The 102,032-nt window shown below is 69.5% G+C and carries 102 protein-coding genes, 2 tRNA genes, 2 pseudogenes and 1 riboswitch (1 of these 107 only partly in view); of the genes and pseudogenes, 55 read left to right on the forward strand and 51 right to left on the reverse strand.

Features of this window, described 5'->3' with window-relative positions:
- From ACX28W_RS21070 to nudC, 3 genes are all read left to right on the forward strand, one after another.
- On the forward strand, positions 1-1,040 hold the 3' portion of the coding sequence (locus tag ACX28W_RS21070; protein ID WP_459000551.1) for an ATP-dependent helicase. Its footprint begins 2,581 nt before the window's first position; the window shows 1,040 of its 3,621 coding nt (coding positions 2,582-3,621); the start codon falls outside the window, past its left edge; the stop codon is at positions 1,038-1,040.
- A gap of 10 nt (positions 1,041-1,050) precedes the next feature.
- On the forward strand, positions 1,051-2,463 hold the full coding sequence (locus ACX28W_RS21075; RefSeq protein ID WP_459000552.1) for a dipeptidase: 1,413 nt from the start codon (positions 1,051-1,053) through the stop codon (positions 2,461-2,463).
- A gap of 110 nt (positions 2,464-2,573) precedes the next feature.
- Entirely contained in the window at positions 2,574-3,521 is a 948-nt protein-coding gene (gene nudC / locus ACX28W_RS21080) for an NAD(+) diphosphatase (protein ID WP_459000553.1), read from the forward strand.
- A gap of 141 nt (positions 3,522-3,662) precedes the next feature.
- Here nudC and ACX28W_RS21085 read toward each other — a convergent pair whose 3' ends face one another.
- Complete coding sequence (locus tag ACX28W_RS21085; protein WP_459000554.1) at positions 3,663-3,905, reverse strand: mycoredoxin; 243 nt, start codon at positions 3,903-3,905, stop codon at positions 3,663-3,665.
- Between the two features lie 179 nt (positions 3,906-4,084).
- Here ACX28W_RS21085 and ACX28W_RS21090 point away from each other — a divergent pair, with 179 nt between their 5' ends.
- The 5 genes from ACX28W_RS21090 to ACX28W_RS21110 all read left to right on the forward strand — a co-directional run bounded on the left by ACX28W_RS21090 (position 4,085) and on the right by ACX28W_RS21110 (position 7,966).
- On the forward strand, positions 4,085-6,280 hold the full coding sequence (locus ACX28W_RS21090) for an ATP-dependent DNA helicase UvrD2 (RefSeq protein ID WP_459000555.1): 2,196 nt from the start codon (positions 4,085-4,087) through the stop codon (positions 6,278-6,280).
- Between the two features lie 163 nt (positions 6,281-6,443).
- On the forward strand, positions 6,444-6,767 hold the full coding sequence (locus ACX28W_RS21095) for a hypothetical protein (protein WP_459000556.1): 324 nt from the start codon (positions 6,444-6,446) through the stop codon (positions 6,765-6,767).
- A gap of 176 nt (positions 6,768-6,943) precedes the next feature.
- Positions 6,944-7,312: a WhiB family transcriptional regulator gene (locus ACX28W_RS21100; protein ID WP_099499760.1), complete on the forward strand. Its 369-nt coding sequence runs from the start codon at positions 6,944-6,946 to the stop codon at positions 7,310-7,312.
- Complete coding sequence (locus ACX28W_RS21105) at positions 7,309-7,632, forward strand: hypothetical protein (protein ID WP_362077838.1); 324 nt, start codon at positions 7,309-7,311, stop codon at positions 7,630-7,632. Before ACX28W_RS21100 ends, ACX28W_RS21105 begins: the two co-directional genes overlap by 4 nt.
- A gap of 109 nt (positions 7,633-7,741) precedes the next feature.
- Positions 7,742-7,966 carry a hypothetical protein gene (locus tag ACX28W_RS21110; protein WP_459000557.1) on the forward strand — a complete coding sequence of 75 codons (225 nt, stop codon included), beginning with the start codon at positions 7,742-7,744 and terminating at the stop codon, positions 7,964-7,966.
- 13 nt (positions 7,967-7,979) lie between these two features.
- Here the strand turns inward: ACX28W_RS21110 and ACX28W_RS21115 are convergent, their stop codons facing one another.
- On the reverse strand, positions 7,980-9,356 hold the full coding sequence (locus ACX28W_RS21115) for an ABC1 kinase family protein (protein WP_459000558.1): 1,377 nt from the start codon (positions 9,354-9,356) through the stop codon (positions 7,980-7,982).
- Complete coding sequence (locus ACX28W_RS21120; protein ID WP_459000559.1) at positions 9,349-10,530, reverse strand: TOMM precursor leader peptide-binding protein; 1,182 nt, start codon at positions 10,528-10,530, stop codon at positions 9,349-9,351. The genes ACX28W_RS21115 and ACX28W_RS21120 overlap by 8 nt, the downstream gene beginning before the upstream one ends.
- Positions 10,531-10,749: 219 nt before the next feature.
- Between ACX28W_RS21120 and ACX28W_RS21125 the strand changes: the two genes are divergently transcribed.
- From ACX28W_RS21125 to ACX28W_RS21140, 4 genes are all read left to right on the forward strand, one after another.
- Positions 10,750-11,346, forward strand: a complete 597-nt coding sequence (locus tag ACX28W_RS21125) for a M48 metallopeptidase family protein (protein ID WP_459000560.1) — start codon at positions 10,750-10,752, stop codon at positions 11,344-11,346.
- 150 nt (positions 11,347-11,496) lie between these two features.
- Positions 11,497-13,206, forward strand: coding sequence for a TerD family protein (locus tag ACX28W_RS21130; RefSeq protein ID WP_459000561.1), 1,710 nt, complete (start codon positions 11,497-11,499; stop codon positions 13,204-13,206).
- An 11-nt stretch (positions 13,207-13,217) separates the two neighbouring features.
- Entirely contained in the window at positions 13,218-13,898 is a 681-nt protein-coding gene (locus tag ACX28W_RS21135) for an AIM24 family protein (RefSeq protein WP_459000562.1), read from the forward strand.
- Positions 13,899-13,914: 16 nt separating this feature from the next.
- Positions 13,915-14,670, forward strand: a complete 756-nt coding sequence (locus ACX28W_RS21140; protein WP_459000563.1) for an AIM24 family protein — start codon at positions 13,915-13,917, stop codon at positions 14,668-14,670.
- 79 nt (positions 14,671-14,749) lie between these two features.
- On the opposite strand, the gene ACX28W_RS21145 is transcribed toward ACX28W_RS21140, so the two are convergent.
- The gene (locus ACX28W_RS21145; protein WP_459000564.1) at positions 14,750-15,271 is read right to left on the reverse strand and encodes an NUDIX hydrolase; all 522 of its coding nucleotides are present in this window, start codon (positions 15,269-15,271) and stop codon (positions 14,750-14,752) included.
- Positions 15,268-16,719, reverse strand: coding sequence for a zinc-dependent metalloprotease (locus tag ACX28W_RS21150; RefSeq protein ID WP_459000565.1), 1,452 nt, complete (start codon positions 16,717-16,719; stop codon positions 15,268-15,270). The genes ACX28W_RS21145 and ACX28W_RS21150 overlap by 4 nt, the downstream gene beginning before the upstream one ends.
- A gap of 191 nt (positions 16,720-16,910) precedes the next feature.
- Here ACX28W_RS21150 and ACX28W_RS21155 point away from each other — a divergent pair, with 191 nt between their 5' ends.
- The 4 genes from ACX28W_RS21155 (at position 16,911) to ACX28W_RS21170 (ending at position 20,118) form a co-directional block, all read left to right on the forward strand.
- Positions 16,911-18,026, forward strand: a complete 1,116-nt coding sequence (locus tag ACX28W_RS21155) for an SDR family oxidoreductase (protein WP_459000566.1) — start codon at positions 16,911-16,913, stop codon at positions 18,024-18,026.
- 144 nt (positions 18,027-18,170) lie between these two features.
- Positions 18,171-18,632 carry a molybdenum cofactor biosynthesis protein MoaE gene (locus ACX28W_RS21160; RefSeq protein WP_362077868.1) on the forward strand — a complete coding sequence of 154 codons (462 nt, stop codon included), beginning with the start codon at positions 18,171-18,173 and terminating at the stop codon, positions 18,630-18,632.
- Positions 18,633-18,753: 121 nt separating this feature from the next.
- On the forward strand, positions 18,754-18,939 hold the full coding sequence (locus tag ACX28W_RS21165) for a hypothetical protein (protein WP_459000567.1): 186 nt from the start codon (positions 18,754-18,756) through the stop codon (positions 18,937-18,939).
- An 84-nt stretch (positions 18,940-19,023) separates the two neighbouring features.
- On the forward strand, positions 19,024-20,118 hold the full coding sequence (locus ACX28W_RS21170) for a YlbL family protein (protein WP_459000568.1): 1,095 nt from the start codon (positions 19,024-19,026) through the stop codon (positions 20,116-20,118).
- 28 nt (positions 20,119-20,146) lie between these two features.
- On the opposite strand, the gene ACX28W_RS21175 is transcribed toward ACX28W_RS21170, so the two are convergent.
- Positions 20,147-20,689 carry a PPA1309 family protein gene (locus ACX28W_RS21175; protein ID WP_459000569.1) on the reverse strand — a complete coding sequence of 181 codons (543 nt, stop codon included), beginning with the start codon at positions 20,687-20,689 and terminating at the stop codon, positions 20,147-20,149.
- A 164-nt stretch (positions 20,690-20,853) separates the two neighbouring features.
- Here ACX28W_RS21175 and ACX28W_RS21180 point away from each other — a divergent pair, with 164 nt between their 5' ends.
- The 4 genes from ACX28W_RS21180 (at position 20,854) to ACX28W_RS21195 (ending at position 26,364) form a co-directional block, all read left to right on the forward strand.
- Positions 20,854-23,826, forward strand: coding sequence for a UPF0182 family membrane protein (locus tag ACX28W_RS21180; protein ID WP_459000639.1), 2,973 nt, complete (start codon positions 20,854-20,856; stop codon positions 23,824-23,826).
- Between the two features lie 51 nt (positions 23,827-23,877).
- Positions 23,878-23,951: transfer RNA gene (locus ACX28W_RS21185), tRNA-Met, on the forward strand.
- A gap of 272 nt (positions 23,952-24,223) precedes the next feature.
- Positions 24,224-26,062: a tetratricopeptide repeat protein gene (locus tag ACX28W_RS21190; RefSeq protein ID WP_459000570.1), complete on the forward strand. Its 1,839-nt coding sequence runs from the start codon at positions 24,224-24,226 to the stop codon at positions 26,060-26,062.
- Between the two features lie 228 nt (positions 26,063-26,290).
- Positions 26,291-26,364 (forward strand) — tRNA-Met (locus tag ACX28W_RS21195).
- Between the two features lie 111 nt (positions 26,365-26,475).
- Here ACX28W_RS21195 and ACX28W_RS21200 read toward each other — a convergent pair.
- Positions 26,476-26,892 carry a Fur family transcriptional regulator gene (locus ACX28W_RS21200; protein ID WP_095747967.1) on the reverse strand — a complete coding sequence of 139 codons (417 nt, stop codon included), beginning with the start codon at positions 26,890-26,892 and terminating at the stop codon, positions 26,476-26,478.
- A 126-nt stretch (positions 26,893-27,018) separates the two neighbouring features.
- On the opposite strand from ACX28W_RS21200, the gene ACX28W_RS21205 reads away from it, so the two are divergent.
- On the forward strand, positions 27,019-28,500 hold the full coding sequence (locus ACX28W_RS21205; protein ID WP_459000571.1) for a catalase: 1,482 nt from the start codon (positions 27,019-27,021) through the stop codon (positions 28,498-28,500).
- Positions 28,501-28,632: 132 nt separating this feature from the next.
- Here ACX28W_RS21205 and ACX28W_RS21210 read toward each other — a convergent pair whose 3' ends face one another.
- Complete coding sequence (locus ACX28W_RS21210; protein WP_459000572.1) at positions 28,633-29,025, reverse strand: CBS domain-containing protein; 393 nt, start codon at positions 29,023-29,025, stop codon at positions 28,633-28,635.
- A 169-nt stretch (positions 29,026-29,194) separates the two neighbouring features.
- Positions 29,195-29,995, reverse strand: a complete 801-nt coding sequence (gene hisN, locus ACX28W_RS21215; RefSeq protein ID WP_459000573.1) for a histidinol-phosphatase — start codon at positions 29,993-29,995, stop codon at positions 29,195-29,197.
- Between the two features lie 201 nt (positions 29,996-30,196).
- On the opposite strand from hisN, the gene ACX28W_RS21220 reads away from it, so the two are divergent.
- Positions 30,197-30,805 carry a TetR/AcrR family transcriptional regulator gene (locus tag ACX28W_RS21220; RefSeq protein ID WP_459000574.1) on the forward strand — a complete coding sequence of 203 codons (609 nt, stop codon included), beginning with the start codon at positions 30,197-30,199 and terminating at the stop codon, positions 30,803-30,805.
- Positions 30,806-30,958: 153 nt separating this feature from the next.
- Here ACX28W_RS21220 and ACX28W_RS21225 read toward each other — a convergent pair whose 3' ends face one another.
- The 4 genes from ACX28W_RS21225 to ACX28W_RS21240 form a co-directional block, all read right to left on the reverse strand.
- The gene (locus ACX28W_RS21225; protein WP_459000575.1) at positions 30,959-31,282 is read right to left on the reverse strand and encodes a DMT family transporter; all 324 of its coding nucleotides are present in this window, start codon (positions 31,280-31,282) and stop codon (positions 30,959-30,961) included.
- A 133-nt stretch (positions 31,283-31,415) separates the two neighbouring features.
- Entirely contained in the window at positions 31,416-32,426 is a 1,011-nt protein-coding gene (gene rsgA / locus ACX28W_RS21230) for a ribosome small subunit-dependent GTPase A (protein ID WP_459000576.1), read from the reverse strand.
- 16 nt (positions 32,427-32,442) lie between these two features.
- A complete protein-coding gene (gene aroA / locus ACX28W_RS21235) occupies positions 32,443-33,783 on the reverse strand; it encodes a 3-phosphoshikimate 1-carboxyvinyltransferase (RefSeq protein WP_459000577.1) in 1,341 nt (446 codons plus the stop codon).
- 144 nt (positions 33,784-33,927) lie between these two features.
- The gene (locus ACX28W_RS21240; protein ID WP_459000578.1) at positions 33,928-34,650 is read right to left on the reverse strand and encodes a M50 family metallopeptidase; all 723 of its coding nucleotides are present in this window, start codon (positions 34,648-34,650) and stop codon (positions 33,928-33,930) included.
- A gap of 50 nt (positions 34,651-34,700) precedes the next feature.
- On the opposite strand from ACX28W_RS21240, the gene ACX28W_RS21245 reads away from it, so the two are divergent.
- The 10 genes from ACX28W_RS21245 (at position 34,701) to ACX28W_RS21290 (ending at position 44,991) form a co-directional block, all read left to right on the forward strand.
- Complete coding sequence (locus ACX28W_RS21245; RefSeq protein WP_459000579.1) at positions 34,701-35,516, forward strand: SOS response-associated peptidase; 816 nt, start codon at positions 34,701-34,703, stop codon at positions 35,514-35,516.
- A gap of 58 nt (positions 35,517-35,574) precedes the next feature.
- Entirely contained in the window at positions 35,575-36,189 is a 615-nt protein-coding gene (locus ACX28W_RS21250; RefSeq protein WP_459000640.1) for an alpha/beta hydrolase family protein, read from the forward strand.
- Positions 36,190-36,444: 255 nt separating this feature from the next.
- Entirely contained in the window at positions 36,445-37,128 is a 684-nt protein-coding gene (gene sigR / locus ACX28W_RS21255; protein ID WP_362082574.1) for an RNA polymerase sigma factor SigR, read from the forward strand.
- Positions 37,125-37,427, forward strand: coding sequence for a mycothiol system anti-sigma-R factor (gene rsrA, locus ACX28W_RS21260; RefSeq protein ID WP_459000580.1), 303 nt, complete (start codon positions 37,125-37,127; stop codon positions 37,425-37,427). Before sigR ends, rsrA begins: the two co-directional genes overlap by 4 nt.
- A 165-nt stretch (positions 37,428-37,592) precedes the next feature.
- The gene (locus ACX28W_RS21265) at positions 37,593-39,071 is read left to right on the forward strand and encodes an HD-GYP domain-containing protein (RefSeq protein WP_459000581.1); all 1,479 of its coding nucleotides are present in this window, start codon (positions 37,593-37,595) and stop codon (positions 39,069-39,071) included.
- A 92-nt stretch (positions 39,072-39,163) separates the two neighbouring features.
- Positions 39,164-40,354 (forward strand): HD-GYP domain-containing protein, encoded by a 1,191-nt coding sequence (locus ACX28W_RS21270; RefSeq protein WP_459000641.1) that lies wholly within the window; start codon positions 39,164-39,166, stop codon positions 40,352-40,354.
- 156 nt (positions 40,355-40,510) lie between these two features.
- Entirely contained in the window at positions 40,511-41,491 is a 981-nt protein-coding gene (locus ACX28W_RS21275) for a tetratricopeptide repeat protein (RefSeq protein ID WP_459000582.1), read from the forward strand.
- A 58-nt stretch (positions 41,492-41,549) separates the two neighbouring features.
- The gene (def, locus tag ACX28W_RS21280; protein WP_459000583.1) at positions 41,550-42,200 is read left to right on the forward strand and encodes a peptide deformylase; all 651 of its coding nucleotides are present in this window, start codon (positions 41,550-41,552) and stop codon (positions 42,198-42,200) included.
- A gap of 338 nt (positions 42,201-42,538) precedes the next feature.
- Positions 42,539-43,624, forward strand: a complete 1,086-nt coding sequence (cyc1, locus tag ACX28W_RS21285; protein WP_459000584.1) for an epi-isozizaene synthase — start codon at positions 42,539-42,541, stop codon at positions 43,622-43,624.
- Positions 43,621-44,991, forward strand: a complete 1,371-nt coding sequence (locus ACX28W_RS21290) for a bifunctional albaflavenone monooxygenase/terpene synthase (protein ID WP_459000585.1) — start codon at positions 43,621-43,623, stop codon at positions 44,989-44,991. Before cyc1 ends, ACX28W_RS21290 begins: the two co-directional genes overlap by 4 nt.
- A 91-nt stretch (positions 44,992-45,082) precedes the next feature.
- Here ACX28W_RS21290 and ACX28W_RS21295 read toward each other — a convergent pair whose 3' ends face one another.
- The 10 genes from ACX28W_RS21295 to ACX28W_RS21340 form a co-directional block, all read right to left on the reverse strand.
- A complete protein-coding gene (locus ACX28W_RS21295) occupies positions 45,083-46,045 on the reverse strand; it encodes a GlxA family transcriptional regulator (protein WP_459000587.1) in 963 nt (320 codons plus the stop codon).
- 209 nt (positions 46,046-46,254) lie between these two features.
- A complete protein-coding gene (locus ACX28W_RS21300) occupies positions 46,255-46,698 on the reverse strand; it encodes a hypothetical protein (protein WP_459000588.1) in 444 nt (147 codons plus the stop codon).
- Between the two features lie 85 nt (positions 46,699-46,783).
- Complete coding sequence (locus ACX28W_RS21305; protein ID WP_459000589.1) at positions 46,784-47,812, reverse strand: ribonucleotide-diphosphate reductase subunit beta; 1,029 nt, start codon at positions 47,810-47,812, stop codon at positions 46,784-46,786.
- Positions 47,812-50,199, reverse strand: a complete 2,388-nt coding sequence (locus ACX28W_RS21310) for a ribonucleoside-diphosphate reductase subunit alpha (protein WP_459000590.1) — start codon at positions 50,197-50,199, stop codon at positions 47,812-47,814. The genes ACX28W_RS21305 and ACX28W_RS21310 overlap by 1 nt, the downstream gene beginning before the upstream one ends.
- Positions 50,200-50,321: 122 nt before the next feature.
- Positions 50,322-50,456: riboswitch (cobalamin riboswitch) on the reverse strand.
- Positions 50,457-50,518: 62 nt separating this feature from the next.
- The gene (locus tag ACX28W_RS21315; RefSeq protein ID WP_459000591.1) at positions 50,519-51,037 is read right to left on the reverse strand and encodes a GNAT family N-acetyltransferase; all 519 of its coding nucleotides are present in this window, start codon (positions 51,035-51,037) and stop codon (positions 50,519-50,521) included.
- A gap of 165 nt (positions 51,038-51,202) precedes the next feature.
- Positions 51,203-52,813, reverse strand: coding sequence for a monocarboxylate uptake permease MctP (gene mctP / locus ACX28W_RS21320; protein ID WP_459000593.1), 1,611 nt, complete (start codon positions 52,811-52,813; stop codon positions 51,203-51,205).
- Positions 52,810-53,073: a DUF3311 domain-containing protein gene (locus ACX28W_RS21325; RefSeq protein WP_459000594.1), complete on the reverse strand. Its 264-nt coding sequence runs from the start codon at positions 53,071-53,073 to the stop codon at positions 52,810-52,812. The genes mctP and ACX28W_RS21325 overlap by 4 nt, the downstream gene beginning before the upstream one ends.
- 178 nt (positions 53,074-53,251) lie before the next feature.
- Positions 53,252-53,452 (reverse strand): YbdD/YjiX family protein, encoded by a 201-nt coding sequence (locus tag ACX28W_RS21330; protein ID WP_459000595.1) that lies wholly within the window; start codon positions 53,450-53,452, stop codon positions 53,252-53,254.
- Positions 53,424-55,595: a carbon starvation CstA family protein gene (locus ACX28W_RS21335; protein ID WP_459000596.1), complete on the reverse strand. Its 2,172-nt coding sequence runs from the start codon at positions 55,593-55,595 to the stop codon at positions 53,424-53,426. Before ACX28W_RS21335 ends, ACX28W_RS21330 begins: the two co-directional genes overlap by 29 nt.
- A gap of 112 nt (positions 55,596-55,707) precedes the next feature.
- The gene (locus tag ACX28W_RS21340; RefSeq protein ID WP_459000598.1) at positions 55,708-56,472 is read right to left on the reverse strand and encodes a GntR family transcriptional regulator; all 765 of its coding nucleotides are present in this window, start codon (positions 56,470-56,472) and stop codon (positions 55,708-55,710) included.
- Positions 56,473-56,892: 420 nt separating this feature from the next.
- On the opposite strand from ACX28W_RS21340, the gene ACX28W_RS21345 reads away from it, so the two are divergent.
- The 4 genes from ACX28W_RS21345 to ACX28W_RS21360 all read left to right on the forward strand — a co-directional run bounded on the left by ACX28W_RS21345 (position 56,893) and on the right by ACX28W_RS21360 (position 61,699).
- The gene (locus tag ACX28W_RS21345; RefSeq protein ID WP_459000599.1) at positions 56,893-58,179 is read left to right on the forward strand and encodes an extracellular solute-binding protein; all 1,287 of its coding nucleotides are present in this window, start codon (positions 56,893-56,895) and stop codon (positions 58,177-58,179) included.
- Positions 58,180-58,316: 137 nt separating this feature from the next.
- The gene (locus ACX28W_RS21350; protein WP_459000600.1) at positions 58,317-59,306 is read left to right on the forward strand and encodes a carbohydrate ABC transporter permease; all 990 of its coding nucleotides are present in this window, start codon (positions 58,317-58,319) and stop codon (positions 59,304-59,306) included.
- The gene (locus tag ACX28W_RS21355) at positions 59,303-60,145 is read left to right on the forward strand and encodes a carbohydrate ABC transporter permease (protein WP_459000601.1); all 843 of its coding nucleotides are present in this window, start codon (positions 59,303-59,305) and stop codon (positions 60,143-60,145) included. The genes ACX28W_RS21350 and ACX28W_RS21355 overlap by 4 nt, the downstream gene beginning before the upstream one ends.
- 9 nt (positions 60,146-60,154) lie before the next feature.
- Positions 60,155-61,699 carry a glycoside hydrolase family 3 protein gene (locus ACX28W_RS21360; RefSeq protein WP_459000602.1) on the forward strand — a complete coding sequence of 515 codons (1,545 nt, stop codon included), beginning with the start codon at positions 60,155-60,157 and terminating at the stop codon, positions 61,697-61,699.
- Positions 61,700-61,823: 124 nt separating this feature from the next.
- On the opposite strand, the gene nagB is transcribed toward ACX28W_RS21360, so the two are convergent.
- Positions 61,824-62,609, reverse strand: coding sequence for a glucosamine-6-phosphate deaminase (nagB, locus tag ACX28W_RS21365; protein ID WP_459000603.1), 786 nt, complete (start codon positions 62,607-62,609; stop codon positions 61,824-61,826).
- A gap of 326 nt (positions 62,610-62,935) precedes the next feature.
- Between nagB and ACX28W_RS21370 the strand changes: the two genes are divergently transcribed.
- The gene (locus tag ACX28W_RS21370; RefSeq protein WP_459000604.1) at positions 62,936-63,535 is read left to right on the forward strand and encodes an isochorismatase family protein; all 600 of its coding nucleotides are present in this window, start codon (positions 62,936-62,938) and stop codon (positions 63,533-63,535) included.
- Positions 63,528-64,454, forward strand: coding sequence for a GlxA family transcriptional regulator (locus tag ACX28W_RS21375; protein WP_459000605.1), 927 nt, complete (start codon positions 63,528-63,530; stop codon positions 64,452-64,454). Before ACX28W_RS21370 ends, ACX28W_RS21375 begins: the two co-directional genes overlap by 8 nt.
- 24 nt (positions 64,455-64,478) lie before the next feature.
- Here ACX28W_RS21375 and ACX28W_RS21380 read toward each other — a convergent pair.
- Positions 64,479-64,739, reverse strand: a pseudogene (locus ACX28W_RS21380) (SDR family NAD(P)-dependent oxidoreductase); the annotation flags it as partial.
- 96 nt (positions 64,740-64,835) lie between these two features.
- Between ACX28W_RS21380 and ACX28W_RS21385 the strand changes: the two are divergent.
- The gene (locus ACX28W_RS21385) at positions 64,836-65,462 is read left to right on the forward strand and encodes a TetR/AcrR family transcriptional regulator (protein WP_459000606.1); all 627 of its coding nucleotides are present in this window, start codon (positions 64,836-64,838) and stop codon (positions 65,460-65,462) included.
- A gap of 482 nt (positions 65,463-65,944) precedes the next feature.
- On the forward strand, positions 65,945-67,411 hold the full coding sequence (locus ACX28W_RS21390; protein ID WP_459000642.1) for a sensor histidine kinase: 1,467 nt from the start codon (positions 65,945-65,947) through the stop codon (positions 67,409-67,411).
- Between the two features lie 170 nt (positions 67,412-67,581).
- On the opposite strand, the gene ACX28W_RS21395 is transcribed toward ACX28W_RS21390, so the two are convergent.
- Together ACX28W_RS21395 and ACX28W_RS21400 are read right to left on the reverse strand one after the other, a co-directional pair.
- Positions 67,582-67,839 (reverse strand): WhiB family transcriptional regulator, encoded by a 258-nt coding sequence (locus ACX28W_RS21395; RefSeq protein WP_016639615.1) that lies wholly within the window; start codon positions 67,837-67,839, stop codon positions 67,582-67,584.
- A 319-nt stretch (positions 67,840-68,158) separates the two neighbouring features.
- Positions 68,159-69,127, reverse strand: a complete 969-nt coding sequence (locus ACX28W_RS21400; RefSeq protein WP_459000607.1) for a diacylglycerol/lipid kinase family protein — start codon at positions 69,125-69,127, stop codon at positions 68,159-68,161.
- A gap of 170 nt (positions 69,128-69,297) precedes the next feature.
- Here ACX28W_RS21400 and ACX28W_RS21405 point away from each other — a divergent pair, with 170 nt between their 5' ends.
- Together ACX28W_RS21405 and ACX28W_RS21410 are read left to right on the forward strand one after the other, a co-directional pair.
- Positions 69,298-69,747, forward strand: coding sequence for a hypothetical protein (locus ACX28W_RS21405; RefSeq protein WP_459000608.1), 450 nt, complete (start codon positions 69,298-69,300; stop codon positions 69,745-69,747).
- Between the two features lie 5 nt (positions 69,748-69,752).
- The gene (locus ACX28W_RS21410; RefSeq protein ID WP_459000609.1) at positions 69,753-69,908 is read left to right on the forward strand and encodes a hypothetical protein; all 156 of its coding nucleotides are present in this window, start codon (positions 69,753-69,755) and stop codon (positions 69,906-69,908) included.
- A gap of 219 nt (positions 69,909-70,127) precedes the next feature.
- On the opposite strand, the gene ACX28W_RS21415 is transcribed toward ACX28W_RS21410, so the two are convergent.
- The 3 genes from ACX28W_RS21415 to ACX28W_RS21425 form a co-directional block, all read right to left on the reverse strand.
- Entirely contained in the window at positions 70,128-71,279 is a 1,152-nt protein-coding gene (locus ACX28W_RS21415) for an RNA polymerase sigma factor SigF (protein ID WP_459000610.1), read from the reverse strand.
- Positions 71,276-71,689 carry an ATP-binding protein gene (locus tag ACX28W_RS21420; RefSeq protein ID WP_054228129.1) on the reverse strand — a complete coding sequence of 138 codons (414 nt, stop codon included), beginning with the start codon at positions 71,687-71,689 and terminating at the stop codon, positions 71,276-71,278. Before ACX28W_RS21420 ends, ACX28W_RS21415 begins: the two co-directional genes overlap by 4 nt.
- 306 nt (positions 71,690-71,995) lie before the next feature.
- Positions 71,996-72,256, reverse strand: coding sequence for a UBP-type zinc finger domain-containing protein (locus ACX28W_RS21425; protein ID WP_459000611.1), 261 nt, complete (start codon positions 72,254-72,256; stop codon positions 71,996-71,998).
- A 61-nt stretch (positions 72,257-72,317) separates the two neighbouring features.
- Between ACX28W_RS21425 and ACX28W_RS21430 the strand changes: the two genes are divergently transcribed.
- Positions 72,318-73,913: a Na+/H+ antiporter gene (locus ACX28W_RS21430; RefSeq protein ID WP_459000612.1), complete on the forward strand. Its 1,596-nt coding sequence runs from the start codon at positions 72,318-72,320 to the stop codon at positions 73,911-73,913.
- A gap of 22 nt (positions 73,914-73,935) precedes the next feature.
- Here ACX28W_RS21430 and ACX28W_RS21435 read toward each other — a convergent pair whose 3' ends face one another.
- The 4 genes from ACX28W_RS21435 to ACX28W_RS21450 form a co-directional block, all read right to left on the reverse strand.
- Positions 73,936-74,373, reverse strand: a complete 438-nt coding sequence (locus ACX28W_RS21435; RefSeq protein WP_459000613.1) for a VOC family protein — start codon at positions 74,371-74,373, stop codon at positions 73,936-73,938.
- A complete protein-coding gene (locus ACX28W_RS21440) occupies positions 74,370-75,317 on the reverse strand; it encodes a 1-aminocyclopropane-1-carboxylate deaminase/D-cysteine desulfhydrase (protein WP_459000643.1) in 948 nt (315 codons plus the stop codon). The genes ACX28W_RS21435 and ACX28W_RS21440 overlap by 4 nt, the downstream gene beginning before the upstream one ends.
- Before the next feature lie 88 nt (positions 75,318-75,405).
- Positions 75,406-75,996: an N-acetylmuramoyl-L-alanine amidase gene (locus ACX28W_RS21445; protein WP_459000614.1), complete on the reverse strand. Its 591-nt coding sequence runs from the start codon at positions 75,994-75,996 to the stop codon at positions 75,406-75,408.
- 173 nt (positions 75,997-76,169) lie between these two features.
- Positions 76,170-76,403, reverse strand: coding sequence for a hypothetical protein (locus ACX28W_RS21450; protein ID WP_362082559.1), 234 nt, complete (start codon positions 76,401-76,403; stop codon positions 76,170-76,172).
- 300 nt (positions 76,404-76,703) lie between these two features.
- Between ACX28W_RS21450 and ACX28W_RS21455 the strand changes: the two genes are divergently transcribed.
- The 3 genes from ACX28W_RS21455 (at position 76,704) to ACX28W_RS21465 (ending at position 80,122) form a co-directional block, all read left to right on the forward strand.
- Positions 76,704-78,110: a family 2B encapsulin nanocompartment shell protein gene (locus tag ACX28W_RS21455; protein ID WP_459000615.1), complete on the forward strand. Its 1,407-nt coding sequence runs from the start codon at positions 76,704-76,706 to the stop codon at positions 78,108-78,110.
- Positions 78,111-78,217: 107 nt separating this feature from the next.
- A complete protein-coding gene (locus tag ACX28W_RS21460; RefSeq protein WP_459000616.1) occupies positions 78,218-79,264 on the forward strand; it encodes a family 2 encapsulin nanocompartment cargo protein polyprenyl transferase in 1,047 nt (348 codons plus the stop codon).
- 207 nt (positions 79,265-79,471) lie between these two features.
- Complete coding sequence (locus ACX28W_RS21465; protein ID WP_459000617.1) at positions 79,472-80,122, forward strand: GNAT family N-acetyltransferase; 651 nt, start codon at positions 79,472-79,474, stop codon at positions 80,120-80,122.
- Here the strand turns inward: ACX28W_RS21465 and ACX28W_RS21470 are convergent.
- Positions 80,119-80,736: a TetR/AcrR family transcriptional regulator gene (locus tag ACX28W_RS21470; RefSeq protein ID WP_459000618.1), complete on the reverse strand. Its 618-nt coding sequence runs from the start codon at positions 80,734-80,736 to the stop codon at positions 80,119-80,121. The two genes, ACX28W_RS21465 and ACX28W_RS21470, sit on opposite strands and share 4 nt — an antisense overlap.
- 103 nt (positions 80,737-80,839) lie before the next feature.
- Between ACX28W_RS21470 and ACX28W_RS21475 the strand changes: the two genes are divergently transcribed.
- From ACX28W_RS21475 to ACX28W_RS21485, 3 genes are all read left to right on the forward strand, one after another.
- A complete protein-coding gene (locus ACX28W_RS21475; protein ID WP_459000619.1) occupies positions 80,840-81,427 on the forward strand; it encodes a dihydrofolate reductase family protein in 588 nt (195 codons plus the stop codon).
- A 26-nt stretch (positions 81,428-81,453) separates the two neighbouring features.
- Positions 81,454-81,672: a hypothetical protein gene (locus ACX28W_RS21480; RefSeq protein WP_459000620.1), complete on the forward strand. Its 219-nt coding sequence runs from the start codon at positions 81,454-81,456 to the stop codon at positions 81,670-81,672.
- An 81-nt stretch (positions 81,673-81,753) separates the two neighbouring features.
- Entirely contained in the window at positions 81,754-82,119 is a 366-nt protein-coding gene (locus tag ACX28W_RS21485) for a DUF952 domain-containing protein (RefSeq protein ID WP_459000621.1), read from the forward strand.
- Positions 82,120-82,143: 24 nt separating this feature from the next.
- Here the strand turns inward: ACX28W_RS21485 and ACX28W_RS21490 are convergent, their stop codons facing one another.
- From ACX28W_RS21490 to ACX28W_RS21510, 5 genes and pseudogenes are all read right to left on the reverse strand, one after another.
- A complete protein-coding gene (locus ACX28W_RS21490; RefSeq protein ID WP_459000622.1) occupies positions 82,144-82,905 on the reverse strand; it encodes a VOC family protein in 762 nt (253 codons plus the stop codon).
- Entirely contained in the window at positions 82,902-83,783 is an 882-nt protein-coding gene (locus ACX28W_RS21495) for an ATP-grasp domain-containing protein (RefSeq protein WP_459000623.1), read from the reverse strand. The genes ACX28W_RS21490 and ACX28W_RS21495 overlap by 4 nt, the downstream gene beginning before the upstream one ends.
- A gap of 131 nt (positions 83,784-83,914) precedes the next feature.
- A complete protein-coding gene (locus tag ACX28W_RS21500; RefSeq protein WP_459000644.1) occupies positions 83,915-84,331 on the reverse strand; it encodes a VOC family protein in 417 nt (138 codons plus the stop codon).
- Positions 84,332-84,371: 40 nt separating this feature from the next.
- Positions 84,372-84,797, reverse strand: coding sequence for a helix-turn-helix transcriptional regulator (locus tag ACX28W_RS21505; RefSeq protein ID WP_362088125.1), 426 nt, complete (start codon positions 84,795-84,797; stop codon positions 84,372-84,374).
- Between the two features lie 534 nt (positions 84,798-85,331).
- Positions 85,332-85,802, reverse strand: a pseudogene (locus ACX28W_RS21510) (ATP-binding cassette domain-containing protein); the annotation flags it as partial.
- A gap of 125 nt (positions 85,803-85,927) precedes the next feature.
- On the opposite strand from ACX28W_RS21510, the gene ACX28W_RS21515 reads away from it, so the two are divergent.
- Entirely contained in the window at positions 85,928-86,254 is a 327-nt protein-coding gene (locus ACX28W_RS21515) for a hypothetical protein (RefSeq protein WP_459000624.1), read from the forward strand.
- Between the two features lie 38 nt (positions 86,255-86,292).
- Here the strand turns inward: ACX28W_RS21515 and ACX28W_RS21520 are convergent, their stop codons facing one another.
- From ACX28W_RS21520 to sodN, 4 genes are all read right to left on the reverse strand, one after another.
- Positions 86,293-86,499, reverse strand: a complete 207-nt coding sequence (locus ACX28W_RS21520; protein ID WP_459000625.1) for a hypothetical protein — start codon at positions 86,497-86,499, stop codon at positions 86,293-86,295.
- A gap of 249 nt (positions 86,500-86,748) precedes the next feature.
- Positions 86,749-87,552 (reverse strand): phosphatidate cytidylyltransferase, encoded by an 804-nt coding sequence (locus ACX28W_RS21525; protein ID WP_459000626.1) that lies wholly within the window; start codon positions 87,550-87,552, stop codon positions 86,749-86,751.
- On the reverse strand, positions 87,549-89,345 hold the full coding sequence (locus ACX28W_RS21530; RefSeq protein WP_459000627.1) for an aminotransferase class I/II-fold pyridoxal phosphate-dependent enzyme: 1,797 nt from the start codon (positions 89,343-89,345) through the stop codon (positions 87,549-87,551). Before ACX28W_RS21530 ends, ACX28W_RS21525 begins: the two co-directional genes overlap by 4 nt.
- Before the next feature lie 332 nt (positions 89,346-89,677).
- Positions 89,678-90,073: a superoxide dismutase, Ni gene (gene sodN, locus ACX28W_RS21535; protein ID WP_005480378.1), complete on the reverse strand. Its 396-nt coding sequence runs from the start codon at positions 90,071-90,073 to the stop codon at positions 89,678-89,680.
- Between the two features lie 145 nt (positions 90,074-90,218).
- On the opposite strand from sodN, the gene sodX reads away from it, so the two are divergent.
- Positions 90,219-90,653 carry a nickel-type superoxide dismutase maturation protease gene (gene sodX / locus ACX28W_RS21540; RefSeq protein WP_459000628.1) on the forward strand — a complete coding sequence of 145 codons (435 nt, stop codon included), beginning with the start codon at positions 90,219-90,221 and terminating at the stop codon, positions 90,651-90,653.
- On the opposite strand, the gene ACX28W_RS21545 is transcribed toward sodX, so the two are convergent.
- The gene (locus tag ACX28W_RS21545) at positions 90,557-91,186 is read right to left on the reverse strand and encodes a CGNR zinc finger domain-containing protein (protein ID WP_459000629.1); all 630 of its coding nucleotides are present in this window, start codon (positions 91,184-91,186) and stop codon (positions 90,557-90,559) included. The genes sodX and ACX28W_RS21545 overlap by 97 nt on opposite strands.
- Before the next feature lie 100 nt (positions 91,187-91,286).
- On the opposite strand from ACX28W_RS21545, the gene ACX28W_RS21550 reads away from it, so the two are divergent.
- On the forward strand, positions 91,287-92,045 hold the full coding sequence (locus ACX28W_RS21550; RefSeq protein WP_459000630.1) for a class I SAM-dependent methyltransferase: 759 nt from the start codon (positions 91,287-91,289) through the stop codon (positions 92,043-92,045).
- Positions 92,046-92,243: 198 nt separating this feature from the next.
- Here the strand turns inward: ACX28W_RS21550 and ACX28W_RS21555 are convergent, their stop codons facing one another.
- Genes ACX28W_RS21555 through ACX28W_RS21565 form a run of 3 tightly spaced genes read right to left on the reverse strand, consistent with a single transcriptional unit; the run spans position 92,244 to position 94,945 of the window.
- On the reverse strand, positions 92,244-92,996 hold the full coding sequence (locus tag ACX28W_RS21555; protein WP_459000645.1) for an amino acid ABC transporter ATP-binding protein: 753 nt from the start codon (positions 92,994-92,996) through the stop codon (positions 92,244-92,246).
- An 18-nt stretch (positions 92,997-93,014) separates the two neighbouring features.
- On the reverse strand, positions 93,015-93,944 hold the full coding sequence (locus ACX28W_RS21560; protein ID WP_362088108.1) for an amino acid ABC transporter permease: 930 nt from the start codon (positions 93,942-93,944) through the stop codon (positions 93,015-93,017).
- Between the two features lie 38 nt (positions 93,945-93,982).
- Complete coding sequence (locus ACX28W_RS21565; RefSeq protein WP_459000631.1) at positions 93,983-94,945, reverse strand: ABC transporter substrate-binding protein; 963 nt, start codon at positions 94,943-94,945, stop codon at positions 93,983-93,985.
- Positions 94,946-95,485: 540 nt separating this feature from the next.
- Between ACX28W_RS21565 and ACX28W_RS21570 the strand changes: the two genes are divergently transcribed.
- Positions 95,486-96,733, forward strand: a complete 1,248-nt coding sequence (locus tag ACX28W_RS21570) for an NAD(P)-dependent malic enzyme (RefSeq protein WP_459000632.1) — start codon at positions 95,486-95,488, stop codon at positions 96,731-96,733.
- Positions 96,734-97,002: 269 nt separating this feature from the next.
- Here the strand turns inward: ACX28W_RS21570 and ACX28W_RS21575 are convergent, their stop codons facing one another.
- Together ACX28W_RS21575 and ACX28W_RS21580 are read right to left on the reverse strand one after the other, a co-directional pair.
- Positions 97,003-97,827: a purine-nucleoside phosphorylase gene (locus tag ACX28W_RS21575; protein ID WP_362082447.1), complete on the reverse strand. Its 825-nt coding sequence runs from the start codon at positions 97,825-97,827 to the stop codon at positions 97,003-97,005.
- A gap of 127 nt (positions 97,828-97,954) precedes the next feature.
- Complete coding sequence (locus ACX28W_RS21580; protein ID WP_362082450.1) at positions 97,955-98,392, reverse strand: gamma-glutamylcyclotransferase; 438 nt, start codon at positions 98,390-98,392, stop codon at positions 97,955-97,957.
- A 108-nt stretch (positions 98,393-98,500) separates the two neighbouring features.
- Between ACX28W_RS21580 and ACX28W_RS21585 the strand changes: the two genes are divergently transcribed.
- Both ACX28W_RS21585 and ACX28W_RS21590 read left to right on the forward strand, forming a co-directional pair.
- Positions 98,501-99,949: an NAD(P)H-quinone dehydrogenase gene (locus tag ACX28W_RS21585; protein ID WP_459000633.1), complete on the forward strand. Its 1,449-nt coding sequence runs from the start codon at positions 98,501-98,503 to the stop codon at positions 99,947-99,949.
- 179 nt (positions 99,950-100,128) lie between these two features.
- Positions 100,129-101,097 carry a DeoR/GlpR family DNA-binding transcription regulator gene (locus ACX28W_RS21590; RefSeq protein WP_459000634.1) on the forward strand — a complete coding sequence of 323 codons (969 nt, stop codon included), beginning with the start codon at positions 100,129-100,131 and terminating at the stop codon, positions 101,095-101,097.
- A 155-nt stretch (positions 101,098-101,252) separates the two neighbouring features.
- Here the strand turns inward: ACX28W_RS21590 and ACX28W_RS21595 are convergent.
- On the reverse strand, positions 101,253-102,032 hold a 780-nt coding region (locus ACX28W_RS21595), incomplete at its 5' end, for an acyl-CoA carboxylase biotin carboxyl carrier protein subunit (protein ID WP_459000635.1).

Consider the following 102,032-nt stretch of genomic DNA (forward strand, 5'->3'; position numbering starts at 1 on the left):
AGCGTCGCGCCCCCGTCGCCCACGACCCGTCCTCGTACGAAGATCCGGAGTGGCCGCCCCCGCCCGAGGACGACGGGCCGGCCTACGGAGAACCGGCCTACGGAGAACCGGCCTACGGAGAACCCGACCTCGACCCGCTCACCGAGGACGACGCCTCCGACTGGGAGGACTGGACGGCCGATCGCCCCACCATTCCCCACCAGGCACCTGCCCCGCAGGCCCGGCCGCACCCCGATGCGAGCGACACGGACACCCTCACCCCGGAGGAAGCCCGCACCCTCGCCTCCTGGGACCGTGACCTCGACGCGCTGACCGGGGAGCTCCTACGCGCCCGCGCGAGCGTCACCGACGTACCCCTGCCACCCTCGCTCACCGTGTCGCAGCTGCTGCACCTGGCCGCCGATCCGGACGGCTTCGCCCAGGAGCTCGCGCGCCCCATGCCACGGCCCCCGCAACCCGCCGCGCGCCGCGGCACCCGCTTCCACGCCTGGGTGGAGTCCCGCTTCGAAGAGCTACGGCTGCCGATGCTGGAGCCGGAAGAGCTGCCCGGCGACGACGCCGAAATCGCCGACGAGCGTGACCTGGAGGCCCTCAAGGACGCCTTCGAGCGCACTCCGTACGCACACCGCACGCCCCACCGCGTCGAGGCACCCTTCCAACTCGCCATCGCGGGTCGCGTCGTACGGGGCCGTATCGACGCCGTCTACCAGGAGGACGACGGCTCCGGACCGACGTACGAGATCGTCGACTGGAAGACCGGCCGTACCCGTACCGCCGACCCCCTCCAGCTCGCGCTCTACCGCCTCGCCTGGGCCGAGCAGCGCGGCGTGCCCCTGGAGTCCGTCAAGGCCACGTTCCTGTATGTCCGCAGCGGCGAGGTCGTCCGCCCGGACCACCTCCCGGGCCGTGCCGCACTGGAGCGGCTGCTCATGGAAGACCCAGAACACAGGGCACACCCAGAACACCCAGAAAGCCCAGAAGACCCACAGGAAGCGGCTTCCGGGGAACCGCCGGACGAACCCGCCTCCGTGGGCGGATAGGCTCATAAGCATGAGCAAGCCCGTTGACAACGCCGTCAGCACCGTCCGCGCGTACATCCAGGACCACCGCACGGCCTTCCTCGACGACCTCGCGGAGTGGCTGCGTATCCCCTCCGTATCGGCCCAACCCGACCATGCCGCGGACGTGGCACGCAGCGCCGACTGGCTCGCCGCCAAGCTCCAGGAGACCGGCTTCCCGACCACCGAGGTCTGGGCGACCGAGGGCGCCCCCGCCGTCTTCGCCGAGTGGCCCGCCGAGGATCCCGAGGCCCCCACGATCCTCGTCTACGGACACCACGACGTACAGCCCGCCGCCCGCGAGGACGGCTGGGACACCGAGCCCTTCGAGCCCGTGATCCGCGGAAACCGCCTCCACGCGCGCGGTGCCGCCGACGACAAGGGCCAGGTGTTCTTTCACACACTCGGCGTCCGCGCCCACCTCGCCGCCACCGGACGCACCGCCCCGGCCGTCCACCTGAAGCTTCTGATCGAGGGCGAGGAGGAGTCCGGCTCCCCGCACTTCCGCGACCTCGTCGAAGCACACGCCGACCGGCTCGCCGCCGACGCGGTGATCGTCTCCGACACCGGCATGTGGTCCGAGGACACCCCCACGGTGTGCACCGGCATGCGCGGCCTCGCCGAGTGCGAGATCGAGCTGTACGGCCCCGACCAGGACATCCACTCCGGCTCCTTCGGCGGCGCCGTACCCAACCCGGCCACCGCCGCCGCCCGCCTCGTCGCCGCCCTGCACGACGAGCGCGCACGCGTGGCCGTCCCCGGCTTCTACGAAGGCATCACCGAACTCACCGACCGCGAGCGCGAGCTCTTCGCCGAACTGCCCTTCGACGAAGAGCGCTGGTTGCGCACGGCCAAGTCGACGGCCGCCCACGGAGAGGCCGGACACACCACCCTGGAGCGCATCTGGGCCCGCCCGACCGCCGAGGTCAACGGCATCGGCGGCGGCTACCAGGGCCCCGGCAGCAAGACGATCATCCCGTCCTCCGCCAGGGTGAAGCTCTCCTTCCGGCTGGTCGCCGGACAGGACCCGGACCACGTCGAGAAGGCCGTACGCGCCTGGGCCGCCGACCAGCTGCCCGCGGGCATCCGGCACGAGATCACGTTCGGCGCGGCCACTCGCCCGTGCCTGACACCGCTGGACCACCCCGCCCTGCAGTCCGTCGTACGAGCCATGGGGCGCGCCTTCGAACAGCCGATCCGCTTCACCCGCGAGGGCGGCTCGGGACCCGCGGCCGACCTGCAGGAAGTCCTCGGCGCCCCCGTGCTCTTCCTGGGCATCTCCGTTCCCTCCGACGGCTGGCACGCCCCCAACGAGAAGGTCGAACTCGACCTCCTCCTGAAAGGCGTCGAAACCAGCGCCTACCTGTGGGGCGACCTGGCCGAGAACTGGCGCGAGGCACACTGAAGAACCCCACCCACACCCTCAAGAACGCTCTCCGCACCCGCCCTGCCGTACGTCCTGCTGATGAACCGCCCGCCGAAACAACCGTTACACCGGGGGAGTTGGAAGCACCCGTGACCACCTGGACCGACCCGACCGCCGACCGTCCCCTCTCGCTCACCGCCCCGAGCGGCATCGACCGGGCCGCCCACCACCGGCTCGACGAGGCCTGGCTCGCGGCGGCCTGGAGCCACCCCACGACCCGCGCCTTCGTGGTCTCCGGCGGTCAGGTGCTCATCGACGAGACGCTGGACGGCACCACCGAACTCGTGATGACCCCCTCCTTCGAGGCCCCACTCACCGAAGCACACCGCTACTTCCTGGGCACGGACGACGACGGTGTGAGCTATTTCGCACTCCAGAAGGACACGCTTCCAGGCCGCATCGACCAGTCCGCGCGTCCGGCGGGACTGCGCGAGGCCGGCCTGCTCCTGGCACCCCGCGACGCGGGCCTGATGGTGCACGCGGTCGCCCTGGAGAACTGGCAGCGACTGCACCGCTTCTGCTCGCGCTGCGGCGAGCGCACCGTGATCGCGGCGGCCGGCCACATCCGCCGCTGCCCCGCCTGCGGAGCCGAGCACTACCCGCGCACCGACCCGGCCGTGATCATGGCGGTGACGGACGACGAGGACCGCATCCTGCTCGGCCGCCAGGTGCACTGGCCCGAAGGACGCTTCTCCACGCTCGCCGGCTTCGTCGAACCCGGCGAGTCCATCGAGCAGTCGGTGCGACGGGAGGTCTTCGAGGAGGCGGGCATCACGGTCGGCGAGGTCGAGTACATCGCCAGCCAGCCCTGGCCCTTCCCGTCCAGCCTCATGCTCGGCTTCATGGCCCGCGCCACCTCGTCCGAGATCAACGTCGACGGCGAGGAGATCCAGGAGGCCCGCTGGTTCTCCCGCGAAGACCTGCGAACCGCCTTCGAGTCCGGCGAGGTGCTGCCTCCGTACGGCATCTCCATCGCCGCCCGCCTGATCGAACTCTGGTACGGCAAGCCCCTGCCGCGCCCGGGAGGGGCAGCCTGACCGGTGCGTGCCACGCAACTCGCTTGAGTGGCACGCATCACACAACAGGGGCGGCCCTGAACCCGAGTCAGGGACCGCCCCCGTCACTGCCACCCGTCACCGCCCGCAGGAACCGCCCGGGGCGCGCCGATGGCGTACCGCTTACGCGCCGATCTTCTGCTTGACCTGAGCCAGCGAAGGGTTCGTGAGCGTCGAACCATCCGCAAAGAGCACGGTCGGAACGGTCTGGTTTCCGCCGTTCGCCTTCTCCACGAACGCCGCGGACTGCGGGTCCTGCTCGATGTTGATCTCGTTGTACGCGATGCCCTCGCGGTCCATCTGCTTCTTCAGCCGCGTGCAGTAGCCGCACCACGTGGTGCTGTACATCGTCACAGTGCCCTGCATGTCTCTCGCGCTCCTTTTGCTGCCTGGGGGTGCGTGGTCGCAGAGAGAGGAACGTACGTGACGGGGCCGCCATTCCCGCACGCGGGCGGCGAGGAGCGACTGCCGCATTAGTACGACTGCAGGCGCCTCCCTGTGGACAACCGACTCATCCGTCCCCGGCGACCTGGCAGCATGGCAGGGTGACAGCAGCAACGCACTCCACCCTTTTCCCGCAGGTTCCGGACACGGCCGACGCGGTGCTCGACGGGCTCGACCCCGAGCAGCGCGCAGTGGCCACCGCCCTGCACGGTCCGGTGTGCGTGCTGGCCGGCGCCGGCACGGGCAAGACGCGAGCGATCACCCACCGCATCGCCTACGGGGTGCGCGCGGGAATCCTCCAGCCCTCCACTGTGCTCGCCGTCACCTTCACCAACCGAGCCGCGGGTGAGATGCGCGGCCGCCTGCGTCAGCTCGGCGCCGGCGGCGTCCAGGCCCGCACCTTCCACTCCGCCGCGCTGCGCCAGTTGCAGTACTTCTGGCCGAAAGCAGTCGGCGGCAGCCTGCCCCGGCTCGTCGACCGCAAGATCCAGCTCGTCGCCGATGCCGCGGCGGCCTGCCGCATCCGCCTCGACCGGGGCGAGTTGAGGGACGTCACCGCCGAGATCGAATGGTCCAAGGTCACCCAGACCATCCCCGCCGACTACGCGGCCGCCGCAGCCAAGGTCGGCCGTGAGTCCCCCCGTAATCCGGCCGAGATCGCCCAGGTCTACGCCACATACGAGACCCTGAAGCGTGACCGCGCGGTCATCGACTTCGAGGATGTCCTGCTGCTCACCGTCGCCATCCTCCAGGACCGGCACGACATCGCAGAACAGGTTCGCGCCCAGTACCAGCACTTCGTGGTCGACGAGTACCAGGACGTCAGCCCTCTTCAACAGCGCCTCCTGGAGCTGTGGCTCGGCGAGCGCGACAGCCTCTGCGTCGTCGGCGACGCCAGCCAGACGATCTATTCGTTCACCGGTGCAACTCCCGACCACCTTCTCGACTTTCGCACCCGCCATCCCACGGCCACCGTCGTCAAGCTCGTTCGCGACTACCGCTCCTCACCCCAAGTGGTGCACCTCGCCAACGGCCTGCTCGCCCAGGCTCGCGGCCGGGCTGCCGACCACCGCCTGGAGCTGATCTCCCAGCGCGCCTCCGGCCCCGAGCCCGGCTACGCCGAGTACACGGACGAGCCCGCCGAGGCCGAGGGCGCCGCCCGCCGTATCCGTGACCTCATCGCCTCCGGCATCCCCGCGGGAGAAATTGCGATCCTCTTCCGTACCAACTCCCAGTCCGAGATATACGAACAGGCTCTCGCCGACGCCGGAGTGCCCTACCAGCTGCGCGGCGCCGAGCGGTTCTTCGACCGTCCCGAGGTGCGCAAAGCGGGTACCGCCCTGCGCGCCGCCGCCCGCTTCGGAGCCAACGACTCGCTCCTCGACGACGCCGTCGACCTGCCCTCCCAGGTTCGCGCGGTGCTGTCCGGCGAAGGATGGACCAGCGAGCCACCCGCAGGCTCCGGCGCGGTCAGAGAACGCTGGGAGTCGCTGGCCGCCCTCGTGCACCTCGCCCAGGACTTCGCCGCGGCCAAGCAGGGCGCCACCCTCAGTGACCTCGTGGCGGAGCTCGACGAGCGCGCGAGTGCTCAGCACGCCCCGACCGTCCAGGGCGTCACCCTCGCCTCCCTGCACTCGGCCAAGGGACTGGAGTGGGACGTCGTCTTCCTGGTCGGCGTCGCCGAGGGCATGATGCCGATCACCTACGCAAAGACCGAAGAACAGATCGAGGAGGAGCGTCGCCTCCTCTACGTCGGAGTCACCCGCGCAAGAGAACACCTCTTCATCTCCTGGGCACTGTCCCGTTCGCCCGGCGGTAGACCCAACCGCCGGCCCAGCCGATTCCTCGACGGGCTGCGCCCCGGCTCGGTCGCCACCGCGGTCCGCAGCAGCGGCGTCGGTTCAGGAGGCATCGAGCGCGGTGTGGGCAGCAGCGGAGGAACCGTCGTGCGACGGACCAGCCGGACCCCGGCCCGCTGCCGGGTCTGCGGCCGCACACTCACCGACGCCGGTGAGATGAAGCTGATGCGCTGCGAGGACTGTCCGTCAGACATGGACGAGGGTCTGTACGAGCGGCTGCGCGAGTGGCGGGCGGTGCAGGCGCAGCGCAGCGGCCAGCCCGCGTTCTGCGTCTTCACCGACAAGACGCTCATGGCCATCGCCGAGACCATGCCGGACGACGAGGGCGAGTTGGCGCGGATCCCTGGGGTCGGAGTACGCAAGCTCAACCGGTTCGGAGCCGATGTTCTGGCCATCTGTGCAGGTCAAGAGCTTCGAGGCGGCGATGAAGGTGACTGAACCAAACTCGTCGAAAAAATAGTTTGCGCATGCCCCAGCAATCCCCATAGGTTCTTAGCACGGGAACGGCGGCCTTCTCCGAGGCCCTGGTTCCGTGCTGTACTTAATAACCGTCGGACTGGCTCACCCCGGTCCCCTTAGACGCCGAGAGGAGGCGATTCCAGTGATCAGCATCAACACCAGCTCCATCAGCACCGTCAAAATGACCGATCGCTCGGTCGTCTCCCTGTGCATGCTCGGCGTCTCGAACCTGGGCACCGGTCTGTCCGGCATTCCTGCCATCCGGCCGGCGTCCTCCATGTCTCTCGCGGGCCTCCCCGTCCGTGAGCGCAATGAGCGACCGATCCAGGCACTGGAAGCAGCAGTAGTGGCAGAGGCCCAGGCCTATGCCTTTGCGGCAGCCGGTGCCGGATCCCTGAAGCAGACGACGAAGCACCACACGATGTGGGCCTTCCGTGGGCCTGAACCCTGGAGTGATCCAGCCTGATCCTCGATCAGGCCGGCGCCTTCAGGGCCGCGGAACCCCACCCGGGATCCGCGGCCCTTCTGTTTGTCCCCGACCGGGGACGGCAGAGCGAAGGGGCCTCGGGACAAGAAAAGAACCCGGTACCAGCCGCCAACCGGCCAACCCGGCCGGTACGACCAGACGAGGAAGACGAAACCGTGCAACTCGAAGCGCACGCCCCGTCCGTACCGCCTTCCGAAACGATCCCCCCGCCCGGCCTCACGGAGGACTCCACCTTGACCCCGCTCACTGCGCTCACCGCGCTCGACGACGCCATCGAGAACCTCGGCGTACCCGTCCCCTGCCGCTCCTACGACCCGGAGGTCTTCTTCGCCGAGTCGCCGGCCGATGTCGAGTACGCCAAGTCCCTCTGCCGCACCTGCCCGCTGATCGAGGCCTGCCTCGCCGGCGCCAAGGAGCGGCGTGAGCCCTGGGGCGTCTGGGGCGGCGAGCTCTTCGTCCAGGGTGTTGTCGTGGCCCGCAAGCGGCCGCGTGGCCGCCCGCGCAAGAACCCGGTTGCGGCATGAACACCGCAGGAACGATCGATCGCCCCCTGACGCACGACCCCAAGAAACAGGCCCCGATGAAGCCGTCCACCAGCGAGCCCACAGGCTCCGCCATCCCAGACTTCACCACCACCGGCGCGAACGACTCGCGTCAGAACAGGACCCGCGAGATGCAACTCATCCCAGAAGCCCTGGCTCGTGCGCATATGCACGAGCGACTGCACGAGGCCGAGCGGGAACGCCGGGCTGTGCGCCTGGCCACCGCCCGCCGGATGCAGCGTCGGGCCGAGCGCGCCTCCCTGCGTGCTCGGCGCGCGCTCGCCATGGCGGTCATGCAGTAGCCGAAGGCAGTCGCAGGCAGTAACTCATCCGCGGGGGTCGGTCCGAACGGACCGACCCCCGCGGTGCGTTGTGCCGACGAACCGCCGATTGCGGCGATATCGTCGCCGCGTGACGAGTCTTCCCGGGGACAGTGACAGCACCAACTCCATGCAGCGGCCCGATGCGGCCGACGCCCGGTACATCGTGTGCGCCCGCTGCGGTACCCCGGCCGACGGACCCCAGCCGACGTGGACCTGCTCCGTGGAGAACGGCGCCCGCCACTACTTCTGCGACACCTGCGCCCGGAGCAATCTCAGGGCCATCGAAGGGCGCCTGGACTCGGCGTGGTGGTAGCCGAGGACCGAACTCAGGCCTGCGCAGCCGACTCCTCCTCGTCCAGCGTCTCGTCCGTCGGCTCCTCGTCCGGCATGAACCCGGGCAACCACTCCTCCAGTTCGTCGCGCAGACGGACCGTCGCACCCAACTGGCACAGGACTCCGATGGTGCTCAGGGTGACGCGGTGTATCAGGAGATACGACGGCGGCAGGTTGAGCAGCCTGCCCAACTGATGGGCGGGAGAACGGGGATCGGCCACCCGGGCGGCCTGGCTGCGCATCCAGCCGCGGGTGAAGGTGAACTCGTCGACCTGGGCCGGTTCGATGATCGGCAGGAGGTAGTCCAGGACCGCATCGGGTTCGAGTTCTATGGACTCCTTGACGAAGCCCTCCTCGCGCAGCAACTCGTAGACCGCCTCGGCCTCGCCGGCGAGAGTCATACGGAGGGAGTAGCCGATCGTCGCGGGCAGACCACCCGGGAGACGGTCGACCGTGCCGAAGTCCAGGACGCCCAGCCGCCAGCCGCTCTTCTCGTCCGGCAGGAGCCGGAAGTTGCCCGGGTGCGGATCGGCGTGCAGCAGTCCGGTGCGGGCGGGGCCAGAGAAGAGGAAACGGGCCAGCAGTTGGCCCGCACGGTCCCGCTGCTCCTGGGTGCCGGCGGTGATCACCTCCGACAGGGGGATCCCGTCGATCCACTCGGTCACCAGAATCTGGTCGCACTGGTGCACCACTGCCGGCACCTGCACATCAGGGTCGCCCGCGAATTCCTCGGCATGCGCTTGCTGGGCCTGTGCTTCCAGTTCGTAGTCGAGTTCCTCGGACACCCGGTCGCGCAGTTCCGTGATGAGTGGCTTGATGTCCATGCCGGGGATCAGGGGGCCCAGAAGTCTGGCGAATCGGCTGAGCTGGGTCAGGTCGGAGAGCAGGGCCGCGCCCGCCCCGGGGTACTGCACCTTGACGGCGACCTCGCGTCCGTCGTGCCACACCGCCCGGTGCACCTGGCCGATCGAGGCCGCCGCGGACGGTTTGTCCTCGAACTCCAGGAACAGCTGGGACCAGTCCTCGCCGAGCTGCTCCTGAAACACGGAGCGCACCGTGCTCGTCGGCATCGGCGGCGCCGCATCCTGGAGCTTCGTCAGCGCCGCGCGATACGGTCCGGCGACCTCCTCGGGCAGCGCCGATTCGAAGACGGACAGGGCCTGCCCGAATTTCATCGCGCCGCCCTTGAGTTCGCCGAGCACCTTGAAGAGCTGCTCCGCCGTGCGCTGCTGCAGCTCGCGACCCACGATCTCCGCCGACTTCCCGCCGATCCGCTTGCCCAGTCCCCAAGTCGCTCGCCCGGCGAAGCCGAGCGGTAGCGCGGCGAGTTTAGCCGTCCGGGTGACGGCCTTCCGGGGAAGATCAGACATGCGCCCTCCAAGTCCCAGACAGCCGTGCCGCGTACGACTGTTGCCCCGCCATTGTCTCGTGCGGCTCCCCGTTGTCCGAGGCGCGTTCCCCTTTCTTACCTTTGTCCGCGGCGCCGCACGGACATGCGGGGTGTGACCACACCGGCTTCGCGTGCCAGTCGAACCCGGGCACGGAGGCCTCCCATCGCGCCCCGGCGCTGGAGGGAAACTGCCCGTCGAGGAAGGCGAGCGCATGCCCTGCGGCCAGTCCGGCGACACCGGTCGCCAGGGCGAGGTCGCACGCCGGCACCTGGCGCGATTGTCCCGAGCGCCACTGGGCGACCAGACGAGGCCAGGTCGGATCCCGGTCGACCCGCACCCGGTCCAGGCAGCCCGCGCAGCCGGTGTCGCCGGGCAGGACCAGGGGGCCGACGACACCCGTCCCCTCCACGACTCCCGCGTACAGATGGGGTGTCCCCGAGGTGATCAGGGGCTCGGCGGTGACCGGATCGGGGGCGTGGACAGCCAGGCCGTCCCGGGGCGCGAGGATCACCAGTGACAGTCCGAGTTCGTCCGTCTCGGCGATCGGCCGTGGGGGCCGATCCGGTGCCGCTCGGCGCACCGCCCGCCGGGCGGCCTCCTCGCGGCGCTCGCCGATGGACTCCGCGGGCAGCCCGCCCGGCGCCACGTCCCACGGCTCGACGCGGCCGACATCGCGCACCTCGACCTCGCCCACGCCCGCGCCCGCCAGCAACGAGGCCAGGATGACTCCCACCCGGCCCGCGCCCCGCACTTGCACGCGCAGTGAGCGACGGGCGGCCAGGTGTTTCATGGCGTCGCCCGGTGCGGGGGCGACGAGGGAGAGGGACGCCAGGTCGGGACGCAGCCGGTCCAGGACCGCCTTCTTCTTGCGCAGAGAGTCGGCGGCCGGGCCGCCGCCCGTCGCGTCGTCCAGCAGACCGGACCGGGCCAGCCGCTCCACCAGCGCGTCGACATGGCCGTCGGGCAGACCCATGCCGCGTCCCTCGTCGCGCAGGTGCGGCAGCCCGCGGGTGCCGTCGAGCCGGTCGAGGAAGCTGCCCGTCGCCGTGTCCACCGGGCCCAGCACCATCGCGTGCGCGGGTGCCATCCCGAACTGCACGGTGTTGAGATCCCGCCAGCCGCGCCGCAGCGCGGGCTTCACCATCGGATGCATGACCGACCCCCGTACCTGTAGAGCATCCCCGTATGTGTCGGCGGGGTCCGTCCTGGTCCCGTCGACCGAATGCCAGCATGCCCGGACCGGCCGAATGGTGCCGAAAGTTGTCCACAGGCGGTGGTGTTCGTCGTATAAATTAAGCGCGCGGAGTGCGGATCGGCACCGAACCGTCCCGGGGACGGGACTTCGCCCATGTGCAGCGGGTAACGTCGGGGCGTGCCCGCCGACCCACTGCACCGTGCCGGAAAACCACAGCGCAGCACGACGAGCCTGCCGCCAAGCGGCTCGGGGGCGAGCGCGATCGAGGTCCGCAGGAGCACGCGACGGCGCAGAACGGTCTCCGCGTACCGCGAGGGCGATCGCACCGTCGTGCTCATCCCCGCCCGGATGTCCGAGGCGGAGGAGCAGCGCTGGGTGACCGTCATGCTCGACAAGCTGGCCGCCCAGGAGAGTAAACGGGTGCTCGGCGATGCCGAGCTGACCGAGCGCGCCGCTCGGTTGTCGGGCCAGTACTTCGACGGCCGGGCCCGGCCCACCTCGGTCCGTTGGGTCACCAATCAGAACACGCGCTGGGGCTCGTGCACCCCGGCCGAGGGCAGTATCCGTCTGTCGCACCGGTTGCAGGGCATGCCCGAGTACGTCGTCGACTACGTCCTCGTCCACGAACTCGCGCACCTTCTCGTGCCCGGACACGGGCCCCGCTTCTGGCGGCTGCTGGAGGCGTATCCGCGTACGGAGCGTGCGCGCGGCTACCTGGAAGGGGTGGTCGCCGCTGACCGGCTGCCCCATCTGCCGACCGCGCGCGCGGAGTAGCGGGCGGGCAGCGGCGCTCCCTTTGGAGGGGGTTCGCCCCCGTCGAGAGGTGATTGTGTACCGGGTCTGTACCGGCTGCGGTCACGCCCAGATTTTGCCGTTAGCCTGGCGCGACGCAATGGCACTCGGGATGGGGGACGGTCGGTACGCATGGCCAGGGAATTCCAGCGCGGCCACAAGGCCAGGATCAGTGACCTCACCGCGGGCACCGATCTGTACGTAGGTGTGCAGATCGCCGGCCCCGGACTGACCTTCGACATCAGTTGCTTCGGTCTGGATGCCGAAGAACGGCTTTCGGACGACCAGTACTTCGTCTTCTTCAACCAGCCGAAGACCCCTGAAGAATCCATCCAACTCCTCGGGGCCCAGGCGGGTGACACCGAGTCCTTCCGTGTCACCCTCGACCGGATCCCGGCGCAGATCCAGAAGCTGTCGTTCACGGCGACCATCGACGGCGCCGGGCAGATGTCGCAGATCGCCCCCGGCTATCTCCGTATCGTCGCGGGCGGCGAGGAGGTGGCCCGGTACTCGTTCAACGGCGCGGAGTTCTCCACGGAGCGTGCCGTGATGCTGGGCGACTTCTACCTGAAGGACGTCTGGCGGTTCGCCGCCGTGGGGCAGGGCTTCGACGGCGGACTCGACGCGCTGCTGAAGAACTTCGGCGGTGAGGTCGCCGAGGAGCAGCCCGCCGCGCAGCAGCCGCAGGACGGCGCCGTACCGTCCTTCGCCCCGCCCGCCCAGGCCACCGCGCCGCCCGCGTTCGCCGCCCCGGCCGCACCTGCCCCGGCACCTGCTCCCGCACCCGCGCCCGCTCCGGCGCCCGTGCCGCAGCCCGCCGCGCAGGGTTTTGCCCCACCTCAGGGAACCACCCCGCCTCCCGCCCCGGCGCCTGCCGCGCCCCCCGTGCACGCCGCGCCGACCATCGTCGCGCCCCTGCACTCCCCGCCGGGCGGTACCGTGCCGCCGCCGGGTTCCGCGCCGTACGCGCAGCCGCCCGGGCAGCCCGGTCCGCCGCCGGGCTACGGCCAGCCGCCTCCCGGCCAGACGGCTCCGATGCCGCCCGGATACGGCCAGCAGGCCCCGACGGCACCCCCCGGCTACGGACAGCAGCCGCCGTACGGCCAGGTCCCGGGCCAGGCGCCCGGTCAGCCCGGCGCGCCCTCCCCGTACGGCGTTCCCCAGGGCGCCCCGCAGGGTGCTGCCGGTGTGGCCGCCGCGCTGGGAGCGTTCAAGGAGACGCCCACCGGCCAGCGGTGGACCCAGCAGAACAAGAAGCTCGTCCGGGTCGACCTCGGCATCGGTGACCAGCCCGTACTGGCCCGCCAGGGCAGCATGGTGCTCTACCAGGGCAAGGTCGAGTTCGGCTACAAGGGCGCCGGGTTCGCCGGACGGATCGTGGGCAACGCGACCGGCCAGGAGATGCAGCTGATGCGCTGCTCGGGCCGCGGCCAGGTGTTCCTCGCGGAGAACGCCGCCCACTTGCACCCCATCGAACTCCAGGGCGACGCCATCTGTGTGTCCGCCGAGAACGTCCTTGCCTTCGACGAGACCCTCCAGTACGAGGTGCGCAGGATCGAGGGGCACGGCATTCCCGGAGGCGCGCTGTTCACGATGCAGTTCCAGGGAACCGGCACGGTCGTCGTCAAGACGCATGGCGCCCCCGTCGTACTGCCCGTGACGCCGACGACGTTCGCCGACTGCAACGCCGTCGTCGCGTGGTCCGCGGCCTCCCAGGTGATCGTGTCCAGCCAGGTGCGGATGCGCCGCAACGCCTACCCCGGCGACACCGGAGAGAGCGTGAACCTCCAGTTCCGGGGCGCGCCCGGCAATTTCATCGTCGTCCAGCCGTACGAGGTCTGAGGAAGCCCGTCATGAACCAGCCACTCGCGGGCTTCGCCCCGGCACCCGTCACCGCCCGCATGGAGAACCACGGCAACCACATGCTGAAGGTCGCCATGCAGACCGGAAACGACCTCTTCGCGCGCGTGGGCTCGATGGTCGCCTACGAAGGGTTCGTCCAGTACGAGCCCAACCCGCCCGCCGTACGCCAGATCGCCAAGGACTGGATGACCGGCGAGGGCGCGCCCCTCATGAAGTGCACGGGCGACGGCCTGCTCTACCTCGCCGACTACGGGGCGAACGTCGTCGTCATCAACCTCAACGGGGACGCCATCTCCGTCAACGCCAGCAACCTGCTCGCCTTCGACGCACACCTCACCTGGGGCGTCGAGCGCGTCAAGGGGCTCGCCAAGTTCGCCGGGCAGGGCCTGTGGAACACCAAGATCTCCGGGCAGGGCTGGGTCGCGCTGACCTCCCGCGGCGAGCCGATCGTCGTCGACTGCGGCGGCGGTGAGGACGAGACGTACGTCGACCCGGACGCGCTCGTCGCCTGGTCCCCGAACCTCAAGGTGAAGGGCAAGCGCAGCTTCAAGGCACAGTCGCTGATCGGTCGCGGCAGCGGCGAGGCGTACCAGATGGCGTTCTCCGGGCAGGGCATCGTCGTAGTCCAGCCCAGCGAGGACAGCACCGACCGCCTCCGGATCCGGGGCTGAGGGGGAGCAGGACACCATGCAGAGCCCGATTTTCGGCTACAACGAGCAGCAGACCCAGGAGCGCTACAGCCTGCAGAACTCGCAGATGCTGCGCATCGTCCTGGAGGGCCACGACGACATCCTCGCCCGCAAGGGCACCATGGTCGCCTACCAGGGGCTCGTCGAGTTCGACGCCGAGTACCAGAACAACGGCCAGCGTCGCGCGCGTGCCCGCACCGGTGAGGGCCTCGACCTGATGCGCTGCCACGGTCAGGGAACGGTCTACCTCGCGAATCTTGCCCAGCACGTGCATGTGGTCGATGTGGACCAGGACGGTCTCACCGTCGACAGCAGTTACGTCCTGGCGATGGACTCCTCACTGCACCATGAGGTCATCGCCGTGGACAGCCAGTACGGCATCTCCGGCTCCGGCAAGTACCAGCTCAACATCACCGGCCGCGGCAAGGTCGCCCTGATGACCTCGGGGACGCCGCTGATGATGCAGGTCACGCCGGACAAGTACGTCAACTGTGACGCCGACGCGATCGTCGCCTGGTCCACCGGCCTGCGCGTGCAGATGCAGGCCCAGACGCATTCCTCCGGAGTGTGGCGGCGTCGCGGCAACACCGGTGAAGGCTGGGAGCTCAGCTTCCTGGGCCAGGGCTACGCGCTCGTCCAGCCGAGCGAGCTGCTGCCGCCACAGAACGCGGTGATCGGCCAGGGGGTGGGCGCCCAGTACGGCATGGGGCAGCAAGGTGCGCATGGGCAGAACCGGGGCAACGCCTGGAGCTGACGGACTGACCGGCCGACGGTCCAGGGAGCAAACGTAAGGGGCGACCGCAAGGGCGGTCGCCCCTTACCCCTTTACCCGCTCACAGCGTGGCGCGAGTGGCCTCCAGCAGCCGTACGACCGACTCGTCGGCCACGTCCGCGACCTCGTCGTAGCCGAACCAGCGCAGGTCCAGTGACTCGTCGCTGATCTCCTGAACGGCTCCAGGCGCGGCCACGACCGCGTACTGGACGTCGAAGTGCCAGTGGCACGGCGGCGGAATCGGATGCCTGTCGAGCCGCACGGGTCCGCCCGGCAGCAGCGTCAGCCCGGCGATGCCGGACTCCTCCGTGGCCTCGCGCAGGGCCGCGTCCTCCAGGGTGGCGTCCCCCGGCTCGCAGTGGCCGCCCATCTGGAGCCACATACGCAGCTTCTTGTGGAGGGTCAGCAGCACCCGGCCGTGCTCGGGGTCGATCACCAGGGCGCTCGCCGTGATGTGCCCGGCGTGGCACGACTTCCACATGCCGTCCGGGTGCGCCTCCAGGTGGTCCAGATACGCCTGGCGCAGCTCTCGCTGGTCCTCGTAGCTCTTCAGTACGAGGACCGCGTCGTCGTGGAGGGTCACTGGGTGTCGTCGCCCTCGTCGCCGTCCTTGGGGGCGTCCTTCGGGGCGTCTTCCTTCTTCAGGTTCGGCTTCTCGGTGGAGCCGCTTGCCGCCTCGCCCAGCATCTTGTCGAGCTCGGAGAAGTCCAGCTGCTCGCGGTGCACGAAGCCGTCCGGGTCGTCCAGGTCGGACGCCGTCGGCAGCATGTCCGGGTGAGCCCAGAGGCCGTCCCGGCCGTCGACACCGCGCGCGTCGGTGAGCGAGGCCCACAGGCGCGAGGCGTCCCGCAGTCGGCGCGGGCGCAGCTCGAGGCCGATCAGTGTGGCGAAGGTCTGCTCGGCGGGACCACCCGTGGCACGACGGCGGCGCAGCGTCTCGCGCAACGCGTCCGCGGACGACAGACGCGGCTTCGCGGCGGAGTGCACGACCGCGTCCACCCAGCCCTCGACGAGCGCGAGCGCCGTCTCCAGACGGGCCAGCGCGGCCTTCTGCTCCGGCGTGTCCTCCGGCTGGAACATGCCCTGCTGGAGGGCGTCCTGCAGCTGCTCCGGGTTCTGCGGGTCGAGCTGGCCGACCACGTCCTCCAGCTTGGCCGTGTCGACCTTGATCCCGCGCGCGTAGCCCTCGACCGCGCCGAACAGATGCGAGCGCAGCCACGGCACGTGGGCGAAGAGGCGTTGGTGGGCGGCCTCGCGCAGGGCGAGGTAGAGCCGCACCTCCTCCTGGGGGACGCTAAGGTCCTTGCCGAACGACGCGATGTTCAGCGGCAGCAGCGCGGCCTTGCCGGCCGGGCCGAGTGGCAGGCCGATGTCGGTCGAGCCGACGACCTCGCCCGCGAGCACGCCCACGGCCTGCCCGATCTGCGTACCGAACATGGCACCGCCCATGGAGCGCATCATGCCGATGAGCGGGCCCGCCATGGCCTGCATCTCCTCCGGCAGAACGTCACCCATGGCCGCGCCGACACGCTCGGCGACCGGGTCGACGAGCTCCTTCCACACCGGCAGGGTCGCCTCGACCCACTCCGCGCGGCTCCAGGCCACGGCGGAGCCGGCGCCGGACGGCAGGGACGTCGCGTCGTCCAGCCACAGATCGGCCAGGCGCACGGCCTCCTCGACCGCGGTGCGCTCGGCGGGGCCGACGCTCGCGTCCTTGGTGCCGTCAGAGGTGCCCTGGGAGACCGTCTGGCGGGCGATCTGCTTGGCCATGTCCCAGTTCACCGGGCCGCCCTCGTACGAGAGCATCTGGCCCAGCTGCTGGAACGCGGCGCCCAGGTCATTGGGGTTCATGGAACCGAACATGGCTGCGAGCGGATTGTCGGCGCCGGGGCCGCCGGCTCCGGGAAACCCGAAACCGAACGGGTTGGCCGGTCCCTGACCACCGCCGCTCTGCTGGTCCTTCTTCTTGCCCTCGTCGCCGTTCTCCGGCTCCTCCGGCGGAAGGCCGAATCCGAATGGGGTGTCACTCACGGGATTCCTCGGCTGGTAAGGCCGCCGGTTCATTCCGGCGGCGACTGCCCGACAACACCACCCAGCGTAGACACCAGAGCCCGATCGGGCCTCGGTGCTTCGCCGACTCTCAGCCTGCGGCAGGATGGATGCCACCTGGTACGCACGCGTCACGCGCGTCCGTTACTGAAGACAACTGCTGGAGACGCCCGGTGAGTTCCCCAGATCCACAGGTTCGCGCAGCGCGAAACCACTCAACCAGCCCGCCCCTGCGCGGGCCCGTCGTCGCGGTCACCGGCGCCGCGGCCGGAGTGGGCGCGCTGCTCACCGAGCGGCTTGCCGCGTCCGAGGAGATCAAGCAGGTCATCGCCATCGACGAGCGGCGCGGCGAGTGCGCGGGCGCCCAGTGGCAGATCCTGGACGTCCGAGACCCGGCGATCGCCGAGAAGCTCCGCGGGGCGGACGTCGTGGTGCATCTCGCGCTCGACCTCGATCTGGAGACGGACGCGGCGGCGCGTACGGCGTACAACGTCCGGGGGACGCAGACCGTGCTGACGGCTGCCGCCGCGGCCGGGGTGCACCGTGTGGTGCTGTGTACCTCCGCGATGGTCTACGGCGCGCTGCCCGACAACGAACTGCCCCTCTCCGAAGACGCCGAACTGCGGGCGACGGCGGAGGCCACGGGGGTCGGGGACCTGCTCGAGATCGAGCGGCTCGCCCGGCGGGCGCCGCGCGCGCATCCCGGGCTCAATGTCACCGTCGTACGGCCGGGGGTGTTGGTCGGAGGCGGTACCGACACCGCGCTGACCAGGTACTTCGAGTCGCCGCGGCTGCTCGTGGTGGCCGGGTCGCGGCCGGCTTGGCAGTTCTGCCATGTCGAGGATCTGTGCAGTGCTCTGGAGTACGCCGTTCTGGAGAAGGTGGACGGAGAGCTGACTGTCGGGTGCGACGGGTGGCTGGAACAGGAGGAGGTCGAGGAGCTGAGCGGGATTCGGCGGATGGAGCTGCCGTCCGCCGTCGCGCTGGGGGCGGCCGCGCGGCTTCACCGGATCGGGCTCACCCCGTCCCCGGCCGGGGACCTGGCGTACACGATGTACCCCTGGGTGGTGAGTGGGAGTCGGCTCCATGACGCCGGGTGGCGGGCGCAGTGGACCAATGAGGAGGTTCTCGGGGAGCTCCTGGAGGAGGTTGCCGGGCGGCATACGGTGGCTGGGCGGCGGCTTGGGCGGAAGGACGCGACGGCGGCGGGGGCCGCAGGGGCGACGGTCGCTCTGCTGGGTGCGGCGGCGGTTGTGCGGCGGGCGCGGAAGGCTCGGCGGCGGATCTGAGGCGGTGGGTGTGGTGCGGGTGCGTTGAGGTGGGCGTCCAGGATTTCCCTCCCCGCCTTCGCCCGAAGGGCTCGTCCTCGAACGCCGGACGGGCTGAGCGTCCCGGGGCTGAAGAACGCCGACCCCATAGGGCACGATGGATGTATGGCACCTACTTTTGATCATCCCGGTGAGCAGGGCGCGCAGGATCCGATTCGGTTGCTGGCGATTCGGGACGAGGCGCTGTCGGTGGACGAGGTCTTCCGGGCCGTCGGTGACGACGCCGCCGGAGGGACCGCGCTGTTCGTGGGCACTGTGCGCAATCACGACGGGGGTGCCGATGTCGACAAGCTCGGGTATTCGTGCCACCCCAGTGCCGAGGCCGAGATGCGGCGGATCGCCGAGAAGGTGGTCGCCGAGTATCCGGTGCGGGCGCTGGCTGCCGTGCACCGTATCGGTGATCTCGCCGTGGGTGATCTTGCGGTCGTCGTCGCCGTGTCGTGTCCGCACCGCGGTGAGGCCTTCGAGGCGTGCCGCAAGCTGATCGACGATCTGAAGCACGAAGTGCCCATCTGGAAGCACCAGAAGTTCTCCGACGGCACGGAGGAGTGGGTCGGCGCCTGCTGATCATCTACTGATCACCTGCCTTCCGGTTGCGTAACCGACCCCCTGGCGTGAGCGTTAACGACGTGGATGGTTAATCTGCTGATCAGTCAGTTGCGGTCGCTCATGGGGTTGGGAGGTCGGCATGGCGTCGCTCGCCTGGTTGCTGATTCCGCTTTTGGCCGCGATCGGTGCCGGACTGTGGGGTAGTTGGGCCGGCCGGAACCGCAAGGCGGCGGGAGACGGCATCGAGCTCGAGGGCTACGCGCGCTTCCGCGAGGCGATGGAGCGGTCCGAGGCCAGGGAGAAGTCCCCCTCCGACGCGGTCTGAGACGGCGTCGCTCCGTACCGGGCCGAGGCCCCGTACGGACGGCCCCGACAGTGCTCTGACAGCACTGTCCCGTACTGTCGTGGCATGCCACGCCGCACCGCGACGATGCTCGCCTCCACCCTGATCCTGATCGCGCTCCTGTGCGCGGGAGTGTTCATCAAAGTGCCGTACTCGGAGATGTCACCGGGGCCGACGGTGAACACGCTGGGTGAGCACGACGGTGAGCCGGTGCTGCAGATTTCCGGGCGCAAGACGTATCCGACCACCGGGCACCTGAACATGACCACCGTCCGGGTCACCAGCGCCGACTACAAGATGAACCTCGTCGAGGCCGTCTACGGGTGGCTGGCGCACGACAACAAGGTCGTCCCGCACGACACGCTCTACCCCGACGGCAAGACCGAGGAGCAGTCGACGCAGGAGAACGCCGAGGAGTTCAGCCAGTCCCAGGAGAGCGCCAAGGTCGCGGCCCTCGAGGAACTGGACATCCCGGTGAAGTCCTGGGTGATCGTCTCCACCGTCCTCAAGGACTCCCCGGCCGAGGGCAGGCTGCACGCCGGAGACGTGATCAAGGCCGTCGACGGTACGACGGTGAAGGCGCCCGACGACGTCGCGAAGCTCGTCACCAAGCACAAGCCCGGCGACAAGGTCGTCTTCACGATCGTGCCCGCCAAGGAGCAGGCCGCGGCCGAAAAGGCGAACAGGACCGCGACCGAGACCAAAGACGTCACGATCACCACGGCGAAGTCCACCGACAGCGGCGAGGCCCGGGCCATCGTCGGTATCTCGGCCGGCACCGACCACACGTTCCCGTTCAGCATCGACATCAAGCTCGCCGACGTCGGCGGACCCAGCGCCGGACTGATGTTCGCGCTCGGCATCGTGGACAAGCTCACCCCGGGCAACCTCACCGGCGGCAAGTTCGTGGCGGGCACCGGCACCATCGACGACGACGGCATCGTCGGCCCGATCGGCGGCATCGTTATGAAGACGGTCGGCGCGCGCGAGAAGGGCGCCCAGTACTTCCTGACGCCCAAGGACAACTGCGCGGCCGCCGCCAAGGACAGCCCCAAGGGGCTCACGCTCGTCAAGGTCAACACCATCGACGACGCGATGAGCGCCCTCAAGGACATCAGTTCCGGCAAGACCGCCGACCTGCCGAAGTGCACCACCCAGTAGTCGGTGCACCACCGAGTAGTCCGAAGGGCTACTCGGCGAACGTCGCCGACAGCGCCTCCGCCAGGCCCGGCACCAGGCCCGACCCCGTCAGGACCTCCGTCGGCGCGTCCTTCTCGCGCAGCCGCAGCGCCGAGTCGCGGGTCCCGTCACGCAGGACGCCGACCGTCATGCGCACCTCCTGGCGGTCCGGGTGCTTGGCGACCCACTTCGCGAGATTCTTCTCGCTCAGGCCCTCCGGGACGGAGGCCTCCGCGGACGGCGGCAGCATCAGCCGCTCCACGGTGAGCGCGCAGCCGACCACGGCGTCCGGCCAGGCGATGGTGCCGAGGAACTCGTCCAGCGGCTTTCCGGCAGGGATCTCGTCCTGCTCGATCGGGGTGAGACCGGTGGTCTCGGGCTCGTCCTGCAGGCCGAGCTGGGCCGCGAGGCCGGGTTCCTGGGCCCGCAGGCGCGCGGTGTCTACGAGGGCGAAGAGGCGGGCAGGCTGGTCCCAGCCGAGGCCGGAGGCGTACTCGTCGATCTCGAGTACGGCCCGGGTGAGCGGGCTCGCTGCCATGGGAGTGTTGGACATGGTCACAATCCTGCCTCGTTAGTCCCCGGAACCGGGAACCGAGTAAAGCGTGAGTAAGTTGCATAGGTGAGGCCCCACGATCTCGGGGCCTGACGGATGGTCCGCGTTCTCGGGGACCTGACGGATCAACAGCGAACTTCGAGGTGCGCACCTTGGCTTTCCAGATGCCGGACCGCGGCGGAGGCCCGACGGGGCCACGGATCAGAGTGGGCCGACCGTCCCGGCGCGTCCGGACACTGCTCATGACACTGGGCGTACTGGCCGTACTGGCCATGGCCTTTGTCATGTTTGCGGGGTTCTGGACGGACTGGCTCTGGTATCGGTCGGTTCACTACTCGTCCGTCTTCACGACCACCCTGTGGACCAAGATCGGGCTCTTCTTCGTCTTCGGCCTGCTGATGGCGGCCTCGGTCGGCTTCAACATCTGGCTGGCACACCGGCTGCGCCCGCCGCTGAGCGCCATGTCCATGGAGCAGCAGAGCCTCGACCGGTACCGCATGGGCATCGCGCCCTACAAGAAGTGGCTGCTGCTCGGCATCACCTCCCTGGTCGGGCTGATCGCCGGCGCCTCGGCGTCCGGCCAGTGGCGTACGTGGCTGATGTGGGTGAACGGAGTTCCTTTCAACCAGAAGGACCCCCAGTTCCACCTCGACATCTCCTTCTACACCTTCGACCTGCCCTGGTACCGCTTCCTGCTCGGCTTCGGCTTCGCCGCGGCCGTGCTCTCGCTGATCGCCGCCGCGCTCACGCACTACCTCTACGGCGGACTGCGGATCACCAGCCCGGGGGCGCGCGCCACGGCCGCGGCCACCGGTCACCTCTCCGTGCTCCTCGGCCTCTTCGTCGCGCTGAAGGCGGTCGCCTACTGGCTCGACCGGTACGGGCTCGCGGTGAAGTCCAGTGACTTCAAGGCGACCGGAAACTGGACGGGTCTGAGGTACGTCGACGCCAACGCGTATCTGCCTGCCAAGACGATCCTGTTCTGCATCGCCGTCATCTGCGCCCTGCTGTTCTTCGCCACCCTGTGGCGGCGCACCTGGCAGCTGCCCGTCATCGGCTTCGGCCTGATGGTGCTCTCCGCGATCCTCATCGGCGGCCTGTACCCGGCGATCGTCCAGAAGTTCCAGGTCCAGCCGAACGAGCAGGCGAAGGAAGCGCCGTACGTCGAGAAGAACCTGAAGGCGACCCGCGAGGCCTACGGCATCGACGGCACCCAGGTCTCCGATTACGCGGGCATCAGCAGCACCAAGGACAACGCCAAGCTGCGGGAGGACGCCGACACCACGGCGAGCATCCGCCTGCTGGACCCGAACATCGTCTCGCCGACGTTCCAGCAGCTGCAGCAGATGAAGAACTACTACGCGTTCCCGACCAACCTGGACGTCGACCGTTACAGCAAGGACGGCAAGGACCAGGACACGGTCATCGGTCTGCGCGAGCTGAACCTCAACGGCATTCCGAAGAACAACTGGATCAACGACCACTTCCGCTACACCCACGGATACGGCGTGGTCGCCGCCAAGGGCACCACGGCGACCTCCGGCGGTCGGCCAGTCTTCACCGAGTCCGACCTGCCGTCCAAGGGCGACCTCCCGACGTACGAGCAGCGGGTCTACTACGGCGAGAAGACCACGCAGTACTCGATCGTCGGCGGCCCCCAGAAGGAGATCGACTACTCCGACGACAACGGTGAGAAGACCACCAGCTACAAGGGCGACAGCGGGGTCAGCCTCTCCAACCCGATAAACCGCGCCGCGTACGCCGTGGCGTTCGGTGAGCCGCAGATCCTCTATTCGGGCGCGATCGGCGACGGTTCCCGGATCCTCTACAACCGCACCCCCAAGGACCGTGTCGAGGCGGTGGCTCCCTGGCTGACCATCGACGGCGACGCCTACCCGGCCGTGGTCGACGGGAAGATCCAGTGGATCGTCGACGCGTACACCACGACCAACGGCTACCCGTACGCCTCCCGGACCACCCTCGGCGACACCACGGCGGACTCGCTGACGGCGACCAACAACCAGCGCGCGGTGGTGGCCCAGCAGAACCAGGTCAACTACATCCGCAACTCGGTGAAGGCGACCGTCGACGCGTACACCGGCGAGGTCAAGCTCTACCAGTGGGACACCGAGGACCCGGTCCTGAAGACCTGGATGAAGGCGTTCCCGAACACGGTCGAGCAGAAGAGCGACATCTCGCAGTCGCTCATGGACCATCTGCGGTACCCGCAGGACCTGTTCAAGGTCCAGCGCGAACTGCTGACCCGCTACCACGTGAAGGACGCGGAGACGTTCCTCAGCGGCAGCGAGGTGTGGCAGGTCCCGGACGAACCGACCAACAAGTCGGGCGACGCGGTGCCGCCGTACTACCTGAGCATGCAGATGCCCGACCAGCAGGCCCAGGCGTTCTCGCTGACGACGACGTTCACGCCGAACGGCCGGGACAACCTGAGCGCCTTCATGTCGGTCAACGCCGAGGCGGGGACCAGCGACTACGGCAAGATCAGAATTCTGAAACTGCCGACGAGTGAACCGGTCGACGGGCCCAAACAGGTCCAGAGCCAGTTCAACTCCGAACAGGACATCGCCGAGTCGATCAGACTTCTGAGAGGCGGTGACTCGGAAGTCGAGTACGGCAATCTGCTGACGGTCCCACTCGACGGAGGACTGCTCTATGTGGAGCCCGTCTTCGTACGCGGCAGTGAGCTCAAGTACCCGCTGCTGCGCAAGGTGCTGGTGACCTACGGAGGCAAAACCGCCTTCGAGGACACGCTCGACCAGGCGCTCAACAAGATCTTCGACACGGAGAGTCCGACCACCCCGCCGGCCGACGACGGGACCACGACACCACCGCCGACGTCGAGCGATCCGACGGTCCAGGAGGCGCTCACCGATGCCCAGAAGGCCTTCGACGAGGGCCAGCAAGCCCTCAAGGAGAGCGACTGGGACGCGTACGGCAAAGCGCAGCAGGATCTTGAGGACGCGCTGAAGCGGGCCGCGGACGCGCAAGCCAAGGCCGACAAGACCAGCGGCAGCGGCGGCAGCGCGAGCAGCGACAAGGGCAGTAGTCCGAGCAGTAGTCCCAGTACCGATTCCAGCAGTAGCCCCAGCAGCGACGAGAGCTCGGGCAGCGGCTGATCGGCTGGTCAGAGGCCACCCCCGCGCCGTGGTACGGTTGAGTCACAACGGCGCGGGGTGGAGCAGCTCGGTAGCTCGCTGGGCTCATAACCCAGAGGTCGCAGGTTCAAATCCTGTCCCCGCTACTGAAAAGCGAAGGCCCGGATCCTCAAGGATCCGGGCCTTCGTTGTGTGCTGTGCGGGCACCTGCGTACTACGCCTGTATGACGACGTGCGTACGACTTGTGCGCGCGATGCGTACGGCGGTGGTGGGCGACGCGCCCGAAGACTGCTGCATACGTGGGGAGTTGGGAAATCTGTGTTTGACTTGTCTCTCTGTGGGCATGTCGACAAAACGCTGAAGTGACCTCACTGACTGCGGTATACCAGGTGTACCCGGGTTGCAGGTGGTGCGACGATGGACGTTATGGGGGACAAGGCAACTCTGTTGGATACAGGGCGATTTGTACGGCCTTCAGACCGGGACGAAACCGGCGAGGCTGCGGAGGCCGAGGCTGTGGAGGAAGCACGCCAGCGGCTCGCCGCCGAGGCCGGTGACGTCGAGGCGATGAGCGTCCTCGGCGCGATGCTGCTGCGCCGCGGCGATCTCGACGGAGCCGAGCCTCAGTTGCGTGCCGCCACCGCCGCCGGTGACCGGGCCGCCGCCAACAACCTGGGTGTCCTCCTGCATCAGCGCGGGTACGCCGACGACGCCGCCGGGTGGTGGCGGATCGCCGCTGTCGCCGGGTCCACGGCCGCCGCGCACGCGCTCGGGCGCTACCACCGCGAGCGGGGCGACGAGCCCGCCGCCGAGTACTGGCTGCGCCAGTCCGCCGAGCAGGGGCACGCCCTCGGGGCATACGCGCTCGCCGATCTGCTGGAGCACCGCGGTGATGTCGGCGCGGAGCAGTGGATGCGGGCCGCCGCCGAGCGCGGGCACCGCGAGGCCGCGTACCGGCTGGCGCGCACGCTCGATCGCAAGGCCGCGGACGCGGGCGAGGGCAGAGCTGACAACGGTGTCATCGGAGTGATAGGCGCCGCCGGTGAAGAGGCCGAGCAGTGGTACCGGCAGGCCGCCGCGCGCGGACACCGGCGGGCCGCGCTGCATCTCGGGGCGATCCTCGAGAAGCGGGGCCATCTCAAGGAGGCCGGGCGCTGGTATCTGACGTCGGCCAAGGACGGCGAGGCACGGGCCGCGTGCGCGCTCGGGTTCCTGCTGCGTGACGCGGGTGACACCGAGAGCGCCGCTGTGTGGTGGCTGCGGGCCGCGCAGGACGGTGACGGCAACGCGGCCAACGCGCTGGGCGCGCTGCACGCCGAGCGCGGTGAGACGCAGACCGCCGAGCGGTGGTACCGCGCCGCCATGGACGCCGGTGACGTGAACGGCGCGTACAACCTCGGGCTGCTCTGTGCCGAGCAGGGGCGGACCGCGCAGGCCGAGCAGTGGTACCGGCGGGCCGCGTACGCGGGGCACCGGGAGGCTGCGAACGCCTTGGCGATCCTGTTGCTCCAGGTCGGGGACGCGGCCGGGGCCGAGCCCTGGTTCTCCAAGGCCGCGGAGGCCGGGAGCGTGGACGCCGCGTTCAATCTCGGGATTCTGCATGCCGGGAGGGCGACCGAGGACGACGACGCGGCCGCCCTGCGGTGGTACGAGCGGGCGGCGGCGGCCGGGCACACCGAGGCGGCGCTTCAGGTGGGCATGGCGCGGCTGCGGGAGGGGGACGAGCGGGAGGCTGAGCGGCATCTGCGGTGCGCGGCGGGGGGCGGTAGCGCGGAGGCCGCGTACAGGCTTGCCGCCGTGCTCGACGCGCGGCGCCCGCCGGCGCCCGCGCACGAGCTCGGGGAGCCCGCGCACGAGAAGAGCGAGTGCGAGGAGTGGTACGAGCGGGCGGCGTCCCAGGGGCATCGGCGGGCGCAGGTGCGGGTCGGGATGCTGGCCGCCGCGCGTGGCGATGTCGTGGAGGCGGCTCGGTGGTACCGGGAGGCCGCGGAGGCCGGGTCACGGAACGGGGCGTTCAACCTTGGGCTGTTGCTGGCTCGGGAGGGGAGCGAGCCGGAGGCCGCGCTGTGGTGGACTCGGGCGGCGGATGCGGGGCATGGGCGGGCGGCGCTTCGGCTGGCCCTCGTCTATGCGCGGCGGGGGGAGCTGACGGAGGGGCAGCGGTGGGCCGACCGGGCCGTTTCGCTGGGGCCCGCGGAGGTGTCCGAGCGGGCGGCTCGGTTGCGGGATGCCCTGCGGCAGGAGCTGTCTGCGTGAGGGGCTTTGTGGTGGGGGGTGCTGCGGTGGGGGTGGCTCTGCGGTGGGGTGGCGTGGAGGGTTTCGCGCCCCCGCCGTCCCACCCGGTCCCGTCCCCTGGGGACTCCGCCCCCAGGCCCCCGCATCGGCCTGAACGGCCTCGTCCTCAAGCGCCGGACGGGCTGTGGGTGAGGGGTCTGAAAGCGATTTGCGCTGGTCCCACGGTTGACGTACTGTTCAGTTCAACGACGCGGGGTGGAGCAGCTCGGTAGCTCGCTGGGCTCATAACCCAGAGGTCGCAGGTTCAAATCCTGTCCCCGCTACTGAAAAACGTAAGGCCCGGATCCTTCAGGATCCGGGCCTTCGTCATGTGCGGGTGCCGACGGCAGCGAGAAGCCCCGGCACCTGAAGGTGCCGGGGCTTCAGTGCGAGCTTTACGCCGCCGCGCAGTTCGGGCACACGCCCCGGTACGTCACCTCGACGTCCGAGACCGTGAAGCCGAAGCGCTCCGAGTCGGGGAGGTCGGCCAGCGGGTTGCCGCTCGGGTGGACGTCGCGGATCGCGCCGCACTGGGCGCACACCAGGTGGTGGTGCGGTCGATGCGCGTTGGGGTCGTACCGCTTGGCGCGCTTGTCCGTGGCGACCTCGAGCACCTCGCCGAGCGAGACCAGCTCACCCAGCGTGTTGTAGACGGTCGCCCGGGAGATCTCGGGCAGCTTGGCGACGGCGCGCGCGTGCACCTCGTCGGCCGTCAGGTGGACGTGGTCGCCGTCAAGGACCTCGGCCACGACACGCCGCTGCGCGGTCATTCGCCATCCGCGTCCGCGCAGTCGTTCCAGTAGGTCACTCATACAGACCAGGTTAACAGCAAGGAGACCAGATCCCGAACAGGTGTGACTTTGGAAGCTCACTTGACTTAGACATTGTCCATTGTAGGATCGGGTTCGGCATTGGCCGATGTGCAGGTACGGGTAGGAATGACGCAGGAGGCGCGCGTGACGCAGGGACCGCTTACGACGGAGGCCGGCGCGCCGGTTGCCGACAATCAGAACAGCGAGACCGCGGGCGTCGGCGGACCCGTCCTCGTTCAGGATCAGCTGCTGCTCGAGAAGCTCGCCCACTTCAACCGTGAGCGCATCCCGGAGCGCGTCGTGCATGCACGCGGCGCGGGCGCGTACGGCACCTTCACGCTGACCCGTGACGTCTCGCAGTGGACGCGCGCGAAGTTCCTCTCCGAGGTCGGCAAACAGACCGAGACCTTCCTGCGCTTCTCCACCGTGGCCGGCAACCTCGGCTCTGCCGACGCCGTCCGTGACCCGCGCGGCTGGGCACTGAAGTTCTACACCGAAGAGGGCAACTACGACCTCGTCGGCAACAACACCCCGGTGTTCTTCATCAAGGACGCCATCAAGTTCCCCGACTTCATCCACACCCAGAAGCGCGACCCGTACACGGGCTCGCAGGAGGCCGACAACGTGTGGGACTTCTGGGGACTGAGCCCCGAGTCCACCCACCAGGTCACCTGGCTCTTCGGCGACCGCGGCATCCCCGCCTCGTACCGCCACATGAACGGCTACGGCTCGCACACCTACCAGTGGAACAACGAGGCCGGCGAGGTCTTCTGGGTCAAGTACCACTTCAAGACCGACCAGGGCATCAAGAACTTGACCTCGGCAGAGGCCGCCAAGATCGCCGGTGAGGACCCGGACTCCCACCAGCGCGACCTGCGCGAGTCCATCGAGCGCGGTGACTTCCCGTCGTGGACCGTGCAGGTACAGATCATGCCGGCGGCCGAGGCGGCGAACTACCGCTTCAACCCGTTCGACCTCACCAAGGTGTGGCCGCACGAGGACTACCCGCCGGTCGAGATCGGCAAGCTGGAGCTCAACCGCAACCCGGAGAACATCTTCGCCGAGGTCGAGCAGAGCATTTTCTCCCCGGCTCACTTCGTGCCGGGCATCGGGCCGTCGCCCGACAAGATGCTCCAGGGCCGTCTGTTCGCGTACGGCGACGCACACCGCTACCGCGTCGGCATCAACGCCGACCACCTGCCGGTGAACCGCCCGCACGCCACCGAGGCGCGTACGAACAGCCGTGACGGCTTCCTGTACGACGGCCGCCACAAGGGCGCGAAGAACTACGAGCCGAACAGCTTCGGCGGCCCGTTCCAGACGGACAGGCCGCTGTGGCAGCCGATCGCGGTGACCGGCCGCACCGGCGACACCGAGGCACCCTCGCATGCTGAGGACACCGACTTCGTGCAGGCGGGCAACCTCTACCGGCTGATGTCCGAGGACGAGAAGGACCGTCTGGTCGAGAACCTGGCGGGCTTCATCGCCAAGGTCTCCCGTGACGACATCGCCGAGCGCGCGATCAACAACTTCCGCCAGGCGGACGGCGACTTCGGCAAGCGGCTGGAGGCCGCGGTCCAGGCCCTGCGAACAGCCGTTGGCGCCTGAACCGGCGCCGCTCTCGCGGAGGTGGTTGCTCGCCGTGGGGGTTCGTCAATTGATGGTTGCGGTTTAGTGCGGTTCAGTGCGGCTTGGTACGGCGCCTGTGTGGACCTTGTCCATACAGGCGCCGTCGTGTGCTCAGGCCGGTACGCGCTGCCGGGCAGGTGCCCAGCAGCGGATGATGTCGCGGACCGAGACGATGCCGACCGGACCGCTCGAGTCGAGCACGATCAGATGCCGGAATCCGCCGTGCGACATGGCCGACGCGGCTTCGTCCAGGGTCCAGGCGGGGGCGGCGAAGACGACGTCGGTGGTGGTGTGGGAGCCTGCGGCCTCCGCGTCCGGGTTCTGGCCAAGGGCGAGTGAGTTGAGGATGTCGCGCTCGGTGAGGATGCCGATACCGCTGGACTCCTCGTCGAGGACGACAGCCGCGCCGACATGGCGTGCGGACATCAGGCGGGCTGCCTGGCGGAGGGTGTGTGCCGGGCCGATGGTGAGGACCACCGTGCTCATGGCGTCGCGGACGAGCATGGACGGAGCCACCTCCTTGGTGAAGCGCCAAGCCTGGTGAAGCACCAAGAGAAGCGATTCACAAGTTCACAAGTGGGGGGACTCTCAGAGTCGCAGTTAAAGAGAGGGTCAACAAGGGGGCGCGTGCCGTGAGTTCAGGGGCGCCCAGGGGCGTCCCCGGAACCCCAGTTCAGTACCGCTGGTTCAGATACCCCAGCAGTTCGTCGTGGAGGATGCCGTTCGACGCGGCCGCGTTGCCGCTGTGCGGGCCCGGGCGGCCGTCGAGGCCGGTGAAGGAACCGCCCGCCTCGGTCACCACGATCGCGGGCGCCGCCATGTCCCAGAGCGACAGCTCGGGCTCCGCGCAGATGTCGACCGAGCCCTCGGCGACCATCATGTACGGCCAGAAGTCGCCGTAGCCGCGGGTGCGCCAGACGGCCTTCGTGAGGTCCAGGAAGCCGTCGAGGCGGCCCTGGTCCTCCCAGCCGGACAGGGACGAGTACGCGAAGGAGGCGTCGGCCATCCGCGAGACGCGTGAGACCTGGAGGCGGGACGCGGCGGACAGGCTGCGCCCGGTGAACGCGCCGTGGCCCTTCGCCGCCCACCAGCGGCGGTTCAGCGCGGGCGCGGAGACGACCCCGACGACCGGCTGGTAGCCCCCCTCGCCCGCCTCCATCAGGGAGATCAGCGTGGCCCAGACGGGCACACCGCGCACGTAGTTCTTGGTGCCGTCGATCGGGTCGATCACCCAGCGGCGCGGGCCTGTGCCCTCGATGCCGTACTCCTCGCCGAGGATCGCGTCGCGCGGCCGCGCCCGCTGGAGGTGGCCGCGGATCAGCTCCTCGGCGGCCTTGTCCGCCTCGCTGACCGGCGTCATGTCCGGCTTCGTCTCGACCTTGAGGTCGAGCGCCTTGAACCGGTCCATCGTCGCGGCGTCGGCGGCATCCGCCAGGACATGGGCGAGGCGCAGGTCATCGCGATAATCGGGCATGACTGCACCGTATATCGCTCACTTGGACCACAGCCATACGGCCTCGTTGATCGCCGACGCCGTACGGCATGGAGATCGTCGGGGTGATCACGGCGCGCGGCGACCGGCGTACGCCCCTCGGCGCCGCCGCGAACCCTTGACAGTGCCCGTGTGCGCGTCAAATCTGAGCTGCAGTGCCGCCCGCTCGCCCCAGGGAGGCGAATGATGCCTGCAGCGCGGGAATCTCTTCTGGACGCTGCCTACACGGCGCTCGTACGCCGCCCGTGGTCCACGGTGCGGATGGTCGACGTCGCCGCTGTGGCCGGAGTGTCCCGCCAGACGCTTTACAACGAGTTCGGCAGTAAGGAGGGTCTCGCCCGTGCCCTCGTCCGCCGCGAGGCCGACGGCTATCTCGCGGGCGTCGAGCGCGCGCTGGCCGCCCACGTGGACGCGCGCGAGCGACTGGTCGCGACGGCCGAGTGGACCACGTCGGCGGCCAGGAGCAACGTGATCGTACGGGCCATGCTCACCGGCTGCTGGAGCGAGCGGTTGCCCTCGCCGACGCTTTCGGCGGTGCCGTCGTCCTCCGCGGTGCCGGCGCAGCGGCGGGCCGACGGGCCCTTGCCGTCGCCGGGCGACTTTGTGGCTCTCGTGCGGGATCGGGCCGTCGCCGCGTTGTCCGGTCCCGGGGCGACCAGGGGGGACGTCGTCGAGTTGGCGGGGGCGTGTGAAGTAGTGGTGCGGTTGTCGTTGTCCTGCGTGGCGGCTCCGGCGGGGGACGGTGGGGTGACGGAGCTGGTGAGCAGGGCGCTCCCTCGGCAGTGGCTGTGATGCGCCTTCTGGGGTGCCTCGGCATCTGCGTGGGCGGCTGCGGCGGGTGCGTGGCTGGTCGCGCCCACGCGGCGGAGCCGCACAATGTCACAGCCTCGCGCCCACGCGGCGGAGCCGCCAATGGCACAGCCTCGCGCCCCTAATGGGGCGCCTCTAGTGGGACGAGCCTGAGAGTTGGAGGCCGATGACCCCGATGATCACCAGGCTGATGGAGACGATCTTCAGTGTGGAGACCAGGTCGCCCAGGAAGATCATGCCGTAGATGGCCGTGCCCGCGGCGCCGATGCCGGTCCACACCGCGTAGGCCGGGCCGACGTCGAGCTTCTTCAGGGAGAGGGTCAGCAGGCCGAAACTGCCGAGGGCGAAGACACAGAAGGCGATCGTCGGCCAGAGTCTGGTGAAGCCGTGCGAGAGCTTCAGGCAGACGGCGAAGCCGGTTTCGAGCAGTCCCGCCACAACGACCAGCAGCCACGCCATGTCTTGTCCTCCCGTGTCCGCACGTCGACTGCTTCGTCTGGCTTGGGTCAGGCTTGGTGATTATGCATTTACCGACCCGCTAACCACTTACCGACCGGCCGCGGACGCAAACAACACGGAGGTCAGGCGGCGATCAGTCGCCCTCCGTGCGCTCACGCGTCGCCAGCAGCCGACGCAGGGAGTAGAGCCGGGCCGGGTCCGCGTGACCGTCCGCCACCCACTGGTCCAGCGCGCAGTCCGGCTCGTCGTGACTGCACGCGCGTGGGCAGCCCTCGGTACCGGGTTCCAGGTCGGGGAAGGCGTGGATGACCCGGGACGGGTCGACGTGGTGCAGGCCGAAGGAGCGTACGCCGGGGGTGTCGATGACCCAGCCCGCGCTGCCCGGGAGCGGGATCGCGCGCGCCGAGGTCGTGGTGTGCCGGCCCCGGCCCGTGACGGCGTTGACATGGCCGGTGCTGCGTCGCCGATCGAGCGAAACCAGCGCGTTGACCAGGGTTGTCTTGCCGACGCCGGAGTGCCCGACGAACGCCGTGATCTTGCCGTCCAGCTGCTCCCGTACCCGCTCCACCGCCGCGCCGCTCTCCAGTTCCTCGCGGCTGGTCACGACGTACGGCACGCCCAACGCCCCGTACAGCTCCAGGAGTTCGTCGGGTGGGGCGAGGTCGGACTTGGTCAGCACCAGCAAGGGCTCCAGGCCGCCGTCGTACGCCGCGACCAGGCAGCGGTCGATCAGGCGCGGACGCGGCTCGGGGTCGGCGAGGGCGGTGACGATGGCGAGCTGGTCGGCGTTGGCGACGACCACGCGCTCGTACGGATCGTCGTCGTCGGCCGTGCGGCGCAGCACCGAGGTGCGCGGCTCGATGCGAACGATGCGGGCCAGGGTGTCCTTCTGGCCGGACAGATCGCCGACGAGGGCGACCCGGTCGCCGACGATGGCGGCCTTGCGACCCAGTTCGCGGGCCTTCATCGCCATGACGAGGCGGTCCTCGACCAGGCAGGTCAGGCGGCCCCGGTCGACGGTGAGGACCATGCCCTCGGCGGCGTCGTCGTGCTTCGGGCGGATGTTCGTACGCGGACGGTTGCCCTTGCGGTTGGGGCGGGTACGGATGTCGTCCTCGTCGGTGTGCTTGCCGTAGCGGCGCATGATCCTGGTCCGCCCGTCAGTTCCCGAGCATTCCGGTCCACAGGTCGGGGAAGTCCGGCAGGGTCTTCGCCGTCGTCGCCACGTTCTCGATCTGTACCCCCTCAACCGCCAGGCCGATGATCGCGCCGGCGGTGGCCATGCGGTGGTCGTCGTAGGTGTGGAAGATGCCGCCGTGCAGTCGGCGCGGACGGATGTGCAGGCCGTCGGCGGTCTCGGTGACGTCCCCGCCGAGCTCGTTGATCTCCTTGGTGAGGGCGGCCAGGCGGTCCGTCTCGTGCAGCCGCAGGTGGGCCACACCGCGGAGCGTGGAGGGGGAGTCGGCGAGGGCCGCGACCGCGGCGATGCCCGGGGTCAGCTCGCCGACCTCGCTCAGGTCCACCTCGATGCCGTGGATCGCGCCGGAACCGGTGAACTCCAGGCCGCTCTCGGTCAGCTCGCAGGAACCACCCATCTCGGTGAAGATCTCCCGCAGCTTGTCACCGGGCTGGGTGGTGTGCGTGGGCCAGTCGGGGATCACGACCGTGCCGCCGGTCACCAGGGCCGCCGCCAGGAACGGCTGGGCGTTGGAGAGGTCCGGCTCGATGGTGAGGTCGCGGCCGAGCAGCGCGCCCGGGGTGACCCGCCAGACGTTGGGTTCGCCACCCGACTCCGGGGTGTCCACCTGGGCGCCGACCGCCCGCAGCATGTCGACCGTCATCCGGATGTGCGGCATGGAGGGGAGCGTGGAGCCGGTGTGCCGGACCTCCACGCCCTGGTTGAAGCGCGGGCCGGAGAGCAGAAGGGCCGAGACGAACTGGGAGGACGACGACGCGTCGATCGACACCGGGCCACCGTCCAGCGCGCCCGAACCGTGCACCGTCAGCGGCAGCGCGCCCCGGGCGTCGTCGTCGATACGGGCGCCGAGCAGGCGCAGCGCGTCGATCACACCGTGCAGCGGACGCTCGTACGAACGCGGGTCGCCGTCGAAGCGGATGGGGCCGTCGGCGAGCGTGGCGACCGGGGGCAGGAAGCGCATCACGGTGCCGGCGTTGCCGACGTCGACGGTCGCCGGGCCCTGCAGGCCCGAGGGGATGACCCGCCAGGCCTCGCCGGAGGCGTCGGGGCCGCCCGCGACCGTGGAGCTGGACGACACCGTCTCCTCGATGCCGACGCCCATCGCGCGCAGCGCTCCCGCCATCAGCAGCGTGTCGCGGGAGCGCAGCGGGCGGCGCAGCCAGCCCGGCTCCGAGGCGAGCGCGGCGAGGACCAGGGCGCGGTTGGTGACCGACTTGGACCCCGGCACGTGGACCGTCGCGGCGACGGCTCCGCTCGCGTGCGGGGCGGGCCAGAGGGCGGTGTGGGCGGGGTTAGCGGTCATGCGCCCCACTTTAGTGCGGGTGCGCTCCGCTGGGTTTGGGCGGGAATGCAGGTCGGATGTTGGGTGCGGGCGCGTTGGGGCTGGTCGCGCAGTTCCCCGCGCCCCTTAAGGGGCGCGGTAGTCCCCTGCGTCTTTGCGGGGCCCTCAGAGCTCCAGCAGCCAGCGGGTGCCGCCCATCAAGGAGCACAGGGAGACCGCGTGGAACAGGAACAGCCACAGGCCGGCCGGGACGTGGGTGAGGCGGGACAGCTGGTCCGCGTCGGAGTCCCCGGCGCCTCCGCGGCTGCGCTTGGCCTGGAGTTCGAAGGCCGGGCGGACTCCGCCGAGCAGCAGGAACCACACCACGGCGTACGCGAACGCCGCCTGCACCTGCGGTCCGGTGAGCCAGGACACCAACAGGAATGTGCCGCCGGTGAGGATCACGGTGAGCGCGCCGTACGCGTTGCGGATCATCACCAGCATGGCGACGAGCAGGGCCGTGGCCAGCCACAGCAGCAGCGTGATGCGGCCCGCGCCGAGCAGCGCGGCGCCGCCGAGGCCGAGCAGTGGGGGAGCCGTGTAGCCCGCGGCCGCGGTGAGGATCATGCCGAGGCCGGTGGGCTTGCCCCGGCTGACGGTGAGGCCGCTGGTGTCGGAGTGCAGCCGGATGCCGCTGAGACTGCGCCCGGTGAGCAGCGCCACCAGGCCGTGGCCGCCCTCGTGGGCGATGGTGATGGCGTTGCGGGCGACGCGCCACACGCCGTGCGGGACGATCACGGCGAGGGCCGCGACCAGGGTGGCTATCACCACCCACAGGTCGGGGTCCGGCTGACTGCCGAAGACCTCGTCCCAGAGGCTGGCCAGCGAGGTGGATGCGGTGCTGTCCATTGTCGGTGGGGGCTCCTCCGGATAGCTGGGAATCTGGCAGTGTGGCACGTATGTGCGGACGGTATGCAGCGAGTCGTGGGCCCGAGGATCTCGCAGGAATCTTTGAGGTCGAGAAGTGGGAGCCCGAGGAAGCCCTCGCCCCCGACTTCAACGTGGCCCCGACCAAGGAGGTCTACGCCGTCCTCGACCGTCCCCTTAAGGACGCCGACAGCCCGAAACCGGTTCGCCAGCTGCGCAAACTCAAATGGGGCCTCGTCCCGTCCTGGTCCAAGACGCCCGAGGGCGGCGCCCGGATGATCAACGCGCGCGCGGAGACGGTGCACGAGAAGCCCTCGTACCGCCGTGCCTTCGCGGCGCGGCGCTGCGTTCTGCCCGCCGACGGCTACTACGAGTGGGTCACCGGGTCCGCGGAGCGCGACCTGGAGGTCGAGGGCAAGAAGAAGCGGCCGCGCAAGCAGCCGTACTTCGTGACACCCGCGGACGGTTCGGTCTTCGCGATGGCCGGGCTGTACGAGTTCTGGCGGGACCGGACACTGCCCGACGACCACCCGGGCGCGTGGTGGGTGACGTGCTCGGTGATCACCACCGAGGCGGAGACCTCGCCGCTCGCGATCGCACCCGCAGACGGCCCGCACGTCCTCGCCGACATCCACCCCCGCATGCCCCTGATGCTCACCCCGGACCGCTGGGACGCCTGGCTCGACCCGGCCCGCACGGACCTCGACGACCTGCGCGAACTGCTCGCACCGCCGCCCCGCGGGCTGATGCGTGCGTACCCGGTGTCGACGGCCGTCAGCAATGTCCGTAACAACGGGCCGGAGCTGCTGAAGGAGCTGGAGGGGCCCGAAGAGGGCACACTTTTCTGATGTGACTTCTGACGTGACTTCTGATGTGACTGATGCGACTTCTGACGTGACAGAGATCATGGAGACGGATGCCGGTACGGCCCGCGTCACCTGGCACCGGGCCAGGAAGGCCCGGCTCGTTCTCGCCGTGAGCCATGGTGCCGGTGGCGGGATCGAAGCTCGCGACCTCCGGGCGCTGGCGTCCACACTGCCCGCGCACGGTGTGAGCGTCGCCCTCGTGGAGCAGCCCTGGCGGGTGGCCGGGAAGAAGGTGGCGCCCGCGCCCAAGACGCTGGACGTGGGATGGCGGGGGCTGTGGCCGGGCCTGGCGAAGCACGGGCTGCCCGTTGTCGCGGGCGGACGGAGCGCGGGGGCACGCGTCGCCTGCCGTACGGCCACGGAACTCGGCGCTGCCGCCGTGCTCGCGCTCAGCTTCCCCCTCCACCCGCCGGGCAGGCCCGAGAAGTCCCGTGCCGACGAACTGCTCGGCTCCGGGGTGTCCACACTCGTCGTCCAGGGCGGCAACGACCCGTTCGGGAAGCCGGAGGAGTTCCCGGAGGGCTCGTACGAGCTGGTCGAGGTGCCGTACGGCGATCACGGCTTCGTGGTCCCGAAACGCGCTCCCCTCGACCAGAACGAGGCCTTGAAGATCGTCACTGACAGTGTCGTGAAGTGGACCGCGTCACTCGGGTGACACCCGGGAATGATGCGTGGTGGACCACTGTTGTGCCGAGCAGACAGCACGGACCGTGCTGGACCGTTCGTACGAGAGGAAGTCCGCCGCATGGGTTCGACCATCTGCCCGAGCCGCAGCAGCAGTGCTGACCTGGACTGGACGGTGCTGCACGCGGCCAAGACCGCCCCTATTCGGGCGGCGGCGGGTACGGATCGTCGTCTATCCTCCGATTCCAGTGGGACCGGTCTCGGTCTCACGACAACGCTGGAGGAGGTGGGTCCGGTCACTGGGACCGACGCAGGGACCGACAACGGTCAGGCGGAGCAGCCCGAGGGCCAGGGCACGAGCACGGAGTCGTCCGCCGAGCGCACCGCGCGCTTCGAGCGGGACGCGCTCGAATTCCTCGACCAGATGTACTCGGCCGCCCTGCGCATGACGCGCAACCCGGCCGACGCCGAGGACCTGGTGCAGGAGACGTACGCGAAGGCGTACGCGTCCTTCCACCAGTTCCGCGAGGGCACCAACCTCAAGGCATGGCTGTACCGCATTCTCACCAACACCTTCATCAACTCGTACCGCAAGAAGCAGCGCGAACCCCAGCGCTCCGCGGCGGAGGAGATCGAGGACTGGCAGCTCGCGCGCGCCGAGTCGCACATGTCGACGGGGCTGCGCTCCGCCGAGTCGCAGGCGCTCGATCACCTGCCCGATTCGGACGTCAAGTCAGCGCTGCAGGCGATCCCCGAGGAATTCCGCATCGCCGTCTATCTCGCAGACGTCGAGGGCTTTGCGTACAAGGAGATCGCGGACATCATGGGGACACCCATCGGAACGGTGATGTCCCGGCTGCACCGGGGCCGTCGCCAACTGCGCGGCATGCTCGAGGACTACGCGCGTGACCGCGGGCTGGTCCCGGCGGGCGCCGGAGAGTCGAACGAAGCGAAAGGCTCGGGCTCATGAGCTGCGGAGAGCCGCACGAGACGGATTGCAGTGAGGTCCTCGACCATCTCTACGAGTTCCTCGACCATGAGATGCCGGACGCGGACTGCACCAAGTTCGAGGTGCACTTCGAGGAGTGCTCCCCGTGCCTGGAGAAGTACGGCCTCGAGCAGGCCGTGAAGAAGCTGGTCAAGCGGTGCTGCGGGCAGGACGACGTGCCGACCGATCTGCGGGCGAAGGTCATGGGCCGTATCGACCTGATCCGCTCCGGACAGGCCGTGCCCGAGCACGACGTCACCGCGACGCCTCAGGAGTCCTGAACTCGCCAGCAGTTCCGAACTCCTCGTGAAGATCGGGTAGTTGGCATCGCCTTCACCCGAACGTGCTAATCCGCGGGCTCCGAGCCCGCGGATTCGGCCATTCCGCCCCCGTGCCGGTCCCGCTTCCCTAGGCTCCGGAGCCTGAACTGGGGAGGGGACGAGGAGATGGCGTCGATTCCGGCGTGGGCCCGTGTCTATGTGGCCTGTGTCGTCCTCGCCGCCCTGGCCTGTCTGGCTCCCCTGCCACATGTGCGTGTTCCCTGGTGGGTCGTCGCCCTGCTCGCCGCGCTGTACGCCGGCTGCGAGCGGATCACGGTTCCTCGCGGCCCCCGCGGAGTGTCCGCCCGTGTCGCCGGGCGACGGGCCTCCACAGGGGTGGGCACGGGGGCGAGCATGGGGGTGGGCGCTTTTCTCCCCGTGCTGCTGGCCGGGGCCTTTCTGCTGCCGCCGCCCGCCGCCGCACTCGTCGCGCTGCCCGGGGCGCTGCTCACGCGGGTGGAGCAGCGGCCGCGGTGGCTGCGCCGGGTCTGGCGCGCGGCCCAGCTCGCCGTCGCGATCTGGGCGGCGTCCCGGGTGCACGGGGCGCTGGGCGGCCGGGACGCGGTCGCCACGCCCGACTTTCCGTACGCGCTCGTGCCCGCCGGGGCCGCGGTGCTCAGCTTCTGCCTGGTCCTGACCGTCCTCGACGGCGGGATTCTGGCGCTGGCCGAGCGGGTTCCGGTACGGAGCGCCTGGCGCGGGGTCTTTTCGCGCTCCCTCGCGTCCGTCGCCGTGCACGGGCTCGCCGGGCTGATGATGGCGGTGCTGTGGCGCAGTCCGTACGGGCCTGTCGCCGCGTTGCTCGTGCTGTTGCCGATGTACGTCTCCTGCTGGGTGTTCGCCCAGTACCACCGGGAGCGGGCCGCCCACCAGGCCACCATCCGGGCCCTCGTGCAGGCCGTCGACATCAAGGACGGATACACCCGCGGGCACAGTGAGCGGGTCGGGCAGGCGTCCATGATGATCGCGCGTGAACTGGGCATGGACGATGAGCGGGCCGAGGTGCTGCGGTTCGCCGGGATCCTGCACGACGTCGGCAAACTCGGGGTTCCCACGCGGTTGTTGCGGAAGGACGGGCCGCTCACCCCGGAGGAGCGGCGGGTCATCGAGCTGCATCCCGAGTACGGGCACGAGATGGTGCGGGGGATCGGGTTTCTGGGGGAGGCTCGGTCGGCGATTCTGCATCACCATGAGCGGCTCGACGGGAGTGGGTATCCGTACGGGCTGGTGGGGGCGCAGATTCCGGAGTTTGCGCGGGTGGTGGCTGTTGCGGACGCGTTCGATGCGATGACGTCCACTCGGTCCTATCGGAGGGCTCGGCCTGTTTCGGCTGCCGTTGAGGAGCTTGAGCGGTGTGCGGGGGTGCAGTTTGACCCTGTCATGGTGCGGGCGCTTGTTGCTGCGCTGGGGAGGGAGGGGTGGCGGCCCGTTGTCACGGCGGACTCTTCGCCGCTTCGCGGCGATGTTTACCCGCCCCCTCCACCCGTTTCCAGTCGGACAGAGAAGCACCCGACAAACAAGAACGGGCCCCCGGTGGACGTCGGTCGGCGGGTGGTCGATGGTGAAGGGGGATCGGTGGACCGTGTGCGTCGGGGGGGTTCGTGAGTCTTGTTTCCTGGGCTCCGGTTGCCCTTCGTCTCGTTCGGCGGCGTAGCAGATGTTCGTTCACTGCCGGCGCCCACGCGGGCGCGGCCCTCATCGGTGGCTTCGCCCTCGCCTTCACCCTCTGGAGCGGTCTCGACCAGCGCGGCACCGCCCTCGCCTTCGGTGTTCTCGTCGCGGTGGGCGAGCTCACCCGCTGGAGCGGTGCCGAGGAGCGCGAGTCCGCTCCCCTCGGCGCCGCCGGAGCGCTGTCGTACGCGTTGCTCGGGGAGAGTGCCGGAGAATCCACCCACCACGGCGTGCTGCAAGTCGTCGCCGTGGTCGCGGCGGCGGCGCTGCTGGGGTGCGTGCCGCATGTCGCCCGGGGCCGCGGGCCCACCGTCGATCACCTCACCCGGCGCGTCCTCACCGTCGCGTTCGCGGCCTTCTGCTTCCAACCCCTGTACAGCCAGGGGAAGGTGATGGGCTGGGGCGGCCCCTCGTATGCTCTGCTGCTCGTCGCGCTGCTGGTGCTCACCGCGCTGTGCGATGCCGTGCTCGCGGCGGCGATGGCGCACGCCCGGACACGTTGGCCCTTCGGTCCGCTGCTGCGGGACGAGCTGCGGGCCATGGCGGGCATCGGGTCCGCGGTCTGCGCGACCGGGGCCGTGATGTCGCTCGGGGTCGCGGTCGTGGGGCTGTGGGCGTTGCCCGTGTTCTCGCTGCCCCTGCTGCTCACCCAGCTGTCCTTCCGGCGGTACGCCGCCGTGCGGGTCACTTACCGGCAGACCATCGCCTCCCTCGCGCGGGCGACCGAGATCGCCGGCTACACGCCCGCCGGGCACGCCCGACGGGTGGCCGCGCTCAGCCGGGCCGTCGGGCGCGAGCTGGGGCTCGCCGAGCCCGATCTGACCGTCCTGGAGTACGCCGCCCTGATGCACGACATCGGACAGCTCAGCCTCGTCGACCCGGTCCCGGCCGGGGCCACCTCCGTGCTCCCCGCCGACGAGCAGCGGCGCATAGCCCTCCTCGGCGGCGCCGTCGTACGGCAGACCGGGGTCGACGCGGAGGTCGCGGTGGTCGTCGAGCGGCAGGCCGACCCGTACCGGGAGCAACCGGTCACCGCGCGGATCGTACGGGCCGTGAACGCATACGAGGAGATGGCCAGGGAAGCAGGGCCGCAAGGACCGCTGACCGCACTGGAGAAGCTGCGCCTGGCCACCGCCCGCGACTATCAGCCGGAAGTCGTGGAGTCGCTGGCCAGGGTCCTGTTGCGGGGCGGCCTCACCCTGCCCCAGGCTGGGTAACCCATGGGTAATGAGCGGGCGTCCGACGGTACGTGGTTGGATGCGAGGAAGAGGGTGTTCGGGGGCGCGGGCCAGCCCGGGGCTGCGCTGTCCTCAAGGGACTCTTCGAAGAACCACCGGCAGGCGGGAATCGCACGGAACTGGCAGGCGGGAATCGTGAGGATCTTCGGCAAGGGACGGCACCGGCCCTCCGCCTCATGGCGGCAGGCCACCGACCGCGCGTTCACGCTGATCGGCGACGGCCGGTACGAGGACGCGGGAGCGCTGCTGACGCGCGCCGCGGATCTGGAGCCGTGGCTGTCCGAGTCCTGGTTCAACCTGGCCCTGCTGCACAAGTTCCGGCACGACTGGGAGCAGGCGCGGGCGGCCGGCCTCAGGGCTGTCGCGCTTCTCGACCGGGAGACCGGCGCGCCTGACTGGTGGAACGTCGGCATCGCGGCCACCGCCCTCCAGGACTGGCCGCTGGCCCGGCGCGCCTGGCAGGCGTACGGGCTGCGGGTGCCCGGCGGCGCCGCCGTCTCGGGCGAGCCCGTGGGCATGGACCTCGGCAGCGCGGCCGTACGGCTGTCTCCGGAGGGTGAGGCCGAGGTGGTGTGGGGGCGGCGGCTCGATCCCGCCCGCATCGAGGTGCTGTCCATTCCGCTGCCGTCCTCCGGGCGGCGCTGGGGCGAGGTCGTGCTGCACGACGGGGTGCCCCACGGGGAGCGGACCACCGCCGCCGGGCACGCCTATCCCGTCTTCGACGAGATCGAGCTGTGGGCGCCCTCGCCCGTCCCCACCTGGGTGGTCCTGCTGGAAGCGGCCACCGAGGACGACCGGGACGCGCTGGAGCAGCTCGCCGCCGACGCCGGCTTCGCCGCCGAGGACTGGTCGTCGTCCGTACGGCTGCTGTGCCGGATGTGCTCCGAGTCCCGGATGCCGTCCGACGAGGGCGACGGCGAGCACCTCGACCCGCACGACCACAGCGAGCCCGGCCACCCCGGGCCGCTCGGCCACCGCACCGACGGGCAGCTGTGGGTGCCCGAGCGGGAGTGCGGGGTGGCTGCCCCGGCTTCGCTGGTACGGGGTCTGCTGGACGGCTGGGTCGCGGACAGCCCCGATTCCCGGGACTGGCGGGATCTGGAAGAGGTCTGCTGAGCGCTGCCCGTAGGCTGTACCCGCAGATTTCAGGGATTCAGGAAGGCGTACGTCGGTCATGGCGCAGCAGGACACCGATCAGCAGCACGCGGGCGTGCTCCCCGTGGACGACGAGGGCTTCGTCATCGATACCGAGGACTGCGAGGAGCGCGAGGCGGCCTACCGTGAGCGCGGCACCTCGCGGCCGATCACGGTCGTCGGCAACCCGGTGCTGCACAAGGAGTGCAAGGACGTCACCGAGTTCGGCGACGAGCTCGACCAGCTGGTCGCCGACATGTTCGCCAGCCAGCGCACCGCCGAGGGCGTGGGCCTGGCCGCCAACCAGATCGGCGTCGACCTGAAGGTCTTCGTGTACGACTGCCAGGACGACGAGGGCAAGCGGCACGTCGGTGTCGTCTGCAACCCCGTGCTCGTCGAGCTGCCCGCCGATCAGCGCCGCCTGGACGACAGCAACGAGGGCTGCCTCTCCGTGCCGACCGCGTACGCGCCGCTGGCCCGCCCCGACTACGCCGAGGTCAGCGGGCAGGACGAGAAGGGCAACCCGATCAAGGTGCGCGGCACCGGCTACTTCTCGCGCTGCCTCCAGCATGAGACGGACCACCTGTACGGCTACCTCTACATCGACCGGCTCTCCAAGCGCGAGCGCAAGGACGCGCTGCGGCAGATGGCCGAGAACGAGCCTCGCTACCCGGTGGTCGCCAACGACTGACCAACGGCTGGCCGACGACCGGCCAGCGGCTGTGTCGGGAAACGACAGTTGGGACTCATGATGGCTCGTGGGCCCGCCTGTACGGCGTCTGTTCAGGGAGCCCCCTGAGCAGGCGCCGTTCGCATGTGTGTCGTGCGTTCGATCCTATGTGCTCCCTAGCGGACCATATTCAGTCACACAAGGGGGCAATCTCAGCATCGTGGGGTAGTGAGTGGAGCAAATCCGTTCCCAGAGCGGTCAGTTGTAGGGCTGAATGGAAGCGCGGGGATATGCAACGGCGCACGCCCGGCACGGCGGGAGGGGTGTGACGTCAACCGGCGGCTGAGAGGGGTTTGTTCGTGCACGCTTTCTCACACGGCACTTCATCGACACCGACCGTGGTCGCGGTTCCACCGGCACTCTCTCTCCCGGTGATCGAGACCATGTTTCCTCGTCAACTCCATCCGTATTGGCCCCGGCTTCAGGAGAACACGCGTTCGTGGCTGCGGGAAATGCGGCTCATGTCGGCGGACAAGGTCGAGGAATATGCCGACGGTCTTTGCTATACCGACCTGATGGCGGGCTACTACATTGGTGCCTCCGACGAGGTCATGCAGGCCATAGCGGACTACAGTGCGTGGTTCTTCGTCTGGGACGACCGCCACGACCGCGACGTCATCCACGGCAGGCCGGCCGCCTGGCGGAGGCTCAGGGTCCAGCTGCATGCGGCCCTCGACTCCCCCAGGGAGCACCTGCACCACCAGGATCCCCTGGTGGCGGGGTTCGCGGACAGCATGGTGCGGCTGTACTCGTTCCTCAACAGGAAATGGAACGCACGCTTCGCGTTCCACTTCCACGCGGTGATCGAGGCGTACGACCGGGAATTCCGCAACCGTACGTCGGGTACCGTCCCCACGGTCGAGGAATACCTCGAACTCCGGCGGTTCACCTTCGCGCACTGGATATGGACCGACCTCCTGGAGCCGACCGCGGGCTGTGAAATTCCCACCGCTGTGCGGCAGCATTCCGCATATCGGCGTGCGGCGCTTCTCAGCCAGGAATTCGCCGCCTGGTACAACGATCTCTGTTCGCTCCCCAAGGAAATCGCGGGCGACGAGGTCCACAATCTGGGAATCAGTCTGATTCACCATCAGGGGCTGACTCCCGAAGAGGCCGTCACGGAAGTCCGGAGGCGGATCGAGGAATGCGTCACCGAATTCCTCGATGCGGAAAGGGACCTCACCCGGTTCGCCGACGCACTTGACGACGGCACCGTGTCCGGCAAGGAACTGAGCGTCGCGGTGAAGGCCTGCCTCGGAAATATGCGGAACTGGTTCAGCTCCGTGTACTGGTTCCACCACGAGTCCGGCCGGTACTCCGTCGACAGCTGGGACGACCGCTCCACACCCCCGTACGTCAACAACGAAGCGGCAGGTGAGTCATGACCGTCGAGTCGGTGAAGCCCGCGCACCCCCGGGCTCAGGAGCTGCCCGTCCCACCCCTCGCCGGAGGCGGCGTACCCGGCCTCGGCCACGGCTGGAAACTGGTTCGCGACCCGCTGGGCTTCTTCGCGGGGCTTCGCGAGCACGGCGACATCGTCCGGCTCAAGCTGGGCCCCAAGACGGTGTACGCCGTCACCACGCCGGAGCTCACCGGAGCCCTCGCGCTGAGCGCCGACTTCAAAATCGGCGGCCCGCTGTGGGAATCGCTGGAAGGCCTGCTCGGCAAGGAAGGGGTCGCGACCGCCAACGGGCCGACCCACCGACGCCAGCGCCGCACGATCCAGCCCGCGTTCCGGCTCGAGATCATCCCCGAGTACGGGCCGATCATGGAGGAGGAGGCGCGGGCCCTCGCCGAGCGCATCCGGCCCGGCGAGACGATCGACTGCACCTCGGAGTCCTTCCGCGTCGCCGTGCGCATCGCGGCCCGCTGTCTGCTGCGCGGCGAGTACATGGACGAGCGGGCCGAGCGGCTCAGCATCGCGCTCGCCACCGTGTTCCGCGGCATGTACCGGCGCATGGTGATCCCGGCGGGCCCGCTCTATCGGCTGCCGTTTCCGGCCAACCGTAAATTCGACCGCGCACTGGCCGATTTGCATGTCCTGGTCGATGAGATCGTCGCCGAACGCCGGGCATCCGGTCAAAAGCCGGATGATTTGCTGACGGCATTGCTCGAAGCCAAGGACGAGAACGGCGACCCGATCGGTGAACAGGAGATCCACGACCAAGTCGTGGCGATACTCACCCCCGGCAGCGAAACCATCGCCTCCACCATCATGTGGCTCCTGCAAGTCCTCACTGAACACCCGGAACACGCCGCCAGGGTCGCCGAAGAGGTCAAATCGGTCGCGGGCGACCGGCCCGTTGCATTCGACGACGTGCGGAAGCTGGCGCACACCAACAATGTCGTCGTCGAGGCGATGCGGCTGCGCCCCGCCGTATGGATTCTGACGCGGCGGGCAGTGACCGAAACTGAGCTCGGCGGCTATCGGATTCCGGCCGGTGCCGACATCGTCTACAGCCCCTACGCGATCCAGCGTGATCCGCGGTCGTACGGGGGGCATCTGGATTTCGACCCCGATCGCTGGCTTCCGGATCGCGTCAAGGACGTGCCGAAGTACGCCATGAGCCCCTTCAGTGTGGGCAACCGGAAGTGCCCGAGCGACCACTTCTCGATGGCCCAGCTCAGCCTGATCACGGCGACGGTGACGTCCGCCTGGCGCTTCGAGCAGGTGTCCGAGTCGAAGGGCGAGACCCGCGTCGGCGTCACACTGCGGCCCTACCGGCTCCTGCTGCGGGCCGCGCCGCGTTGACCGCGCGTCGCCGGCCCGGTGTCGCTGAGTCGGCGTTGCTGAGCCGGCGTTGCTGACGCGTCGCTGAGCCCGCGTCCGTACTGGTGCGCGTTCAGGCAGCCCGTGGGCCCCTGAACGTGCGCCGGTACGCCTGCGGGGTCGTCCCCAGACTCCGTACGAACTGATGGCGCAGCGCGGCCGCGTTGCCGAACCCGGTCCGGCTCGCGACGGCGTCCATCGTCTCGTCCGTCACCTCCAGCAACTCCTGAGCCAGCAACACCCGTTGGCGCAGGAGCCAGCGGTACGGAGTGGTGCCCGTCTCCTGCTGGAAGCGGCGCGCGAAGGTGCGCGGGGACATGTGGGCGCGGGCCGCGAGCTGGTCGACCGTGACCTCCTCGCCGAGATGCCGCTCCATCCATGCCAGGACCTCGCCGACCGTGTCGCAGGTGGAGCGGGGCAGCGGGCGCTCGACGTACTGGGCCTGGCCGCCGTCCCGGTGCGGAGGCACGACCATGCGGCGGGCGATGGCGTTGGCGACCTCGGGGCCGTGCTCCTTGCGCACCAGATGCAGACAGGCGTCGATACCGGCGGCGGTGCCGGCCGAGGTGATCACCGGGTCCGCGTCGACGTACAGCACGTCCGGCTCGACGACCGCCTTCGGGTACTGCCGGGCCAGCTCCTCGGCGTGCCGCCAGTGCACCGCGCAGGGCCGCCCGTCCAGCAGCCCGGCCGCGCCGAGCACGAAGACGCCGGAACAGACGCTGAGCACCCGGGCGCCGCGATCGACGGCCCGGCGCAGCGCGTCGAGCAGCTCGGCGGGATAGGTCCGGGAGGCGTAGGTGTTTCCGGCGGGTACGGCGATGAGGTCGGCCTCTTCGAGCCGCTCGAGCCCGTGCGGGACGGAGAGCGTGAACCCGGAGTGGGTGGAGAGCGTCGGCCCTTCCGCCGAGGCCACCGCGAAGTCGTACACGGGCAGCCCCTCGTCGCTCCGGTCGAGGCCGAACACCTCGCAGACGACGCCGAGTTCGAAGGGGTGCACACCGTCGAGCAGGACCACGGCCACGTTCTTCAGCATGGTGTCCAGTGTGCCTGGTGGCTGGCAGGAATTCGAGGATGTGTGACAGTCCTGCCACTGACTCCGGGCGTCGATCGGCGCGACAGTTGTGTTCATGGAGACACTCATGGACAACCTCGCCGGAATCCTGACCGTCCTCGCGATCTTTGTGATCCTGGCCCTGCCCGGGCTGATCGGGCTGGCCCACGAGCGGCGTATCGACCGTCAGCTCAGGGCTTCGTCACCACCACCGTCACCGTCCACTCCTGAAGGCCCTTGCACGACACCCGGCCCGGCTCGGTGGCGCACAACGGCCGGGACGAGCTGAGCTGTGCCGTGCCGGCCGAGACCGCCTCGAAGGCGGCGACGGCGTCGCCCGGCTGGATGACGATGCCGCTGTTGGTGGCCTCCAGGCCGCCGCCGCTGACCTTGACGGGCTCCCACGGCCGACTGGTGGTCCCGTCCAGGGCGAGACGGAGCACGCCGCCGGTCGTCAGACAGAACGTACGGCCGGTGTCAGCGGCGCCGAGCTCCGCCGGTGGTGCCGGGCAGCTCGCGTCGGTTTTCGTGGGGGACGGCGACACGGTGCCGCTGCCGGCCTCGTTGCCGCAGCCCGCCACGAGAAGCGTCAGCGCCACGAGGGCGAGGATCCGGTGCTGGGTCGTACGGCGCATGGGGTGACCTCCTTACCGCTTGGACGTGCCACCCGCGCCGCGGGATCCACCGGATCCTCGCCTGGTCGGAATGTGACGACAGGGCCTAGAAGTCCTCGTCGAACCCGACCGAGCCCTCCACCGCCACCTGGTACGCCGAGGGGCGCCGCTCGAAGAAGTTGGTCAGTTCCTGGACGCCCTGGAGCTCCATGAAGGAGAAGGGGTTCTCGGAGCCGTACACGGGCGCGAAGCCCAGCCGCTGGAGGCGCTGGTCGGCGACGCACTCCAGGTACTGGCGCATCGATTCGGTGTTCATACCCGGGAGACCCTCACCGCACAGGTCGCGCCCGAACTGAAGCTCGGCCTCGACGGCCTCCCGGAGCATGTCGGTCACCTGCTGCTGAAGCTGGTCGTCGAAGAGTTCCGGCTCCTCCTTGCGGACGGTGTCGACCACCTCGAACGCGAAGGACATGTGCATGGTCTCGTCGCGGAACACCCAGTTGGTGCCCGTGGCCAGGCCGTGCAGCAGCCCCCGCGACCTGAACCAGTAGACGTACGCGAAGGCCCCGTAGAAGAAGAGCCCCTCGATGCACGCGGCGAAGCAGATGAGGTTGAGGAGGAAGCGGCGGCGGTCGGCCTTGGTCTCCAGGCGGTCCAGCTTCTCCACCCCCTCTGTTCCATCAAATGCAGCCATCCACTTGAAGCAGAACTCGGCCTTCTCGCGGATGGACGGGATGTTCTCGACGGCCGCGAAGGCCGCCGCCCTGTCCTCCGGATCGGGCAGGTAGGTGTCGAGCAGCGTCAAGTAGAACTGGACGTGCACGGCCTCCTCGAAGAGCTGCCGCGACAGGTACAGGCGCGCCTCGGGGGAGTTGATGTGCTTGTAGAGGGTCAGGACCAGGTTGTTCGCCACGATCGAGTCACCCGTCGCGAAGAACGCGACCAGGCGGCCGATCATGTGCTGCTCGCCCGGCGACAGCTTCGCGAGGTCGGCGACGTCCGAGTGGAGGTCGACCTCCTCGACGGTCCAGGTGTTCTTGATCGCGTCCCGGTAGCGCTCGTAGAAGTCCGGGTAGCGCATGGGGCGGAGCGTCAGCTCGAAGCCGGGGTCGAGAAGATTCTGGGTGCTGGGCATTACTGGCAGGCCTCGCAGGACTCGGGGTTTTCGAGGGAGCAGGCGACGGCGTCTTCGTCGGGCGTCTGCTGTACGGGGATCGTGGCCTGCGCCCGGGCGGCGCGGGCGATGCGTGTCGCCGGGCGTGAGCGCAGGTAGTACGTCGTCTTCAGGCCCTGCTTCCAGGCGTACGCGTACATCGAGGAGAGCTTGCCGATGGTCGGCGTCTCCAGGAAGAGGTTCAGCGACTGGGCCTGGTCCAGGAACGGCGTGCGGGCGGCGGCCATGTCGATGAGGCCGCGCTGGGGGATCTCCCACGCCGTGCGGTACAGGTCGCGGACCTCCTGGGGGACCCCGGTGAAGCCCTGCACCGAGCCGCTCGACTCGCGCAGCGCCTCCCGGGTCTGCGCGTCCCACACGCCGAGCTGCTTCAGCTCGTCCACCAGGTAGGAGTTGACCTGGAGGAACTCGCCGGAGAGCGTCTCGCGCTTGAAGAGGTTCGACACCTGCGGCTCGATGCACTCGTACACGCCCGCGATGGAGGCGATGGTGGCCGTGGGCGCGATGGCGAGGAGGAGCGAGTTGCGCATGCCCACGGTGGCGATACGTTCCCGCAGGGCGGCCCAGCGCTCCGGCCAGGTCAGTTCGACGTCGTAGTGGTCGGGGTGGAGCACGCCGCGGGCGGTCCTGGTGCGGGACCAGGCGGGCAGGGGGCCGTTGCGCTCCGCGAGGTCGGTCGAGGCCTCGTAGGCGGCGAGCATGATGCGCTCGGCGATCCGGGTGGAGAGGGCCTTGGCCTCGGGGGAGTCGAAGGGCAGGCGGAGCTTGAAGAGGACGTCCTGGAGGCCCATCGCGCCCAGGCCCACCGGACGCCACTTGGCGTTGGAGCGGCCCGCCTGCTCGGTCGGGTAGAAGTTGATGTCGACGACGCGGTCGAGGAAGGTGACGGCGGTGCGGACGGTGGCGTCCAGACGCTCCCAGTCGATGCCGTCGCCGACGACGAAGGCGCCGAGGTTGACCGAGCCCAGGTTGCAGACCGCCGTCTCGCCGTCGTCCGTGACCTCGAGGATCTCGGTGCAGAGGTTCGAGGAGTGGACGGTGTGGCCGGGCTCCGCCGTCTGGTTGGCGGTGCGGTTGGCGGCGTCCTTGAAGGTCAGCCAGCCGTTGCCGGTCTGCGCGAGGGTGCGCATCATGCGGCCGTAGAGGTCGCGGGCCGGGATGGTCTTCTTGGCCAGGCCGTCGGCTTCGGCCTTGCGGTAGGCCGCGTCGAACTCCTCGCCCCACAGGTCGACCAGCTCGGGCACGTCGGCGGGGGAGAAGAGGGACCACTGCCCGTCGGCGTCGACCCGGCGCATGAACTCGTCCGGGATCCAGTGCGCGAGGTTCAGATTGTGCGTACGGCGGGCGTCTTCGCCGGTGTTGTCGCGCAGCTCCAGGAACTCCTCGACGTCCGAGTGCCAGGTCTCCAGGTAGACCGCGGCGGCGCCCTTGCGCCGGCCGCCCTGGTTCACCGCGGCGACCGAGGCGTCGAGGGTCTTCAGGAACGGGACGATGCCGTTGGAGTGTCCGTTCGTGCCGCGGATCAGCGAACCGCGGGAGCGGATGCGGGAGTACGACAGGCCGATGCCGCCCGCGTGCTTGGAGAGCCGGGCCACCTGGTGGTAGCGGTCGTAGATGGAGTCCAGCTCGTCCAGAGGGGAGTCGAGGAGATAGCAGGACGACATCTGCGGGTGACGCGTGCCGGAGTTGAAGAGTGTGGGGGAGGAGGGGAGGTAGTCGAGGCGGCTCATCAGGCCGTAGAGGGCGGCGACTTCGTCGACGGCGCGGGTCCCCGTTTTTGGATTGAGCACAGTGTCCTCGGCCAGACCGCTCGCGACCCGGAGCATGAAGTGCTGCGGGGTCTCGATGACGCGCCGGGTGATCGGGTGCCGGAGCAGGTAGCGGCTGTGCAGGGTGCGCAGGCCGAAGTAGCCGAAGCGGTCGTCCCCGTCGGTGTCGATCAGTGCGTCCAGGCGGCCCGTGTGCAGGCGTACGAACTCTGCCGTGCCGTCGGCGATCAGGCCCTCGCGGTGGCCGACGGCGACCGACTCGGAGAAGGAGCGCACGCCCTGCGAGGCGGCCTCGGCGGCGATGCTGACCGTCAGCAGCCTGGCGGCCAGCCGCGAGTACGCGGGGTCCTCGGAGATGAGGCCCGCGGCCGCCTCGGTGGCCAGCTCGCGCAGCTCCGTGTCGTCCGCATGCGCGGACCGGCCGCGCAGCGCGGCGGCGGCGACCCGGCCAGGGTCGGCGTCGGGGAGGTCGGCGGTGAGGTCGGTCAGGGTACGCAGCAGCGTGGTACCGGGACCGTCCTTCTCCACCGGGGCCTGCTCCGTGGAAGCTGAAACCGGATCGGCTGGCGCGATGGTCACTGGGGGCTCTCCCTCGCTCGGCACGGGGCCAGGGGAAAGCGGCGGGGCACACGAGCGCGCACGGCGTCGCGTCCACCAGCCCATTCCACGAGGCCCGGACGTCGTCGGCGCCCGGGCCGGGTGGCCGGGGCGCGCTGTCGACAGGTCCTCGGACTGAAACTCGTACGCGAATACATACGTATGCGCACAAGTACACCGTTGCGGGACAGTTCCGGATTCGCACCGGATTCCCCTGCGACGACAGCGAGCACGAGCATACATCTAGTGCCGGGTCGCGGGAGCACCCCCACATGTTGTGTCACGGCGGCCTCAGAGGGGGCTACGGAGTGTGCTGGAGCGTCAACTCGTAGGTGATCAGGAGGAGGTCGTCGAGGTGCGGGATGGGGTTCCAGTCGCGCTCGGGGGTACGGGTGAAGCCGAGGCGCGCGTAGATGCGGTGGGCCGTGTGCATGGTGCGCTGGGTGGAGAGCACGACGCGTCCGCAGCCTTCGATGGCGCGTGCGCGGTCGACACAGGCGCGTACGAGGGCCTCGCCGACGCCTCGGCGGCGGGCTTCCGGCGCGACGGCGAGCATACGGATCTCGGCCTCGCCGGGCCGGGCGATGTCGGCCATGGGTCCGCCGGCCGGGACGAAGGTCACGCCGCCCCACACCTGGTCCCGCTCCGTGGCGACCAGCACCTCGGCCGCCGCGGCCCGCTGCGCGACGTCGCGCAGCTGCCCGAGGTACCCGTCGCTCTCGCCGAAGTCGAGCAGTCCGTCACCGAGATAGGCCTGCGCGGTGATCTCGCCGACGCGCTCGTACTCCTCGGGCCGGGCCCGCCTGATGACGATGTCCATGCCGTGCAGTGTGCCGCAATCCTTTAGCCCGTCCGGCGTTTGAGGACGAGGCCGTTCAGGCCGAAGCGGGGGTCTGGGGGCGGCAGCCCCCAGGGATGGGACGGGTAGGGGCGGCGGGGGCGAAAATCCGCCCCCGCCGCCCCTACCCGCATCCGCACCCGGTGGCTAGTGAGCCGCGCCCGCCGTGGCCGGCGGCAGCTCCACCGCGACGCCCGGCTCCCCCGCGTCCGCCGTGTAGTCCTCCGGAGACGTCTCGTCGACGCCGTCAGGGGCCTTGAAGGCACGCAGGGCGAAGGTGAGGACGACGGTCACGATCACATTCAGCACGAACGCCGTCAGGCCGATGTAACCGATCTCCCCGATGCCGGGGATCTCCTTCGAGCTGCCGCCGAAGTGCTTCTGGGTCGGGGACGCGACGCCGTACGCGGCGAGCGTGCCGTAGAGCATGCCGACCGCCCAGCCCGCGAGCAGCGCCCAGCGGTGGAACCAGCGCGTGAACAGGCCGCCGACCAGGGCCGGGAAGGTCTGCAGGATCCAGATGCCGCCCAGGAGCTGGAAGTTGATGGCGACCGTCTTGTCCATGGTGAGGACGAAGGCCAGCGCGCCCACCTTCACCAGCAGGGAGACCAGCTTGGAGACCTTGGTCTCCTGCTGCGGGGTGGCGTCCGGCTTGATGAAGTCCTTGTAGATGTTGCGGGTGAAAAGGTTCGCGGCCGCGATGGACATGATGGCGGCCGGGACCAGCGCGCCGATGCCGATGGCCGCGAAGGCCACGCCCGCGAACCAGTCCGGGAACATGTTCTCGAAGAGCTGCGGGATGGCGAGCTGGCCGTTGGTGACCTTCACCCCGGCCGCGATCGCCATGAACCCGAGCAGGGCGAGCAGGCCCAGCATCAGCGAGTACAGAGGGAGGATCGTGGTGTTGCGGCGGATCACCTCGCGGCTGCGGCTGGAGAGCGTCGCCGTGATCGAGTGCGGGTACATGAACAGCGCGAGCGCGGAGCCGAGCGCGAGGGTGGCGTAGGTCCATTGCCCGGCCTCGGCGGGGACGACCCCGCCCGCGCCGGCCGCCGTGTACTTGTCGTTCGCCGCCTTGAAGATCTCGTCGAAGCCGCCCAGCTTGATCGGGATGTAGATGATCGCCACCGCGATGACGATGTAGATCAGCGTGTCCTTCACGAAGGCGATGAGGGCGGGGGCCCGCAGGCCCGACGAATACGTGTACGCGGCCAGCACTCCGAAGGCGATGAGCAGCGGCAGGTCCTTGATGAACCAGTTCGTCCCCTCGCCGCCGCCGACGCCCATCACGTCCAGGACGGCCTGGATGCCGACCAGCTGGAGCGCGATGTACGGCATCGTGGCGAGGATGCCGGTCACGGCGACCGCCAGCGACAGGCCCTTCGAGCCGAAGCGCCCGCGCACGAAGTCCGAGGTCGTCACGTATCCGTGCTTGTGCGAGACCGACCACAGGCGGGGCAGGAAGGTGAAGATCAGGGGATAGACCAGGATCGTGTACGGCACGGCGAAGAAGCCGGCCGCGCCCGCCGCGTAGATGGCGGCCGGTACGGCGACGAAGGTGTACGCCGTGTAGAGGTCACCGCCGAGCAGGAACCAGGTGACCCAGGTGCCGAACGACCGTCCGCCCAGGCCCCATTCGTCGAGGCTGTGCTCGTCGTCGGCCTTGCGCCAGCGCGCGGCCAGGAAGCCCATGACCGTGACGGCCAGGAAGAAGAAGATGAAGACGGCGAGTGCGACGCCGTTCACGCCGTCGTTCATGCTTCGGGACCGCCCTTCGGAGTGGTGCGGGCGCGCTGGTCACGCTGCCACAGCTGGTACGCGATCACCGTGAGCGCCGTGGATACGAGCACCCACAGCATCTGGTACCAGTAGAAGAACGGGATGCCGATGAAGGTGGGGTCCGTCTTGGCGTACGAGCCGACCCACAGCATCGCCACGAAGGGGGCGAACAGACACAGGACGATCACGACGCGGACCGGTGTCACCACCGGTGGCTTCACTTCGGGCACATCTGACATTCGGCGGCTCCGTCCCCTCACTGGGCACCTGTGATCGCTTGTGATCACCTGCGTAACGCGCAGGCAATCTAGGCGACGTCACACACAAGCGGAACCCCTCGTCCGTATATCGGTCCTAGGGGCAGCGCTTTCGTGCGGTCGGGGGCGGATTCGTGCCGTCAGCAGCGGATTCGTGTAGTCAGCAGCAGCGGAACCCCTCTCGCGGGTCCTTCTCCTGGCGGTCCGTGCGCATCCGCTCGAATTCGCGCCGGGACGGCACGCAAGCGCCCGGATGGCCCCTACGGAGATGCGCTACATAGCGGTCGTACGCGGACTCATCGGTCAATTCGCGTACGTACCACCGCACTCCGCTAACCGCCCTGCGCAGTACCGACCGCATCCCGCTCCCCCTCCTCCTTCTCCTCCTTGGTCGGGATCAGCCCGGCCGGAGCGACGATCTTCGACTCCACGTAGGGTGCCTCGCTCAGCGTGGACAGGGCGGGGCGGCGTATGTGCCGGACGCAGATCCTGGCCGCGTCCACGATCACGACGACGACGAGGACGGCGAGGGCTGCCGAAAGGACGCCGTCCACCGTGGAGTTGGTGACGACGGTGTGCATGTCGTCCATGTTCTTGGCGGGCGGCAGGACTTTTCCGGCGTCGATGCCGTCCTGGTAGACCGACCGCTGCTTGAAGAAGCCGACCCGCGGATCGCTGGAGAACACCTTCTGATAGCTGGCCGTCAGCGTCACCGTGGCGTCCCAGATCAGCGGAATCCCGGTGATCCAGGCCCACTTGAGGCGTCCGGACTTCACCAGCAAGGTCGTGCAGACGGCCAGCGCGACCGCCGCGAGCAGCTGGTTGGAGATGCCGAAGATCGGGAACAGCTGGTTGATGCCGCCGAGCGGTTCGTGGACGCCGACCCAGAGGAAGTAGCCCCACAGGCCCGTCACGACGGCGCTGGTGATGACCAGGCCCGGCTTCCAGCTCACGTTCTTGAACGGCCGGTAGACGTTCCCGAGCATGTCCTGGAGCATGAACCGGCCCACGCGTGTGCCCGCGTCCAGCGCGGTCAGGATGAACAGCGCCTCGAACATGATCGCGAAGTGATACCAGAACGCCCGCAGACTCCCGCCGGTCACCTGGGAGAAGATCTCCGAGACCCCGACGGCGAGGGTGGGCGCGCCGCCGGTGCGGGAGAGGAGGGTCTGCTCCTCGACCTGTTGCGCGGCTTTCGCGAGGTCCGCGGGGGAGATGGTGTACCCGAAGTTCGCGACCGCCTGGGAGGCCGACTCGACGGTGGTCCCGATGACCCCGGCGGGCGCGTTCATCGCGAAGTACAGCCCCGGGTCGATGACGCAGGCCGCGACCAATGCCATGATCGCGACCGCCGACTCCATCAGCATGGAGCCGTACCCGATCATCCGGACCTGGGTCTCCTTCTGGATCATCTTGGGCGTCGTCCCGCTCGATATGAGCGAGTGGAAACCGGACAGGGCGCCGCAGGCGATGGTGATGAAGACGAACGGGAAGAGCGAGCCCGCGAAGACCGGCCCGTTGCCGCGAGAGGCGAAGTCCGTCACCGCGTCCATCTTCAGCGTCGGCAGCGCGATGACGACGCCCAGCGCGAGCAGCACGATCGTGCCGATCTTCATGAACGTGGAGAGGTAGTCGCGGGGTGCGAGAAGCATCCACACCGGCAGGATGGAGGCGATGAAGCCGTACGCCACCAGCCAGACGACCAGGGTGGAGGGGGCGAGGGTGAAGGTGTCGGCCCATGACGACTCGGCGACCCAGCGGCCCGCGATCAGGGCGAGCAGCAGCAGTGCGACGCCGATCAGCGAGACCTCGGTGACCCGTCCCGGCCGCAGTACCCGCAGGTAGAAGCCCATCAGCAGGGCGATCGGGATGGTCATCCCGATGGAGAAGGTGCCCCAGGGCGAGGCCGCCAGGGCGTTGACGATGACCAGCGCGAGCACCCCGAGCAGGATGATCATGATGGCGAAGGCGGCCAGCAGCGCGGCGGCGCCGCCGAACGGACCGATCTCCTCGCGGGCCATCTGTCCGAGCGAGCGTCCGTCCCGGCGGGTCGAGAAGAACAGGACCACCATGTCCTGGACCGCGCCCGCGAAGATCACTCCGACGATGATCCAGATGGTGCCGGGCAGGTAGCCCATCTGTGCGGCCAGTACCGGCCCGACCAGGGGGCCCGCGCCCGCGATCGCTGCGAAGTGGTGGCCGAGCAGCACGCGCCGGTCGGTCGGATGGAAGTCGATGCCGTTGTTCAGCCGCTCCGCCGGGGTGGCCCGGGTCTTGTCGACCTTGAGCACCTTGTGCACGATGAACTTCGCGTAGAAGCGGTAGGCGATGGCGTACGAGCCGAGGGCGGCGGCGACCATCCAGGCGGCCGACACGTTCTCGCCCCGTGAGAGCGCGAGTACGGACCAGCCGGCTGCGCCCACCAGTGCGACGAGGGTCCAGATGACGATGGTGCGGGGAGCTGCCTTGCGAGGTGATGCCGTCTCAGGGCTTTCAGTGCGCACGGGTCGTCCTCCCGTCCATGAGTGAGGGGAGGACGGTAGAGCAGGAAGAGGAGGAGCGCTACACCACGTGCACTACCTCAAGTGGCTTATTCCTGCGGCCGCTTGACCGTGGTTACTCCTGCGGCCGCTTCAGCCGTGCCACGAACTTGTACCGGTCTCCCCGGTACACCGACCGCACCCACTCCACCGGCTCGCCCTGCCGGTCCAGCGAGTGGCGGGAGAGCATCAACATGGGCAGCCCGACATCGGTGCCGAGCAGGCCGGCCTCGCGCGGGGTGGCCAGCGACGTCTCGATGGTCTCCTCGGCCTCGGCGAGATGGACGTCGTACACCTCGGCGAGCGCGGTGTAGAGCGAGGTGTACTTGACGAGCGACCTGCGCAGGGCGGGGAAGCGCTTCGCGGACAGGTGGGTCGTCTCGATGGCCATCGGCTCGCCGCTCGCGAGACGCAGTCGTTCGATACGCAGTACCCGGCCGCCGGACGAGATGTCGAGCAGCCCGGCGAGGGTGTCGTCGGCGGTGATGTAGCCGATGTCCAGGAGCTGCGAGGTGGGTTCGAGACCCTGGGCGCGCATGTCCTCGGTGTACGAGGTGAGTTGGAGCGCCTGGGAGACCTTCGGTTTGGCGACGAAGGTGCCCTTGCCCTGGATGCGTTCGAGGCGGCCCTCGACGACCAGCTCCTGGAGGGCCTGGCGCACGGTGGTGCGCGAGGTGTCGAACTCGGCGGCGAGGGTGCGCTCGGGCGGGACCGGTGTGCCCGGCGGCAGCGTCTCCGTCATGTCGAGCAGGTGCTTCTTGAGGCGGTAGTACTTGGGCACGCGCGCGGTACGGATGGGTGCCCCACCCTCGTTCTCCGCACTGCCGACGTCGGTGCTCATACTCTGCCTTCCCGGCTCCGGATGCCGAAGCGACCGACATCACCATCGGTCACGGCTCACATCGTGGCACGGCTTCTTGTGCGAGTGTCCCCCCGCACGCTCCGTGATCCCCTCTATATACCGTCGGCGTTCCTTTTGGTCTAGTCCATGGCTCGGGGGAGGGTGCGTGCCCGGGCCGTGTGAGACCGGTGAAAGGTCGTGCCGGTTATGCCACTTACCTACTTAAAGGTCCTTGCATATTTAGGTCGCGTAACGGACGTCCGGGCGGGCTTGCACACCCTTGACACCCCTCTAGGTCTAGGCCAAGCTCCCCCCTACTGGTCTACACCATTGGTCCAGTCCCGGCCCCATGGGCGGTACGTGCGTTGATGCTCACCGCGGGGAGGCAGGGGGGTTTGTGGCATCCCTGAGGAGGGTGGCGTGAAGCGCAAGCTGATAGCCGCGATCGGTATCGCGGGCATGATGGTCTCCATCGCGGCGTGCGGGGACAGTGACAACAACTCCGGGGGGTCGGACAAGGGCGCGGACGCCAAGGAGCTGACCGTCTGGCTCACCGTGGACGCGCAGAACAACTGGCCCGAACTGGTCAAGGCCGCCGACGCCGCCGTGAAGGCGAAGCACCCGGGCGTCAAGATCAACCACGAGTACTACGGCTGGCCGGACAAGAACACCAAGCTCGACGCCGTCCTCGCCACCGACAAGGCTCCCGACGTGGTCGAGATGGGCAACAGCGAGATGCTCGGCTACATGGTCAAGGGCGCCTTCGCCCCCGTCGACGCGTCGAAGTACGAGAACTCGGACGTGTGGCTGGACGGCCTCAAGACCTCCGTCACCTACGAGGGCAAGACCTACGGCGTGCCGTACTACGCCGGTGGCCGCGTCGGCAACTGGCGCAAGGATCTGGCCGCTTCGGTCGGCGTCAAGTCGGCTCCGAAGACGTACAAGGAGCTCACCTCCGCCCTGGACAAGATCCAGAAGAAGGAGGGCGACAAGTTCAGCGCCTGGTACCAGCCCACCCGCGACTGGTACGCGGCCATGTCCTTCGTCTACGACGCCGGTGGCTCGATCGCGGTCGAGTCGGGCGGCCAGTGGAAGGCCAACCTCTCCTCGCCCGAGTCCATCAAGGGGCTCGAGGCGTTCAAGAACGTCGTCGACACCTACATGCACGGCGACAAGACCAAGGACGAGTCCGACCGCTACATCGTCTACGGCCAGGGCAAGGCCGCCATGATCTTCGGCGCCGCCTGGGAGGGTGCGACCTCCGAGGCCCCGGAGAACGACAAGACCGGCAAGCTCAAGGGCAACCTCGAGAACTTCGTGATGCCCGGCCCGTCCGGCAAGAACCTCCCCGTCTTCCTCGGCGGCTCCGACCTCGCGATCCCCGTGAAGTCCAAGGCGCAGGCCCTCGCCGGTGAGTGGATCAACGCCTTCACGGGCGCCACGGGCCAGAAGGGTCTGATGGCCAAGGGCAACCTGCCCAACAACAAGACCGACCTCGCCACGCTGAAGAACGACCCGGCGACCGTGGTCCAGGCCACCGCGGCCGAGAGCAACTGGTTCGTGCCGATGGCACCGGGCTGGGGCCAGGTCGAGAAGGCCCAGGTCCTGCAGACGATGCTGCAGAGCATCGGCACCGGCAAGAAGTCGGTCGAGGCCGCCGCGAAGGAAGCGGACGCCGCGATCGACAAGGTGATCAACACCAAGTGATCTGAGACAGGGCCCCGTTGCCGGCGGGGCCCTGCTTTCCGTACGGCCTGGTCGGGGGGCGCGGGGGACTCCCGTACGACCTGGCCGTACGGGGCTTCGCCTTCGTACGACCTGAGGGACCGCTGAGGAGCGCGCGGATGAGTGCCGCTGATACGACCACTGCCAAAGTGCCGCCGACGCGGCCGTCGCCACCACCACCATCGGCCGCTCCGGACAGGCCACGCAGAGGGCGGGCCTCCGGCGGGACGGCCGTGCCCTGGGCCCTGCTCGCCCCCTGTCTGCTGATCCTCGCGCTGGTTTTGGGCTATCCCCTCGTCCGGCTGGTCACCCTCTCCTTCCAGAAGTTCGGGCAGTCCCAGCTGTGGGGCTTCCAGCCGGCCGAGTCGGTCGGCCTCGACAACTTCGAGAAGGTGCTGGGCGACAGCGAGTTCTGGGCCGTCGTGGTCCGCACGATCGTCTTCGCCGCCGGAGCCGTCGTCTTCACGATGGTCATCGGCATGCTGATCGCGCTGCTCCTCCAGCGGGTCTCGGGCTGGGTGAAGGCGCTCATCAACATCGTGCTGGTGGCCAGCTGGGGCATGCCGATCATCGTGGCCACCACGGTCTTCAAGTGGCTCTTCGACTCGGACTACGGCGTCTTCAACGCGCTGCTCAGCAAGCTGCCGGGCGTCGACATGGTCGGCCACAACTGGTTCGCCAGCGGGCCGCAGGGGCTGGCCGTGATCATGCTCCTGGTGGTGTGGGGGGCCGTGCCCTTCGTCGTGATCACTTTGAGTGCCGGTCTCACGCAGGTCCCGAAGGAGTTGGAGGAGGCGGCCCGCCTCGACGGCGCGGGCGCCTGGGGTGTCTTCCGTTACGTCACGCTGCCGATCCTGAAGCCGATCATCGTGATGCTCACGACGCTCTCCGTGATCTGGGACATGGGCGTGTTCCCGCAGGTCTTCGTGATGCGGGGCGGCCATCCCGAGGCCGAGTTCCAGCTGCTCACCACGTACTCGTACGACCGCGCGTTCGTGGTCAACGACTACGGGCAGGGATCGGCGATCGCCCTGCTCACCGTGCTGTTGCTGCTGGGTGTGGTCGCCGTGTACATGCGGCAGATGCTGAAGATCGGAGAGGTCGAATGAGCACGCTCGCCCCTCAGGCGCGCAGGAAGTCCAAGCTCGGCTGGAACCTTCTCGGCCTGCTCGTCTTCGTCACCGCGGGCTTCCCCGTCTACTGGATGCTGAACACGGCGTTCAAACCGGCGAAGGACGCCATCGACCCGGATCCGAGCCTGTTCCCCACCGGACTGACGCTCGGCAACTTCCGCCGTGCGCTGGACATCGCGGACTTCTGGGGCCCGGTGGGTCGCAGCCTGATCGTTTCTGCGGCGGTGGTCGTGATCGGGGTCGTCGTCGGCATGCTGGCCGCCCTGGCCATCTCCCGCTTCGCCTTCCGCGGCCGCAAGATCGTGATCGTCGGCATTCTGGCGGTCCAGATGGTCCCGCTGGTCGCCATGATCATTCCGGTGTTCCTGCTGCTCAACGACCTGAACCAGTACGACAAGCTCTCCGGTCTGATCATCACGTACCTGACCTTCATCCTCCCCTTCACGGTGTGGACGCTGCGCGGCTTCATCGTCAACATCCCGAAGGAACTGGAGGAGGCGGCCATGGTCGACGGCTGCTCGCGCACGGGCGCCTTCATGCGGGTGGTCTTCCCGCTCCTCGCCCCCGGCCTGGTCGCCACCTCGGTCTACGGTTTCATCCAGGCCTGGAACGAGTACCTCTACGCCCTGATGCTGCTGAGCCAGAAGAACCAGACCGCCACCGTCTGGCTGGGCAACTTCACCACCCAGCACGGCACCGAATACGCACCGATGATGGCCGGTTCCACGATGATGGCCGTGCCGATCGTCGTCCTGTTCCTCATCGTCCAGCGCAAGATGGCCGCGGGACTGACCGCGGGCGCTGTGAAGGGATAACGCCACCCGATGACGACACTCGCCAGCGGTTCCACCGCGTCCAATTCGGCGGAAGACGGGCTGACACGCGACGCGCTCACCGTCCTCCAGCCCGGCTTCACGGGAACCACCGCCCCCGACTGGCTGCTCCGCCGCCTCGGCGAAGGCCTGGCCTCGGTCGGCCTGTTCGGCCGCAACATCGCCTCGCCGGACCAACTGACGGCCCTGACGGCCCAGTTGCGCGCGGAGCGGGACGACGTCCTGGTCGCCATCGACGAGGAGAGCGGCGATGTCACCCGCCTGGAGGTCCGCACCGGCTCCTCCTACCCCGGCAACCACGCGCTGGGCGCGGTGGACGACGTCGAACTGACCAGGGAGGTGGCCTCGGCACTCGGCCACCGTCTCGCGGCCTGCGGGGTGAACCTCAACTGGGCCCCGTCCGCGGACGTGAACTCGAACCCGGACAACCCGGTCATCGGCGTACGGTCCTTCGGCGCCGACCCCGACCTGGTGGCCCGGCACACCGCCGCTTATGTCACCGGCCTGCAGTCCGCGGGCGTCGCCGCCTGCACCAAGCACTTCCCCGGGCACGGCGACACGGCGGTCGACTCCCACCACGCGATGCCGCGCATCGACGCCGCGCCCTCGGTGCTCCAGTCCCGTGAACTCGCCCCGTTCCGGGCCGCGATCGCCGCGGGTACGCGCGCCGTGATGAGCGCCCACATCCTCGTCCCGGCCCTGGACCCCGACCGCCCGGCCACCCTCTCCCGCCGCGTCCTCACCGGCCTGCTGCGCGAGGAACTCCGCTATGACGGCCTCATCGTCACCGACGGCATGGAGATGCAGGCCATCGCCGCTACGTACGGCATCGAGCGGGGAAGCGTCCTCGCCATCGCGGCCGGCGCGGACGCGATCTGTGTGGGCGGAGGACTGGCGGACGACGAGACGGTACGGCGGCTGCGCGACGCCCTCGTCTCCGCGGTCCGCGCGGGGGAACTCCCCGAGGAACGCCTCGCGGACGCGGCGGCGCGCGTGCGGGCGCTGGCCGCCTGGACGGCCGCCACGGCCGCACGGACTACGCGCCCCGCAACCGGCCCGAACGGTGTCGCCGAGATCGGACTGATCGCCGCCCGGCGGGCACTCACGCTCACCCCCACCGCGCCGTACGCCCCGCTCACCGAGGCTCCCTACGTCGCAGTCCTCGCCCCCGTCGCGAACATCGCCGTCGGCGACCAGACCCCCTGGGGTGTCGCGGCCGAACTGGCCCACCTCCTGCCCGGCACGCAGACGGGCACCTTCGCGGGCGATGACGCGGGCGACGACTCCGGCGAGGACGTGGGCGCCGCGGCCCTCGCTGCGGCGGGCTCCCTTCGCATCGTCGCCGTCGTCCGGGACGAACATCGTCATCCCTGGATGGCGACGGCCCTGGACACCCTCCTGACCTCCCGCCCCGACACGATCGTGGTCGAGATGGGCGTACCGCAGGCTCCGCCGAGGGGCGCCCTGCACATCGCGACGCACGGCGCGGCGAGGGTGTGCGGTCGCGCGGCGGCGGAGGTCATCGCGGGGGAGTAATCACCCGAAGACGAAGACGAAGACGAAGACGAAGACGAAGACGCCGGTGCCGGGGCCCCAGCGGGAGCCCCGGCACCGGCACGCTTCTGTGTTTCTGCCGGCCTTCGTGATCGTGTCCGTGCGGCTAGATTCCCTGCCAGTCCGGCTTGTTCGCGAACGTGTGGCGGAAGTAGTCCGCGAACTTCAGCTTGGCCGCCGCCGCCTCGTCCACGACGACCGTGGCGTGCGGATGGAGTTGGAGGGCGGACGCCGGGCAGACCGCCGCCACCGGTCCCTCGACGGTGGCGGCCACCGCGTCCGCCTTGCCCTCACCCGTGGCGAGCAGCACGAGATGCCGCGCCTCCAGGATCGTGCCGATGCCCTGCGTGATGACGTGGTGCGGCACCTGCTCGATGTCGCCCTCGAAGAACCGCGCGTTGTCGACCCGGGTCTGCTGGGTCAGCGTCTTGATCCGGGTCCGCGAGGCGAGTGAGGAGCACGGCTCGTTGAACCCGATGTGCCCGTCCGTCCCGATCCCGAGCAACTGGAGGTCGACCCCACCGGCCGAGGCCAGCGCCTTGTCGTACGCCTCGCACGCGGCCCGCACGTCCTCGGCGGTGCCGTCCGGTCCCATGAACGCGTCCATGCTCAGCCCCAGCGGCTCAAGCACCTCGCGCCGCAGCACCGAACGGTACGACTCGGGATGCTCGGCCGGCAGCCCCACGTACTCGTCGAGCTGCGCGATCCGGGCCCGCGAGGCGTCCACGGCACCGGAGCTCACCTTCGCGGCCAGCGCCTCGTAAATGGGCAGCGGGGTCGAGCCCGTGGCCACGCCGAGCAGTGCCTCGGGCTTGTGCCGCAGCAGCTCCGCCATGGCCTCGGCTATCAGCTCGCCGCCCGCCTTGGCGTCCGGGACGATGACAACTTCCACGCTGGGCCTGCCGATCTGGAGAGGGGACTCAATTGGAACCCGAAAGGGGACACATGTGGTATAGACCAATCTAGCAGAGCCCTTACCATCCGGTCGCGCCGGTGCCCCATGCCGCCCACGGGGGGCGGCGGCCCCGCGGCAAAGGTCCCACAGGGCCATACGACTACGAACTTCCGCCCCTCCCTCCTCTTCTCTCCCGCGTCCGACGACCTGCCGGCGGACGCCTTGGTCGCTCAACTGCCTGACCTCCTGATGACCGGATCGGTCCGCCGGCAGACCCGATGTGGCCTGTCGCCGCCCCGCCCGCACGGCTCAGGCTTGAGGACATGACCCGAGCACTGATCGTCATTGATGTCCAGGAGTCCTTCCGCGCCCGTCCGCTGTGGGAAACCACCTCCGACCTGAAGATCGCCGACCAGGTGAACCGCCTGGTCCGGCTCTCCCGCCAGGCCGGGGACCTGGTGGTGTGGGTACTGCACTCCGAGCCCGGCAGCGGCGATGTCTTCGACCCGGCCCTCGGCCATGTCCGGCTGATGGAGGAACTGGAGCGAGCGGAGGGGGAGCCGCTGATCCACAAGACTTCGCACAACGCCTTCACCACCACCAACCTGCAGCAACTCCTCACCGCGCGCGGTATCCGCGAGCTCACCGTGTGCGGCATCCGCACCGAGCAATGCGTGGAGACGACCACCCGCGTCGCCGCCGACCTCGGCTACCAGGTCACCTTTGTCACCGACGCGACCGCGACCAATCCCATTCCCCACCGCGACGCTCCCGCCGACCAGAGCGTCGCCGATCTGTTGGCCGACCCCCGCACGCTGCCTACCGAAGAGGTCATCAGGCGCACGGAGTACGCCCTCGCCGGACGCTTCGCCACCATCGCGACGATCGACCAGCTGGAGGCCGCAGCAGGACTTCATGCATGATGACCGAATCGTGAGCCGCATCGTCTTCTTCCTGGTGCCCGGAATCCACTTGCTGGACCTGGCCGGGCCCGCACAGGTCTTCTCCACGGCCGCCGACTTCGGGCACCCCTACACGCTCGCCTACGTCGCCGAGCAGCCACAGGTCTCCACCGCCCAGGGGCTGCCGCTGGTGGCCGGGCTCGACTGGCCCGAGCTCGGGCCCGAGGATCTGATCGTGGTGCCCGGCTGGCGGACAGACCCCCTGGGCGACGGCCCCGCCATCGGCGCCGCCTCCCTCCAGGTCCTCCGGGACCACCACGCCAGGGGCGGGACGGTGGCCAGCGTCTGCGCCGGAGCCGAGGCGCTCGGCCAGGCCGGCCTGCTCGACGGCCGCCAATGCACCACCCACCACGACGTGCAGGAGGAGCTGGCCCGACGCCACCCCGGAGCGGTGGTCGTCCGCGACGTCCTGTTCACCGCCGACGACCGGGTGATCACCTCGGCCGGTATCGCCAGCGGCATCGACCTGGCACTGCACCTGGTCGCGACCCGGCACGGCCCGGCCGTCGCCGCCCAAGTGGCCCGGGAAATGGTCGTCTACGCTCGCCGCAACGGCCATGAACCGCAGGCCAGTGCGATGCTCCGGCATCGGTCCCACCTCGACGACACCGTGCACCGCGCCCAGGACCTCATCGACGCCCGCTTCGACCAAGCACTCCCCCTGCCCACCCTGGCCGCGGCCGTCGGCGTGAGCGAACGCACCCTCACCCGCCTCTTCAGTCGTGCCACCGGACTCACCCCACTGCGCTACCAGCAGACTCTCCGCCTCGAACGCGCCCAACACTTCATCAGCCACGGCGCGACGATCGACGCCGCCGCCCGCTCAGTCGGCTTCGAGGACCCGCGCATGCTGCGCCGCCTCCGCGCCCGCATGGCCTGACCGCGTCAGGTGGCCGAACGCCCATATGTCCAGCCCGTCCGCCCGCCGGTCGAATGCCTCCCACAGTCTCGCCGCGTCACCCGGCTGCCCCAGCTCCACCCCGATGGCGAAGGCCGAGCCGCCGGCCGCCTCGATCGCGGCGACCGTCTCCTTCGCCGCCGCCTCATTGCTGCCGTAGTGCACGGCCACCCGGGCGCCGTCCCGCCCGCCCCGCCCGGCGATGCCCCGCCCGATGCCCCTGCCGCCACCGGTGACGAGTGCCGTCCTGCCCGTGAGTACGCCCATGTCGGCGCCCCTTTCGCATTTCCCTAGCGGTCGATACAGAAAAACCGTACAGCAACCCGCCGACATTTCTCTAGCACCCGCTATAAAATCCACCCCATGGTGAACAGGCAGCAGGCCGAGCCGGAGAGTAGAGCCAAGCAGCGCGGCCGCCCCCGCTCCTTCGATCGCGAGACCGCGCTGGAGAAGGCGATCCTCGCCTTCTGGGAGCACGGCTACGAGGCGACCTCCGTCTCCGACCTCACCCGTGTCATGGGCATCGGTGCCCCGAGCTTGTACGCGGCGTTCGGCGACAAGCAGACGCTCTTCGAGGAGGCCGTCCGCGTGTACGGCACGACGTACGGCTCCTTCGGTGACCGCGCCCTGGCCGAGGAACCCACGGTCCGCGGCGCGGTGGAACGGATGCTCCGCGAGGCGGCGGCCGAGTACACCGACCCGCACCATCCGCACGGCTGTCTGGTCATCCACGCGGCCATCAACTGCACGACGCCCGAGGTGGAGGAGTCCCTGCGGGCGCGACGCAATGCCACGATCGCCGACTTCGAGAGCCGGATAAGCGCGGGCATCGCCGCGGGCGAACTGCCCGCGGACACCGATGCCGCGGCCCTCGCCCGGCATACCGGCGCGATGATCCAGGGAATGTCCCAACAGGCCCGCGACGGAGCCACCAAGGAGGAGCTGGAGGCCGTCGCCGAACTCGCGATGGCGATCTGGCCCCGGTCGTGACTCCGGCCATGATCCCGGCCGTGATCACGGCTGCGGCATCGGCGGCCGCTCCCCACCCCGTTCGCCCCCGCTCATGGGCCGATCCGGCCCCCGACGGGGGTTGAAGCGGGCTAGTCTGCATGGTGGATGCTGTGGGAAGTTCGATAAAGAGACAACAACACGCATCTACCGACGCATGGACGCGCCCACGTGGTCTAGTCCACAATGCATAGGTAAAGCGGCATCAACTGAACAAGCCTCCGTCTTCCCCGCACAGGAAGGCGGACCGAGGAACCGGCGCTCTCTGCCCTGACTGCTCCGGGTCCTCTCCTTCGGCCGACCGGGACCGCACACCCCGCGGCCGTTGCTGCTCCGGGCTGCGGTGCCGGGAGGGCTGAGGGTCCCTCCCAGGCGCCGCGGCCCGCGGGTGTTTCCGGGCCCGCGCAGGTGGCTGATTTCGGGGGCTGTCATATACGCCGGGTACGCTCGCACATGTGCCCTCCATGAACGACCTCGTACGCCAGCACACCGCCCTCGGTGACTCCGATCTCGAGTGGCTGCATCTGCTGGTCTCGGAGTGGCAGTTGCTCTCCGACCTCTCCTTCGCCGACCTGGTGCTGTGGGTCCCCACGCGCGACGGCACCCGCTATGTGTCCGTGGCTCAGATGCGGCCCAACACCGGCCCGACCTCGTATCAGGACGACATGGTCGGCCACCTCGTCCCGCGCGGCCGCCGGCCCCTGCTGGACGCCGCGCTCGACGAGGGCCGGATCGTGCGCGAGGGCGATCCGGAGTGGCGGGAGGAGGTCCCGGTACGGGTCGAGTCCATCCCCGTACGCAGGGAGGGGCGCGTCCTGGGAGTGATCGCCCGCAACACCAACCTCCTCACCGTGCGTACGCCGAGCCGGCTGGAGCTGACGTACCTCCAGAGCGCATCCGACCTTGCCCAGATGATCGCGGCGGGCACCTTCCCGTTCCCCGACCAGCAGGTCGACATGGACGCCTCGCCGCGTGTGGGAGACGGGCTGATCCGCCTCGACGCGGACGGCACGGTCCAGTACGCCTCTCCGAACGCGCTGTCGGCGTACCACCGCCTGGGGCTGGCCGCCGACCTGGTGGGCCACAACCTCGGTGTGACCACCGCCGAACTCGCGCCGTCCCGAGGTCCGGTCGACGAGGCACTGGCGAAGGTGGCCAGCGGCTGGGCGCCCCGCGAGTTCGAGATCGAGAGCGGTGACGGGGTGATCCAGCTGCGCGCGATTCCGCTCAAGCCCAAGGGCACTCGCGTCGGTTCACTCGTACTCCTGCGCGACGTCACCGAACTGCGACGCCGCGAGCGCGAGTTGATCACCAAGGACGCGACCATCCGGGAGATCCATCACCGGGTGAAGAACAATCTCCAGACGGTGGCGGCCCTGCTGCGGCTCCAGGCCCGGCGCATCGAGTCGGAGCGCGGCCGTGAGGCCCTGGAGGAGGCTGTACGCCGGGTCGGTTCGATCGCGATCGTGCATGAGACGCTGTCTCAGAACCTGGACGAGCGAGTGGAGTTCGACGAGATCGCCGACCGTGTGCTCGCGATGGTCGCCGAGATCTCGCCCGGCAAGGTCACCGGGCGCCGCACCGGCCGCTTCGGGATTCTGGACGCCGAGGTCGCCACCCCGCTGTCCATGGTCCTCACCGAGATTCTGCAGAACGCGCTGGAGCACGGCTTCCGCGAGGGCGACCGGGGCACCGTCGAGGTCTCGGCGGTCCGCGGCGGCACCACCAAGGACACCCGCCTGCTGGTCACCGTCCAGGACGACGGGGTCGGTCTCCCGGAGGGCTTCGACCCGCACCGCTCGGGCAACCTCGGCCTGCAGATCGTACGGACCCTGGTGGAGGGGGAGTTGGGGGGTACGTTCGACATGGTCGCGGCGCCGGAGCGCGGCACGCAGGTCATCCTGGACATCCCGGTGCCGGCCCATAAGTAGTCCGCGTCAAGCAGTCCGTGGCGCATGACAGTGGCCCCGGACCAATTTCGGTCCGGGGCCACTGCTTACGTTGCTATGCGCATCGGGGGTACTGCGCGCTGCGGCTCGGGGGCGGGAGATGCGTACTCGCTGTACGCGCCGCCAAGCTCAGGCTCGTGCGGGGTGGGGTGTCAGGCGGATGCCTGACGGGCCCGGTTGCGGGCGGCGCGGCGCTTCATCGCACGGCGCTCGTCCTCGCTGAGGCCACCCCAGACGCCGGAGTCCTGGCCGGACTCAAGCGCCCACTGCAGGCACTGCTCCATAACGGGGCAGCGGCGGCAGACGGCCTTGGCTTCCTCGATCTGCAGCAGCGCAGGACCGGTGTTGCCGATGGGGAAGAAGAGCTCGGGGTCTTCCTCGCGGCAAACGGCGTTGTGACGCCAGTCCATGGCTGCTACCTCTCCTTGGTATTACATGCACGTTGCTTGTGAATGTGAACGCTTTCACGAATCCCTCAACAAGTGAAGGGCCGACTGCCAGGTTTCCCTGACGTGGTCCTGTGATTTGAGGAGGGGTTCTGGCTCTCTGTGGGGCCGATGCTGCGGGCCGTCCCGATCGCCACGTAGAGACTCGCAAACCTCAGCGGCGGATACAACCCCTTCCGGAAAGTTTTTTTTGATTCCTCGGTGTCGACTAGGTCACAGCCGTACTTCCATGGGGTGGACCCTGGTCTAAACGTTCGAGTGAAAGGACTTTGGCCGCTTCCGCTCACACAATCACACGCAGTGCACGGCGAACGCCTGTGAACGTCACGCTCGTGCGCAGTCCGAGGTGGTCACCGTCCATCTGGAGGGGCAGTGGCACCTTCGAATGCAAGGTGAAGTCGGTCAAGTCGTGCAGGGAGGTGGCGTGCTTGCCGTGGGGGCCGCGCTCGGGGGACGAAGTGAGCAACTGGGTGGCATACCGGGCAACCGCGGCCGTCGACATGCGGCTGAGGCCGAGTACGTCGAGCCCGGTATCGAACGAAGCCTTAGGGGACGCGTACACCGGACGATTGCCGAGAAACGTCCACGGCGACGTGTTACAGACTATGGACAGAACGAGATCGGTGATCGGGTCCTGGCCGGGCCGCTCCAGCGTGATCTTTCCCTGTCTGCGGTGAGGTTCGTCCAAAAACTGACGTGCCGCTTGGCGCAAATACAGCGCATGAGTGGAGCGCTTGCCGCGCTCGCGCTGCTGCTCGACCCGGCCGATCACCCCGGCGTCGAAGCCGAGCCCCGCGCAGAACGTGAACCAGCGGGACGGCACCGCCTCGTCCTCGGTGCCGGGGGTACCCGCGGCGAGACCCAGGCCGACCGTGCGCTCTCGTTCCTCGCGCAGCGCGTCCAGGAGGGCGCCGGTGGCCTCCACCGCGTCGTTGGGCAGGCCCAGCGCGCGGGCGAAGACGTTGGTGGAGCCGCCGGGGACCACGGCGAGGCGAGGCAGGCGCTCCAGGTCGGGGCCGTGGTGCAGCAGGCCGTTCACGACTTCGTTGACGGTGCCGTCGCCGCCGAGGGCGACCACCAGCTCGATGTCCTTGCTCTCGGCGGCCTGCCGGCCGAGGTCCCGGGCGTGCCCGCGGTACTCGGTGGTGACCGCGTCGAGCTTCATCTCGCTCGCCAGTGCGTGGATCAACACGTCACGCGTGCGCGCACTTGTGGTGGTTGCTGCCGGATTGACCACGAGAAGTGCGCGCATGCGAAGCAGCGTACCTACCGAGTGGTACTCGTCCCAGGCCGAGATGAGGATCAGGTAAGAGTTCCGGGCGTGACCCTCGACACGGGGAGACCCGGGGGAGGTCTCGGGAGGCGCGAAGCGAGCGGTCAGGCTCCGGCGGTGCGCCGGTGGCCGAGGGCTACCCTTCAGGGGTGAGTGCTGAGCAGACCCCCACCCCCGACACCCCCACCGCGGAGCCCCGCCCCGGGCGGCTGACCGCCGCGGCGGCGCTGGCCGCGCTGGAGGGGCTCGCCCTGGCCGCGGGGGGCGCCTACATACTCGTACAGGGACTGGCGGGCGACCCCGACGACCGGCAGCAGGCCGTCACCGGGGGCGTGACGCTGATCGTGCTCGCGCTGCTGCCCCTGCTGGCCGCCCGCGGCCTGCTGCTGCGCCGCAGCTGGAGCCGGGGCCCCGCCGTCATCACCCAGATCATGGCCCTGCCCGTCGCCTACAACCTGCTCCAGGCCGACAGCATCGCCATCCCCGGAGGCATCGCCCTGGCAATCGTCGCGGTCGTGGCGCTCGCGCTGCTCATGAACCCCGCGACGACGCGGGCGCTGGGCATCCGGGGCCCAGGCGGCGCACAGGAACCGAAGTAGCACCGGTGGGTGCAGTCCGCGCGGGCGCGTTCGAGGTCGTGGCCGTCCACACCGAGATTCGTCGGCACGTCGGCGCACCCTGTGTCGTGAACGGCTCCGCGGTCGCAGCCCACGTCGGCGCGGTCGACATCCGCGGCCATGCGCGCCGAGAACCTGGCTGAACCGAACAGGACTGAACCGAACCGGACTGAATCCGGACTGAATCCGGACTGAATCCGGACTTGAATCCGGACTGAACCCGGGCCGAACCGGACTGGCACGCGCTCTGGCGCCTTCCGCGCGCCGACGGCCATGGCGCCGGCTGTCCCTCGTGTCGCGCCGACCTGTCCGTGGCTGTGGATCCCGCGTCGCGAGGCCACGAACGAGGTCGCGAGGTCGTGCTACTCCTCCACCAGCAGCTTCTCGCGGAGCTGGGCGAGTGTGCGCGCCAGCAGGCGGGAGACGTGCATCTGGGAGATGCCGACCTCCTGCGCGATCTGCGACTGCGTCATGTTGCCGAAGAAACGCAGCAGCAGGATGCGCTTCTCGCGCGGGGGAAGGTCTTCTAGCAGCGGCTTCAGCGATTCCCGGTACTCGACGCCCTCCAGCGCCTCGTCCTCGGCGCCCAGCGTGTCCGCGACGGCCGGGGACTCGTCGTCCGTGTCCGGGACGTCCAGGGACAGCGTGGAGTACGCGTTGGCGGACTCCAGACCCTCCAGGACCTCCTCCTCCGAGATGGCCAGCTTCTCGGCCAGCTCGTGGACCGTGGGGGAGCGGCCGTGCTGCTGGGACAGCTCGGCCGTCGCCGTGGTGAGCGACAGGCGCAGCTCCTGCAGTCGGCGCGGCACCCGGACCGCCCAGCCCTTGTCGCGGAAGTGCCGCTTGATCTCGCCGACGACCGTCGGGGTCGCGTACGTCGAGAACTCGACGCCGCGCTCCGGGTCGAACCGGTCGACCGACTTGATCAGGCCGATGGTGGCGACCTGGGTGAGGTCGTCCAGCGGCTCACCGCGGTTGCGGAAGCGGCGCGCGAGGTGCTCGACGAGCGGGAGGTGCATGCGGACCAGCTGGTTGCGCAGCTCCGCGTACTCGGCGCTGCCCTCCTTCAGCTTGCGCAGCTCGATGAACATCGCCCGCGCTCCGCTGCGGTCCTGCGGGTCGTGCCGGACGTACTGGGCACTCGGCCCGTGCTGCGCGCCCTGCACGCTCTGCGCGCCCTGCACGCCCTGCACCTCTGGCTTGTCGTGTTGCTCGTGCTCGCTCATAGTCCCGCCCGTCACCAGCCGCCGCCCTTCCGAGGACGTGCTCCGCGCGGCACCCTCCGGATCCCGTTGCCCGTCGTCCTGGCCGGGGAGCTGCTCCTGCTCGTCCTCGTCGACCGACGCCGTCTCTCTGGACGCCGCACCGTCCTGCGGGTGCGGCCGGGCCTGCTCGGGGATGCCGTCGACGCCCTCCACCACGCGCTGCGGCCCGCCGAGGTCGTCGACACGCCCGGCGGGCAGCTCCCGTGTGCCGCGCTCTTCGTCCCGCACCGGCCCGTCCCCGTTCCTCACGCCGGCCCGGGTCCCGCGCCGCGCTGTTTGTAGAGGCTGATCGAAACGGTCTTGTCCTCGGCGACGGTGGAGTCGACCTTGCCCGCGAGGGCCGAGAGGACGGTCCAGGCGAAGGTGTCCCGTGACGGAGCGTGACCGTCCGTGGTCGGGGCTGAGACCGTCACCTCGAGCGAGTCGTCGATGAGCCGGAAGACACAGCTGAGCACCGAGCCGGGGACGGCCTGCTGCAACAGGATCGCGCAGGCCTCGTCCACCGCGATGCGCAGGTCCTCGATCTCGTCGAGGGTGAAGTCCAAACGGGCTGCGAGGCCGGCCGTGGCCGTACGCAGTACCGACAGGTAGGCACCCGCGGCCGGCAGCCGGACTTCGACGAAGTCCTTCGTCGCGGGCTCGCCTGCGATCTGGGACACCCTCACCTCCAAGGTGGTACAAGCTCTTCGAGCTCTTTCGGGGCCGAGGGTCGCCCCCCGGGGTAACGCGCTATGTGGTTCAGCGGTGACGCTACCGCGCTCCCAAGTTTCCTGTCCTGGGGACCCCACCCCCCGCTGTCACTCATAGTAAGCCCATGAGTACGGACAGTGGCTAGGGGCTTGCGGCCCCAATTCGGAAGAGCGCGCGCCGGGTTGACGTACCCAGGCGTCAGACGGTCGAACCGTCCGGATCGAGGGTCCCACGCGTACGTGATCCATGAGCCGTATCAGTATGTCGTCAACCCGTCATACGAGCACGTGGTCGACGAAGCACCAGCGCCAATTCTCACCGATCTCGAAGGTGCGCATCACGGCGTGGCCGCTCTCCTTGAAATGCTCCGTCGCGTGCCGCATCGGCGAGGAATCGCAGCAGCCGAGGTGCCCGCATGCCAGGCACAGCCGCAGCTGCACCGGGTGCGTACCGGCAGCCAGGCACTCCAGGCAGGTTTCGCTCAGCGGCTCGGGTTCGGGGTGCGGCAGCGCGTCGGCGTGCGTGCACTGTTTCATGATTGCCAGGTTACGTCGGGTGTGCGGGATGCCGCGCGAAAACGAGGGCGGGCGGAAGACGATGCACATTTTGCCACTGCTGTTGCTGGTCGCGGGTAGTGCGGCGGTCGCCGGAGCCGCACGCCGCACGCCGGTACCGGCGCCGCTGCTGCTCGTCGCCGTGGGCCTGGTGATCTCCTACGTTCCCGGCGTGCCGGGGTACGAGCTCGACCCCGAGATCGTCCTCCCGCTGCTGCTGCCCCCGCTGCTGTATACGGCGGCCAGTGACAGCTCGTACCTCGATCTGCGGGCGCAACTGCGGCCGGTCGCGCTGCTCTCGGTCGGCTACGTGCTCTTCGCGACGCTGGTCGTCGGCTGGGCCGTCTATCTGCTCGTGCCGAGCCTGCCGTTGACCGCGGCGCTGGTGCTCGGGGCGGTGGTGGCGCCGCCGGACGCGGTCGCGGCCACGGCGGTGGCCCGCCGGGTGGGGCTGCCCTCGCGGATCACCACGATCCTGCAGGGCGAGTCCCTGGTGAACGACGCGACCGCGATCACCGCCTACAAGGTGGCCCTTGCCGCCGCGGTCGGCGCGGGCGCGACCTGGGCGGGTGGCATCGGCGAGTTCCTGGTCGCGGCGGTCGGCGGTGTGGTCGTCGGACTCGTCCTGATGGTGCCCCTCCACTGGCTGCGCACCCACCTGAAGGAACCCCTGCTGCAAAACACCCTCTCCTTGCTGATCCCCTTCGTGGCGTACGGGGTCGCCGAGCAGGTGCACGCCTCCGGCGTGCTTGCGGTGGTCGTCGTCGCGCTCTACCTCGGACACCTGGCCTGGCAGGTGGACTTCGCGACCCGGCTCCAGGAGGAGGCGGTGTGGAAGATGGTCGCGTTCATCCTGGAGTCCGCGGTGTTCGCCCTGATCGGACTGCAACTGCCGGTCGTCCTCAAGGACCTCGGCGAGTACGACGTTGCCAGCGCCGCCTGGTACGCCGTGGCCGTCTTCCTCGTCGTGGTCGCCACCCGGTTCGTGTGGGTGTATCCCGCCATCTTCCTGCCGCGGATCCTGTCGTCGCGCATCCGGGAGCGCGAGGAGAACCCCACCTGGAAGGCGCCGTTCATCATCAGCTGGGCCGGGATGCGAGGCGTGGTCTCGCTCGCCATCGCCTTCTCGATCCCGCTCACCGTGCGCGGCGGCGAAGGCTTTCCCGATCGCAATCTGATCCTCTTCCTGACCTTCACGACGGTGATCGGGACCCTGGTCGTACAGGGGCTGACGCTGCCCCCGCTGATCCACCTCCTGAAGCTGCCCGGGCGCGACACGCAGGCCGAGACGCTCGCCGAGGCGAACGCCCAGGCGCAGGCATCCCGTGCCGCCGAACAGCGCCTCGACGAGCTTCTCGCCGACGAACGCAACGCCCTGCCCCCGCCGCTCGCCGACCGGCTGCGCACGGTCCTGGAGCGCCGCCGCAACGCGGTCTGGGAGCGGCTCGGTGCCGTCAACCCCGTGACCGGCGAGACCGCCGACGACACCTACCGGCGGCTGTCCCGCGAGATGATCAGCGCCGAGCGCGAGGTCTTCGTGAAGCTACGCGACCTCCGGTACATCGACGACGAGATGCTGCGCACGCTGCTGCGCCGACTGGACCTGGAGGAGGCGGCGGCCTACCGGGAGGCGACGTGACCGTCGGGCCATGGTGCTTCGCTCACATGACCGGTGCGTCGAGGGCGAGCAGGTTCCCCTCGCTGTCACGGAACCAGGCGCCGCGCGCACCTCGTGCGCCCGTGCTCGGGTGGTTCCCCTCGACCTCGACGATCCCGTCCTTCGTCCGCCCACCGCCCAGCAGCCCCGGCAGCTCCACCTCCTCGACGACCACGCTGCGGCCTCTGAGCTCCGACACGGCTGTCTCGATGTCGTCGACCTCCCACGCCATCTGGGTGAAGGTGCCGGGAGAGGACCCCGCCGATCGGAACAGGACGAACCCCACGCCTCCGCTCCGGTACAGCAGCCCACCGGGCCGTTCCTCGACTGCCTCCAGGCCGAGCCGCTCGGCGTAGAAGCGCCGCGCCCGGTCCAGGCCCTGGGCGGGAAGCATGGTCACGGCGCGGGCCCCGCTCAGAAGGCTCCCGTCATCTGCGTTCATGCCTCCACCGTGCCGTGTGCGACCTCCCGGAGGGGTGCTCCGGTGATCACCGCCGCCACCGTCGTGTCGCGTGCGAACGCGCCCTCCTCCGTCAGGGCGACAAGTCCGTACAGCATCTTGGCGACATAGAGACGTTCGACGGGCAGGCCATGGCCCTGTTCGAAGTCCTGTGCGAAGGCGTTGAGTTCGGCGGTGGTGCGGGCGTACCCACCGAAGTGGAAGCGGTCGTCGAGGGACCAGGTGCCGCGGCGCCCGCCGAACGCGGATTCCTGGAGGGCGCCTATGTCGGCGCTCAGGAAGCCGCCCTTGAGGACGGGTATGCCCAGGGCGCGCTGGTCGGGGGCGAGACCGGCGGCCAGGCCGGCGAGGGTGCCGCCGGTGCCGCAGGCAAGGGCGACGACATCGGCGTGCCCGCGCAGCTCCGCGCCGAGCTCCTGGCAGCCGCGTACGGCAAGGGAGTTGCTGCCGCCCTCGGGGACGACATACGCGTCCTCGGCGTGCGCGGCGCGCAGGATGGCGGCCAGGGTCGGAGGCTCGGTCTTGCGGCGGTAGGTCGATCTGTCGATGAAGTGCAGACGCATGCCGTCGGCCGCGCATCGGGTCAGTGAGGGGTTGAGGGGGAGGCCGGCCAGCTCCTGGCCGCGGACCACACCGACCGTGGGCAGGCCCAGCAGTCGGCCCGCGGCGGCCGTGGCGCGCAGATGGTTCGAGTACGCGCCGCCGAAGGTGAGGACCGTACGGCCTGCCGCCGCGCGGAGATTCGGGGCCAGCTTGCGCCACTTGTTGCCGATCAGCTCCGGGTGGATCAGATCGTCCCGCTTGAGCACCAGCCGGACACCGTGACGCGCGAAGCGCTCGTCCGTGACCTGACGCAACGGCGACGGCAGTCGCGGCCGCAGACCGGTCAGGTCGAGCGCTTCGGGAACCTCGGGGGTGTCCGGGATGTCGGGGACATCGAGGAAGTCGGGGCTGGTCACCCCCTTATTGTCGGACACCTGTCCGCGACGCGGGCGCCCGGAGACCGGCCGTACGTCACTTGAGGCGGTCGCGGATGCGTTCCCTCATCGAGGCCATCGTGAAGCCGCGCGGATCGACCTTGCCCGGCTGCCATTCGAGGTGGCCGATGACCGAGCGCTCCGTCCAGCCGTGGTGGCGGCAGATCGCGGCCGCGACCTTTGCGACGGTCTCCAGCTGGGCCTCGGGCCAAGGGTCCTTGCCGTTGCCGAGGTTCTCGCACTCGAAGCCGTAGAAGTGGCGGTTGCCGTCGGTGTTCGCCTCGTTGTCCCGCGGGAGCGCCTTCTCCGCGATCACGGCGCGCAGGACTTCGTCGTCGCCCAGGCCCGCGTGGTTGGCCCGGCCGTAGCCGATGAGATGCAGCACGCCGTCCTTGGTGATGACGCCGTGGCACAGCGGTCCGGGCAGCTTGGTGTGCCCCTCGCGGCAGAGCTCGACGGTGTGCTCGCTGCCCGAGGTCACCGTGTGGTGGATCATCACGCCGTACACCGGGCCCCATGGGCCCTTGTGATTGCGGTTGTGATGCTCCCAGTCGCCGACCTCGACGACGGTGACGCCTTCCTCCCTGAGTCGGTCCAGGAATCTGCCCGCGGACATGGGTGGGGCCATGGCCGCCTCCTTCGCGCTGCACGCCGGCCACCGGTCGTGGCCGTCTCGTACCGCGGCTTCTACCCGGAACCTGAGGCTCCGGCCCAGTCGTTCGCACAGTGTGCGAGCTGATCCGGTCAGACCGGTCGGGGGCGCGGGGGCGTGTTCCTACCAGCGCGTTTCAGGAGTGTGGTTCAGGAACGCAGGAACGCGTCCCCGTTCGTCGCGATGTGACTCTCCAAGGCGTGAAGGGCCTGTTGGGTCGCCTCGGGGGAGCCGCTGCCGCGCCGCTCCGCGTAGTACGCCGCGCCCAGTCTTTTGAGGAGGTCGCTGCCCGCGCGCTGGGCCTGCACCTCGTCGAGCTTCTGCTTGCCCTGCGTGAGCCCTCGCTGCGCCTGTTCCTTGGCGCGGTCCAGGAAGCCTGCCATTGCTGTCTCCCGTCGTTGTCCGTCGAAGAGTCAAACGGTTGGCCGGATCTTGGAGTTCCCGACCGCAACGGCGGCCCGCTGTTCGACCACAACGGCTCCGCACTGTTCGAGGAATGGCCTCGGGATGGCATCGAGGGATGGCCTCGGCGGCTCGGGTCGGCGGCTCGGCGGATCGACAGAATCGGGTCCTCTGCCCAATCCACCCTGATCCATTCCCGCTCATTCGTGTAATAGCACCGGCACGCTCAGTGATGGAAGGCTGGTCCTCGCAGATCAGTGCATGACCGGGAGGGCTATTTCATGTCGGTAGGCGAAGAGGTTCGCGAGGGTCAGGGCAAGCCGCAGCAGAGTCTCGGCACATCCGCCGCGCGGAACCTGGCCACCACCACCAAGTCCGCACCCCAGATGCAGGAGATCAGTTCACGGTGGCTGCTGCGCATGCTTCCGTGGGTGAACGTGCAGGGTGGCACGTACCGCGTGAACCGGCGGCTCAGTTATTCCGTGGGCGACGGCCGTGTGACATTCGTGAAGACCGGTGACCGGGTGCAGGTCATCCCCGCGGAGCTCGGCGAGCTGTCCGTGCTGCGGTCGTACGAGGACCAGGAGGTGCTGGGCGAGCTCGCCCAGCGCTGCCAGCAGCGCGAGTTCGCAGCGGGCGAAGTGCTCGCCTCGTTCGGCAGCCAGGCCGACGAGGTGTTCCTGCTCGCGCACGGCAAGGTCGAGAAGATCGGCACGGGCCCGTACGGCGACGACGCGATCCTCGGCGTCCTCGCCGACGGCGCGTACTTCGGCGAGCAGGCGCTCATCGACCCCGACGCCATCTGGGAGTACACGGCCCGCGCGGTCACCGCGGTCACCGTGCTCACGCTGCCCCGCCAGGACCTCGAGCAGGTCGCGGAGCGCGCCGAGTCCCTGCGCACCCACCTCCAGATGCTGCGCGCGGTTCCGGAGCAGCGCACCAACAAGTACGGCGAGAAGGAGATCGACCTCGCGGCCGGCCACACCGGCGAGCCGGACATCCCCGGCACCTTCGTGGACTACGAGGCCGCGCCGCGCGAGTACGAACTGAGCATCGCCCAGACCGTGCTGCGCCTGCACACGCGTGTGGCCGATCTCTACAACCAGCCGATGAACCAGACGGAGCAGCAGCTCCGCCTCACCGTCGAGGCCTTGAAGGAGCGCCAGGAGCACGAGCTCGTCAACAACCGCGAGTTCGGGCTGCTCAACAACTGCGAGTACGACCAGCGGCTCCAGCCCCACGACGGTGTCCCCGGCCCCGACGACCTCGACGAACTGCTCAGCCGCAGGCGCGGCACCAAGCTGTTCCTCGCTCACCCGCGCGCGATCTCCGCGTTCGGCCGCGAGTGCAACAGGCGCGGCCTGGTCCCCGAGAGCATCGAGATCGCGGGCAACCGCATCCCGACCTGGCGCGGCGTCCCGCTCTTCCCGTGCAACAAGATTCCGGTCAGCGATGCCCGGACCACCTCGATCATCGCCATGCGTACCGGGGAGGCCGAGCAGGGCGTCATCGGGCTTCAGCAGGCGGGCATCCCGGACGAGATCGAGCCGAGCCTGTCGGTGCGCTTCATGGGTATCAACGAGCAGGCGATCATCTCCTACCTGGTGACGGCGTACTACTCGGCCGCCGTGCTTGTGCCGGACGCCCTCGGCATCCTGGAGAACGTAGAGATCGGCCGCTGGCGGTGACCATCGGGACGCCGCCCTCGGTGGTCCCGCCCGGCCTGGCGGGACCACCCGGAGCCGAGCAGAGCCCGGCCGAGAGCCTCGACGGGCGGAGCTCCACCGGGAGGCCCATGAAAAGGCAGGTCCGGCCCGACCGGCTCGACGGGCAGGAAGCGGCGGGCATCCTGGAGCGCACGCGGGCGTCCGTCGACCCCGAACTGCGTAGGGCCATCGACTCGCTGCCGGGTTCGATGCGCCGGATTGCGCTCTACCACTTCGGCTGGGAGCACGCGGACGGCACCCCGGCGGCCGGGAACGCGGGCAAGGCGATCCGCCCCGCCCTCGTGCTGACCGCCGCCCGGGCGCTCGGCGGTGAGCACGCGACGGCCGTACGAGCGGCCGCCGCCGTGGAGTTGATCCACAACTTCACGCTGCTGCACGACGACGTCATGGACCGGGACACCACCCGAAGACACCGCCCCACCGCGTGGACCGTGTTCGGCGACGCCGACGCCATCCTCGCCGGAGACTCCCTGCAGGCGCTGGCCCAGCGGCTGCTCGCCGAGGACCCGCACCCGGCGTCCGCGGCCGCCGCCGCCCGGCTGGCGTCCTGCGTCGTCGAGCTGTGCGCGGGACAGCACGCGGACACGTCCATGGAGAAGCGCGGCCCCGGCGAGGTCACCCTCGACGAGTGCCTCGCGACGGCCGAGGCGAAGACGGGCGCGTTGCTCGGCTGCGCCTGCGCGCTGGGGGCGCTGTATGCGGGGGCCGACGACGAAGACGTCGAGGCGCTCGACGCGTTCGGCAGGGAGGCCGGGCTCGCCTTCCAGCTGATCGACGACGTGATCGGGATCTGGGGGGACCCGAGCCGCACCGGCAAGCCGGCCGGGGCGGACCTCATCGCCCGCAAGAAGTCTCTGCCCGTGGTGGCCGCGCTCGCCACCGGCACCCCGGCGGCCACGGAACTCGCCGATCTGTACGGAATTCCGTACCAGGAAGGGGAGCTGGAGCGCACGGTGCTGGCTGTCGAGCGGGCGGGCGGCCGCGACTGGGCGCAGCTCCAGGCGGCCGACCGGATGTCCCGGGCGATGCACGAGCTGTCCCGGGCGGTCCCCGAACCGGAGGCGGCGGGCGGCCTCCTTGCGCTCGCGGAGTTCGTGACGCGGCGCAGCAACTGAAGCCGTCGGCAGGGAGCGACGGTTGAAGACCCCGGGGCCGCCAGGGCCGTACGGCACCTGACCTCCGTACGGCACCGGGCTCCGGCTCGGGCGGGTCCCGCGCATCCCCACGGTGCGCGGGGCCGGCCCCTTTTTCCGTGGCGCCCCGGCTTGCCTGCAACTGCCATATGATCTACGGCAGTTGAGGCGGAGGGGCGGGAGCGGAACATGGGTGTGGGGATCCGGACGGCGGGCGAGGGTGATCGCGAGCTGGTCACCAGGCTGCTCGACGAGGCGTTCCAGGGCGACCCGGTGAGCAGCTGGATCTTCCCCGACACAGCGCACCGCGGCAGCACGCATCCCCGGTTGATGGGGATGTTCCTCGACATCGTGCTCGCAGAGGGCCGCGTCGACCTCACCGAGGACGGCTCGGCGTGCGCGCTGTGGCTGTCCGTGCCCGCCGCGGCCGACGGCGACCACGTCGATGAGGGTGACGGGCCCGCGCAGCTGCGTGCGGCCGTCGATCCGGACAATGAGCGCGTCGAGCTGGTGGGCCGCCTGACGGGCCGGGTGCACCCGGTCGGGCGCGCCCACGAGTATCTGTGGTTGATCGCGGTGACGCCCGACCGCCAGGGCGAGGGGCTCGGCACCGCGCTCATGCAGCCGGTCCTGGACCGCTGCGACCGGGCGGGCCTGCCCGCCTATCTGGAGGCGAGCAGCGCCCGCAGCCGCGAGCTGTACGAGCGCCTCGGCTTCGTCTTCACGGGCCGTACGGTGGATCTGCCGGACGGTCCTCCGATGTGGCCGATGTGGCGCGAGCCGCAGGGGGAGTCCCGGGGCGAATCCCAGGACGCACCCCTGGACCGGCCCCAGAGCTAGCCCTCCTCGCCCTCCTCGCCTTCTCGGTCCTCCGGCACGATCGTCGTCACGATCAACTCGACCAGCCCGTCCGGGACGGCGACACCGGGCAGTACGCCGTCCAGTACCCCCGGCAGTGTCAGCTGCTCCAGGAGCAGCCCGAGCATGGCGAGATAGAGCACCGTCACTGCGCCGTCGCCGCCGGGCAGGCCGGCACCGCGGTGGAACTCCATGCCGTCCTCGAGGTCCCCGCGCACCGATCGGGTGTACGAGGCGCGCAGCGCCGGGCGGCGGGTGGCCTCCAGGCGCATCTCGAAGAGGGCGAGGTAGCCCGTGCGGTCGCGCGTCGCGCGGGCCAGCAGGTCACGCATGAACTCCAGCACCAGTGAGCGGTCCCGCGGCCCCTTCAGCAGCTCGGCGAGCACGGTGGGATCCGGTGCGAGGCGCCGGTGGAGGTGGGCGTCGATCTGGAAGAGCAGGTCGTCGCGGTCGGTGAAGTAGTTCGACGAGGTGCCGACCGGCACGGCCGCCTCCCCGTCCACCGCGCGGAACGTCAGCCCGCGCGCACCCTCGCGGGCCAGCACAGCCACGGCTGCGTCGACGAGAGCGGCCCTGCGCTCCGGGTTCCTTGCCATGCCGGTGCCTCTTTCGGAATTGCCTTGCAACCACTACAGGTGAAGCACTATAACTGCAGTGGTTGAGGCGCCGTAAACGAACCGCTGACGAAAAGAGACCCGCTTGCGCAAGCTCACGTACTTCATCGCCTGCTCGATCGACGGCTTCATCGGAGCGCCGGACGGCGACGCGCAGTTCTTCGTTCCGTTCGTCGACGAGGAGTACATGGAGGATTTCCTCAAGGCGGAGTACCCCGAGACCCTGCCGACCCACGGCCGCCGCCCGCTCGGCATCGACGAACTGGCGAACCGGAGGTTCGACACGATCATCCAGGGCCGTGCCAGCTACGACCTGGCGCTCGACCTCGGAGTCACCAGCCCCTACGCCCATCTGCGCGAGTACGTCGCCTCGCGCAGCCTGACGGAGTCGCCCGACCCGCATGTGGAGATCGTCTCCGGCGACCTCGTCGGAAAGATCCGTGAGCTCAAGGCCGAGGAGAGCGAGCTCGGCATCTACCTGTGCGGCGGCGCGCGGCTCGCGGGTGCGCTGTTCGACGAGGTGGACGAACTGGTCATCAAGACGTACCCGGTGGTCCTGGGCTCCGGGATGCCGATGTTCGCCGCCGACTTCCGCGTCTCGGAGTTCGTGCTCGACGACGCGCGTGCCTTCAAGAACGGGGTCTTCGTGCGGACGTACAGCAGGAAGCACTGAGACCGGTTCCGCAATACCCTGAAGACATGGGCACCGATGAGTATGTCTGCCCCGTCTGCCGGCAACCGGTCGCCGCCACGGTCGTACGGCGCCACAAGACGCTGGGCGCGTTCGTCCCCGTCTGGGGTCCGGGACCTTGCCGGAACCCCGAGTGCGGAGCGAACGCCGATCAGTCCGACCATGAGCCCCGGGCTCGTCCCGAGGAGCCGGTCAAGGAAGAACGGCAGACCACGCAGGGCGGATGACGAGGTACCGGAGGGGCGCGGCCTCCCGGGGCGGCGCCTCATTCCGGTGTGCCTCATGGCGTCGGGGCCTAACCTTGCGGCATGTCCGAACCTCTTGTCCATGTGACCGAGCGCGCCCTGTGGGACGCGGCCCGGGAGACCGGTACGTACGAGATGTCCACCCGTGGCCGCACCCTCCAGGAGGAGGGCTTCATCCACTGCTCACTGCGGCACCAGCTTCCGGGAGTGGCGTCCTTCCTGTACGGCTCGTACGCCGGGCCCGACGAACTGGTGGTCCTGGTCATCGACGAGGACCGGCTGGGAGTGCCGGTGCGGTACGAGGCCGCGGAGCCCGGCGGCGAGGAGTTTCCGCACATCTACGGGCCGATTCCGGTGGCGGCCGTGATCGACGTGGAGGTGTGGGAGGCGGGCCGGTCCGGGGAGCGGGCCCAAGCCGACGGGGCCTAGCCGACGGGGCCTAGCCGACCGGGCCTAGCCGGGGAGGCTGCCTGTGTCCGGGTCGCGGCCCGTCAGGCAGTACGTGCCGCCGGCCGGGTCCCGCATGACGGTCCAGCGGGCCCCGCGGCCGACGAGCGTGGCGCCGAGGTCTTCGTGGTGGGCGCGGACCGCCTCGATGTCCGAGCAGGCGATGTCGAGGTGGGCGGAGGCGGGGCGGGCGGTGCCGAGACGTTGCAGGAGGATGCGGACCGGCAGCGTGGCGGGCGGCTTGATCAGATGGAACTCCGGGAGCGCGCCCCGGTGGGACTCCCATCCGGTGAGGTCGGCCCAGAAGGCGACTTCGGCCTCGAAGAGGGCGGGTGCCACATCGAGGCAGACCTGGTCGAGGCGGCTGGTGGCGCCGGTGGGGCCCGCGACCACGGGTGGCCGGGCCGACTCGCTCTGCCACCGGACCGCGCAGAACAGCTGGCCGCCGGGGGAGCGCAGTACGGACCACCCCGGGTGGTCGGCGACGACCTCGGCGCCGAGTCGCAGGGCCGACTGCACCAGCGCCGACACGTCCTCGACGGCGAGGTCGAGATGGGCGCCGCCGTCGCCCTGCGCCTGCCCACCGACGCCCTGCGCCTTCAGGCAGGCATCGGATCCGTCCGGGAGCAGGGTCACGAACTCGCCCTGTTCGCCGCGTGGTTCGGACGGTCTCGTCTCCGTGACCGCGGTCCAGAAGTCACAGGCCGGCCCGAACTCCTTCACGGGCCGGTCGATGAAGGCGTAGACCCACCGGATGGGTTCTGTCATCGGTATCTGCCGCTCCCGTTCAGCCAGTCGGTACGTGCGGCTCGTACCGTCTCCTGTTCGATCAGTGCGCGCAACGACGTTTTCACGCGGGCGACGAAGGCGTCCCGGGTGGAGGCGGAAAGAACGTCGAGCGAAAGATACGGGTTGAGGTCCTCCAGCTCCACGAGGAGCAGCTCACCGTCGGGGGCCCGGCAGGCATCCACGCGCTGGATGCCGTACGCGATGTCGTTCCAGTCGACGAAGCGCTGCGCGAACTCCCGGTCCCGCTCGGTCGGTTCGTACGGCTCCAGGGACCAGCGCTCGTCCGGGCGGGGCGCATACAGGGCGTACTGGAGGGTGCGATCGATGAAGTAGAAGGACACCTCGTAGCGGAAATCGATGCGTGGCTGGACGAGGATGCCGTCGTACGACAGTTCGGCGAGCCGGTCGCGCGCCACGAACTCCAGGCCTATGGAGTCCGCTCCCAGTTTCGGCTTCACGACGTACGTGTCGACGTCCGGCAGCCGTCCCACGTCCTGCGCGCGGTCGACGGTGGGGATGACCGGATATCCGGCCGCGGTCAGCTCCAGCAGGTATTCCTTCCCCGCCATGTCGCCCTTGCCCGACAGTTGGTTGTACACGCGTACGCCATCCGCGAGCGCACGCTCGCGGAACGCCTCGTACTCCGCCTGGTGGTTCAGCACCGGCCCGCTGTTGCGCACCACCACGGCGTCGAAACCGTCCATCAGCGCGGCCACGTCCAGCGGATGGCATACGGCGATGTCGAACTCCTCCCGCAGTCGGGAGGTGAGGAAGATGTCCTCGTCGCAGTACCGCCGCCCCTTGGCCGGATAGGCCAGGTCACTGACGTAGAGGACGCGGGGGCGTGCGGACGGCACAGCGGTGACTCCTGACTGCTCGGAACTCCTCCGACTTCAGATGTTCCAGGTCACGGGCAGCCCGCTTCCGCAGAACACACAGACGTAGTCTGCCGCCCGCGCGATCCCGTCCTCCCGGCACCCCGGGCAGCTCAGTCGCCGCGCCGCTCGGTGAAGCGCAGGAGGTTGCCCGCCGGGTCGCGGAAGGCGCAGTCGCGGACGCCGTACGGCTGGTCCATCGGCTCCTGGAGGACATCGGCGCCGGAGGCCTGGACGCGTGCGTAGAGGGCATCGCAGTCGGTGGTGGAGAAGATGACGCCGCGCAGGACGCCCTTGGCGAGGAGCTCGGCCATGGCCTGCTTGTCGGCGGGGGAGGTGTTCGGGTCCGCGGCGGGGGGCTCCAGGACGATTTCCACGTCCGGCTGGAGCGGCGAGCCGACCGTCACCCAGCGCATGCCCTCGAACCCGACGTCACCCCGGACTTCCAGGCCCAGCACGTCTCGGTAGAAGGCGAGCGCCTTGTCGTGGTCGTCCACGGCTATGAAGCACTGGGAGAGTTTCAGGTCCACGGTGTCCACGGTTCTGTCCATTCCGTTCATGGGTCTCACGCTAGAGGCGTGTCCCCGGCTCTGCTTCCGGATTGCGGTGGCGGGCCGGGCGGGTGAGTCGCTGGGCCACGCAGGGCGGGATGGGGGCGCCGTGGTCGTGCGGGCGGGCCCGGTATGCGCTCGGGGTCTCGCCGACCAGCTCGGTGAAGCGGGAGCTGAAGGAACCCAGCGATGTACAACCGACGGCGAGGCAGACCTCCGTGACCGTCAGGTCGCCGCGGCGCAGCAAGACCTTGGCCCGTTCTATGCGGCGGGTCATCAGATAGTTGTACGGCGTCTCGCCGTACGCCGCCCGGAAGCTTCGCTGGAAGTGGCCGGGCGACATCAGCGCGGTGCGCGCGAGGGCGGCCACGTCCAGCGGCTCCGCGTACTCACGGTCCATCCGGTCCCGTGTCCGGCGCAGCCGGACCAGATCCTCCAGAGTCATTTCTTCAGGATGGCACGCGGCACTGACAGCGGGCGGGGGCCGTACGAAGCCCGTCGGGGCCGGCCCGCTCGCTAACCTGCTCGAGTGACCACCGAGCTGACCTTCCTCTGCGCTGCGCGGCTTCCAACGGACACCGCGACCGAGATGGCCCCGGAGGTCGCGGCCATCAGGATGATGCCGGGCGCCACGTAGTCGACCTAGGGCCTGTCCGGCGGATCATGCCGGAGACGCGGGGTCTGGTGCGCCGATCTGCGGCGTTGTCGTCGGTTGCCGACTCCCCCAAGTTCTCGGCTTCGCTCGAACAGGGGGGACCCCCATCGCGTCGACGCCCTCCTCCGCCTTGCAGCTCGACGCACCAGACCCCGCTCACCTGAGCTGACAAGGCGCCGCTGCTTCTCTCCGACCTGATCCGCCGGACAGGCCCTAGTCACCGCCGCCCGTGGGGTCGATCCCGGCGCCGAGGGCGTAGACGTCGTCGGGGTCGGGGGTGTGCACGGTCAGGCTCTCGGTCTCGATGGACTCCGCGTCCAACCAGTACGCGGCGGGCAGCTTCTTCGCCGCGCCGGTCAGATCGAACCGCTCCAGCAACTCCGCGGCCCGCCGCTTGCCCTCCCGCCGGCCCAGATGATGCAGATCGGCCATCAGCAGCAGGTTCTCCTCGCCGGTGAGCATGCCGTCCACCGCCGCGAACTGTCCCGTGACTCCGATCTGGGCGCGTACGGCGTCCGGGTCGCGCACCGGGTCGTGCCCGCCGACCCGCAGCTCGCCGCCGTCGGCGCCGGTCAGCGTCGACAGGATCTGCACGATCGTGGTCTTGCCTGCCCCGTTCGGCCCGAGCAGCGAGAAGACGGTGCCCTCGGCGACGGCCAGATCGATCCCGTCGAGGATGACGTGATCGCCGTACGCCTTGCGCAGTCCTGTCGCCGTGGCGGCCTGGCCGGGTGAGGTGCCGGTCGGGGTGGCGGGCGATGTGGCGGCCGATGAGGTGGCCGGTGTCGTGGTCATGGGAGGAGCGTGGGGGCGAGCGGCTTCACGGCGGCATCGGGGCGGTTTCACGGTGGCTTCCCAGCGGGGCCACCTGGCACGATGCCGTCCACGGACACCGTCCACGGACAGCATCAGGAGCCGCCATGACCTTCGTCGGAGAGACCTGGCGGTTGCTCGGCCCGTCGGGCGTGGTCGGCGAGATCGTCATCGAGGAGGCGGACTTCCCCTGGCTGCACGGCCGCTTCGTCGGAAGGCCCGGATTCGCGGAACTACGCCCCCTCTTCGACCGGGAGCTGGCCCTCGTCGCCCGTATCGACGAGGCGTACGAGGAATGGGAGGCGGCGTACGAGAAGGTGGCCGCCGCCGTCACCCTCGTCGCCCCCGACCATCCCGTGGCCGACTTCCTGCTGCACATCGACGGGGACAAGGCGTGGTTCCGCTGGACGGAGGAACCGTCGGACGGCGGCTGAATACCGACGCGGCCAACGATTCCCACCAACGGGGTGGATCAGCGTTCGTGCCGACCCATCGGATCCGTACCGGTCCTCGCCCTGCTGGACCTGCGCCACACGTCCCAGGCATACGTCAGGCTTCCGAAGCCGAACAACCAGGCGATGGCCTCTCCCGACACCGCCAGCGCGATGCAGAGTCCGGCGAGGACCAGGCATGCGATGACCTCCGCGGCGCCCTTCAGGAGGTTGATGTTCCGTTTCATCGGTCCGCTTTCAGGGGTTTCGGTGGAGCGTTTCGGTGGCGGGTTTCGGCGGCGGGTTTCGGTGGGGTGCTGATCGGCACCGAGCCAGTTGTAGCGGGTGGAGGACTGGACTGCCTCGGGGTTCCGTATTTCGTGGCCGTTCAGGTCGGTCCTTGCCGGGATCCAGAGGGATCCAGAGTGTCCGACCGGCCGTCAGAGCCGCCCTGTGGGCCGCGTATCGAAAGCCCTGTAAGGGGGATCAACCTCAACTCAGCGCAGGACAAGCAGGACAGCCAGTGCGATGAGCAGCGAATCGATCCTGTCCAGCAGGCCGCCGGAGCCGGGTAGCCAACGGCCCGCGTCCTTCACCTGTGCACCTCTTTTGATCATGGATTCGAGAAGGTCGCCGGCCGGGCCGCCGACCGCCACCGCAACCGCCATCGGCCAGCTCAGTGCGGACAGTACGGCGAGCACGCCGAGGCCGGCCGAGGCCCCTGCCAGGGTCCCGCTCCACCGCTTGGCCGGTGACAGGGGCGACAGCCGCGGCCCGCCCAGCCCTCGACCGGCGAAGTACGCCACGATGTCGGCGAGGGAGACCGCCACGAACAGCGCAAGCGCGCTTGCCCCGAGCGGCACCAGCGCGGCCAGCACACTCAGCCAGGCCAGCCCGAGCAGGTTGGCGCCCAGCCGACGCAGGCCGTGGTCGGCGTCGCCGGCCAGGAGCGGCACCGCGGCCACCGCGAGCGCCCCGATCGCGACCGCCCGGAGCTCCTGTCCGGGCGCCAACCAGGCGGCCAGCACCACGCCTGCCACCGCCGCGGCCAGCACCCCCCGGTCCACCCGGCCCAGTTGCATCAGCCCGCCGAACTCGATCACCGCAATCACCCCGACCACGATGGCGATGGCCGCGGTGCCCGGGCGGCCCCACCAGAACGCCCCGGTGACCAGTGGCACCCCGACCGCCCAGGCGCACCACCGGATCAGCAGCTCACGGCGCCGGGACACCGCCACCGCAATGCCGCCAAGGGCCAGCGCCCCACCGAGGTAGGGCGCCAGGGAGGCCACGGTCATCATCGAGCGGATCCGGCCGCGGGAACCACCGAAGGTACGGGAGCCCCCGAAGGCATCGGAACGAGCGAGGCCGAACCCGGTCGCAGCACGTCCAGGGCGGCCTGACATGCGGCCACCATGCGCGCATTCTCAGCGGTGTCCTTGACCGCGAGACGCACGGTGCGCCCCTGGTACTCCGACGACATCGGCGACAGGTCGCGCAGGTATACGTCGCGACGGCGGCACTCGTTCACCACTTGCGCGGCACTCGGCCCGCCGGACGGCAGGGTCACGGTGAGGAAGTTCGCCACGGCCTCCTCGACCACCACGTCCTCGTCCAACCCGGCCAGGTCGGCAGCCAGTTGCCGGCGCAGCGCGTGGGTGCGAAGCCAGCAGTCGCTGTAGTACGCCGGGTCGCGCAGGGCTGCCACTGCGGCCAGCTGCGCCGGGAGGCTGACCGGCCAGGGCGGCGTCCATCGGCGTAGCTGCGCCGCGGTGGTCGGCTCGGCCACCAGATAGGCGGCCCGCATGCCCGACAGCGCGTACATCTTGGACAGTGAGGTGCAGACCACCACCCGCGGGTCCGTCGCGGCGAGGCCGGCGAGCGACTCGCTCAGGTCGACATAGCCCAGGTATGCCTCGTCGATCCACCAGCGGGTGCGGGCCGGCGCGGAGGCGATCAGCGAGCGCAGTTCCGCGGCCGGCGCGTGGCGTCCGGTCGGGTTGTTCGGGTTGACCACCACCACAAGGTCGTAGCGGCCGGACCCGACGGCAGCGGACAGCCGGGCCGGATCGATCCGCCAGCCGTCTTCGCGGCGCAACCGGAAGCGGTCCACCCGGCATCCGATCACCCTCTCCGTGACATGGGCGTACTCGCCGTAGCCCGGGTCCATCAGAAGCACCCTGCTCTCCGGGGTCAGCCACCGGCCGAACGCCCTGAAGATCAAGTCGGATGACCCGGCGCCGACCGCGAGCGTCTCCACCGGAAGCGCCCGGGCCGCGGCGATTTCCGCCAGCAGGCCCTCGGCGCCGGTCGGCGGCGAGGTCCGGGCGGCCCAGGCCGGATCTTCCGCGAGCGCCGCCCGCACCCCTGGGGCCGGCGGGAACCAGGCGTCCAGCACGTCGGCCGCGACCACCTGATGGCGGCGGTGCAGGCTACGGAAGTCCGTGCCGATGGCGGTGAACGAGGCGCCGCCGTGTTCGCAGCCGTCCGGCCGGGGTGCGAACGCCACGTCCAGCTGCCAGTCCACCTCGGACCGCAGGCGCTCCAACGTGGTGCGGTGGCGGTCCATCGTGACCTTCGTCAGCTCGGCCACGCTGCCGGTCAGCACCTCGAACGTCAACGCACCGCTGCGGACGGTACGGCCGACCGGGCGCAGGCCGACGGCCAGGTACAGGTTGAGCAGCTCGGTGCGCCCCATCGCCACCACCCGGCGACCGCCCCGGGCGGCGATCCAGCGCAGCGCCGCCCACATCAGCAGCGGTGCCGCCGCGGTGGCCCGCCAGCGCGGCTCGACGGTGAGGATGCGTACCTCGAACAGATCGTCCTCGGTCAGCAGCGGCAGCTCGTCGCGGGTCAGGTACTTGTCCAGCGCGTACCGCCCCAACCAGGGCGGAGTCAGGCTGACAAAGCCGATTCGGGCCGCTCCTCGCGCCGCGACCAGGTAGACGTTGTCGCCGTCCAGCCCGTCGCGAAGCCGCCCGGCCGGATCCGGCACATGCTGGCCCAGCTCCTGCGCATACACCCGGTGACGTAGCTCGTAGATCCACTCAAGATCCTCCGGAGTGGCAGCACGCAGCTGTAGGTCACGACCCATAAGCACCTCTCTCGACGCAGAGGACACCATCATGGGAAGCGCAGATCGGCTGCGTCAGGGCTGAGCGACGCAGTGAGCCTGAGTACGCGTACTCAGCTGACCAACCCAAGGGAGAACCGACTTGGTCAAGGGGTGAACCCCTCGACTGCCGTCGTTGGAAGACCGAATGGAACTGCGCTCGCCGCGCACTCCAGGCGGCGGAGACCTCTGGCCGGGCGAAAAAGACCGCACCCGGACCGCCATGGACGCCGTTCTCGGCGGCCTGCGGACCGGGTGCGGACAGGTAGGCGATGTGACCCGCGAAAACGCGGGCCAGACTGCCTAGGCACAGATCAAGCCTTCTTGGTCTCCCAGAAGATCTTGTCGATCTGGGCGATGTAGTCCAGCGCCTTCTGGCCCGTGGCCGGGTCAGTGGATGCCTTGGCGGCCGAGAGGGCCTTCAGGGCGTCGTTGACCAGCTGGTGCAGCTCCGGGTACTTCTCGAAGTGCGGGGGCTTGAAGTAGTCGCTCCAGAGCACCGAGACGTGGTGCTTGGCGAGCTCGGCGCGCTGCTCCTTGATGACGGTGGCGCGCGCTTGGAAGTGCGGGTCGTCGTTGGCGGCCATCTTGTCCTGCACGGCCTTCACCGACTCCGCCTCGATGCGGGCCTGGGCCGGGTCGTACACACCGCAGGGCAGGTCGCAGTGTGCGCTGACCTTGACCTTGGGGGCAAACAGGCGGGAGAGCATTGAGCTGTCCTTCCTCGTGATCGTCTTCTCAGGTGGGACATTACTCCGTAGGAGACCGGATTTCGCGAGTGCCCCCATGGGCTTAGGACAAAAGTCCAGGGTGAAACTGGGACTGGTGGAGGATAGGACCGGGGAGGTGCCGGGGATGCCGGAGCTGTCGCAGGAGACCGAGCGTGGGAGGGCTGTGCTGCCGTTCGGGGCGGCCGAGGTGACGGGGCCGTCCATGGTTCCCACGCTCCAGCACGGGGATCGGCTCGTCGTGCAGTACGGGGCCAGGGTCGGGCCCGGTGACGTGGTGGTGCTGCGTCATCCGTTCCAGCAGGACCTGCTCGTGGTCAAGCGGGTCGCGGAGCGGCGCGAGGGCGGGTGGTGGGTGCTCGGCGACAACGCCTACGCCGGAGGGGACAGCACCGACTACGGGACCGTGCCCGAGGAGCTTGTCCTCGGGAAGGTGCGGCTGCGGTTCCGGCCCCTCAAGGAGGGTCAGCGGTCGCCGCTCGCGGTGGTGCGGTGGGTGCTGGGGGCCGCAAGGCCGGTGCTGTCCGACCGGTCCGCCTCCAGGCGCTTGCGGGCGCGGTAGGCGGCCACATTGGCGCGGGTCGCGCAACGGTCCGAGCAGTAGCGCCGGGAGCGGTTGGTGGAGGTGTCCAGGTAGGCGTTGCGGCAGGGGGTCGCCTCGCACAGGCCCAGGCGGTCGACGCCGTACTCCGTCAGGTGGAACGCCAGGCCCATCGCGGCGATCGCCGCGTAGCCCGCGGTCGCGTTCGACGGGTGGTCCGCCAGGTGCATGTGCCACAGCGGGCGCCCGTCGTCGTCACGGAAGTCGTGGCCGGAGATCTGCGGGCTGACGGGGAACTCCAGGAGCAGGGAGTTCAGCAGGTCCACCGCCAGGGTCTCGTCGCCGCCGTCCGCCGCCTCGAAGACGGCGCGCAGCCTCGCGCGGACCGAGCGGAAGCGCGTCACGTCCGCGTCCGTGGCGCGGCGGGCCGCCGACGCGTTGCCTCCGAAGAGGTCGCGGACGGCCTCGACCGAGGTGAGTGAGTCCTTGCCCCGGGTCGGCTCCTCGGTGTTGACGAGGCGTACCGCGTAATCCGAGTAATAGGCCAGTTCCACTTGTAGTCCTTACGGGGGCGCTTTATCGTCGTGCGTGCGGTCGGGTAACAGATGATCGTGCTTACAGGGTATTACCTGAGTGCGGGGAGAAGGGGCTTCCATGGGCATCACCACCGGAACCGACTGGCACGCCTGGCAGGAGAGCTGGGACCGGCAGCAGGAGTGGTACATGCCGGACCGCGAGGAGCGCTTCCGGGTGATGCTCGACATGGTCGAGGCCGTCGTCGGGCCCGAGCCGCGCGTCCTCGACCTCGCCTGCGGCACCGGCACCATCACGGCCCGGCTGTTCGACCGGCTCCCGAAGGCCACCAGCACCGGCGTCGACCTCGACCCCGCGCTGCTCACCATCGCCGAGGGCACCTTCGCGGGCGACGACCGGGTCACCTTCGTCACGGCCGACCTCAAGGACCCGCGGTGGACGGCACGGTTGCCCTACGACTCGTACGACGCCGTCCTGACCGCCACGGCCCTGCACTGGCTGCACAGCGAACCCCTCGCGGCTCTCTACGGGCAGGTCGCGGAACTCGTCCGCGACGGCGGTGTCTTCATGAACGCCGACCACATGATCGACGAATCCACGCCCCGGATCAACGCGGCGGAGCGTGCGCAGCGGCACGCCCGGATGGATGAGGCCAGGGTGAAGGGTGTTCTCGACTGGTCCGGATGGTGGGAGCTGGCCGCCCAGGACCCCGTCCTCGCCGCGCCGACCGCCCGCCGCTTCGAGATCTACGGCGAGCACGCCGAGGGCGACACCCCGTCCGCCGACTGGCACGCGCGCGTGCTGCGCGAAAAGGGCTTCGGGGAGGCCCGGCCCGTGTGGCGCTCGCCCTCCGACGCGCTGGTGCTCGCCGTCAAGTAGCCTCCGCGGTGCGCTGGTTGAGGCGGTACGGAAAATCCGTACCGCCTCTTCCGCGTCCTGCGGGGTCCCTCGCCGCACTGGAAGGGTGAGACGGTCCGTGCCACCCGGTGGGCCGGGGAGGGCGGACACGACGGAGGGGCGGTACGAGACTCTCGTACCGCCCCTTTCCTTACGTACCGTCAGAATCTGTACGTATCGTCAGAGCACCTTCGACAGGAACGACTGCGTCCGCTCGTGTTGCGGGTTGGTCAGGACGTCGCGCGGGTGGCCGGACTCGACCACCACACCGCCGTCCATGAAGACCAGCGAGTCGCCCACCTCGCGGGCGAAGCCCATCTCGTGGGTGACGACGATCATCGTCATACCGGACTCGGCGAGGTCGCGCATGACGTCGAGGACGTCGCCGACCAGCTCCGGGTCGAGGGCCGAGGTCGGCTCGTCGAAGAGCATCAGCTTCGGTTCCATCGCCAGCGCGCGGGCGATGGCGACGCGCTGCTGCTGGCCGCCGGAGAGCTGTGAGGGGTAGTTGGCGGCCTTGTCGGCCAGGCCCACCCGCTCCAGCAGCTGGCCCGCGCGCTCACGCGCCTGGGCCCTGCCGGCTCCCTTGACCTGGACCGGCGCCTCCATGACGTTCTCGAGCGCCGTCATGTGCGGGAACAGGTTGAAGCGCTGGAAGACCATGCCGATGTCCCGGCGCTTCACCGCGACCTCGCTGTCCTTGAGCTCGTACAGCTTGTCGCCCTTCTGGCGGTAGCCGACCAGCTCGCCGTCGACGTACAGGCGACCGGCGTTGATCTTCTCGAGGTGGTTGATGCACCGGAGGAACGTCGACTTGCCGGAGCCGGAGGGGCCGATGAGGCAGAAGACCTCGCCGGTCTTGACCTCCAGGTCGATGCCCTTGAGGACCTCGACGTGGCCGAAGGACTTGTGGACGCCCTCGGACTTGACCATTGCGGTGCTGGTCATGGGTCATCGCCTCCAGCTTGCGAGGGAGAGCATGTTCGCCTTGATCTTCTGGAACGGCGTGGCCGGCAGGGTGCGGCTGGAGCCGCGGGCGTAGTACCGCTCCAGGTAGTACTGGCCGACGCTGAACACCGAGGTCAGCAGCAGGTACCAGGCGGCGGCGAGGAACAGCATCTCGGCCGGGGCGCCGGAGGTCTGGCCGATGTCCTGGGCGACGCGGAACAGCTCGGAGTACTGGATCACGGCCACCAGCGAGGTCGTCTTCAGCATGTTGATGACCTCGTTGCCCGTGGGGGGCACGATGACGCGCATCGCCTGCGGGATGACGATCCGGCGCAGCGTCTTGCTGTGGCTCATGCCCAGCGCGTGGCTGGCCTCGGTCTGGCCCTCGTCGACCGACAGCAGACCGGCCCGGCAGATCTCGGCCATGTACGCGGCCTCGTTCAGGCCCAGGCCCAGCAGCGCCGTCAGGAACGGCGTCATGAAGTCGGACCAGTAGTCCTTGTAGATCGGCCCGAGGTTGATGTACTCGAAGACCAGGCCCAGGTTGAACCAGACCACCAGCTGCACCAGGACGGGCGTGCCGCGGAAGAACCAGATGTAGAACCACGAGATGGACGAGGTCACCGGGTTCTTCGACAGGCGCATGACGGCGAGCAGGACGCCGCCGCCGATGCCGATCACCATGGCCAGGACCGTCAGCAGCAGCGTCTTGCCCACGCCCGCGAGGATGCGGTCGTCGAAGAAGTAGTCGGGGATCGCACCCCAGTTGATCTTGCCCTGGGAGAACGCGTAGACCACGGAGCCCAGGAGCGCGATCGCGACGACCGCGGAGACATACCGCCCGTAGTGCCGGACCGGGATCGCCTTGATGGCCTCCGGTCCGGCCGGGGGAGTGTCCTCCGGCCCGGCCGTCTTGTCGATGTCAACAGTCACGGATGTTGTTGCCTTTCAGTGCCCGCTCGGTTCCGCGGTCACTCGCCGCCGTTGACCGTCGCCGTCTTCACGGCGCCGGCCTCGACGCCCCACTTCGCGATGACCTTGTCGTACTCGCCGTTCTTGATGATCGCGTCGAGCGCGGCCTGCAGAGCGTCACGGAGCTGGGTGTTGGACTTGGCGACCGCGATGCCGTACGGCGCCGCCTCGACCTGCTCGCCGACGAGCTCGAAGTCCTTGCCGCCGCCCGAGGTCTTCACCGCGTACGCGGCGACCGGGAAGTCCGAGGAACCGGCGTCGGCGCCACCGGCGCGCAGCCGGGTCTGGGCCTGCTGGTCGTTGTCGTACGACTCGATGGTGATCTTCTTGCCACCCGTGCACTTCTTGGACTCGGCCTTGGCGAGGTCCTCCGAGACCGTGCCGCGCTGCAGCGCGATCTTCTTGCCGCAGAGGTCGGCCCAGGTCTCGATGTTCTGGGTCTTGCCCTTGGGTGTGTAGATGGAGACGCCCGCGGTGAAGTAGTCGACGAAGTCGACGCCCTCGCCGACCTTCTTGCCCGTCTCGGAGTCGACGCCCTCCTGGCGGTCCTTGGTGTCCGTCATCGCGGACATGGCGATGTCGTACCGCTTGGAGCGCAGGCCCGTGATCAGGGTGTCGAAGGTGCCGTTCTCGAACTCGAACTTCACACCCAGCTGCTTGCCCATCGCGTCCGCGAGGTCCGGGTCGATGCCGACCGTCTTGCCGGAGTCGTCCTTGAACTCGACCGGCGCGTACGCGATGTCCGAGCCGACCTTGATGACGCCGGCGTCACGGATCGACTGGGGGAGCTTGTCGGCCAGCGGGGCCGAGCTGCCGCTCGCGGACGTGCTGCCCGAGTTGTTGTCGTCCTTGGTCTGGTCACCGCAGCCGGTGAGTACCAGGGCGCCGGCGACCGCGATCGCACCGACCGCTGCTATCCGGGACTGCGCGGCGGTCGTACGACGGGTGGAGCTTGCGGTCATCTTGGGTTCCTCCGGCGGATGAGGGAGTTGCCGATGGGTCGACGAGAACACACACCATCGGGTGTCGCGACCTGTTGTGATGACGGCATCTTGCCATTCGGGCTACGTCCTTCAGGGGACCGGCTATGTCAAAATCGGATAACGGGTGACCCCCGAACCGTCACAGGCCGCCCCCTCGGGGCCGCATCTTGTGCGGGAATGTTTCGTTCCGGCCGGAAGATCTTCGGTTGATCTCAGGATGTGGGCGGCCGCTACTCCGTACTTGCGGCGTCTTGAGGGTATGTCCTCGACTTGTCCACATATTCGGCTATGAGTCATGTCACCGACGTGTGACCTTCGCGTTATGGACTCGTCGGTGACGTGGTCCGTCCGGTAAGAAGGTTCCTTACACCCCTCATCCGGGGCTCAGGGCGCGTGTGCGGCGCGTCCGTCGCGTATCTGCCCGTACGCAACCACGGCGGCAGGGCATGCGCGGTGCCCGCCCACCCCTCAACCAGGAGTGGTCACCCTCAAATCAATGAAGACTTAAGGGGTAAGACAGTGGCAGCGGAGATCGTCAATGCTCGCGCCGCGAGCACTAGCGACATCAGCGGCGACAGCAGTACGGGGCAGGATCGTGAGGGCGAGCCCCTCGATTCCATCGACCCCGCGTTCGCACTGCACCGTGGCGGCAAGATGGCCGTGCAGGCCACTGTGCCCGTCCGTGACAAGGATGATCTGTCCCTCGCCTACACGCCCGGCGTGGCGAAGGTGTGCACCGCGATCGCCGAGCGGCCCGAACTCGTCCACGACTACACGTGGAAGTCGTCCGTGGTCGCTGTGGTGACGGACGGGACGGCTGTTCTGGGGCTCGGGGACATCGGTCCCGAGGCCTCCCTTCCGGTCATGGAAGGCAAGGCGATCCTGTTCAAGCAGTTCGGCGGTGTGGACGCCGTGCCGATCGCGCTGGCCTGCACGGGCGTCGACGAGATCGTCGAGACCGTGGTCCGCCTCGCGCCGTCCTTCGGTGGAGTGAACCTGGAGGACATCTCGGCGCCGCGGTGCTTCGAGATCGAGCGGAAGCTGCAGGAGCGGCTGGACATTCCCGTCTTCCACGACGACCAGCACGGGACCGCGGTGGTGACGCTGGCGGCGTTGCGGAATGCCGCGAAGCTGACTGGGCGCACGCTCGGTGATCTGCGTGCGGTGATCTCCGGCGCGGGTGCGGCCGGGGTCGCCATCGCCAAGTTCCTCCTCGAGGCCGGCATCGGTGACGTCGCCGTCGCGGACCGCAAGGGCGTCGTGTCCGCGGACCGGGAGGATCTGACGGACGTCAAGCGGGAGCTCGCCGAGATCACCAACAAGGCGGGGCTGTCGGGGTCGCTGGAGTCGGCGCTCGCGGGTGCGGACGTCTTCATCGGGGTCTCCGGCGGTACGGTGCCGGAGCCGGCCGTGGCTTCCATGGCCGAGGGTGCGTTCGTGTTCGCCATGGCCAACCCGAATCCGGAGGTGCATCCGGAGATCGCGCACAAGTACGCGGCGGTTGTCGCCACCGGGCGGTCGGACTTCCCGAACCAGATCAACAACGTGCTGGCGTTTCCCGGGATCTTCGCCGGGGCGCTCCAGGTTCGGGCGTCGCGGATCACGGAGGGGATGAAGATCGCGGCGGCCGAGGCGTTGGCTTCTGTGGTGGGGGACGATCTTGCCGCGGATTATGTGATTCCGTCGCCGTTCGATGAGCGGGTGGCGCCTGCGGTGACTGCGGCGGTGGCTGCGGCGGCTCGGGCGGAGGGGGTTGCTCGCCGCTGACGCGGGGGTTGGTGAGAGGTTTCTGTGGTCCCGCCGGGTTTTCCGGCGGGGCCGATTTTTGTTTGGGGAGGGGTGGGCTGGGCGGGTGGTTTTTCGCCCCCGCCGCCCCTACCCGTCCCATCCGTCCTTGGGGGCTCCCGCCCCCAAACCCCCGCCAGGTATCCCAGCCCGTCCGGCGTTTGAGGACGAGGCCGTTCAGGCCGAAGCGGGGGTCTGGGGGCGGCAGCCCCCAGGGGATGGGACGGGTAGGGGCGGCGGGGGCGAGAACCCTACAGCCGGTCCAGGACCTGGGTGAGGAGTGCGCCCATGCGGGTCGCCGAGTCGCGGCCCGCCTGGAGGACCTCCTCGTGGTTGAGGGGCTCGCCCGTCATCCCGGCGGCGAGGTTGGTGACGAGGGAGATACCAAGCACCTCCGCCCCCGCCTCGCGCGCGGCGATCGCCTCGAGGACCGTCGACATGCCCACCAGATCCGCCCCGATGACGCGAGCCATCCGGATCTCGGCCGGCGTCTCGTAGTGCGGCCCGGTGAACTGGGCGTAGACGCCCTCCTCCAGGCTGGGGTCGATCTCCTTGCACAGGGCGCGCAGCCGCGGCGAGTACAGGTCGGTGAGGTCGACGAAGTTCGCCCCGACGATCGGGGAGGTGGCCGTCAGGTTGATGTGGTCGCTGATCAGCACCGGCTGACCGGGGCGCATGTCCGCGCGCAGGCCACCACAGCCGTTGGTGAGGACGATGGTCTTGCAGCCCGCCGCGACGGCCGTACGGACGCCGTGCGCGACGGCGGCGACCCCGCGGCCCTCGTAGTAGTGGGTGCGGCCCAGGAAGACCAGGGCCCGCTTGTCGCCGATCCTGTACGAGCGGATCTTGCCGCCGTGCCCCTCGACCGCCGGCGGGGGGAACCCGGGCAGCTCGGTGACCGGGAACTCGGCCTCGGGGGAGCCGAGGGCGTCCACGGCCGGTGCCCAGCCAGAGCCCATCACGAGCGCGACGTCGTGGGTCTCGGCGCCCGTGAGCTCGCGCAGGCGGGTGGCGGCGGCGTCGGCGGCGGCGTGGGGGTCGCCCTGGATGTCGTCCGGAAGAAGAGATGCGTTCACGCGCATGAGGGTAGCTGGTCCAGGCCTACGCGCGTAGATGACAGAGCTCGCGGTCTTGCGATCGTTGTCTTGTCGTTTCCAACGAAGGGGTCGCCCGTCGTTTCCGACAACGGCTGGACCACCGACCTCAGCAAGGCCGCTTGCGGAGCTCCATCACATAGTCGTGGGGTGCCCCCGCCGACTCCGCCGCGTCGGCGATCTCGCCGAGGTAGCGCGCGGAGGGGAGTCCGCCCTCGTACCCGTTCAGGACGTAGACCCACGCGGGCTCCTCGCCCTCGAGCGTGTGCACACGTACCCGCATCCGGCGGTAGATGTCGAGGCCCACGCCCTCCCAGCGGTCCAGGGAGTCCTCGTCCAGGGGCGCGACGTCGTACAGCGCCACGAAGACCTGCGAGCGGGGCGCCTCGACGAGGGTGGCCAGCGCGCCTTCCCAGCCCATGTGCTCGCCCCCGAAGGTCAGCCGCCAGCCGTTCAGCCAGCCGGTGGCGCGCAGCGGCGAGTGCGGAGCGCGGCGCGTCATGAGCCGCGGGTCGAGATTGCCGGCGTACGCGGCGTAGAGCGACATGGGGTCGAGGGTACGGCAGCGAACACAGACACCTCTCGCGTAACAGATGGAGCTCGGATGTGCGGGGCATGGCCCCCCGGGCGGAAGCACCTTGAAGCGTGCGGGACAATGGAGTACGTGACTCGGATCGTGATCATTGGTGGCGGACCCGGCGGGTACGAGGCGGCGCTGGTTGCCGCGCAGCTCGGCGCGGAGGTGACCGTCGTCGACTGCGACGGTCTGGGCGGGGCGTCGGTGCTCACCGACTGCGTGCCGTCGAAGACCCTTATCGCCACGGCCGAGGTGATGACCACCTTCGACTCCTCGTACGAGGAGCTGGGGATCATCGTCGCCGATGACACCCCGCACATCGACGCGCCCGCGCGGGTCGTCGGGGTCGACCTCGGCAAGGTCAACCGCCGGGTGAAGCGGCTGGCGCTGGCCCAGTCGCACGACATCACGGCGTCCGTGACCCGGGCCGGGGCGCGGGTGCTGCGCGGGCGTGGGCGGCTCGAGGGCATGCAGGCGCTGGACGGGTCCCGCAAGGTCGTCGTCCGGGCCGCCGACGGTACCGAGGAGACGCTCGTCGCCGATGCCGTGCTGATCGCGACCGGCGGGCATCCCCGTGAGCTGCCCGACGCCCAGCCCGACGGCGAGCGGATCCTGAACTGGACCCAGGTGTACGACCTCGACGAGCTGCCCGACGAGCTCATCGTCGTCGGCTCCGGTGTCACCGGCGCCGAGTTCGCCGGGGCCTACCAGGCGCTCGGGTCGCGCGTCACCCTCGTCTCCAGCCGCGACCGCGTGCTGCCCGGCGAGGACCCGGACGCCGCGGCGGTGCTGGAGGACGTCTTCCGGCGCCGTGGCATGAACGTCATGGCCCGCTCCCGCGCCGAGTCCGCCAAGCGGGTCGGCGACCGGGTCGAGGTCGCGCTCTCCGACGGCCGGGTCATCAGTGGCTCGCACTGTCTGATGGCCGTCGGCGCCATTCCGAACAGCAGCGGGATGGGCCTGGACGAGGCCGGGGTCAAGGTCAGGGACTCCGGGCACATCTGGACCGACAAGGTCTCCAGGACGACCGCCCCCGGCGTGTACGCCGCCGGTGACGTGACCGGTGTCTTCGCCCTCGCGTCCGTCGCGGCGATGCAGGGACGCATCGCCATGTACCACTTCCTCGGTGACGCGGTGGCCCCGCTGAACCTCAAGACCGTGTCCTCGAACGTCTTCACCGACCCCGAGATCGCCACCGTCGGCTACACCCAGGCCGACGTCGACGCCGGCAAGATCGAGGCCGTCGCCGTCAAGCTGCCGCTGCTGCGCAACCCGCGCGCCAAGATGCAGGGCATCCGGGACGGCTTCGTGAAGATCTTCTGCCGTCCGGGCACCGGCATCGTGGTGGGCGGTGTGGTCGTCGCTCCGCGTGCTTCGGAACTGATCCACCCCATCTCGATCGCGGTCGACAACAATCTGACGGTCGAACAGATCGCGAACGCGTTCACCGTGTACCCCTCCCTTTCGGGCTCGATCGCCGAGGTCGCCCGGCAGTTGCACACCCGGAAGACGTCGGGCGAGGGCTGACGGCACACGGCGACTTCCCGCTGGTCAAGGGGAGTTGCCGACCACGCGTGCGACCATTCGTACGGCATAAGCGGCGCGAGTAGACGCGTATACCACTTCGTACGCTGCCATGCGAACAACTTCTGCTATTCGGCGCAAACTGCTGAAAGCAGACGGTCGTTGGGGTTACTGTCAGTTTCGTGTTCGCTGCAGAACGTCGCCAATTGATCCTCGAAATGGTGCGAGCGAACGGGGCCGTGTCGCTCCGTGAGCTCGCCCGCGTCGTCCAGACCTCCGAAGTGACCGTACGGCGGGACGTGCGCGCACTGGAGGCAGAAGGACTCCTCGACCGCCGGCACGGCGGTGCGGTATTGCCGGGCGGGTTTACGCGGGAGTCCGGCTTTCCGCAGAAATCGCATCTCGCGACCGCCGAGAAGACGGCCATCGCCGATCTCGCCGCGGGTCTCGTCGAAGAAGGCGAGGCCATCGTGGTGGGGGCGGGCACCACCACGCAGGAGCTGGCACGCCGGCTCGCGCGGGTACCCGGGCTGACCGTCGTCACCAACTCTCTGCTGGTGGCCCAGGCGTTGGCCCATGCCAACCGTGTGGAGGTCGTGATGACCGGCGGCACCCTGCGCGGTTCCAACTACGCCCTGGTCGGCTCCGGTGCCGAGCAGTCCCTCCAGGGGCTGCGGGTCTCCCGGGCCTTCCTGTCGGGCAGCGGGCTCACCGCCGAGCGTGGGCTGTCCACTTCCAACATGCTGTCGGCGTCCGTCGACCGCGCGTTGGTGCAGGCCGCCGCGGAGGTCGTCGTCCTCGCCGACCACACCAAGCTCGGCACCGACACCATGTTCCAGACGGTGCCGACCGATCTGATCACCCGCCTGGTGACGGACGAGCCGCCCACGCACGACGACCGGGCGGTCACCGAACTGCAGGCCCTGGCGGACCAGGGGGTGCAGATCGCGGTGGCCGGGCCGTCAGCAGGCGGTGCGGGAGGCGATACGGCCCCGGCGGGGCGCCAACAGCCACGCCGGGACATGCCGCCGCTTCCCGGTCCGCGACGCGGCCAAGTGCCGGGCGCCGGACCGCAGTTGCGCAGCGCCACCGTCCTGGGCGAGCAGTCCCCGGGAGAGCGGGCGCGGGTGGCGGACATGCGTCGGCGCTGACGCCGACCACTGGCGTGCTGGTGCCACTGGACTGCCTGACGCACGTCGTCGGGGCGAGTCCGCTCGGCGTGCCCCTGCTGTACGGGGGAAATGAAGCGCCCGGCGGACTGACTGCTCCAGTCCGCCGGGCGCCTCGGATGTCGTACGACCGTGTCTCAGTCCTTGATCTCGCAGATCGGGGCGCCCGACGTGACGGACGCGCCGACCTCCGCGCTCAGGCCCTTGATGGTCCCGGAGCGGTGGGCGTTGAGAGGCTGCTCCATCTTCATGGCCTCGAGGACCACGATGAGGTCGCCCTCGTTGACCTCTTGGCCCTCTTCGACGGCGACCTTGACGATGGTGCCCTGCATGGGTGAGGCGAGGGTGTCGCCGGAGGCGACCGGGCCGGACTTCTTGGCGGCGCGGCGCTTGGGCTTGGCGCCCGCCGCGAGCCCGGTGCGGGCCAGGGACATGCCCAGCGAGGACGGGAGGGAGACCTCCAGGCGCTTGCCGCCGACCTCGACGACAACCGTCTCGCGGTCCGGCTCCTCCTCCGCCTCGATGTCCGCGGGGGCGACGAAGGGCTGGATCTCGTTGACGAACTCGGTCTCGATCCAGCGGGTGTGGACCGTGAACGGGTCCGTGGAACCGGTCAGTTCGGGGGCGAACGCCGGGTCCGTCACCACCGCGCGGTGGAACGGGATGGCGGTCGCCATGCCCTCGACGGTGAACTCCGCGAGGGCGCGGGCGGCCCGCTGGAGCGCCTGCTCACGGGTGGCACCCGTGACGATCAGCTTGGCCAGGAGCGAGTCCCAGGCCGGGCCGATGACCGAGCCGGACTCCACGCCCGCGTCGAGGCGGACGCCGGGGCCGGACGGCGGGGCGAAGGTGGTGACGGTGCCGGGGGCGGGGAGGAAGCCCCGGCCGGGGTCCTCGCCGTTGATGCGGAACTCGAA

This window comes from Streptomyces sp. SD15, assembly GCF_054462255.1.

Excerpts from the sequence above, each read along its gene's own strand:
- ACX28W_RS21550 (WP_459000630.1), top strand. The coding sequence starts at position 91,287 with ATGGGCATCACCACCGGAACCGACTGGCACGCCTGGCAGGAGAGCTGG.
- ACX28W_RS21430 (WP_459000612.1), top strand. The coding sequence starts at position 72,318 with ATGCACATTTTGCCACTGCTGTTGCTGGTCGCGGGTAGTGCGGCGGTC.
- ACX28W_RS21375 (WP_459000605.1), top strand. The coding sequence starts at position 63,528 with ATGCATGATGACCGAATCGTGAGCCGCATCGTCTTCTTCCTGGTGCCC.
- ACX28W_RS21115 (WP_459000558.1), bottom strand. The coding sequence starts at position 9,356 with ATGTCTGATCTTCCCCGGAAGGCCGTCACCCGGACGGCTAAACTCGCC.
- sodN (WP_005480378.1), bottom strand. The coding sequence starts at position 90,073 with ATGCTCTCCCGCCTGTTTGCCCCCAAGGTCAAGGTCAGCGCACACTGC.
- ACX28W_RS21180 (WP_459000639.1), top strand. The coding sequence starts at position 20,854 with ATGCCGGACCGCGGCGGAGGCCCGACGGGGCCACGGATCAGAGTGGGC.
- ACX28W_RS21370 (WP_459000604.1), top strand. The coding sequence starts at position 62,936 with ATGACCCGAGCACTGATCGTCATTGATGTCCAGGAGTCCTTCCGCGCC.
- ACX28W_RS21525 (WP_459000626.1), bottom strand. The coding sequence starts at position 87,552 with ATGATGACCGTGGCCTCCCTGGCGCCCTACCTCGGTGGGGCGCTGGCC.
- ACX28W_RS21265 (WP_459000581.1), top strand. The coding sequence starts at position 37,593 with ATGGCGTCGATTCCGGCGTGGGCCCGTGTCTATGTGGCCTGTGTCGTC.
- ACX28W_RS21135 (WP_459000562.1), top strand. The coding sequence starts at position 13,218 with ATGAACCAGCCACTCGCGGGCTTCGCCCCGGCACCCGTCACCGCCCGC.
- ACX28W_RS21400 (WP_459000607.1), bottom strand. The coding sequence starts at position 69,127 with ATGCGCGCACTTCTCGTGGTCAATCCGGCAGCAACCACCACAAGTGCG.
- ACX28W_RS21105 (WP_362077838.1), top strand. The coding sequence starts at position 7,309 with ATGAACACCGCAGGAACGATCGATCGCCCCCTGACGCACGACCCCAAG.
- ACX28W_RS21205 (WP_459000571.1), top strand. The coding sequence starts at position 27,019 with ATGACGCAGGAGGCGCGCGTGACGCAGGGACCGCTTACGACGGAGGCC.
- ACX28W_RS21435 (WP_459000613.1), bottom strand. The coding sequence starts at position 74,373 with ATGAACGCAGATGACGGGAGCCTTCTGAGCGGGGCCCGCGCCGTGACC.
- ACX28W_RS21470 (WP_459000618.1), bottom strand. The coding sequence starts at position 80,736 with ATGGCAAGGAACCCGGAGCGCAGGGCCGCTCTCGTCGACGCAGCCGTG.
- ACX28W_RS21225 (WP_459000575.1), bottom strand. The coding sequence starts at position 31,282 with ATGGCGTGGCTGCTGGTCGTTGTGGCGGGACTGCTCGAAACCGGCTTC.
- hisN (WP_459000573.1), bottom strand. The coding sequence starts at position 29,995 with ATGCCCGATTATCGCGATGACCTGCGCCTCGCCCATGTCCTGGCGGAT.
- ACX28W_RS21220 (WP_459000574.1), top strand. The coding sequence starts at position 30,197 with ATGATGCCTGCAGCGCGGGAATCTCTTCTGGACGCTGCCTACACGGCG.
- ACX28W_RS21250 (WP_459000640.1), top strand. The coding sequence starts at position 35,575 with ATGGAGACGGATGCCGGTACGGCCCGCGTCACCTGGCACCGGGCCAGG.
- ACX28W_RS21445 (WP_459000614.1), bottom strand. The coding sequence starts at position 75,996 with ATGGCCCCACCCATGTCCGCGGGCAGATTCCTGGACCGACTCAGGGAG.
- aroA (WP_459000577.1), bottom strand. The coding sequence starts at position 33,783 with ATGACCGCTAACCCCGCCCACACCGCCCTCTGGCCCGCCCCGCACGCG.
- rsrA (WP_459000580.1), top strand. The coding sequence starts at position 37,125 with ATGAGCTGCGGAGAGCCGCACGAGACGGATTGCAGTGAGGTCCTCGAC.
- ACX28W_RS21305 (WP_459000589.1), bottom strand. The coding sequence starts at position 47,812 with ATGCCCAGCACCCAGAATCTTCTCGACCCCGGCTTCGAGCTGACGCTC.
- ACX28W_RS21140 (WP_459000563.1), top strand. The coding sequence starts at position 13,915 with ATGCAGAGCCCGATTTTCGGCTACAACGAGCAGCAGACCCAGGAGCGC.
- ACX28W_RS21555 (WP_459000645.1), bottom strand. The coding sequence starts at position 92,996 with ATGGTCAAGTCCGAGGGCGTCCACAAGTCCTTCGGCCACGTCGAGGTC.
- ACX28W_RS21490 (WP_459000622.1), bottom strand. The coding sequence starts at position 82,905 with ATGACAGAACCCATCCGGTGGGTCTACGCCTTCATCGACCGGCCCGTG.
- ACX28W_RS21565 (WP_459000631.1), bottom strand. The coding sequence starts at position 94,945 with ATGACCGCAAGCTCCACCCGTCGTACGACCGCCGCGCAGTCCCGGATA.
- ACX28W_RS21085 (WP_459000554.1), bottom strand. The coding sequence starts at position 3,905 with ATGCAGGGCACTGTGACGATGTACAGCACCACGTGGTGCGGCTACTGC.
- ACX28W_RS21330 (WP_459000595.1), bottom strand. The coding sequence starts at position 53,452 with ATGCGGTCGGTACTGCGCAGGGCGGTTAGCGGAGTGCGGTGGTACGTA.
- ACX28W_RS21505 (WP_362088125.1), bottom strand. The coding sequence starts at position 84,797 with ATGACTCTGGAGGATCTGGTCCGGCTGCGCCGGACACGGGACCGGATG.
- ACX28W_RS21585 (WP_459000633.1), top strand. The coding sequence starts at position 98,501 with ATGGAGTACGTGACTCGGATCGTGATCATTGGTGGCGGACCCGGCGGG.
- ACX28W_RS21190 (WP_459000570.1), top strand. The coding sequence starts at position 24,224 with ATGGACGTTATGGGGGACAAGGCAACTCTGTTGGATACAGGGCGATTT.
- def (WP_459000583.1), top strand. The coding sequence starts at position 41,550 with ATGGCGCAGCAGGACACCGATCAGCAGCACGCGGGCGTGCTCCCCGTG.
- ACX28W_RS21360 (WP_459000602.1), top strand. The coding sequence starts at position 60,155 with ATGACGACACTCGCCAGCGGTTCCACCGCGTCCAATTCGGCGGAAGAC.
- ACX28W_RS21300 (WP_459000588.1), bottom strand. The coding sequence starts at position 46,698 with ATGCGCCGTACGACCCAGCACCGGATCCTCGCCCTCGTGGCGCTGACG.
- ACX28W_RS21530 (WP_459000627.1), bottom strand. The coding sequence starts at position 89,345 with ATGGGTCGTGACCTACAGCTGCGTGCTGCCACTCCGGAGGATCTTGAG.
- ACX28W_RS21390 (WP_459000642.1), top strand. The coding sequence starts at position 65,945 with ATGAACGACCTCGTACGCCAGCACACCGCCCTCGGTGACTCCGATCTC.
- rsgA (WP_459000576.1), bottom strand. The coding sequence starts at position 32,426 with ATGCGCCGCTACGGCAAGCACACCGACGAGGACGACATCCGTACCCGC.
- ACX28W_RS21295 (WP_459000587.1), bottom strand. The coding sequence starts at position 46,045 with ATGCTGAAGAACGTGGCCGTGGTCCTGCTCGACGGTGTGCACCCCTTC.
- ACX28W_RS21315 (WP_459000591.1), bottom strand. The coding sequence starts at position 51,037 with ATGGACATCGTCATCAGGCGGGCCCGGCCCGAGGAGTACGAGCGCGTC.
- ACX28W_RS21160 (WP_362077868.1), top strand. The coding sequence starts at position 18,171 with ATGGCACCTACTTTTGATCATCCCGGTGAGCAGGGCGCGCAGGATCCG.
- ACX28W_RS21580 (WP_362082450.1), bottom strand. The coding sequence starts at position 98,392 with ATGTCGCTCTACGCCGCGTACGCCGGCAATCTCGACCCGCGGCTCATG.
- ACX28W_RS21455 (WP_459000615.1), top strand. The coding sequence starts at position 76,704 with ATGTCGGTAGGCGAAGAGGTTCGCGAGGGTCAGGGCAAGCCGCAGCAG.
- ACX28W_RS21355 (WP_459000601.1), top strand. The coding sequence starts at position 59,303 with ATGAGCACGCTCGCCCCTCAGGCGCGCAGGAAGTCCAAGCTCGGCTGG.
- ACX28W_RS21480 (WP_459000620.1), top strand. The coding sequence starts at position 81,454 with ATGGGCACCGATGAGTATGTCTGCCCCGTCTGCCGGCAACCGGTCGCC.
- ACX28W_RS21325 (WP_459000594.1), bottom strand. The coding sequence starts at position 53,073 with ATGTCAGATGTGCCCGAAGTGAAGCCACCGGTGGTGACACCGGTCCGC.
- ACX28W_RS21485 (WP_459000621.1), top strand. The coding sequence starts at position 81,754 with ATGTCCGAACCTCTTGTCCATGTGACCGAGCGCGCCCTGTGGGACGCG.
- mctP (WP_459000593.1), bottom strand. The coding sequence starts at position 52,813 with ATGAACGACGGCGTGAACGGCGTCGCACTCGCCGTCTTCATCTTCTTC.
- ACX28W_RS21450 (WP_362082559.1), bottom strand. The coding sequence starts at position 76,403 with ATGGCAGGCTTCCTGGACCGCGCCAAGGAACAGGCGCAGCGAGGGCTC.
- ACX28W_RS21130 (WP_459000561.1), top strand. The coding sequence starts at position 11,497 with ATGGCCAGGGAATTCCAGCGCGGCCACAAGGCCAGGATCAGTGACCTC.
- ACX28W_RS21340 (WP_459000598.1), bottom strand. The coding sequence starts at position 56,472 with ATGAGCACCGACGTCGGCAGTGCGGAGAACGAGGGTGGGGCACCCATC.
- ACX28W_RS21170 (WP_459000568.1), top strand. The coding sequence starts at position 19,024 with ATGCCACGCCGCACCGCGACGATGCTCGCCTCCACCCTGATCCTGATC.
- ACX28W_RS21465 (WP_459000617.1), top strand. The coding sequence starts at position 79,472 with ATGGGTGTGGGGATCCGGACGGCGGGCGAGGGTGATCGCGAGCTGGTC.
- ACX28W_RS21515 (WP_459000624.1), top strand. The coding sequence starts at position 85,928 with ATGACCTTCGTCGGAGAGACCTGGCGGTTGCTCGGCCCGTCGGGCGTG.
- ACX28W_RS21245 (WP_459000579.1), top strand. The coding sequence starts at position 34,701 with ATGTGCGGACGGTATGCAGCGAGTCGTGGGCCCGAGGATCTCGCAGGA.
- ACX28W_RS21290 (WP_459000585.1), top strand. The coding sequence starts at position 43,621 with ATGACCGTCGAGTCGGTGAAGCCCGCGCACCCCCGGGCTCAGGAGCTG.
- ACX28W_RS21385 (WP_459000606.1), top strand. The coding sequence starts at position 64,836 with ATGGTGAACAGGCAGCAGGCCGAGCCGGAGAGTAGAGCCAAGCAGCGC.
- ACX28W_RS21395 (WP_016639615.1), bottom strand. The coding sequence starts at position 67,839 with ATGGACTGGCGTCACAACGCCGTTTGCCGCGAGGAAGACCCCGAGCTC.
- ACX28W_RS21520 (WP_459000625.1), bottom strand. The coding sequence starts at position 86,499 with ATGAAACGGAACATCAACCTCCTGAAGGGCGCCGCGGAGGTCATCGCA.
- ACX28W_RS21425 (WP_459000611.1), bottom strand. The coding sequence starts at position 72,256 with ATGAAACAGTGCACGCACGCCGACGCGCTGCCGCACCCCGAACCCGAG.
- ACX28W_RS21120 (WP_459000559.1), bottom strand. The coding sequence starts at position 10,530 with ATGCATCCGATGGTGAAGCCCGCGCTGCGGCGCGGCTGGCGGGATCTC.
- ACX28W_RS21200 (WP_095747967.1), bottom strand. The coding sequence starts at position 26,892 with ATGAGTGACCTACTGGAACGACTGCGCGGACGCGGATGGCGAATGACC.
- ACX28W_RS21240 (WP_459000578.1), bottom strand. The coding sequence starts at position 34,650 with ATGGACAGCACCGCATCCACCTCGCTGGCCAGCCTCTGGGACGAGGTC.
- ACX28W_RS21210 (WP_459000572.1), bottom strand. The coding sequence starts at position 29,025 with ATGCTCGTCCGCGACGCCATGAGCACGGTGGTCCTCACCATCGGCCCG.
- sodX (WP_459000628.1), top strand. The coding sequence starts at position 90,219 with ATGCCGGAGCTGTCGCAGGAGACCGAGCGTGGGAGGGCTGTGCTGCCG.
- ACX28W_RS21075 (WP_459000552.1), top strand. The coding sequence starts at position 1,051 with ATGAGCAAGCCCGTTGACAACGCCGTCAGCACCGTCCGCGCGTACATC.
- ACX28W_RS21460 (WP_459000616.1), top strand. The coding sequence starts at position 78,218 with ATGAAAAGGCAGGTCCGGCCCGACCGGCTCGACGGGCAGGAAGCGGCG.
- ACX28W_RS21175 (WP_459000569.1), bottom strand. The coding sequence starts at position 20,689 with ATGTCCAACACTCCCATGGCAGCGAGCCCGCTCACCCGGGCCGTACTC.
- ACX28W_RS21350 (WP_459000600.1), top strand. The coding sequence starts at position 58,317 with ATGAGTGCCGCTGATACGACCACTGCCAAAGTGCCGCCGACGCGGCCG.
- ACX28W_RS21165 (WP_459000567.1), top strand. The coding sequence starts at position 18,754 with ATGGCGTCGCTCGCCTGGTTGCTGATTCCGCTTTTGGCCGCGATCGGT.